The 112,550-nt window shown below is 71.8% G+C and carries 103 protein-coding genes, 1 tRNA gene and 6 pseudogenes (2 of these 110 only partly in view); 46 read left to right on the top strand and 64 right to left on the bottom strand.

Annotated elements, in window-relative coordinates; all coding sequences use genetic code 11:
* Positions 1-85, top strand: the 3' portion of a protein-coding gene (locus AMK21_RS13260) for a Uma2 family endonuclease (RefSeq protein WP_073877441.1). 524 nt of this gene lie to the left of the window's left edge; the window shows 85 of its 609 coding nt (coding positions 525-609); its start codon lies beyond the left edge, outside the window; its stop codon occupies positions 83-85.
* A gap of 22 nt (positions 86-107) precedes the next feature.
* Here the strand turns inward: AMK21_RS13260 and recQ are convergent, their stop codons facing one another.
* From recQ to AMK21_RS13185, 15 genes are all read right to left on the bottom strand, one after another.
* Positions 108-2,147 carry a DNA helicase RecQ gene (recQ, locus tag AMK21_RS13255; RefSeq protein ID WP_073877934.1) on the bottom strand — a complete coding sequence of 680 codons (2,040 nt, stop codon included), beginning with the start codon at positions 2,145-2,147 and terminating at the stop codon, positions 108-110.
* Between the two features lie 186 nt (positions 2,148-2,333).
* The gene (nuoN, locus tag AMK21_RS13250; protein ID WP_073877439.1) at positions 2,334-3,998 is read right to left on the bottom strand and encodes an NADH-quinone oxidoreductase subunit NuoN; all 1,665 of its coding nucleotides are present in this window, start codon (positions 3,996-3,998) and stop codon (positions 2,334-2,336) included.
* On the bottom strand, positions 3,995-5,566 hold the full coding sequence (locus tag AMK21_RS13245; protein WP_073877437.1) for an NADH-quinone oxidoreductase subunit M: 1,572 nt from the start codon (positions 5,564-5,566) through the stop codon (positions 3,995-3,997). The genes nuoN and AMK21_RS13245 overlap by 4 nt, the downstream gene beginning before the upstream one ends.
* Before the next feature lie 4 nt (positions 5,567-5,570).
* A complete protein-coding gene (nuoL, locus tag AMK21_RS13240) occupies positions 5,571-7,466 on the bottom strand; it encodes an NADH-quinone oxidoreductase subunit L (RefSeq protein WP_073877435.1) in 1,896 nt (631 codons plus the stop codon).
* Between the two features lie 13 nt (positions 7,467-7,479).
* Positions 7,480-7,779 (bottom strand): NADH-quinone oxidoreductase subunit NuoK, encoded by a 300-nt coding sequence (gene nuoK, locus AMK21_RS13235; RefSeq protein WP_018510682.1) that lies wholly within the window; start codon positions 7,777-7,779, stop codon positions 7,480-7,482.
* On the bottom strand, positions 7,776-8,639 hold the full coding sequence (locus AMK21_RS13230) for an NADH-quinone oxidoreductase subunit J (RefSeq protein ID WP_073877433.1): 864 nt from the start codon (positions 8,637-8,639) through the stop codon (positions 7,776-7,778). The genes nuoK and AMK21_RS13230 overlap by 4 nt, the downstream gene beginning before the upstream one ends.
* Positions 8,636-9,325, bottom strand: a complete 690-nt coding sequence (nuoI, locus tag AMK21_RS13225; protein WP_107429918.1) for an NADH-quinone oxidoreductase subunit NuoI — start codon at positions 9,323-9,325, stop codon at positions 8,636-8,638. Before nuoI ends, AMK21_RS13230 begins: the two co-directional genes overlap by 4 nt.
* Positions 9,318-10,718: an NADH-quinone oxidoreductase subunit NuoH gene (gene nuoH / locus AMK21_RS13220; protein ID WP_073877429.1), complete on the bottom strand. Its 1,401-nt coding sequence runs from the start codon at positions 10,716-10,718 to the stop codon at positions 9,318-9,320. The genes nuoI and nuoH overlap by 8 nt, the downstream gene beginning before the upstream one ends.
* A complete protein-coding gene (locus tag AMK21_RS13215; RefSeq protein ID WP_073877427.1) occupies positions 10,718-13,228 on the bottom strand; it encodes an NADH-quinone oxidoreductase subunit G in 2,511 nt (836 codons plus the stop codon). Before AMK21_RS13215 ends, nuoH begins: the two co-directional genes overlap by 1 nt.
* Positions 13,225-14,604, bottom strand: coding sequence for an NADH-quinone oxidoreductase subunit NuoF (gene nuoF / locus AMK21_RS13210; RefSeq protein ID WP_073877425.1), 1,380 nt, complete (start codon positions 14,602-14,604; stop codon positions 13,225-13,227). The genes AMK21_RS13215 and nuoF overlap by 4 nt, the downstream gene beginning before the upstream one ends.
* A complete protein-coding gene (gene nuoE, locus AMK21_RS13205) occupies positions 14,604-15,428 on the bottom strand; it encodes an NADH-quinone oxidoreductase subunit NuoE (protein WP_073877423.1) in 825 nt (274 codons plus the stop codon). Before nuoE ends, nuoF begins: the two co-directional genes overlap by 1 nt.
* A 26-nt stretch (positions 15,429-15,454) precedes the next feature.
* A complete protein-coding gene (locus tag AMK21_RS13200; protein ID WP_018510689.1) occupies positions 15,455-16,777 on the bottom strand; it encodes an NADH-quinone oxidoreductase subunit D in 1,323 nt (440 codons plus the stop codon).
* Positions 16,777-17,502 (bottom strand): NADH-quinone oxidoreductase subunit C, encoded by a 726-nt coding sequence (locus tag AMK21_RS13195; protein ID WP_073877421.1) that lies wholly within the window; start codon positions 17,500-17,502, stop codon positions 16,777-16,779. Before AMK21_RS13195 ends, AMK21_RS13200 begins: the two co-directional genes overlap by 1 nt.
* Positions 17,499-18,053, bottom strand: a complete 555-nt coding sequence (locus AMK21_RS13190) for a NuoB/complex I 20 kDa subunit family protein (RefSeq protein WP_018490715.1) — start codon at positions 18,051-18,053, stop codon at positions 17,499-17,501. Before AMK21_RS13190 ends, AMK21_RS13195 begins: the two co-directional genes overlap by 4 nt.
* 17 nt (positions 18,054-18,070) lie before the next feature.
* Positions 18,071-18,430, bottom strand: a complete 360-nt coding sequence (locus AMK21_RS13185; RefSeq protein ID WP_003967084.1) for an NADH-quinone oxidoreductase subunit A — start codon at positions 18,428-18,430, stop codon at positions 18,071-18,073.
* Between the two features lie 761 nt (positions 18,431-19,191).
* Between AMK21_RS13185 and AMK21_RS13180 the strand changes: the two genes are divergently transcribed.
* On the top strand, positions 19,192-20,061 hold the full coding sequence (locus AMK21_RS13180; RefSeq protein ID WP_073877419.1) for a C40 family peptidase: 870 nt from the start codon (positions 19,192-19,194) through the stop codon (positions 20,059-20,061).
* Between the two features lie 121 nt (positions 20,062-20,182).
* Here the strand turns inward: AMK21_RS13180 and AMK21_RS13175 are convergent, their stop codons facing one another.
* Positions 20,183-21,406, bottom strand: coding sequence for an esterase/lipase family protein (locus AMK21_RS13175; protein ID WP_073877417.1), 1,224 nt, complete (start codon positions 21,404-21,406; stop codon positions 20,183-20,185).
* A 360-nt stretch (positions 21,407-21,766) separates the two neighbouring features.
* On the opposite strand from AMK21_RS13175, the gene AMK21_RS13170 reads away from it, so the two are divergent.
* Genes AMK21_RS13170 through AMK21_RS36025 form a run of 3 tightly spaced genes read left to right on the top strand, consistent with a single transcriptional unit; the run spans position 21,767 to position 22,580 of the window.
* Complete coding sequence (locus tag AMK21_RS13170; RefSeq protein ID WP_073877415.1) at positions 21,767-22,048, top strand: DUF397 domain-containing protein; 282 nt, start codon at positions 21,767-21,769, stop codon at positions 22,046-22,048.
* Positions 21,954-22,163, top strand: a complete 210-nt coding sequence (locus AMK21_RS36030; RefSeq protein ID WP_234421944.1) for a hypothetical protein — start codon at positions 21,954-21,956, stop codon at positions 22,161-22,163. Before AMK21_RS13170 ends, AMK21_RS36030 begins: the two co-directional genes overlap by 95 nt.
* On the top strand, positions 22,164-22,580 hold the full coding sequence (locus tag AMK21_RS36025) for a hypothetical protein (protein WP_079181148.1): 417 nt from the start codon (positions 22,164-22,166) through the stop codon (positions 22,578-22,580).
* Here AMK21_RS36025 and AMK21_RS13160 read toward each other — a convergent pair.
* Complete coding sequence (locus tag AMK21_RS13160) at positions 22,569-23,102, bottom strand: RICIN domain-containing protein (protein ID WP_073877413.1); 534 nt, start codon at positions 23,100-23,102, stop codon at positions 22,569-22,571. The genes AMK21_RS36025 and AMK21_RS13160 overlap by 12 nt on opposite strands.
* Before the next feature lie 245 nt (positions 23,103-23,347).
* Here AMK21_RS13160 and AMK21_RS36020 point away from each other — a divergent pair, with 245 nt between their 5' ends.
* On the top strand, positions 23,348-26,377 hold the full coding sequence (locus AMK21_RS36020) for a hypothetical protein (protein ID WP_234421922.1): 3,030 nt from the start codon (positions 23,348-23,350) through the stop codon (positions 26,375-26,377).
* Between the two features lie 111 nt (positions 26,378-26,488).
* Here the strand turns inward: AMK21_RS36020 and AMK21_RS13145 are convergent.
* A pseudogene (locus AMK21_RS13145) lies at positions 26,489-27,298 on the bottom strand (IS701 family transposase); the annotation flags it as partial.
* Positions 27,299-27,362: 64 nt separating this feature from the next.
* On the opposite strand from AMK21_RS13145, the gene AMK21_RS13140 reads away from it, so the two are divergent.
* Positions 27,363-27,560 (top strand): DUF397 domain-containing protein, encoded by a 198-nt coding sequence (locus AMK21_RS13140; RefSeq protein ID WP_073877409.1) that lies wholly within the window; start codon positions 27,363-27,365, stop codon positions 27,558-27,560.
* Positions 27,561-28,100: 540 nt separating this feature from the next.
* Here AMK21_RS13140 and AMK21_RS13135 read toward each other — a convergent pair.
* The 3 genes and pseudogenes from AMK21_RS13135 to AMK21_RS13125 all read right to left on the bottom strand — a co-directional run.
* A complete protein-coding gene (locus tag AMK21_RS13135) occupies positions 28,101-29,330 on the bottom strand; it encodes a Cmx/CmrA family chloramphenicol efflux MFS transporter (protein WP_073877407.1) in 1,230 nt (409 codons plus the stop codon).
* A 357-nt stretch (positions 29,331-29,687) separates the two neighbouring features.
* Positions 29,688-29,915, bottom strand: coding sequence for a hypothetical protein (locus AMK21_RS13130; protein WP_234421921.1), 228 nt, complete (start codon positions 29,913-29,915; stop codon positions 29,688-29,690).
* A gap of 339 nt (positions 29,916-30,254) precedes the next feature.
* Positions 30,255-30,455: pseudogene (locus AMK21_RS13125) on the bottom strand (phosphodiesterase); the annotation flags it as partial.
* 27 nt (positions 30,456-30,482) lie between these two features.
* On the opposite strand from AMK21_RS13125, the gene AMK21_RS13120 reads away from it, so the two are divergent.
* Entirely contained in the window at positions 30,483-30,650 is a 168-nt protein-coding gene (locus AMK21_RS13120) for a hypothetical protein (RefSeq protein WP_234421920.1), read from the top strand.
* 282 nt (positions 30,651-30,932) lie between these two features.
* On the top strand, positions 30,933-31,145 hold the full coding sequence (locus AMK21_RS36015; protein WP_234421919.1) for a hypothetical protein: 213 nt from the start codon (positions 30,933-30,935) through the stop codon (positions 31,143-31,145).
* A 112-nt stretch (positions 31,146-31,257) separates the two neighbouring features.
* Here the strand turns inward: AMK21_RS36015 and AMK21_RS13110 are convergent, their stop codons facing one another.
* A complete protein-coding gene (locus tag AMK21_RS13110) occupies positions 31,258-32,541 on the bottom strand; it encodes a geranylgeranyl reductase family protein (protein WP_073877405.1) in 1,284 nt (427 codons plus the stop codon).
* Between the two features lie 97 nt (positions 32,542-32,638).
* Here AMK21_RS13110 and AMK21_RS13105 point away from each other — a divergent pair, with 97 nt between their 5' ends.
* Entirely contained in the window at positions 32,639-33,169 is a 531-nt protein-coding gene (locus AMK21_RS13105; RefSeq protein ID WP_073877404.1) for a GNAT family N-acetyltransferase, read from the top strand.
* A gap of 13 nt (positions 33,170-33,182) precedes the next feature.
* Here the strand turns inward: AMK21_RS13105 and AMK21_RS13100 are convergent, their stop codons facing one another.
* Positions 33,183-33,875 (bottom strand): demethylmenaquinone methyltransferase, encoded by a 693-nt coding sequence (locus AMK21_RS13100; RefSeq protein ID WP_073877401.1) that lies wholly within the window; start codon positions 33,873-33,875, stop codon positions 33,183-33,185.
* A 29-nt stretch (positions 33,876-33,904) separates the two neighbouring features.
* On the opposite strand from AMK21_RS13100, the pseudogene AMK21_RS37090 reads away from it, so the two are divergent.
* Positions 33,905-34,933, top strand: a pseudogene (locus AMK21_RS37090) (DUF3152 domain-containing protein); the annotation flags it as partial.
* Positions 34,934-34,955: 22 nt separating this feature from the next.
* On the opposite strand, the gene AMK21_RS13090 reads toward AMK21_RS37090, so the two are convergent.
* From AMK21_RS13090 to AMK21_RS13075, 4 genes are all read right to left on the bottom strand, one after another.
* Positions 34,956-35,606 carry an imidazolonepropionase-like domain-containing protein gene (locus AMK21_RS13090; RefSeq protein ID WP_073877399.1) on the bottom strand — a complete coding sequence of 217 codons (651 nt, stop codon included), beginning with the start codon at positions 35,604-35,606 and terminating at the stop codon, positions 34,956-34,958.
* Between the two features lie 7 nt (positions 35,607-35,613).
* Complete coding sequence (gene mqnC / locus AMK21_RS13085) at positions 35,614-36,813, bottom strand: cyclic dehypoxanthinyl futalosine synthase (protein ID WP_073877397.1); 1,200 nt, start codon at positions 36,811-36,813, stop codon at positions 35,614-35,616.
* A 71-nt stretch (positions 36,814-36,884) separates the two neighbouring features.
* Positions 36,885-38,717, bottom strand: coding sequence for a serine/threonine-protein kinase (locus tag AMK21_RS13080; RefSeq protein WP_073877395.1), 1,833 nt, complete (start codon positions 38,715-38,717; stop codon positions 36,885-36,887).
* A gap of 289 nt (positions 38,718-39,006) precedes the next feature.
* On the bottom strand, positions 39,007-39,900 hold the full coding sequence (locus AMK21_RS13075) for a menaquinone biosynthetic enzyme MqnA/MqnD family protein (RefSeq protein ID WP_073877393.1): 894 nt from the start codon (positions 39,898-39,900) through the stop codon (positions 39,007-39,009).
* 306 nt (positions 39,901-40,206) lie between these two features.
* Between AMK21_RS13075 and AMK21_RS13070 the strand changes: the two genes are divergently transcribed.
* Positions 40,207-40,410: a cold-shock protein gene (locus tag AMK21_RS13070; RefSeq protein WP_003967102.1), complete on the top strand. Its 204-nt coding sequence runs from the start codon at positions 40,207-40,209 to the stop codon at positions 40,408-40,410.
* 161 nt (positions 40,411-40,571) lie between these two features.
* Entirely contained in the window at positions 40,572-41,399 is an 828-nt protein-coding gene (locus tag AMK21_RS13065) for a MerR family transcriptional regulator (RefSeq protein WP_073877391.1), read from the top strand.
* A 63-nt stretch (positions 41,400-41,462) separates the two neighbouring features.
* On the opposite strand, the gene AMK21_RS13060 is transcribed toward AMK21_RS13065, so the two are convergent.
* A complete protein-coding gene (locus AMK21_RS13060; RefSeq protein WP_073877389.1) occupies positions 41,463-42,683 on the bottom strand; it encodes an amidohydrolase family protein in 1,221 nt (406 codons plus the stop codon).
* A gap of 314 nt (positions 42,684-42,997) precedes the next feature.
* Between AMK21_RS13060 and AMK21_RS13055 the strand changes: the two genes are divergently transcribed.
* Positions 42,998-45,961 carry an AfsR/SARP family transcriptional regulator gene (locus tag AMK21_RS13055; protein WP_073877387.1) on the top strand — a complete coding sequence of 988 codons (2,964 nt, stop codon included), beginning with the start codon at positions 42,998-43,000 and terminating at the stop codon, positions 45,959-45,961.
* Positions 45,962-46,177: 216 nt separating this feature from the next.
* A complete protein-coding gene (locus AMK21_RS13050) occupies positions 46,178-46,357 on the top strand; it encodes a hypothetical protein (RefSeq protein WP_073877385.1) in 180 nt (59 codons plus the stop codon).
* Positions 46,358-46,494: 137 nt separating this feature from the next.
* On the opposite strand, the gene AMK21_RS13045 is transcribed toward AMK21_RS13050, so the two are convergent.
* The 3 genes and pseudogenes from AMK21_RS13045 to AMK21_RS13035 all read right to left on the bottom strand — a co-directional run bounded on the left by AMK21_RS13045 (position 46,495) and on the right by AMK21_RS13035 (position 48,758).
* Positions 46,495-46,890, bottom strand: a complete 396-nt coding sequence (locus AMK21_RS13045) for a PIN domain-containing protein (RefSeq protein ID WP_073877383.1) — start codon at positions 46,888-46,890, stop codon at positions 46,495-46,497.
* A pseudogene (locus AMK21_RS13040) lies at positions 46,890-47,111 on the bottom strand (hypothetical protein); the annotation flags it as partial. The pseudogene AMK21_RS13040 and the gene AMK21_RS13045, both read right to left, overlap by 1 nt.
* A gap of 90 nt (positions 47,112-47,201) precedes the next feature.
* Complete coding sequence (locus tag AMK21_RS13035) at positions 47,202-48,758, bottom strand: FadD3 family acyl-CoA ligase (protein ID WP_073877381.1); 1,557 nt, start codon at positions 48,756-48,758, stop codon at positions 47,202-47,204.
* Positions 48,759-48,866: 108 nt separating this feature from the next.
* Here AMK21_RS13035 and AMK21_RS13030 point away from each other — a divergent pair, with 108 nt between their 5' ends.
* Genes AMK21_RS13030 through AMK21_RS13020 form a run of 3 tightly spaced genes read left to right on the top strand, consistent with a single transcriptional unit; the run spans position 48,867 to position 51,261 of the window.
* Positions 48,867-50,015, top strand: coding sequence for a lipid-transfer protein (locus tag AMK21_RS13030; protein ID WP_073877379.1), 1,149 nt, complete (start codon positions 48,867-48,869; stop codon positions 50,013-50,015).
* 4 nt (positions 50,016-50,019) lie between these two features.
* On the top strand, positions 50,020-50,472 hold the full coding sequence (locus AMK21_RS13025; protein ID WP_073877377.1) for a Zn-ribbon domain-containing OB-fold protein: 453 nt from the start codon (positions 50,020-50,022) through the stop codon (positions 50,470-50,472).
* A gap of 3 nt (positions 50,473-50,475) precedes the next feature.
* Complete coding sequence (locus AMK21_RS13020; protein ID WP_073877375.1) at positions 50,476-51,261, top strand: enoyl-CoA hydratase/isomerase family protein; 786 nt, start codon at positions 50,476-50,478, stop codon at positions 51,259-51,261.
* Between the two features lie 27 nt (positions 51,262-51,288).
* On the opposite strand, the gene AMK21_RS13015 is transcribed toward AMK21_RS13020, so the two are convergent.
* Positions 51,289-51,819 carry a hypothetical protein gene (locus tag AMK21_RS13015; RefSeq protein ID WP_073877373.1) on the bottom strand — a complete coding sequence of 177 codons (531 nt, stop codon included), beginning with the start codon at positions 51,817-51,819 and terminating at the stop codon, positions 51,289-51,291.
* 232 nt (positions 51,820-52,051) lie between these two features.
* On the opposite strand from AMK21_RS13015, the gene AMK21_RS13010 reads away from it, so the two are divergent.
* On the top strand, positions 52,052-52,720 hold the full coding sequence (locus AMK21_RS13010; RefSeq protein WP_073877371.1) for a hypothetical protein: 669 nt from the start codon (positions 52,052-52,054) through the stop codon (positions 52,718-52,720).
* A 52-nt stretch (positions 52,721-52,772) separates the two neighbouring features.
* Here the strand turns inward: AMK21_RS13010 and AMK21_RS13005 are convergent, their stop codons facing one another.
* Positions 52,773-55,193, bottom strand: a complete 2,421-nt coding sequence (locus AMK21_RS13005; RefSeq protein WP_073877369.1) for a serine/threonine-protein kinase — start codon at positions 55,191-55,193, stop codon at positions 52,773-52,775.
* A gap of 228 nt (positions 55,194-55,421) precedes the next feature.
* On the bottom strand, positions 55,422-56,231 hold the full coding sequence (locus tag AMK21_RS13000) for a VOC family protein (RefSeq protein ID WP_073877367.1): 810 nt from the start codon (positions 56,229-56,231) through the stop codon (positions 55,422-55,424).
* A gap of 389 nt (positions 56,232-56,620) precedes the next feature.
* On the opposite strand from AMK21_RS13000, the gene AMK21_RS12995 reads away from it, so the two are divergent.
* Positions 56,621-57,268 carry a TetR family transcriptional regulator gene (locus AMK21_RS12995; RefSeq protein ID WP_073877365.1) on the top strand — a complete coding sequence of 216 codons (648 nt, stop codon included), beginning with the start codon at positions 56,621-56,623 and terminating at the stop codon, positions 57,266-57,268.
* Positions 57,269-57,387: 119 nt separating this feature from the next.
* Here the strand turns inward: AMK21_RS12995 and AMK21_RS12990 are convergent, their stop codons facing one another.
* Together AMK21_RS12990 and AMK21_RS12985 are read right to left on the bottom strand one after the other, a co-directional pair.
* The gene (locus tag AMK21_RS12990) at positions 57,388-57,879 is read right to left on the bottom strand and encodes a nitroreductase family deazaflavin-dependent oxidoreductase (protein WP_073877363.1); all 492 of its coding nucleotides are present in this window, start codon (positions 57,877-57,879) and stop codon (positions 57,388-57,390) included.
* Complete coding sequence (locus tag AMK21_RS12985) at positions 57,879-59,084, bottom strand: acyl-CoA dehydrogenase family protein (protein WP_073877361.1); 1,206 nt, start codon at positions 59,082-59,084, stop codon at positions 57,879-57,881. The genes AMK21_RS12990 and AMK21_RS12985 overlap by 1 nt, the downstream gene beginning before the upstream one ends.
* Before the next feature lie 160 nt (positions 59,085-59,244).
* Here AMK21_RS12985 and AMK21_RS12980 point away from each other — a divergent pair, with 160 nt between their 5' ends.
* The 4 genes from AMK21_RS12980 (at position 59,245) to pspAB (ending at position 62,800) form a co-directional block, all read left to right on the top strand.
* The gene (locus tag AMK21_RS12980; protein WP_073877359.1) at positions 59,245-60,423 is read left to right on the top strand and encodes a thiolase C-terminal domain-containing protein; all 1,179 of its coding nucleotides are present in this window, start codon (positions 59,245-59,247) and stop codon (positions 60,421-60,423) included.
* A 63-nt stretch (positions 60,424-60,486) separates the two neighbouring features.
* A complete protein-coding gene (locus tag AMK21_RS12975; protein ID WP_073877357.1) occupies positions 60,487-61,203 on the top strand; it encodes a pyridoxine/pyridoxamine 5'-phosphate oxidase in 717 nt (238 codons plus the stop codon).
* Between the two features lie 80 nt (positions 61,204-61,283).
* Complete coding sequence (gene htpX, locus AMK21_RS12970) at positions 61,284-62,192, top strand: zinc metalloprotease HtpX (protein WP_073877355.1); 909 nt, start codon at positions 61,284-61,286, stop codon at positions 62,190-62,192.
* 23 nt (positions 62,193-62,215) lie between these two features.
* Positions 62,216-62,800 carry a PspA-associated protein PspAB gene (pspAB, locus tag AMK21_RS12965; protein ID WP_073877353.1) on the top strand — a complete coding sequence of 195 codons (585 nt, stop codon included), beginning with the start codon at positions 62,216-62,218 and terminating at the stop codon, positions 62,798-62,800.
* A 105-nt stretch (positions 62,801-62,905) separates the two neighbouring features.
* On the opposite strand, the gene AMK21_RS12960 is transcribed toward pspAB, so the two are convergent.
* Positions 62,906-63,340, bottom strand: a complete 435-nt coding sequence (locus AMK21_RS12960) for a Zn-ribbon domain-containing OB-fold protein (RefSeq protein WP_079181147.1) — start codon at positions 63,338-63,340, stop codon at positions 62,906-62,908.
* Positions 63,340-63,540: pseudogene (locus AMK21_RS33700) on the bottom strand (DoxX family protein); the annotation flags it as partial. The pseudogene AMK21_RS33700 and the gene AMK21_RS12960, both read right to left, overlap by 1 nt.
* 268 nt (positions 63,541-63,808) lie before the next feature.
* On the opposite strand from AMK21_RS33700, the gene AMK21_RS12955 reads away from it, so the two are divergent.
* From AMK21_RS12955 to AMK21_RS12945, 3 genes are all read left to right on the top strand, one after another.
* Positions 63,809-65,002: a flavin-containing monooxygenase gene (locus tag AMK21_RS12955; RefSeq protein WP_073877349.1), complete on the top strand. Its 1,194-nt coding sequence runs from the start codon at positions 63,809-63,811 to the stop codon at positions 65,000-65,002.
* A 166-nt stretch (positions 65,003-65,168) separates the two neighbouring features.
* On the top strand, positions 65,169-66,737 hold the full coding sequence (locus AMK21_RS12950; RefSeq protein ID WP_107429917.1) for a M28 family peptidase: 1,569 nt from the start codon (positions 65,169-65,171) through the stop codon (positions 66,735-66,737).
* An 80-nt stretch (positions 66,738-66,817) separates the two neighbouring features.
* Positions 66,818-67,783, top strand: coding sequence for an AraC family transcriptional regulator (locus AMK21_RS12945; protein ID WP_073877347.1), 966 nt, complete (start codon positions 66,818-66,820; stop codon positions 67,781-67,783).
* A 54-nt stretch (positions 67,784-67,837) separates the two neighbouring features.
* Here the strand turns inward: AMK21_RS12945 and AMK21_RS12940 are convergent, their stop codons facing one another.
* Positions 67,838-68,728, bottom strand: a complete 891-nt coding sequence (locus AMK21_RS12940; RefSeq protein ID WP_073877345.1) for an NAD(P)H-binding protein — start codon at positions 68,726-68,728, stop codon at positions 67,838-67,840.
* 137 nt (positions 68,729-68,865) lie between these two features.
* Positions 68,866-68,939: transfer RNA gene (locus AMK21_RS12935), tRNA-Met, on the bottom strand.
* 197 nt (positions 68,940-69,136) lie between these two features.
* Between AMK21_RS12935 and AMK21_RS12930 the strand changes: the two genes are divergently transcribed.
* Together AMK21_RS12930 and AMK21_RS12925 are read left to right on the top strand one after the other, a co-directional pair.
* Positions 69,137-71,365 carry an acetate--CoA ligase family protein gene (locus AMK21_RS12930; RefSeq protein WP_073877342.1) on the top strand — a complete coding sequence of 743 codons (2,229 nt, stop codon included), beginning with the start codon at positions 69,137-69,139 and terminating at the stop codon, positions 71,363-71,365.
* Positions 71,356-72,195, top strand: a complete 840-nt coding sequence (locus AMK21_RS12925) for an enoyl-CoA hydratase/isomerase family protein (protein WP_073877341.1) — start codon at positions 71,356-71,358, stop codon at positions 72,193-72,195. Before AMK21_RS12930 ends, AMK21_RS12925 begins: the two co-directional genes overlap by 10 nt.
* Positions 72,196-72,234: 39 nt before the next feature.
* Here AMK21_RS12925 and AMK21_RS12920 read toward each other — a convergent pair whose 3' ends face one another.
* From AMK21_RS12920 to AMK21_RS12905, 4 genes are read right to left on the bottom strand one after another with little or no spacing between them, the layout of a single operon-like run.
* Complete coding sequence (locus AMK21_RS12920) at positions 72,235-73,440, bottom strand: NAD(P)/FAD-dependent oxidoreductase (RefSeq protein WP_073877339.1); 1,206 nt, start codon at positions 73,438-73,440, stop codon at positions 72,235-72,237.
* A complete protein-coding gene (locus tag AMK21_RS12915) occupies positions 73,437-73,628 on the bottom strand; it encodes a ferredoxin (protein WP_073877337.1) in 192 nt (63 codons plus the stop codon). Before AMK21_RS12915 ends, AMK21_RS12920 begins: the two co-directional genes overlap by 4 nt.
* A 33-nt stretch (positions 73,629-73,661) precedes the next feature.
* Positions 73,662-74,597 carry a pyridoxamine 5'-phosphate oxidase family protein gene (locus tag AMK21_RS12910; protein ID WP_073877335.1) on the bottom strand — a complete coding sequence of 312 codons (936 nt, stop codon included), beginning with the start codon at positions 74,595-74,597 and terminating at the stop codon, positions 73,662-73,664.
* Positions 74,598-74,656: 59 nt separating this feature from the next.
* Positions 74,657-75,112: a VOC family protein gene (locus AMK21_RS12905; protein WP_073877333.1), complete on the bottom strand. Its 456-nt coding sequence runs from the start codon at positions 75,110-75,112 to the stop codon at positions 74,657-74,659.
* Between the two features lie 197 nt (positions 75,113-75,309).
* On the opposite strand from AMK21_RS12905, the gene AMK21_RS12900 reads away from it, so the two are divergent.
* The gene (locus AMK21_RS12900) at positions 75,310-75,894 is read left to right on the top strand and encodes a CGNR zinc finger domain-containing protein (protein WP_073877331.1); all 585 of its coding nucleotides are present in this window, start codon (positions 75,310-75,312) and stop codon (positions 75,892-75,894) included.
* A gap of 80 nt (positions 75,895-75,974) precedes the next feature.
* Positions 75,975-76,574 carry a flavin reductase family protein gene (locus AMK21_RS12895; protein ID WP_073877329.1) on the top strand — a complete coding sequence of 200 codons (600 nt, stop codon included), beginning with the start codon at positions 75,975-75,977 and terminating at the stop codon, positions 76,572-76,574.
* Between the two features lie 24 nt (positions 76,575-76,598).
* Here AMK21_RS12895 and AMK21_RS12890 read toward each other — a convergent pair whose 3' ends face one another.
* Positions 76,599-77,915 (bottom strand): MFS transporter, encoded by a 1,317-nt coding sequence (locus AMK21_RS12890; RefSeq protein WP_073877327.1) that lies wholly within the window; start codon positions 77,913-77,915, stop codon positions 76,599-76,601.
* On the opposite strand from AMK21_RS12890, the gene AMK21_RS36010 reads away from it, so the two are divergent.
* Complete coding sequence (locus AMK21_RS36010; protein ID WP_234421918.1) at positions 77,902-78,183, top strand: hypothetical protein; 282 nt, start codon at positions 77,902-77,904, stop codon at positions 78,181-78,183. The genes AMK21_RS12890 and AMK21_RS36010 overlap by 14 nt on opposite strands.
* Here AMK21_RS36010 and AMK21_RS12880 read toward each other — a convergent pair.
* Complete coding sequence (locus AMK21_RS12880; protein ID WP_073877325.1) at positions 78,134-78,553, bottom strand: DUF2809 domain-containing protein; 420 nt, start codon at positions 78,551-78,553, stop codon at positions 78,134-78,136. The two genes, AMK21_RS36010 and AMK21_RS12880, sit on opposite strands and share 50 nt — an antisense overlap.
* A gap of 199 nt (positions 78,554-78,752) precedes the next feature.
* Between AMK21_RS12880 and AMK21_RS12875 the strand changes: the two genes are divergently transcribed.
* Together AMK21_RS12875 and AMK21_RS36005 are read left to right on the top strand one after the other, a co-directional pair.
* A complete protein-coding gene (locus AMK21_RS12875; RefSeq protein WP_073877323.1) occupies positions 78,753-79,742 on the top strand; it encodes a GlxA family transcriptional regulator in 990 nt (329 codons plus the stop codon).
* Between the two features lie 37 nt (positions 79,743-79,779).
* A pseudogene (locus AMK21_RS36005) lies at positions 79,780-79,968 on the top strand (TetR-like C-terminal domain-containing protein); the annotation flags it as partial.
* Positions 79,969-80,048: 80 nt separating this feature from the next.
* Here AMK21_RS36005 and AMK21_RS12865 read toward each other — a convergent pair.
* The 3 genes from AMK21_RS12865 to AMK21_RS12855 are packed head-to-tail and all read right to left on the bottom strand — an operon-like array spanning position 80,049 to position 83,191.
* Complete coding sequence (locus AMK21_RS12865; protein ID WP_073877321.1) at positions 80,049-81,098, bottom strand: Zn-dependent alcohol dehydrogenase; 1,050 nt, start codon at positions 81,096-81,098, stop codon at positions 80,049-80,051.
* Positions 81,095-82,246: an acyl-CoA dehydrogenase family protein gene (locus tag AMK21_RS12860; protein WP_073877319.1), complete on the bottom strand. Its 1,152-nt coding sequence runs from the start codon at positions 82,244-82,246 to the stop codon at positions 81,095-81,097. Before AMK21_RS12860 ends, AMK21_RS12865 begins: the two co-directional genes overlap by 4 nt.
* A gap of 27 nt (positions 82,247-82,273) precedes the next feature.
* Complete coding sequence (locus tag AMK21_RS12855) at positions 82,274-83,191, bottom strand: SDR family oxidoreductase (RefSeq protein WP_073877317.1); 918 nt, start codon at positions 83,189-83,191, stop codon at positions 82,274-82,276.
* 84 nt (positions 83,192-83,275) lie between these two features.
* Between AMK21_RS12855 and AMK21_RS12850 the strand changes: the two genes are divergently transcribed.
* Positions 83,276-84,202 carry a cyclase family protein gene (locus tag AMK21_RS12850; protein WP_073877928.1) on the top strand — a complete coding sequence of 309 codons (927 nt, stop codon included), beginning with the start codon at positions 83,276-83,278 and terminating at the stop codon, positions 84,200-84,202.
* 39 nt (positions 84,203-84,241) lie between these two features.
* On the opposite strand, the gene AMK21_RS12845 is transcribed toward AMK21_RS12850, so the two are convergent.
* The 4 genes from AMK21_RS12845 to AMK21_RS12825 all read right to left on the bottom strand — a co-directional run bounded on the left by AMK21_RS12845 (position 84,242) and on the right by AMK21_RS12825 (position 88,539).
* Positions 84,242-84,751 (bottom strand): ATP-binding protein, encoded by a 510-nt coding sequence (locus tag AMK21_RS12845; protein WP_073877315.1) that lies wholly within the window; start codon positions 84,749-84,751, stop codon positions 84,242-84,244.
* A 407-nt stretch (positions 84,752-85,158) separates the two neighbouring features.
* Entirely contained in the window at positions 85,159-86,163 is a 1,005-nt protein-coding gene (locus tag AMK21_RS12835) for an acyl-CoA dehydrogenase family protein (protein ID WP_073877311.1), read from the bottom strand.
* A 7-nt stretch (positions 86,164-86,170) separates the two neighbouring features.
* A complete protein-coding gene (locus AMK21_RS12830) occupies positions 86,171-87,328 on the bottom strand; it encodes an acyl-CoA dehydrogenase (RefSeq protein ID WP_073877310.1) in 1,158 nt (385 codons plus the stop codon).
* An 11-nt stretch (positions 87,329-87,339) separates the two neighbouring features.
* Entirely contained in the window at positions 87,340-88,539 is a 1,200-nt protein-coding gene (locus AMK21_RS12825; RefSeq protein ID WP_073877307.1) for an amidohydrolase family protein, read from the bottom strand.
* Positions 88,540-88,718: 179 nt separating this feature from the next.
* Here AMK21_RS12825 and AMK21_RS12820 point away from each other — a divergent pair, with 179 nt between their 5' ends.
* Positions 88,719-90,302: a class I adenylate-forming enzyme family protein gene (locus tag AMK21_RS12820; RefSeq protein WP_073877305.1), complete on the top strand. Its 1,584-nt coding sequence runs from the start codon at positions 88,719-88,721 to the stop codon at positions 90,300-90,302.
* Between the two features lie 47 nt (positions 90,303-90,349).
* Here the strand turns inward: AMK21_RS12820 and AMK21_RS12815 are convergent, their stop codons facing one another.
* Together AMK21_RS12815 and AMK21_RS12810 are read right to left on the bottom strand one after the other, a co-directional pair.
* Entirely contained in the window at positions 90,350-90,877 is a 528-nt protein-coding gene (locus tag AMK21_RS12815) for an EF-hand domain-containing protein (protein WP_073877303.1), read from the bottom strand.
* A 125-nt stretch (positions 90,878-91,002) separates the two neighbouring features.
* Entirely contained in the window at positions 91,003-91,377 is a 375-nt protein-coding gene (locus AMK21_RS12810) for an STAS domain-containing protein (RefSeq protein WP_073877301.1), read from the bottom strand.
* A gap of 359 nt (positions 91,378-91,736) precedes the next feature.
* On the opposite strand from AMK21_RS12810, the gene AMK21_RS12805 reads away from it, so the two are divergent.
* Both AMK21_RS12805 and AMK21_RS12800 read left to right on the top strand, forming a co-directional pair.
* The gene (locus AMK21_RS12805) at positions 91,737-92,330 is read left to right on the top strand and encodes a sigma-70 family RNA polymerase sigma factor (protein WP_073877299.1); all 594 of its coding nucleotides are present in this window, start codon (positions 91,737-91,739) and stop codon (positions 92,328-92,330) included.
* Entirely contained in the window at positions 92,327-93,784 is a 1,458-nt protein-coding gene (locus AMK21_RS12800; RefSeq protein ID WP_073877297.1) for a zf-HC2 domain-containing protein, read from the top strand. Before AMK21_RS12805 ends, AMK21_RS12800 begins: the two co-directional genes overlap by 4 nt.
* Before the next feature lie 15 nt (positions 93,785-93,799).
* Here AMK21_RS12800 and purU read toward each other — a convergent pair whose 3' ends face one another.
* On the bottom strand, positions 93,800-94,699 hold the full coding sequence (gene purU / locus AMK21_RS12795; protein ID WP_073877295.1) for a formyltetrahydrofolate deformylase: 900 nt from the start codon (positions 94,697-94,699) through the stop codon (positions 93,800-93,802).
* 28 nt (positions 94,700-94,727) lie between these two features.
* Positions 94,728-95,174, bottom strand: coding sequence for an SCO4402 family protein (locus AMK21_RS12790; protein WP_018510773.1), 447 nt, complete (start codon positions 95,172-95,174; stop codon positions 94,728-94,730).
* Positions 95,175-95,348: 174 nt separating this feature from the next.
* Between AMK21_RS12790 and AMK21_RS12785 the strand changes: the two genes are divergently transcribed.
* A complete protein-coding gene (locus AMK21_RS12785) occupies positions 95,349-96,629 on the top strand; it encodes an ABC transporter substrate-binding protein (protein ID WP_073877293.1) in 1,281 nt (426 codons plus the stop codon).
* A gap of 47 nt (positions 96,630-96,676) precedes the next feature.
* Here AMK21_RS12785 and AMK21_RS12780 read toward each other — a convergent pair whose 3' ends face one another.
* Together AMK21_RS12780 and AMK21_RS12775 are read right to left on the bottom strand one after the other, a co-directional pair.
* The gene (locus AMK21_RS12780; protein WP_073877291.1) at positions 96,677-98,230 is read right to left on the bottom strand and encodes a hypothetical protein; all 1,554 of its coding nucleotides are present in this window, start codon (positions 98,228-98,230) and stop codon (positions 96,677-96,679) included.
* A 207-nt stretch (positions 98,231-98,437) separates the two neighbouring features.
* Positions 98,438-99,820, bottom strand: coding sequence for a transcriptional regulator (locus AMK21_RS12775; RefSeq protein ID WP_073877289.1), 1,383 nt, complete (start codon positions 99,818-99,820; stop codon positions 98,438-98,440).
* Positions 99,821-100,083: 263 nt separating this feature from the next.
* Here AMK21_RS12775 and AMK21_RS12770 point away from each other — a divergent pair, with 263 nt between their 5' ends.
* From AMK21_RS12770 to AMK21_RS12760, 3 genes are all read left to right on the top strand, one after another.
* Positions 100,084-100,770, top strand: coding sequence for a bifunctional DNA primase/polymerase (locus AMK21_RS12770; protein WP_073877287.1), 687 nt, complete (start codon positions 100,084-100,086; stop codon positions 100,768-100,770).
* A 61-nt stretch (positions 100,771-100,831) separates the two neighbouring features.
* Positions 100,832-101,692 (top strand): ABC transporter ATP-binding protein, encoded by an 861-nt coding sequence (locus AMK21_RS12765; protein WP_073877285.1) that lies wholly within the window; start codon positions 100,832-100,834, stop codon positions 101,690-101,692.
* Complete coding sequence (locus AMK21_RS12760; RefSeq protein WP_073877283.1) at positions 101,689-103,326, top strand: transporter; 1,638 nt, start codon at positions 101,689-101,691, stop codon at positions 103,324-103,326. The genes AMK21_RS12765 and AMK21_RS12760 overlap by 4 nt, the downstream gene beginning before the upstream one ends.
* A gap of 18 nt (positions 103,327-103,344) precedes the next feature.
* On the opposite strand, the gene AMK21_RS12755 is transcribed toward AMK21_RS12760, so the two are convergent.
* The gene (locus tag AMK21_RS12755) at positions 103,345-104,253 is read right to left on the bottom strand and encodes an alpha/beta fold hydrolase (RefSeq protein WP_073877281.1); all 909 of its coding nucleotides are present in this window, start codon (positions 104,251-104,253) and stop codon (positions 103,345-103,347) included.
* A gap of 714 nt (positions 104,254-104,967) precedes the next feature.
* Positions 104,968-105,660, bottom strand: coding sequence for a metal-dependent transcriptional regulator (locus AMK21_RS12750; RefSeq protein ID WP_073877280.1), 693 nt, complete (start codon positions 105,658-105,660; stop codon positions 104,968-104,970).
* Between the two features lie 221 nt (positions 105,661-105,881).
* On the opposite strand from AMK21_RS12750, the gene AMK21_RS12745 reads away from it, so the two are divergent.
* On the top strand, positions 105,882-106,637 hold the full coding sequence (locus AMK21_RS12745; RefSeq protein WP_073877278.1) for an SIS domain-containing protein: 756 nt from the start codon (positions 105,882-105,884) through the stop codon (positions 106,635-106,637).
* Positions 106,638-106,743: 106 nt separating this feature from the next.
* Here the strand turns inward: AMK21_RS12745 and AMK21_RS12740 are convergent, their stop codons facing one another.
* The 3 genes from AMK21_RS12740 to pdxH all read right to left on the bottom strand — a co-directional run bounded on the left by AMK21_RS12740 (position 106,744) and on the right by pdxH (position 109,451).
* On the bottom strand, positions 106,744-106,893 hold the full coding sequence (locus tag AMK21_RS12740) for a hypothetical protein (protein ID WP_234421917.1): 150 nt from the start codon (positions 106,891-106,893) through the stop codon (positions 106,744-106,746).
* 18 nt (positions 106,894-106,911) lie between these two features.
* Complete coding sequence (locus AMK21_RS12735; protein ID WP_073877276.1) at positions 106,912-108,399, bottom strand: PAS domain-containing protein; 1,488 nt, start codon at positions 108,397-108,399, stop codon at positions 106,912-106,914.
* Between the two features lie 416 nt (positions 108,400-108,815).
* A complete protein-coding gene (gene pdxH / locus AMK21_RS12730) occupies positions 108,816-109,451 on the bottom strand; it encodes a pyridoxamine 5'-phosphate oxidase (RefSeq protein WP_107429916.1) in 636 nt (211 codons plus the stop codon).
* Between the two features lie 346 nt (positions 109,452-109,797).
* Here pdxH and AMK21_RS12725 point away from each other — a divergent pair, with 346 nt between their 5' ends.
* The 3 genes from AMK21_RS12725 to AMK21_RS12715 form a co-directional block, all read left to right on the top strand.
* On the top strand, positions 109,798-110,916 hold the full coding sequence (locus tag AMK21_RS12725) for a citrate synthase 2 (RefSeq protein WP_073877272.1): 1,119 nt from the start codon (positions 109,798-109,800) through the stop codon (positions 110,914-110,916).
* Between the two features lie 98 nt (positions 110,917-111,014).
* Complete coding sequence (locus AMK21_RS36660) at positions 111,015-111,569, top strand: VOC family protein (protein ID WP_073877270.1); 555 nt, start codon at positions 111,015-111,017, stop codon at positions 111,567-111,569.
* Positions 111,570-111,813: 244 nt separating this feature from the next.
* Positions 111,814-112,550, top strand: the 5' portion of a protein-coding gene (locus AMK21_RS12715; protein WP_073877268.1) for a cytochrome P450. It continues 652 nt past the right edge of the window; 737 of the gene's 1,389 nt are visible here — the first part of the coding sequence; the start codon lies at positions 111,814-111,816; its stop codon lies beyond the right edge, outside the window.

The raw sequence follows: 112,550 nt of genomic DNA, 5'->3' as shown, positions 1-112,550 counted from the left end.
CCGGATGAAGGTGTCGGTGCCGTTCCCCGTGGACCTGGACCTGACGGCGATCACGCCGCGCCGCCGCGCGGCGGACCCGCAGTAGGTCCCACCGCCCGGGCCGCGCCTCACTCGTACTCGGGCGGCTCCTCGTCCCAGGCGAACTCGGGGTCGCTGTGCTGCGGGGTCGCCGGGGCAGTGGTGCGGGCCGGGGACGCCGCCTGACGGGGCGCGGGAGCCGTCGGCGCGGGAGCCTCCGAAGCAGCCGCCGCCCCGGGGGACGTCTCCCCCAGGACCTCCAGCACGCCCTCCCCGTACGTCGCGAGCTTCTTCTCGCCCAGGCCGCTGATCCCGCCCAGCTCCGCGAGCGAGGACGGGTGCAGGGTCGCGATCTCCCGCAGCGTCGCGTCGTGGAAGATCACGTACGCCGGGACGCCCTGCTCCTTGGCCGTCGCCCCGCGCCAGGCGCGCAGCGCCTCGAAGACCGGGACCGCGGAGGCGGGGAGGTCGGCCGCAGCCGCCTTGCCCTTGGCGCCCTTGGAGCCGCCGGCCGAGGACGACGAGCGGGTCGTGGGCTTCTTCGGCTCCTTGCGGAGCAGCACCTCGCGCTCCCGGCCGAGGACCGTGGCGCTGTCGTCGGTGAGGACCAGCGTGCCGTACTCCCCCTCGACCGCGAGCAGGCCCTGCGCCAGCAGCTGGCGCACCACGCCGCGCCACTCCGCCTCGGCCAGCTCCTCGCCGATGCCGAAGACGGAGAGTTGGTCGTGGTCGAACTGGATGACCTTGGCGGTCTTGCGGCCGAGCAGGATGTCGATGATCTGGCCCGCGCCGAACTTCTGGTTCCGCTCACGCTTGAGGCGGACCACCGTGGAGAGCAGCTTCTGCGAGACGACCGTGCCGTCCCAGGTCTCCGGCGGGGTCAGGCAGGTGTCGCAGTTGCCGCAGTTCGCGGCCGTGGGCTCCTGGCCGAAGTAGGTGAGCAGCTGGGCCCGGCGGCACTGGACCGTCTCGCAGAGCGCCAGCATCGAGTCCAGGTGGGCGGCGGCCCGGCGGCGGTGTGCCTCGTCGCCCTCGCCGCCCTGGATGAGCTTGCGCTGCTGGACGACGTCCTGGAGTCCGTACGCCATCCAGGCCGTCGACGGCTCCCCGTCGCGGCCCGCGCGGCCGGTCTCCTGGTAGTACCCCTCGACGGACTTCGGGAGGTCCAGGTGGGCGACGAAGCGGACGTCGGGCTTGTCGATGCCCATGCCGAAGGCGATGGTCGCGACGACGACGAGGCCCTCCTCGCGGAGGAAGCGCGCCTGGTGGGTGGCGCGCGTCGAGGCGTCGAGGCCCGCGTGGTACGGGACGGCGTTGATGCCGTTTCGGGTCAGATAGTCCGCGATCTTCTCCGTGGAGGCGCGCGAGAGGCAGTAGACGATGCCCGCGTCCCCCTCGTGCTCCTCCTTGAGGAAGGTGAGGAGCTGCTTCTTCGGGTCGGACTTCGGGACGATCCGGTACTGGATGTTGGGCCGGTCGAAGCTGGCGACGAAGTGCTTCGCCTCCGGCATGCCGAGGCGGCGGGTGATCTCCTCGTGCGTGGCGCCCGTGGCGGTCGCCGTCAGGGCGATGCGCGGGACGTCCGGCCAGCGCTCGCCGAGCACGGACAGGGCCAGGTAGTCGGGGCGGAAGTCGTGGCCCCACTGGGCGACGCAGTGCGCCTCGTCGATCGCGAAGACGGAGATCTCGCCCCGGGCCAGCAGCGAGAGCGTGGAGTCCAGCCGCAGCCGCTCCGGCGCCAGGTAGAGCAGGTCCAGCTCGCCCGCGAGGAACTGGGCCTCCATCGAGCGGCGCTCGTCGAAGTCCTGCGTGGAGTTCATGAAGCCGGCCCGCACACCGAGCGCGCGCAAGGCGTCGACCTGGTCCTGCATGAGGGCGATCAGCGGGGAGACGACGACCCCGGTACCGCGCCTGACCAGGGACGGGATCTGATAGCAGAGGGACTTCCCGCCGCCGGTCGGCATGAGCACGACGGCGTCCCCGCCGGACACCACATGCTCGATGACCGCGCCCTGCTCGCCGCGGAACGCGTCGTATCCGAAGACCCGGTGCAGCGTCCGCTGCGCCTCGGTCTCGGAGCGGTCAGCGGTGTCGGTCCCGTTGCCGGTCACCGTCCCGGTCACATCCATGGTCACGCTTCCCAACGCTCTGTCCCCCGGGGTCCGCGGCCGACCGGTCCGTAACCCCTACCGTCCGCGCCGTCCGGCCCTTGTCCGTCCGCTCTCCGTCCCCCACCACGATAGGCGGCTCCTACGACAACGCCGGACGGTCCTGTGGATAACGGACCGTCCGGCGCTGTTCTGCGGGAGAATCGCCTACCGCACGAAGATCCCCGCCTGGCCCGCGAGGTCCAGGAAGTACTGCGGGGCCAGGCCCAGCACCAGCGTGACCGCCACACCCACCGCGATCGTCGTCATGGTCAGCGGGGACGGGACGGCGACCGTGGGGCCGTCCGCCTTCGGCTCGCTGAAGAACATCAGGACGATCACGCGGATGTAGAAGAAGGCCGCGATCGCCGACGAGATCACACCGACCACGACCAGCGCGCCCGCTCCGCTCTCCGCCGCCGCCTTGAAGACGGCGAACTTGCCGGAGAACCCCGAGGTGAGCGGGATCCCGGCGAAGGCCAGCAGGAACACCGCGAAGACCGCCGCGGTCAGCGGCGAGCGGCGGCCGAGCCCGGCCCACTTCGACAGGTGCGTGGCCTCGCCGCCCGCGTCCCGCACCAGTGTGACGACGGCGAACGCGCCGACCGTCACGAAGGAGTACGCGCCCAGGTAGAAGAGGACCGAGGAGACCCCCTCCGGGCTGGTCGCGATGACACCGGCGAGGATGAAGCCCGCGTGCGCGATGGAGGAGTAGGCCAGCAGCCGCTTGATGTCGGTCTGGGTGATCGCGACGACCGCCCCGCCCAGCATCGTGATGATGGCCACCGCCCACAGGACCGGCCGCAGGTCCCAGGTGAGCCCGGGGAGCACCACGTACAGCAGGCGCAGCAGCGCGCCGAACGCGGCGACCTTGGTGGCGGCCGCCATGAAGCCGGTGACCGGGGTCGGGGCGCCCTGGTAGACGTCCGGGGTCCACATGTGGAACGGGACGGCACCGACCTTGAAGAGCAGGCCGACCAGGATCAGCGCGCCGCCGATGAGCAGCAGCGCGTCGTTGCCCATGGTGCCGGCGAGGGCGGGGTCGATCTCCAGGACCGAGCCGTCGACGACGTTGGCGATGGTGGCGTACGAGAGGGAGCCCGCGTAGCCGTAGAGGAGGGCGATCCCGAAGAGCAGGAACGCCGAGGAGAACGCGCCGAGCAGGAAGTACTTCACGGCCGCCTCCTGCGACATCAGCCGCTTGCGGCGGGCGACGGCGCACAGGAGGTAGAGCGGGAGCGAGAAGACTTCCAGCGCGATGAAGAGGGTCAGCAGGTCGTTGGCGGCGGGGAAGACGAGCATGCCCGCCACCGAGAACAGGACCAGCGGGAAGACCTCGGTGGTGGCGAAGCCCGCGCGGACGGCGGCCTTCTCGGCGTCGCTGCCGGGGACCGTACCGGCCTGGGCGGCGAAGGAGTCGACCCGGTTGCCGTGGGCGGTGGGGTCGAGCCGCCGTTCGGCGAAGGTGAAGACGGCCACCACGGAGACCAGGAGAATGGTCCCCTGGAGGAACAGGGTGGGGCCGTCGATCGCGATGGCGCCCATGGCCGCGATCTGGGCCTTCGTCGTGGCGTACCCGCCGGCCGCGAGGGACACCACGGCGGCGAACGCGGCGGCCAGCGCCACCACGGTCAGCAGGAGCTGGGCGTGGTAGCGGGCCTTACGCGGTACGAAGGCCTCCACCAGGATGCCCAGGACGGCGCCGATCACGATGATCAGGACGGGCGCGAGCTGGGCGTACTCGATCGTGGGCGCCGTGAAGCGGTCCCCCGGGGCTGCGGATGTCACCCCGCTCGCCGTCGTCCACAGGCTGTGGACAGCTGTTGCGCTCACTTGGCGGCCTCCACCTCGGGCTGGGGGTCCTTCTTCTGTACGTCGGACATGGTGTGCTTGACCGCCGGGTTGACGACCTCGGTGAGCGGCTTCGGGAAGACGCCCAGGAAGAGCAGGAGCGCGATCAGCGGTACGGCGACCACCAGCTCACGCGCCTTGAGGTCGGGCATGGTGCGGACCGACTCGTTGACCGGGCCGGTCATCGTCCGCTGGTAGAGGACGAGGACGTAGACCGCGGCGAGCACGATGCCGGAGGTGGCGATGATCCCGGCCACCGGATAGGCGCTGAACGTGCCGACGAGGACCAGGAACTCGCTGACGAACGGGGCGAGCCCCGGCAGCGACAGCGTCGCCAGACCGCCGATGAGGAAGGTGCCCGCCAGGACGGGGGCGACCTTCTGCACCCCGCCGTAGTCCGCGATGAGCCGCGAGCCGCGCCGGGTGATGAGGAATCCGGCGACCAGCAGCAGCGCGGCGGTGGAGATGCCGTGGTTGACCATGTAGAGCGTGGCGCCCGACTGGCCCTGGCTGGTCATCGCGAAGATGCCCAGGATGATGAAGCCGAAGTGCGAGATCGAGGCGTAGGCGATGAGCCGCTTGATGTCGCGCTGGCCGACCGCGAGCAGTGCTCCGTAGACGATGGAGACGAGCGCCAGGGCGATGACGACCGGGGTCGCCCACTTGCTGGCCTCCGGGAAGAGCCCGAGGCAGAAGCGGAGCATCGCGAAGGTGCCGACCTTGTCGACGATCGCGGTGATGAGCACGGCGACCGGTGCGGTCGCCTCGCCCATCGCGTTGGGCAGCCAGGTGTGCAGCGGCCAGAGCGGGGCCTTGATCGCGAAGGCGAGGAAGAACCCGAGGAAGAGCCACCGCTCGGTGGAGGTCGCCATCTCCAGGGTGCCGTCGGCCCGGGCCGCGGCGATCTCGGAGAGCGAGAAGCTCCCCGCGACCACGTACAGCCCGATGACGGCGGCCAGCATGATCAGGCCGCCGGCCAGGTTGTACAGGAGGAACTTGACCGCCGCGTACGAGCGTTGCTTCGCGGCGTTCTCGTCGCTGCCCGCGTGGGCCCGGTCCCCGAAGCCGCCGATGAGGAAGTACATCGGGATCAGCATGGCTTCGAACAGGATGTAGAAGAGGAAGACGTCGGTCGCGAGGAACGACAGGATCACCATGGCCTCGACCATGAGGATCAGCGCGAAGAAGCCCTGGGTGGGGCGCCAGCGCGAGGACTTCGTCTCCAGGGGGTCGGCGTCGTGCCAGCCGGCCACGATGACGAACGGGATCAGCAGCGCGGTGAGCCCGAGGAGCGCCACCCCGATGCCGTCCACGCCCAGTTCGTACCGGACGCCGAAATCGGCGATCCAGGCCTTGGACTCGGTCAGTTGGTAGCGGTCGCCGCCCGGCTCGAAGCGGGCGAAGACGATGCCCGCCAGGACGAGCGTGGAGAGCGAGAAGAACAGCGCGACCCACTTGGCCACGGTGCGCTGTGCGGCGGGGACGGCGGCGGTGGCGATGGCTCCGATGGCCGGGAGCGCCGCCGTCGCGGTCAGGAGGGGAAAGGACATGTGATCAGACCGCCCTCATCAGCAGGGTCGCGGCGATGACGACCGCCGCACCGCCGAACATCGAGACCGCGTAGGAGCGGGCGTAGCCGTTCTGCAGCTTGCGCAGCCGGCCGGAGAGCCCGCCGACCGAGGCGGCCGTGCCGTTGACGACGCCGTCGACCAGGGAGTGGTCGACGTAGACGAGCGAGCGGGTGAGGTGCTCGCCGCCGCGGACCAGGACGACGTGGTTGAAGTCGTCCTGGAGCAGGTCGCGGCGGGCCGCCCGGGTGAGCAGCGAGCCGCGCGGGGCCACGACGGGCACCGGCTTGCGCCCGTACATCGTCCAGGCGACCGCGACGCCGATGACCAGGGCCACCACGGTGGCTCCGGTGACGGTGGCCACGCTCAGCGGGGAGTGCCCGTGGTCGTAACCGGTGACCGGCTCCAGCCAGTTGACGAAGCGGTCACCGATGGCGAAGAAGCCACCGGCGAAGACCGATCCGACGGCCAGCACGATCATCGGGATCGTCATGGACTTCGGGGACTCGTGCGGGTGCGGCTCACGGCCCTCGGCGTCGGGCTGCCAGCGCTTCTCGCCGAAGAACGTCATCAGCATCACGCGCGTCATGTAGAACGCGGTGATCGCGGCTCCGAGAAGGGCGACGGAGCCGAGGATCCAGCCCTCGGTGCCGCCCTTGGCGAAGGCCGCCTCGATGATCTTGTCCTTGGAGAAGAAGCCGGACAGGCCCGGGAAGCCGATGATGGCGAGATAGCCGAGGCCGAAGGTGATGAAGGTGACCGGCATGTACTTCCGCAGGCCGCCGTACTTGCGCATGTCGACCTCGTCGTTCATGCCGTGCATCACCGAACCGGCCCCCAGGAAGAGCCCGGCCTTGAAGAAGCCGTGCGTCACCAGGTGCATGATCGCGAAGATGTACCCGATCGGACCGAGGCCCGCGGCGAGGATCATGTAGCCGATCTGCGACATCGTGGAGCCCGCGAGCGCCTTCTTGATGTCGTCCTTGGCGCAACCGACGATCGCACCGAAGATCAGCGTGACCGCGCCGACGATGGCGACGACCAGCTGGGCGTCCGGAGCACCGTTGAAGATGGCGCCGGAGCGGACGATCAGATAGACACCGGCGGTGACCATGGTCGCGGCGTGGATGAGGGCGGAGACCGGGGTCGGGCCCTCCATCGCGTCACCGAGCCAGGACTGGAGCGGCACCTGGGCCGACTTGCCGCACGCGGCGAGCAGCAGCATCAGGCCGATCGCCGTCAGCTTGCCCTCGCTGGTGTCACCGGTCGCCTCCAGCACCGGCCCGAAGGCGAAGGTGCCGAAGGTGGTGAACATCAGCATGATGGCGATCGACAGCCCCACGTCACCGACGCGGTTGACCAGGAACGCCTTCTTCGCGGCGGTGGCCGCGCTGGGCTTGTGCTGCCAGAAACCGATGAGCAGGTACGACGCCAGACCGACGCCCTCCCACCCGACGTACAGCAGCAGGTAGTTGTCGGCGATGACCAGGATCAGCATCGCCGCGAGGAACAGGTTGAGATAGCCGAAGAAGCGGCGCCTGCGCTCGTCGTGCTCCATGTAGCCGATGGAGTAGATGTGGATCAGGGTGCCCACACCGGTGATGAGTAGGACGAACGTCATCGACAGCTGGTCGAGCTGGAAGGCGATGTCGGCCTGGAAGCCCTCCACCGGAATCCAGCTGAACAGGTGCTGGTGCAAGGCCCGGTCCTCGGCGCCCTTCCCCAGCATGTCGGCGAAGAGGACGACGCCGATGACGAACGAGGCGGCGGCGAGCACGGTGCCGAGCCAGTGCCCGACCCGGTCCAGACGGCGGCCGCCGCAGAGCAGGACCGCCGCTCCGAGCAGGGGCGCCGCGACGAGCAGCGCGATCAGGTTCTCCACGATTCCGGTCCCCTTACAGCTTCATCAGGCTGGCGTCGTCGACCGAGGCCGAGTGGCGGGAGCGGAACAACGACACGATGATCGCGAGCCCGACGACGACTTCCGCGGCGGCGACGACCATCACGAAGAACGCGACGATCTGTCCGTCGAGGTTTCCGTGCATCCGGGAGAACGTGACGAGCGCCAGGTTGCACGCGTTGAGCATCAGCTCGACGCACATGAACAGCACGATCACGTTCCGCCGGATCAGCACCCCGGAGGCGCCGATCGCGAACAGCAGGGCCGCGAGGTAGAGATAGTTGACCGGGTTCACTGGGCGGCCTCCGAATTCTCCGCCGCGGAGGCGGGGTTCGCCCCGCGTGCCACGGCGTCCGCGTCCTCACGTCCGAGCCGCTCGCCGGAGCGCTGCTCCAGGGCCTTGAGATCGGCGAGGGCCTCCTGGGAGACATCGCGGATCTGGCCCCGGTCGCGCAGCGTCTTCATGACGGTGAGCTCGGACGGGGTGCCGTCGGGCAGCAGGCCGGCGATGTCCACCGCGTTGTGCCGGGCGTAGACACCGGGAGCGGGCAGCGGCGGGAGGTGCTTGCCGCGCACGCGCTCCTCGGACATCTCCCGCTGGGTCTTGGCCCGTTCGGTGCGCTCGCGGTGCGTGAGCACCATCGCCCCGACGGTCGCGGTGATCAGCAGGGCGCCGGTGATCTCGAAGGCGAAGACGTACTTCGTGAAGATGAGGTTGGCGAGCCCCTCGACGTTCCCGCCGTGCAGGGCGTTGGCGGCGCCGAGCCCGTTGAAGGCGGAGAGCGAGGCGTTGCCGATGCCCCCGATCAGCAGGATGCCGAAGCCGAGGCCGCAGGCGACGGCCAGCCAGCGCTGCCCCTTGAGGGTCTCCTTGAGGGAGTCCGCCGCGGTGACGCCGACGAGCATCACGACGAAGAGGAAGAGCATCATGATCGCGCCGGTGTAGACGATGATCTGGACGATGCCGAGGAAATAGGCGCCGTTGGCGAGGTAGAAGACGGCCAGGACGACCATGGTCCCGGCGAGCGCCAGGGCGCTGTGCACCGACTTCTTCAGCAGGATCGTGGAGAAGGCGCCGATCACGGCGACGGTCCCCAGGATCCAGAACTGGACGGCCTCACCGGTCGAGGTGGTGGCCGCGGCGATCACGCTCATGCGCCCGCCCCCTCGTCCTCGTGGGCCTTGCCGTCCGGGGTGATGACGACGGACGCCCCGGTCTCGGTCCTGCCCTTGGAGAGCGCCGGCTGCTGCACCGTACCGGGGGCGGCCTCGGTGACCAGGCCCCGGTAGTAGTCCTGTTCGTCCATGCCCGGGAAGATCGCGTGCGGGCTGTCGACCATGCCTTCCTCCAGGCCCGCGAGCAGCTCGTCCTTGGTATAGATGAGGCTCTCGCGGGTGGTGTTGGCGAGCTCGAACTCGTTCGTCATCGTCAGCGCCCGAGTGGGGCAGGCCTCGATGCACAGTCCGCAGAGGATGCAGCGCGCGTAGTTGATCTGGTAGACGCGGCCGTAGCGCTCGCCCGGGGAGTAGCGCTCCTCCTCGGTGTTGTCCGCGCCTTCCACGTAGATGGCGTCCGCCGGACACGCCCAGGCGCACAGCTCGCAGCCGACGCACTTCTCCAGGCCGTCCGGGTGGCGGTTGAGCTGGTGGCGGCCGTGGAAGCGGGGCGCCGTCACCTTCGGCGTCTCCGGGTACTGCTCGGTGAGCCGCTTCTTGAACATGGCCTTGAAGGTCACGCCGAAGCCGGCCACGGGGTTCTGGAACTTCTCCCCCGCCGCTCCCGATTCGCCCGAGGACCCAGCGGATCCCGATGAGCCCGTGAGCTCTGGTTTCTCAGACACCGCCGGCCTCCTTTCCGTCACTCGCGTTTCCGTCACTCTGAGTATCCGACCCGCCACTGACAACGAGCTCCCGCTCGCGCCTCGGTACGCGCCTGGGCACCGGCGGCAGGCTCTGTCCGGGCAGGGGTGGCACCGGGAACCCGCCCGCCATCGGGTCGAATGAGGGCTCCGGTCCGGCCTCCGCCTCCTGCGCCCTGACCCTGCGGTCGCGGAACATGTCGACGACCAGGGAGATCAGCAGGATGGCGAGCACCGCCCCGCCGACGTACAGCACGATCCGGGAGAAGTCGTAGCCCTCGTTCCGCAGCGCGCGGACGGTGGCGACGAGCATCAGCCAGCCCACGGAGACCGGGATCAGGACCTTCCAGCCGAGCTTCATCAGCTGGTCGTAGCGGACGCGTGGCAGGGTGCCGCGCAGCCAGATGAAGAAGAAGATCAGCGCCTGGAGCTTCAGGAAGAACCAGAGCATCGGCCACCAGCCGTGGTTCGCCCCCTCCCAGAACGCGGAGATCGGGTACGGGGCCCGCCAGCCGCCGAGGAACAGCGTCACCGCGATCATCGACACGGTCACCATGTGGATGTACTCGGCGAGCATGAACATCGCGAACTTGATCGAGCTGTACTCGGTGTTGAAGCCGCCGACCAGGTCACCCTCGGACTCCGGCATGTCGAACGGGGCCCGGCTGGCCTCCCCGACCATCGTCACCATGTAGATGAGGAAGGACATCGGCAGCAGGATGATGTACCACCGGTCGCCCTGCGCCTCCACGATGGTGGAGGTCGACATAGACCCGGAGTAGAGGAAGACCGAGGCGAACGCGGCGCCCATGGCGATCTCGTAACTGATCATCTGGGCACACGAGCGGATCCCGCCGAGCAGCGGGTACGTCGAGCCCGAGGACCAGCCGCCGAGCACGAACCCGTACACCCCGACCGCTCCGACGGCGAGGATGTAGAGCGCGGCGATCGGCAGGTCGGTGAGCTGCATCGTCGTACGGGTGCCGAAGATCGAGACCTCGTTGCCCGCGGGCCCGAACGGGATGACCGCGACCGCCATGAAGGCGGGGATCGCCGCGAGGATCGGCGCGAGGACGTAGACCGCCTTGTCCGCGCGCTTGACGATGACGTCTTCCTTCAGCATCAGTTTGACGCCGTCGGCGAGCGACTGGAGCAGTCCCCAGGGGCCGTGCCGGTTGGGGCCGATCCGCAGCTGCATCCAGGCGACGACCTTGCGCTCCCACACGATGGAGAAGAGCACGATCAGCATCAGGAACGCGAAGCAGAAGACCGCCTTGACCAGCACCAGCCACCAGGGGTCGGTGCCGAACATCGACAGATCCTCGGCGGCGAGGACGGCACGCCCGGGTGCCGTCGTGAATGCGGTGGGGCCCATCACGCTCGTACCTCCGATGGTTCGACGGGAGCACCCGGTGCGGCGGCGGGGCCGATCCGTACCAGGCCGCCGGGGTTCGCACCGGTGTCGGCGGGGATGCCGCGTCCCACCGAGTTCAGCGGCACCCAGACCACGCGGTCCGGCATGTCGGTGACCTGGAGGGGGAGTTCGACGGTGCCGGCGGGGCCGGTGACGGCGAGCGGGTCGCCGTCCTTGACGCCGGTCTCGGCCGCCGTGGTGGCGGAGAGCCGGGCGACGGCGGCGTGCCGGGTTCCGGCGAGCGCGGTGTCGCCCTCCTGGAGCCGGCCGAGGTCGAGCAGCATCCGGTGGCCCGCGAGGACCGCCTCGCCGTCGCCGGGCCGGGGCAGCGGCTGCGCCGGCTCGCGCGGGTCGTCCGCGTGGCCGCCCTCCCAGCCGCCGAGCCGGTCCAGCTCGCGGCGGGCGGCGGTCAGGTCCGGCAGCGCGAAGTGCACGTCCATGGCGTCGGCCAGCATGTGCAGCACGCGGGAGTCGACCGGCGCGAGGGTCCGGGGCATCTGCTCGGGCTTCAGCGCGGCCTGGAACATCCGGACCCGGCCCTCCCAGTTGAGGAAGGTGCCGGACTTCTCCGCGACGGCGGCGACCGGGAAGACCACGTCGGCCCGGGCGGTGACCTCGCTCGGCCGCAGCTCCAGGGAGACCAGGAACCCGACCTCGTCCAGGGCCTTCAGCGCACGCGCCGGGTCGGGCAGGTCGTCCACGCCGACGCCGGCGACGAGCAGCGCGCCCAGTTCGCCGGTGGCCGCGGCCTCGATGATCTGGCCGGTGTCACGGCCGTGGCGGGAGGGCAGTTCGGCGACGCGCCAGACGGCGGCCACCTCGTCCCGGGCCCGCGGGTCGGTGGCCGGGCGGCCGCCGGGCAGCAGGGTGGGGAGCGCGCCCGCCTCGACCGCGCCCCGGTCGCCCGCCCGGCGCGGAATCCACACCAGGCGTGCGCCGGTCGCGGCGGCGGCCCGGACGGCGGCGGAGAGTGCGCCGGGCACCCCCGCGAGCCGCTCACCGACGATGATCAGGGAGTGCTCGCCGCGCAACGCCTCGGCGGCGACGGCCCCTTCGGCCTCCAGACCGACCCCGCCCGCGAGCGCGTCCAGCCACTCGGTCTCGGTGCCGGGGGCGGCGGGCAGCAGCGTGCCACCCGCCTTCACCAGGCCGCGCGTGGCGTGCGAGGCGAGGGCGAAGGTCCTCTGGCCGCTCCTGCGGTGGGCCTTGCGGAGCCTGAGGAAGACGCCGGGGGCCTCCTCCTCGGACTCGAACCCGACGAGCAGGACCGCGGGGGCCTTCTCCAGCGCGGTGTACGTGACCCCCTCGCCGTCCAGGTCCCGGCCGCGTCCGGCGACCCGGGCGGCCAGGAAGTCGGCCTCCTCGGCGCTATGGACCCGGGAGCGGAAGTCGATGTCGTTGGTGTCGAGGGCGACCCGGGCGAACTTGCTGTACGCGTAGGAGTCCTCGACTGTCAGCCGGCCGCCGGTCAGGACGCCGGTACGACCGCGGGCGGCGAGGAGTCCGGCCGCCGCCACTTCGAGCGCCTCGGGCCAGCTCGCCGGCTCCAGGACGCCGTCGGCGTTGCGGACGAGCGGGGTGGTGAGCCGGTCGCGCTGCTGGGCGTAGCGGAAACCGAACCTCCCCTTGTCGCAGATCCACTCCTCGTTGACCTCGGGCTCGTTGGCCGCGAGGCGCCGCATGACCTTGCCACGGCGGTGGTCGGTGCGCATCCCGCAGCCGCCCGAGCACTGCTCGCACACCGAGGGGGTGGAGACCAGGTCGAAGGGGCGGGAGCGGAAGCGGTACGCCGCCGAGGTCAGCGCGCCGACCGGGCAGATCTGGATCGTGTTGCCGGAGAAGTACGACTCGAACGGGTCGCCCTCGCCGGTGCCGACCTGCTGGAGGGCACCGCGCTCGATCAGCTCGATCATCGGGTCGCCCGCCACCTGGTTGGAGAAGCGGGTGCAGCGCGCGCAGAGCACGCACCGCTCACGGTCCAGCAGCACCTGGGTGGAGATCGGCACGGGCTTCTCGAAGGTCCGCTTCTTCCCGTCGAAGCGGGAGTCGGCGCCGCCGTGCGACATCGCCTGGTTCTGCAGCGGGCACTCGCCGCCCTTGTCGCAGACCGGGCAGTCCAGCGGATGGTTGATCAGCAGCAGCTCCATCACGCCCTTCTGCGCCTTCTCGGCGACAGGAGAGGTGATCTGCGACTTGACGACCATGCCGTCGGTGCAGGTGATGGTGCAGGAGGCCATCGGCTTGCGCTGGCCCTCGACCTCGACGATGCACTGGCGGCAGGCGCCGGCCGGGTCGAGGAGCGGGTGGTCGCAGAAGCGCGGGATCTCGATGCCGAGGAGTTCGGCGGCCCGGATGACCAGGGTCCCCTTGGGGACGCTGATCTCGATGCCGTCGATGGTCAGCGTGACCAGGTCCTCGGGCGGGATGGCCGCCTCGCCGCCCCCGGAGGGCGCACTCGTGGTGACTGTCATGCGTTCACCCCCCGGTGAGCGTTCTTGCCGTCGGCGTTCTTGTCGTCGGCCCAGGCCGTGGATTTCGCGGGATCGAAGGGGCAGCCCTTGCCCGTGATGTGCTGTTCGTACTCCTCGCGGAAGTACTTCAGCGAGGAGAAGATCGGCGAGGCGGCGCCGTCGCCGAGGGCGCAGAACGACTTGCCGTTGATGTTGTCGGCGATGTCGTTCAGCTTGTCCAGGTCGGCCATCTGGCCCTTGCCCGCCTCGATGTCGCGGAGCAACTGGACCAGCCAGTACGTCCCTTCGCGGCAGGGCGTGCACTTGCCGCAGGACTCGTGGGCGTAGAACTCGGTCCAGCGGGTGACGGCCCGCACGACGCAGGTCGTCTCGTCGAAGCACTGGAGCGCCTTGGTGCCGAGCATGGACCCGGCGGCGCCGACGCCCTCGTAGTCGAGGGGTACGTCGAGGTGCTCGTCGGTGAACATCGGGGTGGAGGAGCCGCCCGGGGTCCAGAACTTCAGGCGGTGACCTGCCCGGATGCCGCCGCTCATCTCCAGGAGCTGGCGCAGCGTGATGCCGAGCGGTGCCTCGTACTGGCCGGGGCTGGTGACATGGCCGCTGAGCGAGTAGAGCGTGAAGCCCGGGGACTTCTCGCTGCCCATCGACTTGAACCAGTCCTTGCCCCTGTTCAGGATCGCGGGAACCGAGGCGATGGACTCCACGTTGTTCACCACGGTGGGGCAGGCGTACAGACCGGCGACCGCGGGGAAGGGGGGTCGCAGCCGGGGCTGTCCACGCCGTCCTTCGAGAGAGTCGAGCAGCGCGGTTTCCTCACCACAGATGTACGCGCCGGCACCTGCGTGCACCGTGACTTCCAGATCGAGCCCTGAGCCCAGGACGTTCGTCCCCAGATAGCCCGCCTCGTACGCCTCTCGTACGGCCTCGTGCAGTCGTCGCAGCACGGGGACGACCTCACCGCGCAGATAGATGAACGCGTGCGACGAACGGATCGCGTAACAGGCGATCACGATGCCCTCGATGAGGCTGTGCGGGTTCGCGAAGAGGAGCGGGATGTCCTTGCAGGTCCCCGGCTCCGATTCGTCGGCGTTGACAACCAGATAGTGCGGCTTGCCATCACCCTGCGGGATGAACTGCCACTTCATCCCGGTGGGGAAGCCTGCGCCGCCGCGTCCGCGCAGACCGGAGTCCTTGACGTACGCGATGAGGTCGTCGGGCGACATGGCGAGCGCCTTGCGCAGCCCCTCGTACCCCTCGTGGCGGCGGTAGGTCTCCAGGGTCCAGGAGTCGGGCTGGTCCCAGAAGGAGGAGAGGACGGGGGCGAGCAGCTTCTCGGGGCTCGTCCCGTTGTGGTCGATCTCGGCGGCCAAGGTCATCACTCCCCCTCCTCGGCTGCGGGCCCGGCCGGGTGCTCCGGGTCGGAGGCCGAGGTCTGCTGCGGTGCGTCGTGCGAGCTGAGGTGCTCGGACGGCGAAGGGTCGTGCGGCTGCCCGTCCTTGGGCTGTCCGTCACGCGGGGCGACGACCCGTGCCTTCGGCAGGGTCTCACCCTTGGCGAGCTTGAGCCCGACGAGGGAGGCGGGGCCCGCGCCACCGGAGGCCTCGACGGCGCCGGGGCGCTCGTCGGGGAAGCCGGCCAGGATGCGGGCGGTCTCCTTGTAGGAGCAGAGCGGGGCGCCGCGGCTGGGCTCGACGGTCCGTCCGGCGATCAGGTCGTCGACGAGCCGCGTGGCGCTCTCGGGCGTCTGGTTGTCGAAGAACTCCCAGTTCACCATCACGACGGGCGCGAAATCGCAGGCGGCGTTGCACTCGATGTGTTCGAGGGTGACCTTGCCGTCGTCGGTCGTCTCGTTGTTGCCGACGCCGAGGTGCTCCTTGAGCGTGTCGAAGATGGCGTCGCCGCCCATGACCGCGCACAGGGTGTTGGTGCAGACCCCGACCTGGTAGTCCCCACCGGGCTTGCGCCGGTACATGGAGTAGAAGGTGGCGACGGCCGTGACCTCGGCGGTGGTGAGGTCGAGGGTCTCGGCGCAGAAGGCCATCCCCGTACGGGAGACGTACCCCTCCTCTGACTGGACGAGGTGGAGCAGCGGCAGCAGGGCGGAACGGCTGTTCGGGTAGCGGGCGATCACCTCCTTCGCGTCCGCGTCGAGCCGGGCGCGCACGTCGGCCGGGTAGGCGGGGGCGGGGAGCTGCGGCATCCCCAGACTGACCTCTTGGTTTGCGGTCACCGGTCGACGCCTCCCATCACGGGGTCGATGGACGCGACGGCGACGATCACGTCGGCGACCTGGCCGCCCTCGCACATCGCCGCCATGGCTTGCAGATTGGTGAAGGACGGGTCGCGGAAGTGGACCCGGTAGGGGCGGGTGCCGCCGTCGGAGACGACGTGCACGCCGAGTTCTCCCTTGGGGGACTCGACGGCGGTGTACGTCTGCCCGGCGGGGACCCGGAAGCCCTCGGTCACCAGCTTGAAGTGGTGGATCAGGGCTTCCATGGAGGTGCCCATGATGTTCCTGATGTGGTCGAGCGAGTTGCCGAGTCCGTCCGCGCCGAGGGCGAGCTGGGCGGGCCAGGCGATCTTCTTGTCCGCGACCATGACCGGGCCCGGCTCCAGACGCTCCAGGCACTGCTCGATGATCCGGAGCGACTCGCGCATCTCGTCCATGCGGATCAGGAAGCGTCCGTAGGAGTCGCAGGTGTCGGTGGTCGGCACCTCGAAGTCGTAGGTCTCGTAGCCGCAGTAGGGGTCGCTCTTGCGCAGGTCGTGCGGGAGCCCGGCGGAGCGCAGGACCGGACCGGTGGCGCCGAGCGCCATGCAGCCGGTGAGGTCGAGGTAGCCGACGTCCTTCATACGGGCCTTGAAGATGGGGTTGCCGGTGGCGAGCTTGTCGTACTCCGGCAGGTTCTTCTTCATCGTCTTGATGAACTCGCGCAGCGCGTCGACCGCGCCCGGGGGCAGGTCCTGGGCGAGGCCGCCGGGGCGGACGAACGCGTGGTTCATCCGGAGGCCGGTGATCAGCTCGAAGAGGTCGAGGACCAGTTCACGGTCGCGGAAGCCGTAGATCATGATCGTGGTCGCGCCCAGCTCCATACCGCCGGTGGCGATGCAGACCAGGTGCGAGGAGATCCGGTTGAGCTCCATGAGGAGCACGCGCAGGACCGTGGCCCGGTCGGGGATCTGGTCCTCGATGCCGAGGAGCTTCTCGACGCCCAGGCAGTACGCCGTCTCGTTGAAGAACGGCGTGAGGTAGTCCATGCGCGTGACGAAGGTGGTGCCCTGGGTCCAGTTGCGGAATTCGAGGTTCTTCTCGATCCCGGTGTGGAGGTAGCCGATGCCGCAGCGGGCCTCGGTGACGGTCTCACCGTCGATCTCCAGGATCAGCCGCAGCACGCCGTGCGTGGACGGGTGCTGGGGACCCATGTTGACGATGATGCGTTCGTCGTCGGACTTGGCGGCGGATTCGACGACCTCGTCCCAGTCGCCGCCGGTGACTGTATATACAGTCCCCTCGGTCGTGGCACGGGGCGTTGCGTGGGGAGTGGTCATCAGGAGTACGACCTCCGCTGGTCCGGAGCCGGGATCTGGGCGCCCTTGTACTCGACGGCGATGCCGCCGAGCGGGTAGTCCTTGCGCTGCGGGAAGCCCTGCCAGTCGTCCGGCATCATGATCCGGGTCAGGGCCGGGTGCCCGTCGAAGACGAGCCCGAAGAAGTCGTACGCCTCGCGCTCGTGCCAGTCATTGGTCGGATAGACCTCGACGAGGGACGGGATGTGCGGGTCGCTGTCCGGGGCGGAGACCTCCAGCCGGATGATCCGGCCGTGGGTGAGGGACCGCAGGTGGTAGACGGCGTGCAGCTCACGTCCCTTGTCCGCGAGGAAGTGGACGCCGCTGACGCCCGTACAGAGTTCGAAGCGCAGGGCGGGGTCGTCGCGCAGGGTGCGGGCGACCTGGACCAGGTGCTCGCGGGCGATGTGGAAGGTGAGCTCGTCGCGGTCGACGACCGTGCGCTCGATGGCGTTCTCGGGGAGCAGGTCCTGCTCCTCCAGGGCCCCTTCGAGCTCGTCGGCCACCTCGTCGAACCACCCCCCGTACGGCCGGGAGGAGGCCCCCGGCAGGGTGATGGTGCGGATGAGGCCGCCGTAACCGGAGGTGTCGCCGCCGTTGTTGGCGCCGAACATCCCCTTGCGTACGCGGATGACCTCGCCGCCGGTGTCGCGCGGGGCGGGTACGGAGTTGCCGTTCCGCCCCTCGCCGTGGGTGTTGTCGCTCACCGCAGGAGCCCCTTCATCTCGATCAGGGGCAGCGCCTTGAGGGCCGCTTCCTCCGCCTCGCGGGCGGCTTCCTCCGCGTTGACCCCGAGCTTGCCGTCCTGGATCTTCTGGTGGAGCTTCAGGATGGCGTCCAGCAGCATCTCGGGACGCGGCGGGCATCCCGGCAAATAGATATCGACCGGAACAATGTGATCAACACCCTGCACAATGGCGTAATTGTTGAACATTCCGCCCGATGATGCGCAAACGCCCATGGAGATGACCCACTTGGGGTTCGGCATCTGGTCGTAGACCTGGCGCAGGACAGGCGCCATCTTCTGGCTCACCCGGCCCGCGACGATCATCAGGTCCGCCTGACGCGGCGATCCGCGGAAGACCTCCATCCCGAACCGGGCCAGGTCGTAGCGGCCCGCACCGGTCGTCATCATCTCGATGGCGCAGCAGGCGAGGCCGAACGTGGCCGGGAAGACGGAGGACTTCCGCACCCAGCCGGCGGCCTGTTCGACCGTGGTCAGCACAAAGCCGCTAGGCAGCTTCTCTTCGAGTCCCATGTGTGCCCCTCAGCCCCTCAGTCCCATTCCAGGCCGCCGCGACGCCAGACATACGCATAGGCGACGAAGACGGTGAGCACGAAGAGCAGCATCTCCACGAGCCCGAAGATCCCCAGGGCGTCGAAGGAGACCGCCCAGGGATAGAGGAAGACGATCTCGATGTCGAAGACGATGAAAAGCATCGCCGTCAGGTAGTACTTGATGGGAAAACGGCCGCCTCCGGCCGGTGTCGGCGTGGGTTCGATACCGCACTCGTACGCTTCGAGCTTTGCCCGGTTGTACCGCTTGGGGCCGATAAGCGTGGCCATGACCACGGAAAAGATCGCAAACCCTGCCCCCAGGGCGCCGAGCACGAGGATGGGCGCGTAGGCATTCACGCTCCTCGCTCCTTCCAGTCGTCCTTGACCGTTGGACCGCATCGGGCGACCGGCTCGCCACCTCACCAAGATCGTGCACATGTGAGGCAGTTCACAAGCCCGACTGCCCCGCATCCTATGCCCGTCACCCTGTGATCTGCGACACGGGGTGCGCCACCGTCTTTGTGATCTCCACCACCTGACGAAGGATCATGAAGTCGCATGAGCGGTGATCTTCGTACGTGAAGCGGTGAGGTGATCACGAGACGTGACATCCGCTGGCGTTACCGCTGGTCAAAGACGCGTGGCGCTATCAATGGACAGCCACTACAAGCAAATTGGCGATGGACCGCCACGGGGTGATAAGGGCACACCGCCCGTCACCCGGGCGAGGGGCGGCATGGACCGGAGAGGGCACGTGCACGCGTTCACGAAGCTCCGGAATCGCGCGCGAGCGACCGCCCCGCCGCCGAAGCGGCGCGGACCTCGGTCGCGGGCGCGAGGGTTGCCTGTCACCGGAACCCCGCACCGTGACCTGCGCCACTCGGTCCACCGCGCGGGAAAACCGGGCTTGGCCATCGGTGTGAACGGATGGTAAGCGGCGGGCAATTCGGACGTATTACCGAAAGGCAGTGATCACGACCCTGATCGCGCATGCCCGTTTTGCCCGTTACGGCGTCAATAAAGGCGTACGGCAAGCGGATTCACAGATTCCGAACGTAACTGTGTCGCAACACACCTTTCTTGATGGGACCCCTACGGCCCTGATAGCGCTAGTACCCATGTCCCTCACCGCTCACATACCCAGCCACCGGAAGCCCCGCCAGCGCGCCTCGAAGTCGGCGCTGCGAGCCGGAGTTGCCGGTGGCGTCCTCAGCACCATCGCGGTCGCGGGTGCCGCCGGTCCGGCCCAGGCCGAACCGGTGACCCAGACGATCGAGATGCCCACCATCACGGCCGGGCTCTCCACCGCCGTCGCCGCCTCCGCACAGGCCACGCAGCAGGTCGCCCTCGACCTGGAGACGCAGGCCCACGAGGACGCCGCGGCCGAGAGCGCCGCGAAGAAGGCCAAGAAGGCCAAGGCCGAGGCCGTCCGCAAGGCCGAGGCCCAGAAGAAGGCCGAAGCCGCCGCCAAGGCCCGTGCAGAGGCGGAGGCCAAGGAGCGTGCAGAGCGCGCCTCCCGTACCGCCGAGCGCACGACGCTCAGCGCCCCCTCCAGCTCCTCCTCGGGCAACTCGGCCTCCACGTCCGCCCCCTCATCCGCCTCGTCCGCCCCGTCCTCCTCGTCGAACGCCACGGGCTCCGCCGCAGCCATCGTCGCGTTCGCCAAGGCCCAGGTCGGCGACGCGTACGTGGCCGGCGGCACCGGCCCCAACGCGTGGGACTGCTCCGGGCTGGTCCAGGCCGCGTACCGCACGGTGGGCATCGACCTCCCGCGCGTCTCGCAGTCCCAGTCGACCGCCGGCACCCAGGTCTCCCTGGACAACCTCCAGCCCGGCGACATCCTGTACTGGGGCGGCGCGGGCAGCGCGTACCACGTCGCGATCTACGTGGGCGGCGGCCAGTTCGTCGGCGCGCAGAACTCCAGCACCGGTACGGTGCAGCGCTCCATGGACTACGACCGGCCGTCCGGCGCGGTCCGCGTTCTCTGATTCACAAGCGGTACGGGCCCACCCGTACACGCACGGCTGAGGGCCGCCACTCCCCCGCTCGAGAGTGGCGGCCCTCTGGCGATGCGGGCTCACACCGCCGCGGTGGTCAATACTGCGGTGATCAGCTCTGCGGCAGCCGGTCCAGCAGCCAGGCGCTCAGCTCCTCGGTGATGGCCGTGTGCGCGGTGGTCCCGGACGAACAGAAGAACTCGTCCACCTCGCTGTCCTCCGGGGAGAGGCCGTCGACGTTCGCGTACAGGTCCTCGGGTCGGTCGAGGTCGCGGATCGCGACCGCGCTCACCGTCGGGACGAAGCAGGCCTCCGGGTGGCGCAGGTCCACTGTCGCGCCGAACTTCTCCAACATGTCCCCGAGGATCTTGTACGAGCCGAGCGTGCCGCCCGGGGCGCCGTCGAGCGCCGGGAGCCCGCTCGTCGTGATCGTCTTCTCGGCCTTCGGGAAGAGTCGCTTGAGCTCCGCGACGACGACCTCGTGCCCCTCCGCCTGGGTGAAGAGCGTCGTGCCCGGGTAGACCCGGTCCCCGGTGGACGCCAGCGCGGCCTGGCCGGGCGGCACCTCCGGCCCCTGGCCGTCGCCCCGGCCGTTGGCCACGGCGATCCTGCGGGGCCGCTGGGGCCAGCCGCCGACCGCGCGCAGCGCCTCTAGGAACTTCTCGCGCTCCGGGTCCACCCCGACGCTGCCGTCCTGGCTGTTGTAGTGCCGCCACAGCATCTGCCGTGCGGCGGAGCTGTTCATCTGCTTCGCGAAGTTGTTGGCGACGGGGATGAAGTGCGCGAACGCCTGGAGCCCGATGGGGATCACGGCGCCCCGGTGCGGGCTGTCGTAGGAGAAGTAGAGCGCGGTCCGGTGGTCGATCCGGTCGTGCTCCATCTTCGCCAGCGCGTAGCGGGTCACGATCCCGCCCATGCTGAAGCCGCCGACCGTCAGGGGCGCGTCGCCCTCCTGGGAGGCGATGGTGCGCTGGATCGCGGCGATCGCGACCCTCGCGTTGTCCAGGATCGAGGCTCCGCGGTCGTCGTAGCCGAGCAGGATCACATCGTGGCCCCGCTGCTTCAGGGACCCGAGGAGCGGGAAGTTCCCCTCCAGCCCCAGGTAGAGCGCGTCGAGATCGCTCCGGCCGTGGTTGAACCCGTCCGCCATGATCACCGGCCGCACGAGGCCATGGTGGCCGTCCGCGTAGTAGACCCGGGCGAAGCCGCCAGGCAGCTCCCACTCCTCGTCGGCGGCCGGGGCCGTGGCCTCGCCCGCCGTGGTGGCCTGCGGTGAACACGCCAGCGTGAACGCACCGATGGCCTGCTCCGCGCTCTCGTCCTGCTGTCCGGACACTGTGCCGCTCCTCCGTCCGCGCGCATGCCGCAGCGGCCCGTCGTACACGGGCTCGGAGACTGCGGTGGGATTGCGAGGACCCGCACATCATGGCCGCGCTTCCGAGGGCCATATGCGCCTGCGCCACGCCGTGTCACCTCCTCGGGTAGAAATCCGTGACGGCATGTTTGACCTGCGGGAAGGCGAAGTTTTGCCGATCTCTTGCGGTACGTGTCCGGCTCGCCGCGTGTCGTGGAAACGCGGGCAGGGGTGGGTGGGCCGCCGACGGGGGATGGATGACGTCACCAGCTCCCGCACTCCACTGCGTACGTACTAGAGGGCGATCTCGGATCTCGACACGACAGAGGTGAGCCAACCGGCATGACCGAGGCGATCAACTGGCAGAAGTCGTCTTTCTCGGGGCCGGACGACAATCAGAGCTGCATCGAACCGGCCCTCGTCGACGGTCTGACAAAGCTGCGCGAGAGCGACGACCCCCGTGTGGTCGTCACCATCAGAGGGACTTCGACGAGTCGGACCCGTGGCCCGGGTCCGCTCGGTACACGGTATGGCGCACTATTCGGGCGACTACGCCTCGGCGACGACGGGCGGCCAGGTCGTCTACGAGAGCCGGCTGGAGTTGGCCCGTCTACTGCTCGCTGACTTCGACCCGTCGGTGTGCGGCATCTACGCCCATCCCTTGCGCGTGGTGGCGCGGATCGACGGCAAGGTCCGCAGCCACGTTCCGGATTTCCTTCTGGTAATGGGGTCCGGGTAGGTGCGCGTCGTCAACGTCAAGCCGGCCTCGCGCCTCAAGGCCCCGAAGGTCGCGCAGGCGCTGGCCTGGCCGGGGCATCTCATCGAGCGCCATGGCTGGGAGTACGAGATCTGGTCGGGCGTTGAGCTGGCCCCCTTGGAGAACGTCCGGTTCCTGGCCGCCTATCGCCACCCCGGTGTCGTGCCCGTCGACGAAGTCGAGCGCGCTTGGCAGGAGGTCGTCGACGGCGAGGAGTTGGCGCTCGCTGAGCGACGCCTGGCCGGAGACCGCGAGCGCGAAGAAGCCCGTCCGGCGCTGACGGCCCTGCTGTGGTCGGGGCGGCTGACCACCGACCTCACGGCCCAACCGCTGTCAGGCGAATGCGTAGGGCACGTCACCGCGCGGTTGGTGCGCTGGAGGTCGGGCTCACTGTGGTGAGTTGAAGATGTCGGTCTTCCACTTGAGCGTGTCCGAGGTGCTGGTGTTGTCCCAGTACGCGAAGAGGGACTGCGAGCTGGGGCTGGTCGAGCGGATCGGTCCGGCGTCGAGTGCGTAGCCGGTGGCGACGTTGACGATGTGCTGCCTGTCGGCGTCCCACCTCCACTTCAGGTTGTTCGACGGGCTGGTGGCGTCCTTGTAGGCGTAGACCTGTACGACGGCCCTGCTGGTGTCGCCGCCGCTGTCGAGGACGTAGCCGGTCGCGATGTTGATGATGTGCTGGGTGGCCGGGTCGTACCTCCACCTCAGGTTGTCCGAGGGATTGGCGGCGTCCTTGTAGATGTAGACGGGCACCCGATCGCTGCCGGTCTTCCCGGCGCTGTCGATGACGTAACCGCTGATCACGTTCGTGATCTGGTTGGTCGGCAGCGGTGCCCGGCCGGGGCGCACACTGGCCTGCGCGGTTCCGGTCATCGCCGCGACCAGGCTCACGGAGATGGCGAGGGAAAAGATCTTCGTCATGGCTACCCCAACGACATAGCGCTCTCGCAGACACGCCTTCCTTGGTGTCCTTTCGGCCCGAGAGGGCACCGGGCCGCTGAGCCAGGCTCTGATTCTGGCCAACTTCAGTGAAGTATCCAGCTGTTGTGAACATGCTGTGTACTTTCGGGCTGTCCGGGGAGCGCCGTTTCGCCGATGGGTCAGGCGCTCCAAGTCCTGGCGGCCATGTCGGCATCTCCCTCATTTCCTCGCAGACGGGAATTGCGATGACCAACCAGAACACCGGAACACCTGTCTCCACACCAGCGACGGCCCCGGTGAGCACGGCGGCGCCGGTGAGTACGTCGCCGAAGTTCGAGGTGGACAAGGCGATGCTCGACGGTCCGACGCCGAAGGACCTGCTTCCGGCCACCGGCAACTACCCGATGGAGATCGTCCGCTACCGCTCGGTGGTGCTCACCGACATCCCCGGAGCGAAACCGGCGCGTAAGCTGACCGGCGCCATCGACCTCGGCGAGGAGAACCTGCCGTTCTACGACCGGCCGGCCGAGGGCATGATCGTCACCACGGAGCAGAGCTGGTCGGCCCAGGGCGTCACGCTCGGCCGGCTGCTGCACAGCCTCGCGCTCGCGCCCGGCGAGAGCACCAAGGTCGCGGTCGTGGACTGGCAGCGCACCACCAAGGCCACCGGCACCGAAACGGCTTCCGAGGCCGAAGCGCTGTCCGGCACCACCGACCAGAACCGGTCGATCAGCGAGGTCGCGAACGCCATCGCCCGCGAGGAGCAGTTCGGCACGTCCCAGGCGACCCAGGTGAGCAAGTCGTCCAGCTCCGGCGGCAGCGCCGGCGTCGCGTTCTTCGGTATGGGGGCCGGCGGTAACTGGGGTGAGTCGTCGAACTCGGGCTTCACGACCGCGGTGTCGCGTTCCACCGGCGTGAAGTCGGTCGCGCAGGAGGCCACGCAGCGGATCAGCGCGAGGACCCAGCAGCTGGCGACCGCGGCCCGCAGCCGGAATATGACGGTCGTGCGTGAGACGACGCAGGCGGAGAAGGACCAAGTCCTCACCCGGGTCGTCACCAACTACAACCACATGCACGCGATGTCGGTGCAGTACTACGAGGTCGTCCAGGTCTACAACGTGACGACCAAGCCGACCAGGCTGGAGCGCTGCCTGTTCATCCCGCTGCAGGAGCTCACCTTCAACTACACCAGCCTGCAGAGGTACAAGGAGGTGCTCGCCTCGGTGGCGCCGGCCGACTGGGCGGCGAAGATCCGGGCCGCGAACCCGTTCGACACCACCGTACGCAAGCTTGATGCGTGCACGGCCCCCGAGGCGCCGTCGACCGCCCAGATCTTCGACGGGGTGGATCTGGCCGACATCGCCGCTTCGGCCATGGGCGTGTACGGGGTGCGCAAGTACGACGGCAGCCCGGTCAAGTTCGATCCGGTGGGCCGGCAGTGGAACCCGCTGCCCACCACCGGACTCGACGGAGACCTGACCCGCATCGCACCCGGCAAGGACACCGTGTGGGGGCTCAGGTCCGACAACATGCTCATGCAGTTCGACGGGACCACCTGGCGAAGTCACCCGCACAGCTGGCGGGCCCTGGCCCTCGCATGCGGCCCCGACGGCACGCTCTACCTCGTCGGCGGGGACAACACACTCGGGCAGCGCGCCCTGAACGGCACGATTCAGGGCCTGAACGTCAAGGCCGACGACGTCGCCGCCGTCGGCAGGGACAAGGTGTGGTACTGCCGGGAGGGGCGGACCTGGGAGCGCAGCGGCACCGACTGGACGGAGCGGACCCCTGCGCCGAACGTGAAGCGCCTGTCCGCCGGCCCCGACGGCGTTCTCTGGGGCATCACGGCCGACGGCAAGGCCCTCGTGGTGGAGGCCGGTGCGACGACCTGGACCGCCCCCAAGTACTTTTCCGGGATTCCCGGGATAGCGGATGTCGTCTCCTCCGTCGGCGGCGACTACTGGGCACTGGTGAACACCGGGCTCGTCCTCCGGCTGCTCACCGCAGCACGGGAGACGCCGATCCCCTTCGACGTCCCGCCGAAATCCGACTCCCCCTACCCGTCCAAGATCGACGTCTGGCACGACGAGTTCGGGATCCGTAGCATCCAGGTGGTCTTCCCCGGCCATACCTTCCGCTGCGGCGACACCGGCGGCTCCGGCGTGCTGCAGCGCGCGTCCCACATCTTCGCAGGCGCCGACAAGCTGCTCTCCCTCGACGCCTGGTCCGGTACGGCCGCCCGCGGCAGCCTCGCCGGGCTGCGCCTGACGATGACCTCGGGCGTGGCCAACTTCGGGATCGCCGCGACCACCACCGCGGCGCCGGACCTGACCGAAGACGCCGGCGGCGCGGCCATCTGCGGGCTGTTCGGTTCGACGGTGAAGTCCGGCACCCGCACCTACGTCGCGTCGCTCGGTTTCTACGTGCGCGGCGGGAACGTCTCGCAGGCGGTCCTGGACCATCTGAACGACAACCGCCGCCACTACAGCCAGGCCGTGTGGGCCAACGCCGACGAGCTGACCCTCAGCCGCATCCTCGCCAACTACTCCTACACCCCGGCGGGCTCGAACGCCGCCCCGGTCATCCTCGGCACGCTGCTGGACCCGAAGCCGATCGCCGCCACCGGCAACTACCTCGGCTTCCGGTGGAACTTCGGCAGCGAGCAGGAACGAGAGGCATGGACCAAGGACCGCCAGCCGGGAGACGCCACGTTCGGGGCACCGGTGACCAACACGATCGCCATCGCCACCAAGGGCGTCTTCGCCGAGGCCGTCCTCGGCCGGGCCAACTCGGCGGAGAAGATCGACCTCACCCGTTTCTGGAACTGGAAGGACTCGCCCCTCCAGATCACTCCGGCCGACATCGCGCCCGTCTCCACGGCATCGCGGGCACAGAACCTCGACGCCACGGCAGCCGGCATGGGCGCTTCCCAGGCGAAGTTCACGCCACTTGCGGCGATGCCCGACCCGGTCGCCCTGCAAGCGGCGCAGGCCATCGCCACCGCGAACCTGTTCCGCGACATGAGCGGCCTCAACACCATGAGCCAGGTGCTCACCAAGGGCATCGAAGCCGCCGCCGGCAACGACAAGGCCGCCGGCGAACGCGCCCAGGAAGCCCTGAAGACCGCCACCGAACACCTGCAGAAGATGGCCCAGATCGCAGTCGACGCCGCCGGCAAGGCGGCACCACTCGCAACCGGCGGCGGTGCCAACCTCAGCGCCCTCGGCGGCATGCTGAACCAAGGCGGCAAGGCCGACTCGGACACCAAGTCCTAGTAGTGCTTGGTCATGTTGGTGCGGGGTTTGGCATGTCGCGGTGACAGGTGGGGCAGGCGCCGGTCCAGGTCGCGAGGAGTATCTGCAGCTCGCGGACGACTTGGTAGAGGCTCAGACCGACGCCGTCTCTTTTGGGGATCGGTTCAGTCGCTGCAGGGTGCAGAAGGCGTGGGCGACCGAGACGAGGGTGACGTGGTGGTGCCAGCCTGGCCAGGTCCGGCCTTCGAAGTGGGCCAGGCCGAGGGCCTGTTTCATTTCGCGGTAGTCGTTCTCGATGCGCCATCGGAGTTTCGCGGTGCGCACGAGGACAGGCAACGGGGTGGTCTCGGGCAGGTTGGAGAGCCAGAACTGCACGGGTTCGTCCTGGTCGGCGGGCCACTCCGCCAGTAGCCAGCGGACCGGAAGCTCGGCGGTGGCCGTGGCCTTGCGGATCTCGCGTCCGGCGGGCCGGATCCGCAGGGCCACGAAGCGGGAGTACATGCGTTTCACTCCGCTGCGGCCACTGCCCGGCCGTGATCCCTCCCTCCACTGCACCGGCCGCGCGAAGGATTTGCCGGCCGCGATGACCAGGTCTTTCACGGTCTGCGCCGGCTCGGGGTAGGCGGGAACGGGCCGCGGGCCCCGGCCGGAGTAGGCAGGGGTGTGTAGCTGTGCGTCTTCGGGCTGCGCGGTGGTCGTGCTCGAGATGCCCACCACGTAGTCGAGGCTGCGTTCTTCCAGGCCGAGCCGGAAGACGGCGGTGTCCCCGTAGCCGCCGTCGGCGATGACCTGGGGCACTTCGATGCCCCAGGACCGCGTCTCGTCGATCATGTCGAGGGCCAGCTGCCACTTCTCAACATGCCCCACCTCGGCAGGAACGGCGCACTTGTCACGGCGGGCCACCTTGGCCCGATCGGCCTTCGGCGAGGCGGGATCCCAGCTTGGACCCGACGGAGTCGCGGAGCTTCATTCATCACCTCGCACGGGATACGTGAGAATTCCCGGCATGAACGAAGCACTTGAGTGGCAGAAATCTTCCTTCTCCGCTACGCAGGAGCAGTGCGTGGAGATCACCGAGCATTCCGGTCAGATCCTGATGCGCGAAAGCGACGATCCCGGCACCGTGGCCGTCACCTCCCGCGAGAAGTTCGCCGCGTTCATCAAGGGGGTCAAGGCGGGCGAGTTCGACCACTTCGCCCAGTAGGGCGTTCCGAACTCCGCGCCACGAAGGCCCTCCACCCCACGGTGGAGGGCCTTCGCTTCGCACGTATAGTCCAGCATATTGTGCCGGAACATTGTTACACCATGGCGAAGCGTGACGTTACGGTCACCTCTGTTGGACCGGGCCGCCCTGTCGAGGTGCCCGGTGTCCCGGAAGCTGCGATCGGACGGTCGACCATGCGCACTTCTTCCCGTACCACCCCCGTAGAAGCCCAGCGGCAGCGCGGATTCCGGTTCGAAGTCCTGCGGTACGGGCCGGCCACCGCCTTCGTGCCCGAACCGGTCGACCTCCGCCTCCTCGCCAACCCCCGCGACGCCATCCGCGTCCTCCGCGTCCAGCTCCACGCGAGCCACGTCCTCGGGCTGGCCGCAGGAGGCGGGCCGGGCCCTCTACTGGGCCGAGCAGGGTGGCTGGGTGCAGGCCTCGGGGCGTTGCACCGGGGTGAGGAGTGCGGGTTCACCGTGATGCTCCGCAAGGGGCGGCATATCGAGTGGAGCGTGCGCCCTCTCACGTACCTGGCCCTCAGCACCCCGTCTCCGCACACTCCCGCGCACGCTCCCGCTCCCGTGCACGCCCCAGCCTCCGCGCTCCCTCGGTGACCAGCGCCAGGCCCATCAGCAGGGCGCTCACCCAGACCGGCGCCCGGTAGCCGAGGCCCGCGTCCAGGGCCAGGCCGCCCGCCCACGGGCCCACCGTCGCCCCCAGGTTGAACGCGCTCGTGGTGAAGGCCCCCGCGAGCGTCGGGGCGCCGGGGGCGAGACCGAGGACCCGGGTGATCAGGGCCGTGCCCGTACCGAAGGCGAGCATCCCCATGAGCGGGGTCAGGGCGAGGGCGGCGAGCGGGCTGCCCGCCGTCAGGGCCAGCATGGTCCAGCCGAGGGCCAGGGCGGCCATGCCGTACGCGATGAAGGCCGTGGGCCGCCGGTCGGCGTACCGCCCCGCCACGGTGACGCCGAGGAACGCCCCCGCCCCGAAGAGCGCGAGCGCGGCGGGCACCCAGGTGGCGCCGAGGCCCGTCGCGCGGGTGAGGAGCGGTTCCAGGTAGGAGAAGGTGCAGAAGGTGGCTCCCTGGACCAGGGCCATCGTGAGCAGGGTGGGGCGGAGGCGGGGGCCGGTGAGGAGGCGGAGTTCGTCCGGTACGGATACGGGGACGGGTCGTACGGACACGGGGCCGGGGGCGGCAGCAGACTCCCGGCCTGCCGGAGCACGGCCGCCCGGGATGGACCGTACGATCGCGACGAACGCGGGCAGGGAGACCACCGCGACCGCCCAGAACGCCGCTCGCCACCCCCACCGCTCCCCCAGCAGCGCTCCGGCCGGTACGCCGACGACGCAGGCGACCGTCACCCCGCCGACCACCACGGCGGTGGCCCGCCCCGTCAGCCGGTCGGGGACCATCGAGACCACCGCCGCCAACGCCACCGCCCAGAAGCCCGCGTTGGCGAGGGCCCCGACGAAGCGGGCGGCGAGGAGGACGCCGTAACTCGGGGTCAGCGCACCCACGATGTGGACGGCGACGAACACCGCGAGGAAGAGCAGCAGCGCGCGGCGCCGGGGCCGGGTGCGGCTGAAGAGGGCCATCAGGGGCGCGCCGAGGACCATCCCCACGGCGAAGGCGGAGGTGAGGAGGCCGGCGGCGGAGAGGGAGACGTTCAGGTCGGCGGCGATGGACGAGACGAGCCCGGACAGCATGAACTCGGAGGTGCCCTGGGCGAAGACCGCGAGCCCGAGGGCGTAGACAGCGAATGGCATGGGTGCAGACCCCTTGGACGGAACCGTCGGTGGACAGACGAACCGAAGTGCGGGGATGCGGGCCGCGCGGGGCCGCCGGATGACAGGAACCGGCGGGCGGTGCGGAGACGTGCCCGGGCCTCCGAGGCCCGTGACACGGAACCGGCGTACGGCGGTACCTGCGGCGGTACTTCAGCGCGTACGCGGGGTGGGAACGGCCCGTACCCGCGGTGATCCGGCGGCGACGGTGCCGTGGCGAGGGAGGCCGGTGACCCGTGGGGTCAACCGGCGACGCTCAGCGGCGGTTCGCCCACCGGCGCACCGGTGGGCGGAGTCTGTCGGACTCGGGGCTGCTCATGGGACGAGGCTACCGGACGTTCAACGGCGGCGCTGGCGGCGGTTGGTCCGCTCCGGCTCCCGCGCGGAGGTGGTGGGCGCGGGCAGCGCGTCGTACGAGGCGTCCAGTTCCTCGTCGTCCTCGTCCGGGGAGCTCAGGCCCGGGGCGAAGCGGGGCTCCAGGAAGAGGCCGTGGTGCTGGAGCGGCGCGGTGTCCTCGGCGCCCACTTCCGGGCGGGAGGACTTCCGGGGCAGGGAGGCGGTCGTCATGGCTGTCTGTCCTTGGGTCGAGCAGCGCTGTATCGGCTTGCCCCGTACCCCGCCGGTCTGCGTTCGATGTGTGCGGTGGGGCGGAGACGAGTGTCGTACGCGCCGCGTGCCGCCGCTACGGGCGAGGGCGGGCACCAGCCGGTCCGGGACTGCCGATGACCGGGGGTGGCGCGCAAATCATCGCACACGATCACGTGGGGGGTCGGGGATTATGCCCTGACGGGGGCCGTGCCGGGCGCGGGGCTCGGGTCGCCGCCGCCCTGGGGCAGTACCTGGCCCGGGTCACGGCAGCCCGGGGCGGTGGCAGCCCCGGGGAACCCCGCGGTCCCGGTACCCAGGTCAGAGCACGACGCGGAAGTGCGTCGTCAGGCGCCGGTCATCGCCCAGGACGTGGAACGCGAGGCCCGGGGGCTGGTCACGGTCGGCCGGGCGGTCCCCCTTCCAGGGCATGCGCAGGGTCCAGGTGACGGCGGGTCCGACGATGAGGGGGTGGCTGGCGAAGATGGAGGCGGCGGCCGTGTGGGCGGGCCCTGGGACGACCAGGTGGTACGGCAAGGTGGCCGGCTGATGGGACTCGGCGACAACTTGACGATCCCGACCGACGGGAGATCCGGCGGAAAAATCATGAAGAGCGACTCCGGAGGCCACACGGGGTTCTTCGATGACGGCTCACTCAGCATGCGCAAGCAGGCAGCCGTCATCGTCGGCCAATACGACAAGGTAGAACTTGACTAGGCTAGTTTCAAAGATTGGTGTCATGCTCGTGATGAGCGTGTCGATCACGGGGTGCTCGAACGGAAATGAGGCCGCGGCGCAGGTACGGAACAGTGAGGCTGTGGGCGCGGACGTCGAAAAGACTTCCAGCCGCATTCTCGAAATGCTCGCCGCCAAAGGAAAGTTACGGAGGCGGGCGCCATGACATCGCCGTGCACGGACCATGGCTCCGACGAGAAGGTCTTCCGTGCTCGTCACTTATGGAGCGCCCATCAAACTCCCTTCAACGACATGCGGAAGGGTATGGAACGACTCCGCCGCGAGCTGCCCAAGGACGGCTGGGAGATCGTCAAGGACGGCCCGGACAGCAGTACCGCGAAGAGCCCGCAGCTCGTCGCAGAATCCGCAGGGCGTGAATTCGCGGTGGACGTGCGTCTGCACAGGACGAGCAAGGTCGGCAACGCCCCGGATCTTCCTGAGGTCACCGCCGAATCAGTGTGCTACCGAGCCGAGTAGCACAGTTTTCGGCGGATTTGATATTTAAGTGGTGCTTTTCCGGTCGGCCCATGTACCGAAACAGCGGTGTGTACCTGCGAGGCACACACCGCTGCACCCTTCGGAGCGCCCCTCAGGCCTTCGGGGCCACCTTCGACAGCCCGTTGATGATGCGGTCCATCGCGTCGCCGCCCGTCGGGTCGGTCAGGTTGGCCAGCATCTTGAGGGTGAACTTCATCAGCAGCGGGTGGGTCAGGCCGCGCTGGGTGGCGACCTTCATGACCTTCGGGTTGCCGATCAGCTTCACGAAGGCGCGGCCCATCGTGTAATAGCCGCCGTAGGTCTCCTTGAGCACCTTCGGGTAGTTGTTCAGGGCCAGTTCGCGCTGGGCGGGGGTGGCGCGGGCGTGGGCCTGGACGATGACGTCGGCCGCGATCTGGCCCGACTCCATGGCGTACGCGATGCCTTCGCCGTTGAACGGGTTGACCATGCCGCCCGCGTCGCCGACGAGCAGGAGGCCCTTGGTGTAGTGCGGCTGGCGGTTGAAGGCCATGGGGAGAGCGGCGCCCCGGATGGGCATCGTCATGTTCTCCGGGGTGTAGCCCCACTCCTCGGGCATCGAGGCGCACCAGGCCTTGAGCACCTCACGCCAGTCCAGCTCCTTGAAGGCGGAGGAGGAGTTGAGGATGCCGAGCCCCACGTTGGAGGTGCCGTCGCCCATGCCGAAGATCCAGCCGTACCCGGGCAGCAGCCGGTCCTGGGCGCCGCGCTTGTCCCAGAGCTCCAGCCAGGACTCCAGGTAGTCGTCGTCGTGGCGGGGCGAGGTGAAGTACGTACGGACGGCGACGCCCATCGGGCGGTCCTCGCGGCGGTGCAGGCCCATCGCGAGGGAGAGCCGGGTGGAGTTGCCGTCGGCGGCGACGACGAGGGGGGCGTGGAAGGTGAGCGGGGTCTTCTCCTCGCCGACCTTCGCCTCGACGCCGGTGATGCGGCCGGTGCGTTCGTCCCGGATCGGGGCGCCCACGTTGCAGCGCTCGTACAGCCGGGCGCCGGCCTTCTGCGCCTGCCGGGCGAGCTGCTCATCGAAGTCGTCGCGCTTACGGACCAGTCCGTAGTCCGGGTAGGAGGCGAGGTCCGGCCAGTCCAGCTGGAGCCGGACGCCGCCGCCGATGATGCGCAGGCCCTTGTTGCGGAGCCAGCCGGCCTCCTCGGAGATGTCGATCCCCATGGAGACGAGCTGCTTCGTGGCGCGCGGCGTGAGGCCGTCGCCGCAGACCTTCTCGCGGGGGAACGCCGTCTTTTCCAGCAGCAGGACGTCGAGTCCGGCCTTGGCGAGGTAGTACGCGGTCGTGGAGCCGGCTGGGCCCGCTCCGACGACGATCACGTCCGCGCTGTGCTCGGAGAGGGGCTCGATCACGGTCGGATCTCCCGAAGACTCGAATTCGCGTGCCGCGCGGCACATGTCCCGTGCAGTCTATGGGGGCCTGCAGAACAACCCTCCGAAGGGCTCCCTCATGTCGATAGCACCTGTTCCGCCCACTGCCCCGGCCCCCGCGGTACGTCTGCGCGTCCCGACCGACGAGGACGCCCTGATCTGGTACCGGGTCTTCGACGACCCCGAGGTGATGGAGTTCCACGGCGGCCGGAGCGCGGAGTTCTCCGTCTACGAGGAACTCACCGCGCGCCAGCGGCGCCACGACGCGGAGCTCGGCTTCTGCCTGTGGACCCTCACCGACGAGGACGACACGGTGCTCGGCTTCACCGGGGCGCAGCCGTGGCCCCATACGCACTTCGGTCCGGTCGGCGCCATCGAGATCGGCTGGCGGCTGGGCCGCACCGCCTGGGGGCGCGGGTACGCCACCGCCGCCGCCCGCACCACGCTGGAGCGGCTGCGGGCGGCGGCGGTGCCGGACGTCGTCGCGATGATCGACCCCCGTAACGCCAGATCCATCGCGGTGGCGGAGCGGCTCGGGATGCGGCACGCGGAGACCTTCACCACCCCGCGCCCCGGACAGGAGGGGTACTGCTACCGGCTGGAGCTCTAGCGTCCGAAAGAACTCAGGCGCGGGTGGCCCGGTGCAGGGCCACCACGCCGCCGGTGAGATTGCGCCACGCCACCTTCGACCAGCCCGCCCTCTGAAGGAGTGCGGCGAGGCCGGGCTGGTCGGGCCAGGCGCGGATGGACTCGGCGAGATAGACGTACGCGTCCGGGTTGGAGGAGACCGCCCGGGCGGCCGGCGGGATCGCGCGCATCAGGTACTCCGTGTAGACCGTGCGGAACGGGGTCCACGTCGGCTGCGAGAACTCGCAGATCACGACCCGGCCGCCCGGCTTCGTCACCCGGTACAGCTCGCGCAGCGCGGTCTCGGTGTCCTGGATGTTGCGCAGCCCGAAGGAGATCGTGACGGTGTCGAAGACCTCGTCCTTGAACGGCAGCTTCATGCCGTCGCCCGCCGTGAACGGCATCCACGGGTGGCGCTGCTTGCCGACCTTCAGCATGCCGAGCGAGAAGTCGCACGGCACCACATAGGCACCGGCCTGGGCGAAGGGCTGCGAGGACGTCGCGGTGCCCGCCGCCAGGTCGAGGATCTTCTGCGCGGGGCGGGCGTCGACCGCCGCCGCGACCGCCTTGCGCCACAGCCGGGCCTGGCCCAGCGAGATCACGTCGTTGGTCAGGTCGTAGTTGGCCGCCACACCGTCGAACATCGAGGCGACTTCGTGCGGCTGCTTGTCCAGGGAGGCTCGGGTCACCCGTCCATTCAAGCAGCCCGCCCGCAGGAATCGGTGGGGGCGGCCCGCGCAGGGCAGTCCACCGGGCTTGCGGACAAGCCGGGAGAGGACGTACGGGTACGTACGAAGGGTTCAGGAACCGGTCGCCCACACAGGCACCGCCGATGATTCAGCACATCGCGGCCGGCGGTTCTCCCAGCACAGGCGTTCCGCGAGGCACCGGATTCGTACTCCGCCGTGACGCTGGGCCTCTCCCTGCTGGGACCCTTGCTGCGGCAGACACCCGGCACCGAACCCGCCGCCCCGCCCCCGGCCCCTCCACCAACCGGCCCACGCCCGCCCCTTCCTCCGCCTCCCCCGACCCGACGGAGCCCGTAACCGGCATGCCGATACCCGCACCCTCGTCGCCGCCCACGGCCACGCCCTCCCCCACGCCCTCGTCCTCGTTCCCGCTCTGGTCGCCGCCCTCGCCCACCCCCTCGCCGCCGGCCGACGGCGACCCTCCTCCCCGGGCCTCCGACGTGCCCGCCTCCGGCCCCGGCACCTTTACCGTCGCCCGCGCGGGCGTCACGAAGTCCGGCCAGGGCGAGCCCTACCGGGTCGAGGTGGAGGACGGCAGCGGCGTCGACCCCGACCGGGCCGCCGAGGACATCGCGGCGATCCTGGCAGACCCACGCGGCTGGAGCCACGGCGGCGAGCGCTCGTTCCGCCAAGTCGCTGACAAGTCGGCCGAGTTGGTGGTGAAGATAGGCACCCCGGCGACCACGGACCGGCTCTGCGGCGCCTACGGGCTGAAGACCCGCGGCGAGGTCAACTGCCGGGGCGGCGAACAGGTCATGGTCCACCTGAAGCGCTGGCAGCTGGGTTCACCCCAGTTCGACGGGCCGGTCGCCGAGTACCGGGCCCTGATCATCAACCACGAGGTCGGCCACTGGCTGGGGCGCGGCCACGAGACCTGCCCGGGGAAGGGACGCCCCGCGCCCGCGATGATGCAGCAGATAGTCGGGCTGAAGGGGTGCGTCGCGAACGCCTGGCCCTACGACGCCAGGGGGCGCTACCTGGGCGGGCCGAAGGTGCCGTGGGCCCTTCAAGGACTCGGTTTCAGCGGGCGCGGTGGACGAGCCGCCCCGCGAGCACCGTCGCAACGCAGAGCCTCGCCCCGCCCGCGCGCAGCGCCGCCTCCTCGGCCACGTCGAAGACGGCGAAGTCCGCGCGGCCGCCGACGGTCAGCGGGCCGTGGGCGGTGGCGGCCAGGTCGCCGCCGGCCGCGAAGGGGTCCAGGTCCGGAGGTCCGGCGGGGCCCCCGGCACCCGGGACCTGGAGCAGCCCGGACCGGGAGACGGCCATGCGCAGCGCCGGCTCGTCCGCCCCGAACGGGCCCACCACATGCGTGGTCCCGTGCCGCAGCATCCGCTGGAGCCCGCGCCGCACGCTGCCTGCCCGCCGGGCCGTGTCCATGGTCGCCGCGAGCCGCTCGAACGCCTCCCCCCGGAGCGGACGTTCACCCAACTCGTCGGCCTCGCGCGGGTCCGGGTGGTAGCAGCGGGTGAGCAGCTCCCGGGCCCGGTCCTGGCGGAGTCCGGGGGTGAGGAGCCCGGGCCAGCGGCGGACCCGGGCCGCGGGGTGCGCGGCGACGACGTCCTCGTACGGCCCGATGGCGGCGATCCGGTCGCCGTCCACGGCCACCGCACCCGCCACGACAGCCGCCGCACCGACCGGGAGGACCAGCGGCGCGGCGTGAACCGTCAGCACGGGCGCACTAGTTGGCGTTGAGGAGCTTGAGCTCCGGGTGGGCCGTGCCGCCCTCGATCGCGGTGGACGAGATGTGCGAGACCACGCGCTCGTCGACCGGGTCGTTCGCCGGGTCGTCGTGCACGACGAGGTGCTCGTACGTGGTGGCGCGCTGCGCCGGGACCCGGTCCGCCTTGCGGATCAGGTCGATGATCTCCAGCCGGTTGGAGCGGTGCTTGGCCCCGGCCGAGGAGACGACGTTCTCCTCCAGCATGATCGAGCCGAGGTCGTCGGCGCCGTAGTGCAGCGACAGCTGGCCGACCTCCTTGCCGGTGGTCAGCCAGGAGCCCTGGATGTGGGCCACGTTGTCGAGGAAGAGCCGGGCGATGGAGATCATCCGCAGGTACTCGAAGAGCGTGGCCTGCGTGCGGCCCTTCAGCTTGTTGTTCTCCGGCTGGTAGGTGTACGGGATGAAGGCGCGGAAGCCGCCCGTACGGTCCTGGACGTCCCGGATCATCCGCAGGTGCTCGATGCGCTCGGCGTTGGTCTCGCCCGTGCCCATCAGCATGGTGGAGGTGGACTCGACACCGAGGCCGTGCGCGATCTCCATGATCTCCAGCCACCGCTCGCCCGACTCCTTGAGCGGGGCGATGGCGTTGCGCGGCCGGGCGGGCAGCAGCTCGGCACCGGCGCCCGCGAAGGAGTCGAGACCGGCGGCGTGGATGCGGCTGATGGCCTCCTCGGCGGAGACCTTGGAGATCTTGGCCATGTGCTCGATCTCGGAGGCGCCCAGCGAGTGGATGACCAGCTGCGGGTACGCCTTCTTGATCGCGGAGAAGTGCTCCTCGTAGTACTCCACACCGAAGTCCGGGTGGTGGCCGCCCTGGAACATGATCTGGGTGCCGCCGAGCTCGACGGTCTCCGCGCAGCGGCGCAGGATGTCCTCGATGTCCCGGGTCCAGCCCTTGGCCTTGTCCTTGGGGGGCGCGTAGAAGGCGCAGAACTTGCAGGCCGTCACACACACGTTGGTGTAGTTGATGTTGCGCTCGATGATGTACGTCGCGATGTGCTCCGTACCGGCGTAACGGCGTCGGCGTACGGCGTCGGCGGCCGCCCCCAGCGCGTGCAGTGGCGCCGAGCGGTAGAGGTCGAGCGCCTCCTCCGGGGTGATCCGACCGCCCTCGGCGGCTCGGTCGAGGACGGGCTGGAGATCGGCCTTCTCGGTCACCGGGCTGTCACCTTTCGGCGGTTTTCTGAGGATCCTCGGACCGATCCAGCGTACGCCAGCCCCGTGCGCCGTCAGCCGCCGGACCGGGTGAGAGTCCCGTACGGGAGGCCCGCCCCGCGCTCCTTCGACCGGTAGCCGAGCGTTCCGTCGGCGGCGAGGCGGAAGACCAGGTCGGCCTCGGTGGTGGTGCACAGGCCCGGGGTGCTGGGGCGGTCCGGGTCGGTGCGCTCGCGGACCTCGAGCTCCTTCGCGGTGCCGGAGGTGAGGGTGCCGACGCTGTTGCAGGTGACGGTGAGGCCGAGCTGGGTGATCGTGGTGGACATCCGGACGACCCGGGTGCCCTTCTCCCCCTCGGCGAAGGCCGCGGTGAGGGTGCCGTGCGGCTGCCCGGTCGTCCGCTCGGTGAGCGGGCCCTCCCAGGTGCCGACGAACGCCTTCGGTACCTCGCTCACCGGGGCCTCGCCCGCATCGGTGGGTGCCGCGGAGGCCGAGGCGCCCGGTTCCTCGGACGCGGTGGCCGTGGCGGTGGGGGACGGGCGGGCGGCCGCCGAGTCGTTCTCCTTGCGCCGGTCGGTGTCGCCGCCCGGGAAGAAGCCGTCGAGCAGGCCCGAGCCCAGGGCGACGACCACGAACGAGCCCGCCACGGCCAGCGCCGCGGTGCAGCTCACCCGGCGGCTCCGGCGCGCCCCGGCGCCCGTGCTCGTGTCCGTGCCCGTCTGCGAGTCGGCGCTGACGGTGACGGAGAACCGGGGGGCGTGGGCCCGCTGCCCGGGGAAGCCGCCGGGGGGTGTGGTGGGCGGGGGCGGGGTGCCCGGAGGGCTGTCCGGTACGTGGACGAGGGGCGGGCCGAAGACCCCGATGAGGCCGGATTCGGCGCCCGGGGAGCCGTCGGAGCCCCTACGGGAATCGGCGCCCGGGCCCTCGTGCGCGTCGGCGCCCGCCCCGAACCCCGCCCCCAGCGACGCACTGCTGAACGGCACCGGGCCCGAGGCCGCTGCCGGCGCGTCCTGCGGTTCCAGGTCCAGCAGCGCCACCGCCGAGCGGCTGACCTCCCCCACCAGCCGGCCCGGCAGCCACCCCGCCGCAACCATCGCCGCGGCCCCGCCCGGAGCGAGGGTGCGGGCGAGGTCGGCCGGGACGGGCCGCGCGTCCGGGTCCTTGGCCAGGCACCCGGCGACCACCTCGCGCAGCTCACCCTCCAGGTCGCCCAGTTCGGGCTCCTCGTGCACCACCTTGTAGAGGAGTACGGCGGAGGAGTCGCCGGAGAAGGGGGCGGCGCCGGTCGCCGCGTACGCCAGGACCGCGCCCAGCGAGAAGACGTCCGCCGCACCGGAGATGTCCCGGCCGCGGATCTGCTCGGGCGCCATGTAGCCGGGCGAGCCGACGGAGACGCCGGTGGAGGTGAGCGAGACGGTCGCGCCGAGGGCCCGTGCGATGCCGAAGTCGATGAGGCGGGGGCCGTCCAGGGCGAGCAGCACGTTGGAGGGCTTCACATCGCGGTGGACGATGCCCTGGCCGTGGACGACGTGGAGGGCCTCGGCGAGCCCGGCGCCCAGGGTGCGTACCGCGTGCTCGGGCAGCGGGCCGTGCTCGGTGATCGCCTGGGAGAGCGGCGGCCCGGCGACGTAACCGGTGGCGACCCACGGCACCGGGGCGTCCGGGTCGGCGTCCAGGACGGGGGCGGTCCACTGCGCGCCGATGCGCCGCGCGGCCTCAACCTCGCGCCGGAACCGGGCGCGGAACTGCTCGTCCAGGGCGAAGTGCGGGTGGACCACTTTCACCGCGACCGTGCGGCCGCCGGCGCTGCGCCCGAGATAGACCCGGCCCATGCCGCCCGCACCGAGTCTGCCGAGCAGCCGGTAGGAACCGATGGTGTGCGGTTCGCCCGCTTCCAGCGGCCGCATATGGCCTCCCCCTGTGAACCCTGTGAACCTGCGGCTGATGAACCTGTGGCTGAGAGCCCTGCGGTCGGTCCGGACTCGGACCGAAGCCTAGGGGGCGCCACCGGCGCGGTCACCGCGAAACGGCCGGACCATTCCCCCTTCTCAGGGCAGGAGGGGATCTTTTCGCCCCGGGGAAAGGCGTAAACGCGTTGTTCGGCCGCCCCTTACCCAATTCCCTTGTCCGGGAACGGGAAAGGGAATTCGCCCCGTTCCCCGGCCGAACGGCTCGAAGGTTCGAAGGCTCAACCGCTCAGCCGCCGAGCAGCTCCACCCGCACATCCGCCGGGTACCCGGTGTCCGCCCCGGTCCGGCGGGCGAACTCGCGGACGCCGGCCAGCTGGTCCGGGCCGAAGCGGAAGTCCAGGGTCGTGAAGTACCGCTCCAGCACCTCCGCGTCGAAGGCCTCCCAGCGGGCCGCCTGCTCCGCCACCTTGGCGACCTCCTCCAGGGAGAGGTCCCGGGAGGCGAGGAACGCCTGGTGCACCTTGGCCGCCGTCTCGGGGTGGGCGGCCAGGAAGTCCTTGCGGGCCGCCCAGACGGCGAAGACGAACGGCAGCCCCGTCCACTCCTTCCACATCCGGCCCAGGTCGTGGACCTGGAGCCCGAGACGAGGGGCGTCGTGCAGGTTGGCGCGCAGGGCGGCGTCGCCGATCAGCACCGCCGCGTCCGCCTCCCGCATCATCAGCCCGAGGTCGGGCGGGCAGGTGTAGTAGTCGGGCCGGACCCCGTACCGCTCGGCGAGCAGCAGCTGGGCCAGGCGTACGGAGGTGCGCGAGGTGGAACCGAGCGCGACCCGGGCCCGGTCGAGCTGCTCCAGCGGGAGCTGGGAGACGATCACGCAGGACATCACGGGCCCGTCGCAGCCGACCGCGATGTCCGGGAAGGCGACCAGGTCGTCGGCGTTGCGCAGGTACTCCACGAGGGTGACCGGGCCGATGTCCAGGTCCCCCCTGACCAGCTGCTCGCTGAGCCTCTCCGGGGTGTCCTTCGAGAGCTCCAGGTCGAGCAGGGTCCCCGTACGCGCCAGGCCCCAGTAGAGCGGCAGGCAGTTCAGGAACTGGATGTGGCCGACGCGGGGCCGGCTGCGACGGTCGGCGCTTACACCGGCCGGGGCGTCACTGGCTGAGACGGTTGAATTGTCCACATCGCGAGGCTAGACCCGCCTCCGGTGACCGGCACCACCGGGGCGCCCGCGGTGCTCTCCGGTGCTCTCCGGTGCTCTCCGGTGCTCCCCCCGGATGCTCCCGCGGCGGGGCAATCAAACGTTCGGGCGAAGTGATCTTTCCCTCTACCGCTCTCCGGAGACTGCGTGCTAGGCTCGATCGCAAGTTGCAGTTTGGTTTCCCTTGCAGTACAGAGCCTGCGGAGCATGTAACCCGCAGGCTTTTGTAGTTTTCAGACTTGTTTGCAGGTTCTGGAGCAGGGCAACCCTTTGGCCCAAGGAGGGCTTATGGCTACCGGAACCGTCAAGTGGTTCAACGCTGAAAAGGGCTTCGGCTTCATCGCCCAGGACGGCGGCGGCCCGGATGTCTTCGTTCACTACTCCGCGATCAACGCGTCCGGGTTCCGCTCCCTCGAGGAGAACCAGGTCGTGAACTTCGACGTCACTCAGGGACCCAAGGGTCCGCAGGCTGAGAACGTCACCCCGGCCTAGTTGCCCGGGTCGGCCGATCGCGGCCGTACATAGCAGTACCCAAGGAGCCCCGCTCCCCCGCTTCGGCGGGGGAACGGGGCTCCTGCCTGTATACGCCCGAGGTCCGCGCCCGGCGGCCGCTTGACCTTCACCCCGTGTGAAGCCGTGCAGTGGGAGCCATCATGTTCACCATCGGAGACTTCGCCCGGTACGGGCGGGTGTCGCGCCGGATGCTGCGTCACTACGACGCCATCGGGCTGCTGCGCCCGGACCGTACCGACCCCGCCACCGGCTACCGCTTCTACGGCGCCGCGCAGCTCGCCCGGCTCAACCGGATCATCGCGCTCAAGGACCTCGGCTTCACGCTCCAGCAGGTGCGGGACGTCCTGGACGAGCGGGTGGGCCCGGAGGAGCTGCGCGGGATGCTGCGGCTGCGCCGGTCGGAGCTGGCGGAGGCGGTGGCGGCCGCGACGGCGCGGCTGGCCCAGGTCGAGGCGAGGCTCCGGTCGATCGAGAGCGAGGGGCACATGCCTGCCGACGACGTCGTGATCAAGACCGTTCCGGTGGTCCGGGTGGCCGAGCTGACGGGGACCGCCGCGAGCTACGAGCCGCAGGACATCGGGCCGGTGATCGGTCCGCTGTACGAGGAGCTCTTCCCGCTCCTGGAGAGCGCCGGTGTCCGGCCCACCGGACCCGGGATCGCCCGCTACGAGGACGCCCCCGAGGGCGGCGGCGCGATCGTCGTGCACGCGGGGGTGACGGTGTCGGCCCCGGTGGGCCCGGTCGCCGGGACCGGGGTACGGGTCGTGGAGCTGCCCCCGTTCGAGGCGGCGACGATCGTGCACCGGGGCGCGATGGACGACGTGCTGCCGGCCGCGCAGACCCTCGCCCGCTGGCTCGACGCGAACGGCTACCGCTCCACGGGGTACGCCCGCGAGGTCAACCTGGAGTGCCCGGCGGACCGGAGCCGGTGGGTGACGGAGCTCCAGGAGCCGGTGGCCAAGGCCTGACGGCCCGGCGTACGTGCGGGTACGGGGAGGGGCGCCATCCCCTCCCCGTACACACGTACCCTTCTACGCCCCCGCCCAGAGCCCGTCCTCCGTCAGCCCCAGCAGGTCGATCGCGTTGCCGCGGACGATCCGGTCCACGACGTCCGGGGCGAGGTGGCCCATCTGCGCCTCGCCGACCTCGCGTGACTTGGGCCAGGTGGAGTCGGAGTGCGGGTAGTCCGTCTCGTACAGGACGTTCCCGACGCCGATCGCGTCCAGGTTCCTCAGCCCGAAGGCGTCGTCGAAGAAGCAGCCGTGGACGTGGTCCGCGAACAGCTCGGACGGCGGGCGGTGCACCTTGTCGGCGACGCCGCCCCAGGCGCGGTTCTCCTCCCAGACGATGTCGGCGCGTTCCAGGATGTACGGGATCCAGCCGATCTGGCCCTCCGCGTACATGATCCTCAGGTTCGGGAAGCGCTCGAACTTGCCGCTCATCAGCCAGTCGACCATCGAGAAGCAGCAGTTGGCGAAGGTGATGGTGGAGCCGACCGCGGGCGGGGCGTCGGCGGAGGTGGAGGGCATCTTCGACGAGGAGCCGATGTGCATGGCGATGACGGTCCCGGTCTCGTCGCAGGCCGCGAGGAACGGATCCCAGTCGTCCGTATGTATGGACGGAAGCCCGAGATGGGGAGGTATCTCGGAGAACGCGACCGCGCGCACGCCCCGGGCCGCGTTGCGCCGGACCTCCGCGGCGGCGAGCTCCGCGTCCCAGAGCGGGACGAGGGTGAGCGGGATGAGGCGGCCGTGCGCCTCGGGGCCGCACCACTCCTCCACCATCCAGTCGTTGTACGCGCGCACCCCGAGGAGCCCCAGCTCGCGGTCGCTCGCCTCGGTGAACGTCTGGCCGCAGAAGCGCGGGAAGGTCGGGAAGCAGAGGGCGGACTGGACGTGGTTGACGTCCATGTCGGCGAGCCGGTCGGGGACCGAGAAGGAACCAGGACGCATCTGCTCGTAGGTGATGATCTCCAGCTTGATCTCGTCCCTGTCGTAGCCCACGGCGGTGTCCAGCCGGGTGAGCGGCCGGTGGAGGTCCTCGTAGACCCACCAGTCGCCGACCGGGCCCTCGTCACCCCTGGCCCCCATCACGGGCGCGAACTTTCCGCCCATGAAGGTCATTTCCTTCAGGGGTGCGCGGACGATGCGCGGCCCTGAGTCGGCGTACCTGGACGGGAGCCGGTCCCGCCAGACATGAGCGGGCTCCACCGTGTGGTCGTCCACCGAGATGATCTTCGGGAAGGTCTCCATGCGTCCCACGGTAGCGTCGATCTGACGAACCGTCAGCTGATGTGCGCGCATCGGCACGGAGCGCGGCACCCCCGCACGGTTCCCAAATCGTTGTCGAGGGCTTGTGCAGAGCGTCACCCACTGCTGACGCGCCCGCCCGCGACAAGGCAGACTGTTGAGCGCGATACCAGCGGTACCGAGCAATCCGGATGTACACCGCACCTCGACGCACGGACGGACAACCGGCTGGGAGCGGGCGGACCTTCGGAGACGGGCACCACCGGCAGGATCCGCCAACGAGCCGGGCCGGCAGGCGAGCAGGACAGGGGGCATCAATGGACCGTGATCACGGGCCACGCGTGCGCGTACCGGAGCAGCGCGCTCCGGAGGAACCGGGGGCCGCCGACTCCCTCAGGTTCACCGTCCTGGGCCCCGTACGGGCATGGCGCGGGGCCGAGGCGCTCCCCTCCGGCTCCCCCCAGCAGCGCGCGTTGCTCGCCGCCCTGCTCCTGCGCGAGGGCCGGACGGCCACGGCGGGCGAGCTGATCGACGCGTTCTGGGGCGAGGACCCGCCCTCGCAGGCACTGGCCACGATCCGGACGTACGCCTCCCGGCTCCGCAAGGTCCTGGGCCAGGACACCCTGGTGACCGAGGCCGGCGGGTACGCGCTCCGGATCGGCCGGGGCGCGCTCGACCTGACCCTGGCGCAGGACCTGGCCGCCGAGGCGGAGAAGGCCCGCGCGAGCGGTGACCGCTGCCAGGCCCGCACGCTGATCAACAAGGTACTGGGGCTGTGGGACGGGGAGGCGCTGGCCTCCGTGCCCGGGCCGTACGCGGAGAACCAGCGCACCCGGCTGGAGGAGTGGCGCCTCCAGCTCACCGAGGCCCGGCTCGACCTGGACCTGGAGGTCGGCTGCCATGCGGAGGCCGTCTCCGAGCTGACCGCGCTCACCGCCGCCCACCCGCTGCGCGAGCGCCTGCGCGAGCTGCTGATGGTGGCGCTCTACCGCAGCGGCCGGCAGGCGGAGGCGCTGGCGGTGTACGCGGACACCCGCCGCCTGCTCGCCGAGGAGCTGGGCGTCGACCCGCGCCCCGAACTGGCCCAGCTCCAGCAGCGCATCCTGCGGGCCGACGAGGAGCTGGCCCGCCCGTCGGACGAGCCGGCCCCGGCGGCGGCGCCCGTGAAGCCGGCGCAGCTTCCGGCGACCGTGCCCGACTTCACCGGGCGGGACTCCTTCGTACGGGACCTGGGCGCCCGACTGGCCACCGCCGAGGGTTCGGTGATGGCGGTCTCCGCGCTGGCCGGGATCGGCGGGGTCGGCAAGACCACGCTGGCCGTCCATGTGGCGCACCAGGCCCGCCCGCACTTCCCCGACGGTCAGCTCTACGTCGACCTCCAGGGCGCGGGCGCGCGGGCGGCCGAGCCGGAGACGGTCCTCGGCTCGTTCCTGCGGGCGCTCGGCACCGCGGATCCGGCCATCCCCGACACCCTGGACGAGCGGGCCGCGCTCTACCGCTCGACGCTGGACGGCCGCCGCGTCCTGGTCCTGCTGGACAACGCCCACGACGCGGCCCAGATCCGCCCGCTGCTGCCCGGTACGCCGGGGTGCGCGGCCCTGGTGACGAGCCGGGTGCGGATGGTCGACCTGGCCGGGGCGCATCTGGTGGACCTGGACGTGATGTCGCCGGACGAGGCGCTCCAGCTCTTCACCCGGATCGTGGGGGCGGAGCGGGTCGGCGCGGAGCGGGAGGCGGCCCTCGATGTGGTCGCCGCCTGCGGTTTCCTCCCTCTCGCCATCCGCATCGCCGCCTCCCGGCTGGCCTCCCGCCGCACCTGGACGGTCTCCGTCCTCGCCGCCAAGCTGGCCGACGAGCGCCGTCGCCTCGACGAGCTCCAGGCGGGGGACCTCGCGGTGAAGGCCACCTTCGAACTCGGCTACGGCCAGCTGGAACCGGCCCAGGCCCGTGCCTTCCGCCTCCTGGGGCTCGCGGACGGCCCCGACATCTCCCTGGCGGCGGCAGCGGCCCTGCTGAACCTGGAGCCGCACACGGCGGAGGACCTCCTGGAGGCCCTGGTCGACACCTCCCTCCTGGAGTCGGCCGCGCCGGGCCGCTACCGCTACCACGACCTCGTACGCCTCTACGCCCGTTCCTGCGCGGAACGCGACGAACAGCCGCCGGGGGAACGGGAGCTGGCACTGTCGCGGCTGCTGGACTTCTACCTGGCGACGGCGGCCGGGGTGTACGCGCTGGAGCGGCCGGGGGAACGGGTCCTGGACCACTTCACCAGGACCGAGTACCCGGGTCTGACGTTCCCGGTCCGGGAGACCGCTCTCGACTGGCTGTTCACGGAGTCGAGCGGACTTCTGGCCTGCGCCCGCCAGTCGGCCGCCATCGGGATGCCCAAGCGCGCGTCGGACCTCCTCATGGCCGTGGTCGACCTCGGGGAGTCCGGTGCGAACTCGCATCAGTTCGCCACCGCCGCCAAGGCCGTGAGCGACGCCGCCTGCGCCGCCGGCGAGGCGCAGGCCGAGGCCAGGGCGCGCACGATGCTGTCGCACGTGCACAGCGTCTCGGGGCGGTTCGCCGAGGCCGACGAGGAGGCCAGCCGGGCCTTGGCCCTCGGCCAGCTGGCCCAGGACCCGGTCTCGCTGGGCCAAGCCCCCAACCAGCGGGGCATCATCGCCCTGTACGAGAACCGGCACGAGGATGCCGAGGCCCATCTGACCGAGGCCATGGCCGCTTTCCGCGCCGACGGGAACAAGCCCGGGGAGGCGGCCGCCCTGTGCAACCTCTCCCGGGTGCACCTGGCCACCGGCCGGACCATCAGCGCGGTGCACCTCGCCCAGCAGGGGGTCGCCATCTACGAGGGCGACGCCACCGACCTGGCGCTGCGGCTGGCCAACGGGAAGTACGCCCTGGGGCTGGCCCTCATCGGCAGCGAGCAGACGCCCCGGGCCCGCGACGCCCTCCTGGAGGCGCTCCAGATCTTCCGGGAGAGCCGGCAGCAGCTCTGGCACGGGATGACGCTGTTCCGGCTGGCGGAGCTCCACCTCGCCGAGCAGGACGGGGCCCAGGCCGCGGCCCACGCGGAGCAGGCGCTGGCCGTGCTCCGCGGCATCGGCGGGGACTGGCGCCGCGCCAACGTCCTGGCCGTGCTCGGCCGCGGTCTGACGGCCATAGGGCAGCGGGACCGGGCCCAGGTCTGCTGGAGCGAGGCGCTGGCCATCTTCGAGGAACTGTGCTCGCCCGAGGCGGCGTCGGTACGCGCCCTGCTGCACCCGGCGGGTGTGAGCTGACGCCACGGGCCGCGCCACGGACCGCGTTCATCATTCGTTTATCGCCGACCGACAGTCTCTGACTCATCGATCCGTCGCGTCGGGGGGCAGACGGATCGGCTCGCGGCCTCACCACTATGGTGAACGGCCCTGGAGGGCCTGCCCGGCAGTCCACGGGGGAACAGCCGGGCAGGCTCCGCCCGATCATCACGTCACCATCTTCAGGAGTTGACTGACATGGCCGCCAACAAGGACACCCTCAAGCCGAACGACGCCCACGCCACGGGCGAGGACATCACCACGCAGGACGCGCACGCCACGTCCAAGCCGGTGACGAAGCTCGGCGACGCGCACGCCACGGGCGAGCCGGTGGGCAAGCTGGGCGACGCCCACGCCACGAGCGAGCCCGTCAAGTAGACCTTCCCGACGGGGATACGGGGGGTACGTACGGGGGAGCGGCCGCGGCGGCGTGGAGGGGGAGCCGTCGCGGCCGTCGTACGCAGAGGGGCCCGGGCCTGGGGATGGGCTCGGGCCCTTCGGGCGTGTGGGAGGGGTTACAGGGCGCGGACCTGCACCCGAGGGGCGCAGAGCTTGGTCAGGTCGTCCACGTCGGAGGTGAAGACGACGGCGGGACCCCGCTGCCGGTTCGCGATCGCGGCAAGGATCGCGTCCATGGCGTACTTGTGGCCATGCAGGCCGGTCTCCCGCAGGAGCAGAATCGCCTCCTCCGCGATCCCCTTGGTGACGGGTTCGACGACCACACCGGACATCGCCCCGTCCCACACCGGGCGCCGGATCCTGCTGTGATGGGCCTCGACCAGGGTCGTCGAGCTGGTCACCGCACGGATACCCGCCCGGTGGGCGTCCTTGAGGCGGCTCTTCATCTCCGGCTTGCCGAGGACCGCCTGCGAGAGGGCCCCACAGTCCAGTACGTACGAGATCTCCGGCATCAGGCAGCCGCCGCATTCCGGCGCCCGGCCCCGGTAGGCGCCCGGTCGGCCGACCGGTCCGCGAACCACTGCTCGATCTCACGCCGCTCGGCCTCGGCGGCGGCCAGGTCCGCGTCGGTGACGGGGCCGTACTCACCCTCCAGGCGCTCCACCAGCTCCCCCAGCCGGTCGTGCTCACGCTGACGCTCTACGGCCCGCGTGGCATACGCGCTGAAGGCGCCTTCCTGGTTGCCATGCTTACGACCACACCGCCGGAGGCGGGGTCGGCCCCAACCCGCTCACCCCATCCGGTGAGGCCGAACGGACATGCGCTACCCCCGCCCCCGCAGCTCCCCCTTCACCACCTTGCCGCTCGCGTTGCGCGGGAGCTCCGGGACGAACTCCACCGCCCTCGGCACCTTGAAGTTCGCCATCTCGCGGCGGGACCAGGCGATCAGGTCGTCCGCCGTCACCGTGGCGCCCCGGCGGCGGACCGCGTACGCCTTGCCGACCTCGCCGAGCCGGGGGTCGGGGACGCCGACGACCGCCACGTCGGCGATGTCCGGGTGGAGGCCGAGGAGCCGCTCGATCTCGGCCGGGTAGGCGTTGAAGCCGCCCACGATGAACATGTCCTTGATCCGGTCCGTGATCCGCAGGTTGCCCGCCTCGTCCAGGACGCCCATGTCGCCGGTGCGCAGCCAGCCGTCCGGGGTCAGCGCGTCGGCCGTGGTCTCCGGGTCCTCGAAGTAGCCGCTCATCACGTTGAAGCCCCGGACCTGGATCTCTCCGGGCTCCCCGGGGCCGCCCAGGACGCGGACCTCGGTGCCGGGGATCGCGCGGCCGGACGTGGTGGCCACGGTCTCCGGCGCGTCGCCCCGGCGGCACATCGTGACGATGCCGCTCGCCTCGGAGAGGCCGTACGCCGTGAGGACCGTGGCGATGCCGAGTTCTTCGCGCAGGCGTTCCACCAGGCGCGGGGGGACCACCGCGGCGCCCGTCACCACCAGGCGCAGGGCGGAGAGGTCGTGGGCGTCGCGGGCCGGGTGGTCCAGGAGGGACTGGTGGAGGGTGGGCGGGCCCGGCAGGACGGAGATACGTTCCGCCGCGATGTTCGCCAGCACCGTGTCCACGTTGAACACCGGCTGCGGGACCATCGTGGCCCCCCGCATCAGGCAGGCGATGATCCCCGCCTTGTAGCCGAAGGTGTGGAAGAAGGGGTTGACGATGAGGTAGCGGTCGCCTTCGCGCAGGCCCGCCAGCTCGCTCCAGATCTCGTACGCGCGCAGCGTCTGCGCATGCGTGATCACCGCACCCTTGGGGGCGCCCGTGGTGCCCGAGGTGTAGACGATGTCGGAGGGGTCCGAGGGGCGGATGGCGGCCGCCCGTTCCCCCACGGCGGAGGACGGCACCCGCTCCCCGGCCGCCAGGAACTCCGGCCAGCTCGTGTGGTCCTCGGGGGCCGTGTCCGCCAGCACCACCACCCGCTCCAGGTCCGGCAGCTCCACCTCCGACCGGCGCAGGGACGCCACGTACGAGGTCCCCAGGAACGTGCCGGTGACGAAGAGCAGCCTGGCCCGGCTGCGGCGCAGGATGTGGGCCGCCTCCGTCCCCTTGAAGCGGGTGTTCAGGGGCACCAGCACCGCACCCGCGCTCACCGCCCCGAGCGCGGAGACGATCCAGTCCAGGGTGTTCGGGGCCCAGATCGCGACCCGGTCACCCGGCTCCACCCCGGCGGCCACGCACGCGGCGGCGGCGCGCTCCACCCGGTCGCCGAGCCCGGCGTACGTCAGGCGGGTGCGGCCCTCGACCACCGCCTCCGCCGGCCCGTACCGCCGCGCCGCCTCCCGTACCAGCCCCGGGATGCCGCCCCACTCCTCGTCGCCTCGCATCGCGCGCCCTCCCGCCGCCGTCACCGCCGTCGCAGTAGCTGACTATCCGTCAGATTAGCGGTAGCCTCTGCCGCTGTCAGGAGGGTTGACGGTGCGGGAGGTTGGCGGATGGCGACGCTCAAGGACGCGACGGCGATAGCCGGGATCGGGCAGACGACGTTCGCGAAACGGCTCCCGGAGTCCGAGAAGACCCTCGCCTGCCGGGCGATCCTGGCCGCCCTCGACGACGCGGGCATCGCCCCCTCGGAGGTCGACGGCTTCGCCTCGTACACGATGGAGGAGACCGACGAGGTGGAGGTCGCCAAGGCGATCGGCGCCGGGGACGTCACCTTCTTCTCCAAGGTGGGGTACGGGGGCGGTGGCTCCTGTGCCACCCTCGGCCATCTCGCCGGCGCCATCGCCACCGGCCAGGCGAGCGTCGGGGTGGCCTGGCGGTCCCGGAAACGCGGGTCCGGGCCCCGGCCGTGGAAGAACACCGCCGTGCAGCTGCCGACCCCCGCGCAGTGGACCCGGCCCTACGGGCTGCTGCGCCCCGCCGACGAGATCGGGATGCTGGCCCGGCGCTACATGCACGAGTACGGGGCCACCCGCGACCACCTCTTCAACGTCGCCCTCGCCTGCCGCAACCGGGCCAACCAGAATCCGGCCGCGATCATGTACGACCGCCCGCTGACCCGCGAGATGTACATGAACTCCCGCTGGATCAGCGAGCCCCTCTGCCTCTTCGACAACTGCCTGGAAACGGACGGCGCGCTGGCCTGTGTCCTCGTCTCCGCCGAGCGTGCCCGTGACTGTCGGCAGCGGCCCGTCTACCTCCACTCCGTCGCCCAGGGGCTGCCCGCCCAGCACCACGGGATGGTCAACTACTGGAACGACGACCCGCTCACCGGCCCCGCCTGGACAGCCGCCCGACAGCTCTGGAAGCAGGCCGACTTCGGGCCCGACGACGTCGATGTGGCCCAGATCTACGACGCGTTCACCCCGCTCGTCCCGCTCTCCCTGGAGGGGTACGGCTTCTGCGGGCGCGGCGAGGGCGGCGCGTTCACCGAGGGCGGGGCGCTGGAGAGCGGGGGCCGGCTGCCGGTCAACACGGGGGGTGGCGGGCTGAGCGAGGCGTACGTCCACGGGTTCAACCTCATCACCGAGGGCGTCAAGCAACTGCGCGGCACCTCCACCGCCCAGGTGCCGGACGCCGCGACCTGCCTGGTCACGGCGGGTGAGGGCGTGCCGACATCGGCCGTACTGCTGAGGAGTTGAGGAGATGGGCGTGAACGATTCCCTGCTGCTTCCCGTCGCCGACGAGGACGGTGCGCCCTTCTGGGAGTACGCCGCCCGCGGCGAGCTGCGCGTCCAGGCCTGCGCCGCCCCCGCCTGCGGCGCACTGCGCTTCCCGCCGCGGCCCTGCTGCCCGCACTGCGGCTCCTTCGACAGCGAGTGGCGGGCGATGAGCGGACGCGGCCGGCTCTGGTCGTACGTGATCCCGCACCCGCCACTGCTCCCCGCCTACGCCGAACAGGCGCCGTACAACGCCGTGTTGGTGGAGCTGGTGGAGGCCCCGCACATCCGGCTGGCCGGGAACGCCGTCGCCTCCGCCGATGCGCCGCTGAATTCGGTGGACCCGGGGCGGCTGCGGATCGGGGCGCCGGTGCGCGCGGTGTTCTGCCCGGTGGGACCCGACGGTCTCACGCTCGTACGCTGGCTGCTGGAGCGGTGAGCGGTGGCCCTGCGCATCGAGCGGGACGCGGACCGGGGGGTCGCCCTCGTCGTCCTGGACCGGCCGGAGAAGCTCAACGCCATCGACCTGGAGACGGCCGGGGAACTCGCCTCGCTGTGGCAGGAGTTGCGGTACGACGAGTCGGTGCGGGCCGCGGTCCTCACCGGGGCCGGCACCCGCGCCTTCTGCACCGGGATCGACCGGGGCGTGACGGTCCCGCAGCCCCCGTCCCCGTACGCCATCGACGACCCCCTCCTGCGGATCGGGCCCAAGGCGAACGACCTGTGGAAGCCGGTGGTCGCGGCCGTGGAGGGGATGGCGTGCGGCGGGGCGTTCTACCTGCTGGGCGAGGTGGAGTTCGTCGTCGCCTCGCGCGAGGCGACCTTCTTCGACCCGCATACGACGTACGGGATGGTCTCGGCGTACGAGGCGATCGCGATGGCCCAGCGGATGCCGTTCGGCGAGGCGGCCCGGATGGCCCTGATGGGCACCGCGGAACGGGTCGGTGCGGAGCGGGCGTACGCGATCGGGCTGGTCAGCGAGGTGACGGAGCCCGGAGGTGCGGTGGCGGCCGCGCTGCGGGCGGCGGCCGTGATCGCCGGGTACCCGACCGAGGCGGTGCAGGGCACGGTGCGGGCGGTGTGGTCGGCGAAGGAGGCCGCCCGCTCGCAGGCCATGGCCCAGGCGCCCGCGCTGATCGCGCTGGGGAACCTGGAGCCAAAGCGGCAGGCGCAGCTGTTCGCGGGGCGGCGGGAGGGGGGCGGGGGCGGGGCGCCAAGAGTGCGGTGAGCTCTGCCTCTGCCGCTGCCTCTCGGGTCAGAGCAGCTGGGCCGTGACCTCGCACCGCTTGACCTCGGAGACCCGGCGGGGACTGTCCATCCGCACGGTCAGGTTGCGTACGTCGCCGGCGTCGAGGGTCGTCGTGGTCTCGGCGGTGTCGACGACGTTCCCGCGGGAGTCGTAGAACGTCACGTCGACCTCGTACTCGTAACTGCGGATGCCGTTCGACCGCAGTTCGACGACGGACGCGGTGACCGCCTTGCGCTTGCCCTTGCGGGGCTGGGCGCAGCGGATCACCCGGACGGCGGGGCCGTCGGAGGCGGTGGGCGTCGGGGTTCCGTAGGAGGAACCGGACGAGCCGGACGAGGAGTTGTCGTCGTAGTCGTCGTCGCTGTAGTCGTTGTCCCGGTAACCGCTGTTGCTCTTCTTGGAGTTGGAACAGCCGCCGCCCGAACTGCTGCCCTTGCTCCTGCTGCCCTTGCCACCGCTGGTGGACGTCGAGAACCCGGTGAGCGCGAGCACCACCACGACCAGGACCGCCGCGAGCCTCATCTGTCGCCGCATCATGGATGCAGCCCCCCTTGTTGTCGTTGCTCGTGTGTTGTCGTTCATCGTGCTGCCGCCCCACAGCATGCCGGATGCCCCCGATGCGTAGGTCATGGCCCTGTCACGGTCCGGTCATGGTCCGCGGGACGGGGCATCCTCAGGGCGGTCGGCGGCGTCCGCGTGGCGGGGGTGATCGTCCGGGCGTAGCGTCAGCCGTGCGGGGGTGTTCGGCGTACGCCGTTGGAGGCTGACGATGATCCGCAACATCCTCGGCTCACTCGTCGCCCTCGCCGGGGCGGCTTCCGCCGTGCTGAGCCCGTTCCGCGACTGGTACGACGGGCGGGCGGGGCGGGACTACCGGGTGCGGGACCTCTTCGAGGGCATCACCGCCACGGAGTCGGGGGTGCTGGTCTCGATCCTGCTGCCGTTCCTGTTCGCGGCACTGCTGGTGATCGCGGGTGTGGTGCTCCGGTCGCGGCTCGCCGTCGCGCTCGCGGGGCTGGTGGTGCTGGGCTTCACGATCCTGTGGATGGTCCGCCAGGGGCAGGCGGCGGGGTCGCTCACCGTGGGCGGGGACGGGGCGGGGCTGCAGGTGGGGGTGGTGAACGCGCTGGCGGGCGGGGTGCTGATGCTGATCGGGGCGTTGCTGATGAGGGGGCGGGGGCGGAGGGCGGCTCGGCGGGAGCGGGAGCCGGCGGAGCCGTATGCCGCGCCGCCGGCGGACCAGGTGGACACGTGGCCGCCGACCCAGGAGCCGGGGATGTCGACGCACACGTCGCCGTGGCCGGAGCCGGAGGTGGACCCGTACACGGGGCCCGACCCCCATGACCCCCGTACGCGGTCGTATCCGCAGGCGCCGCCGGGCGGCCCCGGGGACCCCCGGGATCCGGTGCACCCGCCGCAGCGGCCGCCGGAGGGGTGACGGCCGCCCCGTCAACGGTTCCGTCCTCAAACGCCGGACGGGCTGAGTTGGCTCAGGTCCGGGCCCGGTTTCCGGTCCCGGTGCCCTTCAGCGCGTCCAACGCGTACACGCAGCGGTCCTTGCTGCACGCGTACACCACCCCCGCCTGGGCGACCGGGGAGCCCGTGATCTCGCCGCCCGTGGCCAGCTTCCAGCGGAGTTGGCCGCCCGCCGCGTCCAGGGTGTACAGCACGTGGTCCGCCGAGCCGAAGTGGACCCGACCGTCCGCCACGACCGGTGCGCCCACCACGTCGCCGCCCGCCGCGAAGCGCCACTTCGGGGTGCCGGTGACCGCGTCCAGGGTGTAGAGCGCGCTGCCGCTGCCCACGTGGACGTTGCCCACCGCGACGAGCACCGGCTCGATGGAGGCGCGGGCCTCCGTGGCGATGCGCCAGCGGTCCTTACCGGTCGTCGCGTCGAGCGCGTAGACCGTGCCGAGGTAGTCCGCGAGGTAGACCCCGCCCCCCGTCACCGCCGGGCCCGGCGCGAACGCGGGCGGGGACAGGAAGACCGCCGGGGACTCGAAGTGCCACCGCACCCGGCCGGAGGCGGTGTCCACGGCCAGCACCCGGGTGCCCGCCGCGATGTAGACGTAGCCGTCGGGGGCCGGGGTCACCCGGACGGGGACCCCGCCGCAGGAGGCCGCGTCACCGATCGGGTACGACCAGCGCTCCTGGCCCGTACGGGCGTCCAGCGCGCGCAGCCGGGCGTCCTGCCAGACGTAGACCGTGCCGTCGTGGATGACCGGCGCGGCCTCGGCCGTCTCGAAGTCGCTCTGGACCCCGGTGACCTCCCACAGCTTGTCGCCGTTGGACGCCTCCCACCCCTGGACGCCGCCGCCCCGGGTCGCGGTCAGCACCGTGCCCCGGTCGGCCTTGAGCGCGTACACCCAGGCGTCCGTCCTCACCCGCCACTGCTCGGCGCCGGCCGCCGCGTCCAGCGCGTACAGGGACGGGCCGTCCGAGGCGTGGATACGGCCGCCCTCGACGGCCATCGCCCACGCCACGTCCCGGGTCTTGAACTGGCGGCGCCCGTTGCCGACGTCCAGCGCGTGGATCTCGAAGGACGTGACGTACAACAGGTCACCGGAGACGACCGGCGTCCCCCACACGTCGTTGGACATGCGGAAGCGCCACGGCCGCCAGCGGTCGGGGGCCGCGGGTGAGGTGTCCGGGGCCGGTCCCGGAGCCGGTACAGCCGGTACGGGCGCCGTGGGTGCCGTGGGCGTTCCGGCCGAACCGTTCAGGCCCGCCGGCGGGCGGACCCAGCCCGTCGCGGCGGCCGGATGCGCGGCGGCGGCCCCCCGGCCCTCCCCCGCCCGCGGCCCGGGCCCGATCGGCGCCTTCGCCCCGGGCAGGTGGACGGGCCCGCCGTCGGGCGAGGGCGCCGCGGAGGGGGGCGCGGGCGAGGAGAGCGGGGAGGGCGAGCGCAGGTCTCCGCCGCTGCGCCAGTCGGGACCCCGGTCCGGCGCGCGCTCCGGGGCGTGCGGGGGCTGCGGAGGGCGCGGCGGGGGCGCGGAAGGCGCGGGCGGGGCGGTGCGGCCGCCTCCCCTACGCCGTTCGATCATGGCGGTGGCCGACGTCGGCAGCCAGGCCGACGCGGTACCGCTGTCGTCGCTGCCGGAGGCGAAGAGGTGGGGGGCGAGCTGGGCCTGGAGGTCGGCGGGGCTGGGCCGCTGGGTGGCGTCCATCTGCATGCAGGACTCGATCAGCGGCCGCAGGTCGTCCGGCAGCCCCTCCAGGTCGGGCCCCTCGCGCAGCAGCATGAAGACCGTCTCGACCGGGTTGGCCCCGTGGTAGGGGGCGTGGCCGGTGGCGGCGAAGACGAGGGTGGAGCCCAGCGAGAAGATGTCGCTGGCCCCGGTGACGCTGCGGGAGTCCCGGGCCTGCTCGGGCGACATGTAGGCGGGCGTGCCGACGGCGACGTTCGTCATGGTCAGGCGGGTGTTGGAGACGCCGGAGGCGATGCCGAAGTCGATGACCCGGGGGCCGTCCTCGACGACGAGCACGTTGGAGGGCTTCAGGTCGCGGTGGACGAGCCCGGCACCGTGGATGGACTGGAGGGCCTCGGCGATCCCGGCGGCCAGCCAGCGCACGGCCTGGGTCGGCATCGGGCCGCACTCGTTGACGATCTCTTCGAGCGAGGGCGCGGGCACATAGGCGGTGGCCAGCCACGGCACGGCCGCGCGGGGGTCGGCGTCGACCACGGCGGCGGTGTAGAAGCCGCTCACCGCGCGGGCGGCCTCGACCTCGCGGGTGAAGCGGACCCGGAAGAGCTGGTCCTCGGCGAGCTCGGTCCGCACCGTCTTGATCGCCACCCGCCGGCCCGACGCCGACCGGGCGAGATAGACCAGCCCCATGCCACCGGCCCCGAGCCGTCCCAGCACCTCGAACGGGCCGATCCGTCTCGGGTCGTGCTGCGTCAGCTGCTCCATCACGTGCCTGCCACCTCCCCGTACGGACCTCAGGAACGAAGCCCGCGAATTACCGCCCGTTACCGCCCGGTGCGATTTCCGGCCTGCGCAGCGTCTCACCGCTGGGCACCACCTGGCGGTGCGCACACTGATTCTTCCTGGCTCGGGCGCCGGTGGCGAACCCGGGGGCGGAAGTGGGTGTCTCATGTCACTTCGGCCGATTCTCGCCCACACCGGTACGCGGCAGGGTCAGGGAAGCAGTTCGCTCGGCTGGAGCACGGCGAAGAGGGCGCCCTGGTCGTCGACGAGGACCGCCATCCGCCCGTACGGGATGTCGGAGGGCGGCGCGGAGACGCGGCCGCCGAGCTGGACGGCGAGTTCGGCCGCCGCGTCGCAGTCGGCGACGGCGAAGTAGGTGAGGAAGTAGCTGGGCATCTCGGCGGGGAACGCGTCCGTGATGACGCTGCGGCCGCCGAGGGCGGTGTCCGGACCGGGCTCTTCGCCCTGGGGCGACCACATCCGGAAGTCGACCAGCGCCTCCGCGTCGTCGGAGACGTCGTTGCCCGCCTCGTCCAGGTCGGTGCCCCGGAAGCCGAAGACCTTCTCGTAGAAGGGGTCCACCTTCTCCGGCTGCCGGGTGTGGACCTCGGTCCAGCAGAAGGAGCCGGGTTCATTCTGCTTCTCGAACCCCTCGCGCTCCTCCGGCTGCCAGAGGCCGAAGACCGCCCCTCCGGGGTCGGCCGCCTGCGCCACGATCGCGGCCTGCCCGGCCCGTACGGGGTCGGTGATGATCTGGCCGCCGTGTTCGCGGATCGCGGCGACGGTGGCCCGGATGTCGTCGGTGGCGAAGTAGACGCCCCAGGCCGTCGGCATCCGCCCGTCCTTCTTGGCGGCGAGCGCGGCGACGAGCCTGCCGCCGCTGAAGGCGTCCGCGAAGGGCATGCCGTCGCCCGCGCGGAAGGTCCAGCCGAAGAGGCCCCCGTAGAAACGCTTGCCCGCTTCGAGGTCGGAGAGCTGCACGTCCATCCAGCACGGCGCCGAGTGCGCGAATGCGGCCATGGGGCCTGGTCCTTCCGTTGCAGTGACGCCCGTCACAGCCAACGTAACGTCGCGCCCGGTCCGGCGCGCCCCGACGGACGCCGAACGCACACGGAGCGCACACCGAGCACTCCCCTAGGGAACATTTGCCCGGATAGTGAAGGCCTGGTCGCCATGTGGACGAAAGTTGTCCACCGAAGTTATCCACAGGCTGTTGATAACATTTTCACCGGGGAGCGATGACGGGCTCCGCGGCCGGAATCCGGCCCCGGGACAGGACCTCGTGCGCACCGCCACCACATCGGCCGAAAATGATCGCCCCTGGCCCCCCGCACCCCGCCGTTCCTGCGGCGTTCCCCATTTGCAGTCGGCCGAATCGCGCTCCCATCGGCCCTCGGTAAGCTGACGGCATGACAGGACAAGTACGTACCGTCGACGGCCGCGTGGCCGGTCGACGCGGTCAGGCGACGCGGCAGAAGCTGCTCGACTGCCTCAGCGAGATGCTCAGCTCCTCGCCGTACCGGGACGTCAAAGTCATCGACGTCGCCCGGAGGGCCGGGACTTCACCCGCGACTTTCTACCAGTACTTCCCCGATGTGGAGGGCGCCGTCCTCGAAATCGCCGAGGAGGTCGCCAAAGAGGGCGCCGGACTGACCGAACTGGTCGCCGGACGCCCGTGGGTCGGCAAAGCCGGCTGGCAGACGGCCGAGGAACTCGTCGAGGGTTTCCTCGACTTCTGGCGCCGCAACGACGCGATCCTCCGCGTGATCGACCTCGGCGCGGCCGAAGGGGACAAACGGTTCTACAAGATCCGCATGAAGATCCTGAACTCGGTCACCAACTCCCTCACCGATTCGGTGAAGGAGCTCCAGGCCAAGGGCAAGGTCGACAAGGACATCAGCGCCGCCGCGATGGCGGGCTCCCTGGTCGCGATGCTGGCCGCGGTCGCCTCGCACCAGAAGGGGTTCACCACCTGGGGTGTGAAGCAGGCCGAACTGCGCCCGAACCTGGCGCTGCTGGTGCACCTCGGCATCACCGGCAAGAAGCCCACCAAGTAGCCCACCGGCACGCACGCCCTGCCGGCACGTCCTGTCTCACCGACGGCGGACCACCCGCACCCTGCCGGTGGTCCGCCGTCGGTGTTCCCGGACCCGCCGGAACCGGTGAGCGGCGGGGGCTAGCGCCGCTCCAGCCGGAACAGCCGGATCTGCCGCTCGACCCGCGCCTGGTACGCCGCGTACGGCGGCCAGAACGTCAGCGCCACCCGCCACACCTCCTCCCGCTCCGCCCCCTCCAGCAGCCTTGCCCGCACCGGGATGTCCAGGCCCCGCCAGCTGATGACGGCCTCCTCCGGGCGGGCCAGCAGATTCGCGGTCCAGGCCGGATGCCCCGTGCGGCCGAAGTTGCTGCCGACGAGGATCCAGGTGCTCTCGGCCTCCCCTTCCGGCATGCAGGCCAGCGGGGTCACCCGCGGCCGCCCGCTGCGCGCCCCCGGCACCGTCAGGACGAGCCCCGGCAGCATGCGGGCGCTGGGCAGCACCTTGCCCCGGGTGAGCCGGTGCACGGTGCGGTCCATGACGGGGACGACGTGCGGGGCGATCCGAGCGAAGGCGCGGGTCGAGGAGACCTTCTGGACGAGTCGGGCGGCCCGGCCACCGGTACCGGCCATCAGACCGCCACCCCGTGCACAGGGCCGTCCGCCGCTACGTCCCCGAACAGCCCGGCCTGCCCCGCCGCGTGGTCGCGCAGCCGGTGTACGGGCCCGAAGAGCAGCTCGTCCGCCGCCGCCCGCTTCACGTACAGATGCGCCTCGTGCTCCCAGGTGAAGCCGATACCGCCGTGGAGCTGTACGGCCTCACCGGCCACGGTCCGGGCCGCCTCCAGAGCCTGGGCCAGCGCGAGCGGCCCCGCCGCCGGGTCCCAGGCGGCGTAGTACGCGGCGGAGCGGGCCGCCTCCACCCGTACGTACAGGTCCGCGAGGCGGTGTCCGACGGCCTGGAACGACCCGATGGCCCGGCCGAACTGCTCGCGCTCCTTCACGTACGCCACGGTCCTCGCCAGCGCGCCCGCCGCCGCCCCGACCGCCTCGGCGGCGAGAACGGCGGCGGCGGTACGGCCGGTGGCGGCGAGCGCGCCGCACACATCGGTGGCCTCATGGGGGCCCAGGAGCTCGGCCGCGGTGTCGCGCAGTTCGACGCGGGCGAGGGGCCGGGTCTCGTCGATCGAGGTCAGCCGGGTGCGGGTCAGCCCTTCGGCCTCGGCGGACACGAGGAAGAGGAGCGTCCGGCTGCGCGGATAGCCGCCGGTGTGGGCGGCGACCAGGAGGAGCCCGGCGCTGTGCCCGTCGAGCACCCGGTCGGCCTCCCCGTAGAGCCGCCAGCCGCCGTCGCCCGTGGCCTGCCGGGCCTGGACGCCACCGGCCCGCCCTCCACCCGCCCAGCCTCCAGTGCGGTTGTCGGCGGTGAGGCCGAGGGCGGCGGCCATCGACCCGCCGGGGACCGCGAGGGCGGCGGTGAGGGCCCCGTCGGCGATCCGGGGCAGCAGCGCGGCGCGCTGTGCCGGGGTCCCCAGGGCGGCGATCAGGGGCGCGGTGAGTACGGCGGTGGCGAGCAGCGGGGAGGGCAGCAGCGCGCGGCCGGTCTCCTCGCAGGCGAGGGCGAGCTCGGTGGCGGTGCAGCCGGCCCCGCCGTACTCCTCCGGGAGCGCGAGCCCGGGCAGCCCGAGCTCCTGGGCGAGCCGGCGCCAGAGGGCCGGGTCGTGGCCCTCGGCGGTGCGTACGGCGGCGCGGACCTCGCCGGGTCCGCTGTGCTTGGCGAGCAGGTCGCGCAGGGTGCGGCGGATCTCGTCCTGTTCCGCGGTGAAGGCGGCGTCCATCGTCGGGCTCCTCCCCTCAGGAACCGGTGGTCCCTGATCTGACGATCCGTCATATTAGGCATGGGGGACGGCAATTCCCAGACTCCCGCACACGCACGGGGCGCGGAAGGCGCGCGCACCCCCGGTTACACGCCCATTTATCTGATGTACCGTCAGATTCATGTCTGTCTCCTCCCGCCTCCCCCGCAAGGTCGCCGTCGTCGGCATCTCCCTCGCGGACTGCGGACGCGTCGGCGGCGCCACCCCGTACGCCCTGCACGCCCAGGCGGCCCGGCGTGCGCTGGCCGACTCCGGCCTGGACCGCTCGGTGGTCGACGGCCTCGCCTCCGCCGGGCTGGGGACGCTGGCGCCGGCGGAGGTAGCGGAGTACCTGGGGCTGCGGCCCACCTGGGTCGACTCCACGGCGGTGGGCGGCGCCACCTGGGAGGTGATGGCGGCCCACGCGGCGGACGCCATCGCGGCGGGCCGGGCGCGGGCGGTGCTCCTGGTCTACGGGTCGACGGCCCGGGCCGACATCAAGGCGGGCCGCCGCACGTCGAACCTGCCGTTCGGGGCGCGGGGGCCCTCGCAGTTCGAGGTGCCGTACGGGCACTCGCTGATCGCCAAGTACGCGATGGCCGCCCGCCGCCACATGCACGAGTACGGCACGACGCTGGAGCAGCTCGCCGAGGTGGCGGTGACGGCCCGGGCGAACGCGGCTGCCAACCCGGAGGCGATGTTCCGGGACCCGATCACGGTCGACGACGTGCTGTCGGGCCCGATGATCGCGGACCCGTTCACCAAGCTGCACTGCTGCGTCCGCAGCGACGGGGGGTGCGCGGTGCTGCTGGCGGCGGAGGAGTACGTACGGGATACGGCCAAGGCGCCGGTGTGGATCCTGGGGACCGGGGAGCATGTCTCGCACTCCACGATGTCGGAGTGGGAGGACTTCACGGTCTCCCCCGCCGCCGTCTCGGGCCGCCTGGCCTTCGAGCGGGCCGGGGTGCGGCCGGCCGACGTCGACGTGGCCCAGATATATGACGCGTTCACCTATATGACGCTGGTGACGCTGGAGGACCTGGGTTTCTGCGCGAAGGGGGAGGGCGGCGCGTTCGTCGAGAAGGGCCGCACGGGCCTGCGCGGCGAGCTGCCGGTGAACACGGACGGCGGCGGCCTCTCCGCCTGCCACCCCGGGATGCGCGGCCTGTTCCTGCTGGTGGAGGCGGTCCGCCAGTTACGCGGCGAGGCCGGCGCCCGCCAGGTCCACAAGGCCGGGGGCCGCCTCCCGGAGCTGGCGGTGGCATCGGGAACGGGCGGCTGGTTCTGCTCGTCGGGGACGGTGGTGCTGGGGCGGGGGTGAGGGCGGGCCTCGGGTCGGCGCCCAGCTGGCCGCGCGCAGCCGCGAGCAGGTGGAATAGGCCCCATGAGCCGAGCCGCCGCACCCACCCCGCGCCCCTTCTCCGCCCTCCTGCACGCCCAGCGCGTCTGGGACACCGAGCTGCCGGACTTCGACCCGGCCACCGCCCCGCCCGCGCCCCTCCCCCTCTTCCACGCGTGGTTCGCCGACGCCGTGGCGGCCGGGCAGCCCGAGCCGCACGCGATGACGCTGGCCACGGCGGACGCCGAGGGCCTCCCCGACGTACGCACCCTGCTCCTCCACGACGCGGACGAGCGCGGCTTCCACTTCGCCTCCCACGCCACCAGCGCCAAGGGCGACCAGCTCGCCGCCCGCCCGTACGCCGCGCTCGGCTTCTACTGGCCGAGCCTGGGGCGGCAGGTACGGGTCCGGGGCCCCGTCCTCCGCTGCACCCCGGCCGAGAGCCACGCCGACCTGCACGCCCGCTCCACCGGGGCCCTCGCCGCCGCCCTGACCGGGACCCAGAGCGAGGTCGTGGAGTCGGTGGCCGCCCTCCACCGGGCGGCGGACGCGGCCTGGGAGCGGGCCCAGGCGGAACCGGACGCCGAGGCTCCGACCTGGACGCGGTACGTGGTCGAGCCGGCCGAGGTGGAGTTCTTCCAGGGCGACGCCCGCCGCCGCCACATCCGGCTCCGCTACCGCCGTACGGAGGCCGACACGGAGACCGCCTCGCAGACCGGCCCCGAGACCGGCGACTGGACCCGCGAGCTGCTCTGGCCCTGAGGCGGCCCCGACTGCACACTTAACCCGGTTTCAACAAGAAGAGGGCACTATGGGAGGAAGGCGAGTCGCTGGAGGTACCGATGCCACGAGCCCGTTCCCGCTACGCCCCGGACCGGGGCCTGACCGGCCGCATGGTCACCACCATGTTCCTGATCGGTCTGCTCTACGTCGTCCTCGTGGGCGTGCTCCTCGCGGCCCTGCGCGGTTCCTGGCCGATCATCCTGATCATCACCGGCGGCCTGTTCATCGCCCAGTTCTGGTTCAGCGACCGCATCGCGGCGTACGGCATGGGCGCCCGCGAGGTCACCCCCGAACAGGCCCCCGAGCTGCACGGCACCATCGACCGCATCTGCGCGCTGGCCGACATGCCGAAGCCCAAGGTGGCCATCGCCGAGAGCGACGTGCCGAACGCGTTCGCCACCGGCCGCAGCCAGAAGACCGCCCTCGTCTGCGCCACGACGGGCCTCCTGCGCAGACTGGAGCCGGAGGAGCTGGAGGGCGTCCTCGCCCACGAGATGTCGCACGTCGCGCACCGGGACGTCGCCGTCATGACGATCGCCTCGTTCCTCGGCGTGCTCGCGGGCGTCATCACCCGCATCGCCCTGTGGGGCGGGTTCGCGCGCAGCCGCCCCGGCAACGACCCGGCGGGCATCCTGCTCCTGCTCATCCCGCTGATCAGCGCCGTCGTGTACGCGATCAGCTTCCTGCTGACCCGACTGCTCTCCCGCTACCGCGAGCTCTCCGCCGACCGCGCCGCCGCGCTCCTCACCGGGAGGCCCTCCGCCCTCGCCTCGGCCCTGACGAAGGTCAGCGGGCAGATGGCCCGCATCCCGACCCGGGACCTGCGCAAGGCGGAGCCGTACAACGCGTTCTACTTCATGCCCGCGTTCTCCTCGAAGGAGTCCCTCGGCCGGCTGTTCTCCTCGCACCCGACGCTGGAACAGCGCCTGGACCAGCTGTCCCGCATCTCCACCGACCTGTCCCGATAAGTCGTCCTCAAGGAGTTGAGCCCGTGGGCCTGCTCGACGCCATCCTCGGCCGCAGCAAACCCGTCCGCCCCGACCTCGACCAGCTCTTCGCCGTCCCCTCGGCCGCCCTCACCCTCCAGGCCGCCACCGGCTTCACCCCGACCGGCCTCGGCTCGGTCTGCTTCGCTGGGGTGGAGGGCGGCGGTTTCGCCCGCCTCCAGGAGGACGTACGGGAGCTGCTGGACGCGGATACGGAGCGCGGCGGCATCCCGGTGGAGTTCAGCCGGGACGCCTACGGCTACACCTGGCTGCTCGCCACCCACCCGGCCGACGACACGGCGGGCCTGGTCAACGACCTGCACGCGGTGAACACCCTGCTCCAGGACGGCGGCTTCGGCCCACACCTGCTCTGCTCGCTGATCGGCTTCCGGGACGCGGAGGGGCGTGCGTTGGCGCTGGTCTACCTCTACAAGCGCGGCACGTTCTACCCGTTCGCCCCGCTCCCCGGCGACGCCGAGAAGCGGGACAACCAGCTGGAGCTCCAGGTGCGGGGCGCCCTCGGCGACGACCTCCGGGTGGAGAAGGACCTGTCCCGGTGGTTCCCGGTGTGGGGGGCGCCGGGGCTGTGATCAGCCGTTGACGGTGGCGGTGGCCGTCGCGGTCCGTCCCGGGCCCCGGCTCACAGGTGTCCCACCTTGGCTCCTGCGGCGGCGGAGGGGTGACTCCGGGGGGCCTCAGCCCGCGGGCCGGAAGACCGGCACGGCCTCCTCGCCGCTCTCCTCCCCGCCCCTGAACGTGACCGTCAGCCCCAGTCCGATGCGGAGGTCGCCGTGCGCGCACTCCACGACCTCCGTCATCATCCGGGGCCCCTCGGCGAGGTCGACGACAGCGGCCACGTACGGGACGCGGGCCCCGAAGGGCGGCAGGTCGTTGCGGTGGACGACGGACCACGTGTAGAGGGTCGCGTCCCCCCTCGCGCGTTCCCACCCCACGTCCTCGCTCCAGCAGTACGGGCAGAACTCGCGCGGGTAGTGATGCGCCCGCCCGCACCCCTCGCACCGCCGGATCAGCAGCCGCCCCTCCCCCGCCGCGTCCCAGTACGGCCGGGTGAAGGCGTCCGGCTCGGGCAGGTCGAAGCGCGGCCCCGCCGCACGCTCCGGCGGCGTCACGGTTCGACGACCCGCCGGAAGCCCGTACGCACCACGCCCCACCGGTGTTCGCCCGCGATGTCCGCCGCCCAGGCGATCCCCGTGCCCCGCTCGAACCATCCTTTCCTGTCCTTGTGCCGCCAGCTCTCCAGCCACCACAGGCCGAGGCCCATGCGCAGGACGGCGAGCCATTCCGCACCGCTGAGCCAGATCGTCCGCATCGGGCCGCCTCCGGTCACCTAGAATCTGACGGTACGTCAGTTCACCGGACGCACACCGTCTCGCGCAAGGGGTCCGCACGGGCGGGCCGACGCCCCTCCTGGCGCCGCCGCCTGCGCCCGGCCTGCTGGTCGCGGACCAGGGCGGCGGGCCGCAGCGAGAGGCGCGAAAGGGGCCCAATCACCACATCCCACCCCCCGTGATCAATTCGCAATCGTTTCCCACCTTGACCGAGACCCATCAACAGAGCGGGCGATTACGCTCCGAACCATGCCCAACAGCCCCTCCCCCACAGGCAGTACCGACGCCGTCGCCCTCACCGACCGTACGGACGACCGGCCCGTCTACGTCATCGGCGGCGGGCCCGGCGGCCTCGCCGCCGCTGCCGCGCTCCGCGACCGGGGCGTACGGGCGGTGGTCCTGGAGAAGGCGGACCGGGTCGGCGCCTCCTGGCGCGGCCACTACGACCGGCTGCACCTGCACACCACGCGGCGCTGGTCGGCGCTGCCGGGGCTGAGGATGCCGCGCGGGTTCGGGCGGTGGGTGGGCCGGGACGACGTGGTGCGGTACCTGGAGAAGTACACCGAGCACCACGAGCTGGAAGTGGTGACGGGGGTCGAGGTGAACCGGATCGACCCGGCCCCCGACGGCTCCGGCGACTGGCAGCTGACCGCCACCGGCGGCCGGGTCCTGCGCGGCCGCGCGGTCGTCGTCGCGACGGGCTTCAACCACACCCCGCGCGTCCCCGAGTGGCCGGGCCGCGACACGTTCACGGGCGAGCTGCTGCACGCGGCGGAGTACCGGAACCCGGCTCCGTACGCCGGCCAGGACGTCCTGGTGGTCGGCATCGGCAACACGGGGGCCGAGATCGCGGCGGACCTCGCCGAGGGCGGGGCCTCCCAGGTGCGGATAGCGGTGCGCACCGCCCCGCACATCGTGCGGCGCTCCACGGCGGGGTGGCCCGCTCAGGCGACGGGCATCCTGGTCCGCCGGCTGCCGGTGTGGCTGGTGGACCGGGCGGGGTCCGTGATGGCGCGGATCGCCGTACCGGATCTGTCGGCGAAGGGGCTGCCGCGCCCGGAGTCGGGCCTGTACTCGCGGGTGCGGGAGGGGGCGATCCCGGTCCAGGACGTCGGCCTGATCGACGCGGTGAAGACCGGCAAGGTGGTCCCCGTGGCGACCGTCGCCTCCTTCGACAAGGACGCGGTGCTCCTGGCCGACGGCACCCGCCTCACCCCGGACACGGTGATCGCGGCGACCGGCTACACCCGTGCCCTGGAGCCGCTGCTCGGCCACCTGGACGTGCTGGACGAGCGGGGCCGCCCGGTCACCCACGGGGGCCGCACCCCGAAGCAGGCCCCGGGTCTCTACTTCACCGGCTTCACCAATCCGATCAGCGGGATGCTGCGCGAGATGGCCCTGGACGCCGGGAAGATCGCCAAGAGGGTGGCGCGGGCACACTGAGGCGGCGTGGTACCGCACCGGCCGCGCGGGGAGGCCGTGCAGGGGTGACTACGGCGACATGATGACAACCGTGTGATTAATGGCGTGAGTTGTGGCGCATCTGTTCACAGGGGGATGTGTTGATCGCTAGCTTCCCCTCAACTCGTCCGTACCGGGAAGGACCTCTGTGAGCGCCTCCGTTCGAAGATCCGTCGCCGCCCTGGCCGCCACCGCACTCGTGACCCCACTCCTGCTGGCCTCGGCATCACCAGCCTCCGCCCAGAAGGACAGCCGGAGGGACAGGGCGGGCCAGGATGCCGCCGCCCTGTCGAAGGCGCTGGTGCGTGACGCGTCCGCCAAGGACGCGAGCAAGCACCTCGTGGCCTTACAGGCGATAGCCCAGGCGACGGGCGGCCACCGTGTCGCCGGATCGTTGGGACACGAGATATCCGCCGCGTACGTGCAGACGCTTCTCACGGCGGCCGGGTACCGCGTCTCGTCCCAGAAGTTCGACTTCATCTACACCGAGACGCTGGCCGAGAAGCTCTCCGCCGTCTCCCCCACCCCGTTCGACGCCGAGATCAAGGCGCTCACCTACACCAGGTCGACCCCGGTCGGCGGGATCACGGCCCAGCTGGCCGCCCCGCCGGTCGATGAGGACGGCACCACCGGCTGCGAGCCGGGCGACTACGCGGCGGGCGCGTTCACCGGGAAGATCGCGCTGATCAAGCGCGGCGGCTGCACCTTCGGCGTCAAGCAGGAACAGGCCGCCGCGGCGGGCGCTGCCGGGGCCGTCATCTACAACAACATCGACGCCGGATACGGTCCGCTGTCCGGCACCCTCGGCGACCCCGCCACCGTGAAGATCCCCACCGCAGGGCTCTCCAAGCCCGACGGGGACCGGCTCGCCGCCGACCTCGCCAAGGGGCCGGTGACGATCTCCTTCGAGGTCCGCCAGCTCCAGGAGACGCGCACCACGAAGAACGTCATCGCCGAGACGCGGGGCGGCGACGCCGCCGACACCGTGGTGCTCGGGGCGCACCTGGACGCGGTGAAGGCGGGTCCGGGCATCAACGACAACGGCTCGGGCGCGGCCGGTCTGCTGGACGTCGCGCTGAAGCTGGCCAAGAAGGAGAAGCAGCCCCGCAACAAGGTGCGGTTCGCCTGGTGGTCGGCGGCGGAGAGCGGCCTGTTCGGCTCCGCGCACCACGTCGAGAAGCTGACGCCTGCCGAGCGGCAGAGGATCAAGCTCTATCTGAACTTCGAGATCATCGCCTCACCGAACTACGGCCTGTTCGTCTTCGACGGCGACAACTCCGACGGCCTCAACTTCCCAGAGGGGCCCTCCGGTTCGGCCCAGCTCGAACGGGACATCACCACGTTCCTGGGCAACCGCGGCCTCCCCACGGCCGGAACACCGTTCATCGGCCGCTCGGACTACCACCCGTTCGTCCTGGCGGGCATCCCCTCAGGCGGTACGTTCACCGGCGCGGAGGCGCTCAAGACACCGGCCGAGGCGGCGAAGTGGGGCGGCGAGGCGGGGGTCGCGTTCGACGTGAACTACCACGCTGCCGGAGACACGCTCAGCAACATCAACATGAAGGCGTTCGACGTCAACATCGACGTCATCGCCAACGCGGTGGGCACCTACGCGCACGACCTGGGCTCGCTGAAGAACCCGCCGGCCGCCGGGCGGCAGGCGGCACCGGCGAACGTGACGGGTGCGGACGCCACGACGGGCACCAGTACGAGGTGACCTTCGCGTAGTACGGCGGCGGCGTCCGGTCCACGGGTGAGCAGTCCGGAGCACGTGGCCTTTGTGCCTATCGTGGCGCCATGGACGTGTTCGACGAGCTGTTGCGGGGCGTGCGGGGCAAGGGTGCGGTGTTCGGGCGGTCGGTGCTGTGGCCGCCGTGGTCCCTGCGCTTCACGGACGGGGCCTACATGACCCTGTGCCTGCCGATGCGGGGGGCCGGGTGGATCGTCCCGGAGGGCGGGGAGCCGCTGTGGCTGGCCGCCGGGGCGGCCGCGATCGTCCGGGGGCCGGCCCCGTTCACCTTCACCGACGACCCGGCGGGCGGTACGGGGGCGGGGGTGCGGGAGGTGCGCTGGGGCGCCGACCCGTCCCCCGCGCCCGAACTGGCCGCCGCCCCCGGCCCGGAGGCCGAACTGGACGGGCCCACCGTGCTGTTGGCCGCCGCCTACGACGTACAGGAGCAGGTTCCCCAGCGGCTGCTCCGGGCCCTCCCGCCGGCGCTCGTCGTACCCGACGAGGGCGACTGCGGGCCGCTGCGCGACTACCTGGCCGCCCAGATCGGCGGCGCGCGGCCCGGGTACCAGATCGTGCTGGACCGGCTGCTGGACTGGCTGCTCGTGTGCACCCTGCGGGACTGGTTCGACCGCCCGGAGGCCGAGCCGCCGGGGTGGTACGGAGCCCTGGGCGACGAGGTCGCGGGGCCCGCGCTGCGGGCGATGCACGAGGACCCGGCGCACCCCTGGACGACGGCGGAGCTGGCGGCCCGGGCCGGGGTCTCGCGGACCACGCTGGCGAAACGGTTCACGGAACTGGTCGGAGAAGGACCGGTGGCGTACCTGACCGAGTGGCGCATGGCCCTCGCCGCCGACCTGCTGACCCGCCCGGAGCTCACGGTGGCGGCGGTGGCCCGGCGGGTCGGCTACGCGGACGCGTTCGGCTTCAGCGCGGCGTTCAAACGGCTCCGGGGCGAGAGCCCGAGCGCATACCGGCGGGAGGCCACCGCGACCGGGCGCGCACCCCTCCCCACCTCGTTGACGTCAACTTAGCTTGAGGTTCTACGTCGAGCTAGACGAGAGGCCCTGGCCGCCCCCGCCCTCCCCTCAGCCCCAGGCGCCCGCCGCCGCCGCGTCCCGGAAGACGTCGGCGACATCGCGCGGGGGGCGGCCCAGGGCGCGGCGGACACCATCCTTGAGGGGGGCCTCCCGGCCCGTGCGGATCGGCTCCAGCGCACCCGTCCAGAGCTCGATGTCCGCCTCCGACATGCCCTGCGCGATCAGCCCGTCCCGGAAGTCGGCCCTCTCGACCGGGACGTAGGAGGCGCGCGGGCCGCCGGTCGCCTTCGCGATCTCGTCCAGGACGTCGGCGATGCCCAGTGCGCGGGGGCCCGACAGCTCGTACACCTCGCCGTCGTGGCCGTCCTCGGTGAGCGCCGCCACCGCCACCGCCGCGATGTCGTCCGTGTCGATGTACGCGGCCTTGCCGTCCGCGACCGGGAGGACCAGTTCGCCGCCGCGTACGCCGTCGAGGAAAGGGCCCTCGCTGAAGTTCTGGGCGAACCAGCCGGGGCGCAGGATCGTCCAGGCCGGGCCGGCGGAGCGCACGGCCTCCTCGCCCTGGAAGTGCGGGCCCCGGTCCAGGACGGAGTTGCCGAAGTAGCCCGGTTCGTTTACGCCCCGCGCCGAGAGCAGCACGAGCCGCCGCACCCCGGCCGCCACGGCCTGCCCGACGAAGGCGGGCGTCGGGGACGGCACGGTGTCCAGCGGGACGATGTAGACGGCGGCGGCCCCCTCCAGGGCGGGCGCCCAGGTGGCCGGGTCCTCCCAGTCGAACGGGGTCTCACCGGAGCGGGAGGCCGCCCGTGTCTCCACCCCCAACTCTCGGAGGCGGGCCACCACGCGGCGGCCGGTCTTGCCGGTGCCACCGGTCACCAGGACCGGGGACGGGGGCTGGGAGGGGGACTGCCCCGCTGTTGCTTCTGCTGTCTTTGTCATGGGTCAAGCCTCGCCCGGGCCCCCGGCACCCCGCCATGGCTCAGCGTCCGGGAGGGATGTCCGACCGTCCGGCCGGCCCTGGAGAAACGTCTGAGGCCCGGATCCAGTGGATCCGGGCCTCAGACGTTTTCCATCAGTAGCGGGGACAGGATTTGAACCTGCGACCTCTGGGTTATGAGCCCAGCGAGCTACCGAGCTGCTCCACCCCGCGTCGGTGAACCCAACCCTACGCCACTTCGCACCCCTCCGTGACCAGCGGCAAGCCTCGCCCGACGTCGTGCGGAGCCTTTGCCTGCACGACCATTCCTGACGAGCCGTCAGTTCAGTAACCTGACACTGCGTCAGCCAACCGCGCCCGCCCCACACGGACACCGGGCCGGCGGACCATCGAGCAGGAGTGGCGGAACGATGCTTGGATCGACTCACGGCACCCTCACCACCGACTTCCGCGCCCGGGTGGTGGCCTGCGGCGAGGAGCCGCACGCCGCCGTCGTCAGCCTGCCCACCGCCACGCGGCGGGGCGGGCTCGATGTCAGCGGCCGGCCGCTGCACCTGGCCGTGCCCGACCTGGACCGCTTCTTCCGGCCGCGCTCCGTGGCCGTCGTCGGCGCCTCCGACAGCGAGGGGCGCCCCAACACCGGCATCACCCGGCAGCTCATCGCCTGGGCCGAGCGCGTCGGGGCGCGGCTGCACCCGGTGCACCCGGCCCGGGACGCCGTCTTCGGGCGGCCCTGCGTCCCCTCGGTCGCCGCGCTGCCCGAGCCCGTCGACCTGGCGGTCCTGCTGGTCGCCGACCCGCTCCCGGTGATCGAGGAGCTGGCGGAGGCCAAGGTCCCCTTCGCCGTGGCCTTCGCCTCCGGGTTCGCCGAGACCGGGGAGGCGGGCGCGGTGGCGCAGGCCCGGCTGGCGGCGGCCGTGGAGCGGTCCGGCGTACGGCTGCTCGGGCCGAACACCAACCTGAACGCCTTCGAGGAGTTCCGGGACGACCTGGAGGGCCCGGCCATCGCCCTCATCACCCAGTCCGGGCACCAGGGCCGCCCCCTCTACGCCCTCCAGGAGCTGGGCATCCGGCTCTCGCACTGGGCGCCCACCGGCAACGAGGCGGACCTGGAGACCGCCGACTTCCTCGCGTACTTCGCCCAGCGCCCCGAGGTGGGGGCCGTCGCCTGTTACGTGGAGGGGCTCAAGGACGGCCGGTCCTTCCTGCTCGCCGCCGACCGGGCCGCCCGCGCAGGGGTGCCGGTGGTGGCGGTGAAGGTGGGGCGTACGGAGGCCGGGGCCGAGGCCGCCGCCTCGCACACCGGGAAGCTGACCGGGGCGGACCAGGTGGTGGACGCGGCGATGCGGCAGTTCGGGGTGGTCCGGGTGGACGGTCTGGACGAACTCCAGGACACCGCCGCCCTGCTGGCCCGGGCCCGGCCGCCCCGCGCGGAGGGCGTCGCCGTCTACTCCATCTCCGGCGGCACCGGCGCCCACTTCGCGGACCTGGCGACGGCGGCCGGACTCTCGCTGCCCACCCTCTCCCCCGCCAAGCAGGACGAGCTGCACACCTGGATACCCGGCTACCTCAACGTGGCCAACCCCATCGACAACGGCGGCCACCCGGTCGGCGACCGGCGCGGCCGGAAGATCATCGACGCGATCCTCGCCGACCCGTCCGTGGGGGTCCTGATCTGTCCGATCACCGGCCCCTTCCCGCCCATGAGCGACCGGCTCGCCCAGGACCTGGTGGACGCGGCCGAGGCCACCGACAAGCTGGTCTGTGTGATCTGGGGCTCCCCCGTGGGCACCGAGGACGCCTACCGCACCACCCTCCTCGGCTCCTCCCGCGTCGCCACCTTCCGTACGTTCTCCAACTGCGTCACCGCCGTGAAGGCCTACCTGGACCACCATCGCTTCGCCTCCGGCTACCGCTCCCCCTTCGACGACGCCCCGCGCACCCCCTCCCCTTCCTTCCGCAAGGCGCAGAACCTGATGCGCCCGGGCCGGCAGCTCAGCGAGCACGCGGCGAAGCAGCTGCTGCGCACGTACGGGATCCGGGTGCCGCGCGAGCAGCTGGTCACGAGCGCGGCGGGCGCCGTCCGGGCGGCCGGTCCGGTCGGCTACCCCGTCGTGATGAAGGCCTCCGGGCCTCACCTCACCCACAAGACGGAGCTGGGCCTGGTGAAGGTGGGCCTGACCTCCGCCAGTCAAGTGCGCGATGCCTACCGCGAGTTGACCGAGATCGCCCGCTTCGAATCCGTCGACCTGGACGGCATCCTCGTCTGCCAGATGATCGACCGGGGCGTCGAGATGATGGTCGGTGCCACCCACGACGCCCTCTTCGGGCCGACCGTCACGGTGGGGCTCGGGGGGGTCCTGGTGGAGGTGTTGCACGACACGGCGGTACGGGTGCCTCCCTTCGGCGAGAAGGAGGCGCGGGACATGCTCGGCGAGCTGCGCGGCCGGGCGCTGCTGGCCGGGGTGCGCGGCGGGGCGCCCGTCGATGTGGACGCGCTGGTGGAGGTGGTGCTGCGGGTCCAGCGGATGGCTCTGGAGCTGGGCGACGACCTGACCGAGCTGGACATCAACCCGCTGGTGGTGCTGGGGCGCGGGCACGGCGCGGTGGCGCTGGACGCGCTGGCGGTGTGCCGGTGAGCACGGAGCCCGTACAGCCCGTGGACCGTACGCCTCCCGAATCCACCGTCCTCCACCGCACCACCCCCGACGGCGTCTCCTGGATCACCCTCAACCGGCCCGAGGCCATGAACGCCCTCACCTGGGAGCAGCGCGAGCGGGTCATCGCCCTGCTCGCCGACGCCTCCGCCGACCCCGCCGTACGGGCCGTCGTGCTGACGGCCACCGGGCGCGGCTTCTGCGCGGGCGCCGACCTGCGTGGCGCCCCGGCCCGGACCCGCGAACGGGCCCCCGGGGACATCGCCCGGACCATCCGGCTCGGCGCGCAACGGCTCATCGCCGCCGTGCTGGACTGCGAGAAGCCGGTGATCGCCGCCGTGAACGGGACCGCCGCCGGGATCGGCGCGCATCTGGCGTTCGCCTGCGATCTGGTCCTGGCGGCCGACACGGCGAAGTTCATCGAGGTCTTCGTACGCCGGGGGCTCGTCCCGGACGGCGGCGGCGCCTACCTGCTGCCCCGGCTGGTGGGGCCGCAGCGGGCGAAGGAGCTGATGTTCTTCGGGGACGCCCTGACGGCGGCGGACGCGGAACGGATGGGCCTGGTCAACCGGGCGGTTCCGGAATCGGAGTTGGCCGGCCTCGCCGCCGCGTGGGCCGGGCGGCTGGCCTGCGGGCCCACCCGGGCCATCGCCCTGACCAAGCAGCTCGTGAACGACTCGCTCACCGGCGACCGGGCCACGGCGTTCGCGGCGGAGGCGGCCGCCCAGGAGATCAACATGACGACGCGGGACGCGACCGAGGGGGTCACCTCGTTCGTCGAGCGGCGGACGCCGGAGTACCACGGGCGCTGAACGGAGCAGCACGGCGCCGGAGAGTGTGCTCGGCCGACGTCAGGACGTGTGCTCGGCCAACATCTCCCGATAGGCCGCCAGTCGGGAGGTCCGGCCGATGGTCAGGGCGCCCACCAGGCGGCCGTCCAGGTGGTAGCTGACCTCCAGCCGCCGGGCGCCCCGGTCGCACTCGTGGACCTTCGCCGTGTCTGCCAGGCCCGGGAGGCCCACCGAACGGAGCCGGACGCCATGGAAGTCGGACCAGAAGGAGGGCACCTCGGCGAAGACCGGGGCCGCCTCGCCCCGCAGCAGCGTACGGGCGGCCGCCGCACCCTGCTCCACCGCGCCGGACCAGTGGCCGAGGGCCGGGGCCGCGCCGTCCGCCAGGGGTTGCGGGACCCGGGCCGCGTCGCCCGCCGCGACCACGCCCGGTACGGCGCTGCCGTCCGGGAACAGGGCCCGCATTCGGGAGTCGGTGGGCACACCGCCGGCCGCGTCGATCCCCGATCCGGCCAGCCATCCGGTGGCCGGGACCGCGCCCAGGGCCAGGACGGCGACATCGGCCGCGATGGGCCGACCATCGGCCAGCCGGACGCCGGTGAGCCTGCCGTCCGGCCCTGTCCGGTACGCGGCGACCGTGGTGCCGGTGCGCAGATCGATGCCGGCCTCCCGGTGCAGCGTCCCCACGAACGCGCCCACCTCCGTACCGACCGCCCGCTCCAGCGGTACGGCCCCCGCCTCCACGAGGGTGACGTCGAGCCCGAGCGCCCGGCCCGCGGCGGCGACCTCGCCCCCGAGGAACCCGGCGCCGACGACGAGCAGCTTCCGCCCGGGGGTGAGCGCGGCCCGCAGCGCCGTCGCGTCGTCGCGGCCGCGCAAGGTGAACACGCCCTGCTCCGGGCCGGGTTCGCCGGGTACGGCACCGGACCGCGCGGCCGCGCCGGTGGCGATCAGAAGGCCGTCGTAGGGGAGGCCGGTGCCGTCGGCGAGGGTGAGAATCCTGTTGTACGGGTCGAGCCGGACCGCGGCCCGCCCCAGCCGCCAGCAGGCCCGGAGGCCGTCGGGGACCGGGAGCGCGGTGTCGGCGGGGGCCTGCCCCGTCAGGAACCGTTTCGAGAGCGGCGGGCGGTCGTAAGGTGCGTACTGTTCGGCCCCGACGAGGGTCAGGTTCCCGGTGAACCCCTCGGCGCGCAATGTCGTGGCGGCCCGCAGCCCCGCCAGCGAGGCCCCGACGATCACCACGTCGCGGGGATGGCCGGCGCTCATGGGGCGGCCACGGTGATGGCCCGGACCGGGCAGGAGGCGGCGGCCTTCTCGGCGCCCTCGCGCAGCCTGTCGTCCGGCGTGGCTTCGTACAGGAGGTGGTCGTCGTCGTCGAACGAGAAGATCTCGGGGGCGGCGAAGACGCAACTGCCGTGGCTCTCGCAGAGATCCAGGTCCACGGTGATCTGCATGGTGACTCCGTCACGGGTAGGGCCGCGGGCGCGTCAGGCGGCCGTCGGCGGGTTGAAGCGGGAGTAGGCGGGCACGGACCAGCGCAGCGGGGAGGCCGACGCCACTTCCCGTACGGCGGTGATCTCGAACTCCACCAGCCGCTGGGCCCCGGGGGTGCGGGCCGCCTCCTCCTCGTCCCACACCGTGCGGGCCGAGCCCGTCAGGTGCAGTGAGGTGCCGGTGTCCCAGCCGGGGACGAAGAGACCGGCGGCCGGGTTGAGTTCGAGGTTGCCCAGGGTCAGGAACATGGCGTTGCCGGCGTAGTCGGGCCAGCGCAGGAGCCGGGGTGAGAGCACCTGGACGAAGCCGGGGTTGCCGCCCCGGTGCGAGGCGTCGGCGTCGCCCTGGTCGGATGCGGTGGCGACGAAGAAGGTGTCGGCGGCCCGGAGCATCCGCTGCTGCCCGGGGCTGAGCTCCGTACTGTCGACGGCCTTACGGGGCAGTGGAGTCGCCTCGGACGGGTGGTGGTCGCGTTTCTGGATGTACTTGGGGCAGTTGGAGATGACCTGGTCGAGCTCGACGCGCAGCCCGTCGCCGTCGCGGACCGCCCGGCCGTTCATCCGCATCCGGCGCCGGGTGGCCGGTTCGATGCCGATCAAGCCGATCGGGACGGGCTCGGAGCCGGGTCCACTTCCGGCCCCGGCCCCGGTCAGGAGTGCGGCCAGCGGGTCCTCCGGCGGAGGCAGCACCCCGATCCTCAGGGTGTGCGGCCCCGGCACGGTCAGGAAGCCCGGCTCCCCGGTGAGCTGGGTCGCCCAGATCCGGCCCCGCTCATCCGTGGCCCCCGCCACCACGTGGGGCTGCTGGGCGAGGAAGGCCACCGCCACGTCGGGGACGGTGTTGCCGATGGCGCCCCGCGCCTGTCCGGCCTGACGGGCGAAGCCCGCCCGTTCCTGCGCGGCGGTCTCGCCGCGGTGGTAGCCGCCCATCGTTCTGCCTTTCGCTTCCGCTTGCGCTGATAGTGCGACCGGTCCTTCCTGGCTGGGGCCTAGAAGAAGCCGCAGGTGGGAGCGCCGGAGGTCGGAGCGTCGGCCACGTCGGCGCCGGTGGGCGCGTAGATCTCCAGGCGGATGCCGTCGGGGTCGGTGAAGAAGATGCCGCCCGAGGTGCCGGTCTCCCCGTGCGGCACGACCCCGTCGTAGGCGAACGTGGCGCCGAGCGAGCGCAGGACCTCCTCGGTGGCCCGGATCTCCTCGACGGTGTCCACCCGGAAGGAGAGGTGGTGCAGGCCGGGCAGCGCGGGGGCGAAGGTGCCCTCGCTCTGCTGCCACAGGGTCACCACGAGCCGGGAGTCCCGTCCGAGGAAGGCCCAGCGGCGGTCTCCGTCCTTGCCCTCGCCCAGCACCTCGAAGTCGAAGACCTCGCGGTAGAAGGCGATCGAACGGTCCAGGTCGGTGACGTTGAGGCCGATGTGGCCGGTCTGCAGGTTCTTCGCCTTGCTCATGGATCGGTCCCACGCTTTCGGTCGGGGCCGCGAGGTCACCTCACAACCAGTAAAAGTGAATTTAAAGGTTAGAACGAGGGCCGTCAACCAGTGAAATCCTCTTGGCCGGTTAGAATCGAGGAAGGCGGGAGAAGAAGACCGAAGAAGCCTGACGAAGACCGAAGAAGACGCACCTCGCGACGGAAGGACCCACAGCCGTGCCGAACCCCCCGGGGCCCGACCCCCGGCCGCTGACCGGCGAACCGCTCGCGCTGGATCTGCTCAACACCCGCTGGATCGACGCGGAGGGCCCGCGCGACCTGCTGGAATCCGAGGACGGCCTGGCGATCTGGCTGAACAGCGAGCCGGTGCGCACCCACACGGCCCCCCTGACCCCGCCCGTCGGCCGCGCCACCCTGGACCGGCTGCTGGAGACCCGTACGGCCCTCGAAGCGCTGGCCGCGTCCGCCACCCGGCACGAGCAGGCCGCACCCGCCACCGCGGCGGCGCTCAACGAGGTGCTCTCCCACGGCCGCATCCGCCGCACCCTGGGGGCCGACGGGCTGCCGGAGTCGGCGGTGGAGCTGGACGACCCGGCCTGGGGGCCCGCCTGGTACGCGGCCGACAACTGGCTCCACCTGGTGGCCGACCGGCCCGACCGCATCCGCCCGTGCGCCAACGACGCGTGCATTTTGCACTTCTACGACATCTCCAGGAACGGGACCCGCCGCTGGTGCTCGATGGCCGGCTGCGGCAACCGCGCGAAGGCGCAACGCCACTACGCGCGCCGCGCCGGCGCGTGAACCGGGCCGGCGCACCCCGCACGCGGGTTCACATCTGACGATGCGTCAGCTCTAATGGCCGGGTGATGGGACACGCAGGCATGGCCGCCACCGCCGTCCGGTACCTCAGGTCCGTCGGCGCCGCCGCGACAGCAGACCAGCCGCAGGCGCCTGTTGAGGCGCTGCCCCGGCCCGACCTCAGGGCCGTCCGGGGCGACGAGCGGCTCCCCGTCGACCCGGCGGAGTTCCGCCGCGTGCTGGGCCACTTCGCCAGCGGCGTCACCGTGGTCACCGCGCGCGACACGGACGGGCCGACCGGCTTCGCCTGCCAGTCCTTCGCCTCGCTCTCGCTGGACCCGCCGCTGGTCGCCTTCACGGTCGCCCGTACGTCGACGACCTGGCCGCGCATCGCCCGCGCGGGGGCCTTCTGCGTCAACATCCTGGGGGCCGGGCAGGGCGCGCTCTGCCGGGGGTTCGCGGTGAGCGGGGCGGACAAGTTCGCGGGGGTCGCGTACGAGGACGCCCCGGCGACCGGGTCACCGCTGCTCGACTCCGTACCGGCCTGGGTGGACTGCCGCGTCCACGCCGTCCACACCGGCGGGGACCACCTCATCGTGGTGGGCCGGGTGGAGGCACTGGGGGCGGCGGCGGGCGAGCCGCTGCTGTTCCACCGGGGCGTGTTCGGCCGGTTCAGCCGCTGACCCCCGCCCCGAGAACCGGCCGGTTCAGCCGCCGGGTACGGCCTTGGCGGCCCGGGCCCGCCGGATCACCAACGACATCAGGGCGGCGACGGCACACAGCGCCCCCGACGCGTACCAGACCACGTCGTAACTGCCGAAGACGTCCCGCGCCACCCCGCCGAGGAACGCCACGACCGCCGCGCCCACCTGGTGCGAGGCCAGTACCCAGCCGAAGACGATCGCGCTGTCCTCTCCGTACTGCTCCCGGCAGAGCGCCAGCGTCGGCGGGACCGTGGCGACCCAGTCGAGACCGTAGAACACGATGAAGAAGACCATCGGCGGCTGCACCTCGGGCGCCATCAGCATCGGCAGGAACAGCAGCGAGATGCCGCGCAGCGCGTAGTAGACGGCGAGCAGCCGGCGGGCGTCGAAGCGGTCGGTGAGCCAGCCCGAGAAGATCGTGCCGATGACGTCGAAGACCCCGATCACCGCCAGCAGCGAGGCGGCCGCCGTGATCGGCATGCCGTGGTCGTGGGCGGAGGGGACGAAGTGGGTACGGATCAGGCCGTTGGTGGAGGCCCCGCAGATCGCGAAGGTGCCCGCCAGCAGCCAGAACGGGCCGGTTCGCGCGGCCTTGAACAGCACCGTCACCGTGCGGCGCGCGGCGCCCCGGGCGGGGGCGGGCTTCGCGACGTACGCACCGCCGTACGGGGCGAGCCCCACATCGGCCGGGTGGTCGCGCATCAGGAGCCAGACGAACGGGACCACGACCAGGGCCGCCAGGGCGACGGTGACGGAAGCGGGCCGCCAGCCGTGGCCGTCGACGATCCAGGCGCAGAGCGGGAGGAAGACGAGCTGCCCGGAGGCCCCCGCCGCGGTGAGGATGCCGGTGACCAGGCCCCGGCGGGCGACGAACCAGCGGTTGGTGACGGTCGCGGCGAACGCCATCGCCATGGATCCGGTACCGAGGCCGACGAGCAGCCCCCAGTAGATCATCAGTTGCCAGGAGGCGGTCATCCAGACACTGGCGAGCGCCCCGGCGGCCACCATGGTCAGCGCGGCCACCACGACCCGCCGGATGCCGAAGCGGTCCATCAGCGCGGCGGCGAACGGCGCGGTCAGGCCGTACAGCGCCATGTCGATGGAGACCGCGAGCCCGATCTCACCGCGCGACCAGCCGAATTCGGTGTGAAGCGGGTCGATGAGCAGTCCGGGCAGGGAGTTGAAGGCCGCGCCGCCGATGATCGTCACGAAGGTGACGGCGGCGACGATCCACGCCCGGTGGACGCGGGTGCGGCGGCGCGCCTCGCGCGGCTGCTGCCCGTCGTCGTCCCGGGCGGCGCTTTCGATGGTCTCGGTCACGTGGACCAGCTTCCTGGCCTGCGCGTTCTGCCACGAGTGGCCGGGAGGACACGGTTCGCAGGAATCGGGCCACCAGGCGGCACACAACTGCGACCTGATCGAGGCCTGGCCGGAGCAGCTGACGCTCCTGGCGATCTCCGCGCCGGTGTCGGTGCTGGGCGCGGTGCTCTTCGTAACCGGTACGGTCCGTCGACAGACCAGCGCCCGCGTCCTGGAGGTCATCGAGATGCAGCGGGCCGAGAAGCGCGCCCGGCAGAAGAAGGCGTAGCGACCCTCCGGACCCCGGCGTGGACGCCCCAGGCCGCCGCCGCGCCCACCGCGTACCAGAACAGGTCCGGGGCGTTGAACGTCGAGCCGACCACCAGCCGGGCAACCGTGCTGCGCGCCGCCCACTGGGCCGGTACGCCGGTGAGCTGGAGGAACTCGACCGCCCAGCTCAGGGCGAGCGCGGCCCCGGCCACGGCGACCGGCCGCGCGCGGGGCGCGCAGAGGGCGACGAGGGCGCAGAGCAACACCGTATAGAGCGCGCTCCCCGCGTACTTGGCGAAGGCGCCGTCCGCACCGGCGCGCACGGCGAGGCCGGCGGTGACGGTGGCGACCGCGGCGGCCGCCGCGACCACGCGGGGAGAAACCCTCACGTCAGCCCCATCCTCTTCAACTGTCGGATCGGCCGGGCCACCAGCAGCACCGCCACCACCCCCATGTTGGTCCCTGTCGGCTTCTGCATCACGTCGCTAACCTGTATCAGCCTATGGTCTATACCAGCCAGTGAGTTTCAGCCGGTGAGCGTCAGGCGGGCTCCGCCGAGCCCGCCGACGCCTTTCGAGGAGGCCCGCCATGCCGCACCGCGTCGCCGTCCTGGCCCTGGACGGACTGCTCCCCTTCGAGTTAGGCATCCCCCACCGGATCTTCGGCCGCTCCCTGGAGCCCGTACCGGGCAACAAGGGCGGGAAGTTGTACGAGGTCGTGACCTGCTCGGTGCGCCCGCCGGGCCCCGTCCGGACCGACTCCGACTACGCGATCCTGGTGGAGCACGGCCCGGAGGCGCTCGCCACCGCCGACACCGTGGTCATCCCCGCCAGCTACGAACTGGGCCCGGTCTTCGAGGAGGGCAGGCTCACCGATGAGCTGGCGGCCGCCCTCGCGCTGATCCGGCCGGGCACCCGCATGGTCTCCATCTGCACCGGCAGCTACGTCCTGGCCGCCGCCGGATACCTGGACGGCCGCCCGGCCACCACGCACTGGTCCTCCGCCGACCACTTCCAGCGGCTCTTCCCGCGGGTCCGCGTCGACCCGGACGTCCTGTTCATCGACGACGGCGACGTCCTCACCTCCGCCGGGGTCGCCGCCGGGATCGACCTCTGCCTCCACCTCGTGCGCCGCGACCACGGGTCCGCCGTCGCCAACGAGATCGCCCGGCGCACGGTCGTGCCCCCGCACCGGGACGGCGGACAGGCCCAGTACATCCACCGCCCCGTCCCCGAACCGCAGTTCGCGACCACCACCGCGGCCCGCGCGTGGGCGCTGGGGCGGCTGGACCGGCCGATCCTGCTGCGGGACATGGCGCGGCAGGAGTCGATGAGCGTGCGGACCTTCACCCGCCGCTTCCGGGAGGAGGTGGGGATCAGCCCCGGCCAGTGGCTGACCCAGCAGCGGGTGGAGCGGGCACGCCACCTGCTGGAGTCCTCGGACCTGTCGATCGACCAGGTGGCCCGCGACGCGGGCTTCGGCACGGCGACCTCCCTGCGCCAGCACCTCCAAGCGGCGCTGGGCGTGCCGCCGACGGTGTACCGGCGCACGTTCCGGACGTCGGCGGACACCCCGTAGGCGGGGTTACGCGGTCCGCCGCCGCAGCAGGTCGTCCAGCGAGGCCCCGTTCGCCGCCCATCTCGCCGAGCATCGGGAGTGGGCCGGTGACCACCCCGCCCCGCCCGCCGCCCTGCACCTGGCCATGAGCTTCTGGGTCCGGATGCACGGCGCCCTGTCCCTGGAACTCGCCGGGCACTTCACCGCAATGCGCTTCGACCCGACGCGGCCTTTCGCGGCCGTGATGAGCGCGTGGTGTCGTCGGGCACGTGACAGGGGCGTGGCGTCGGACTTCGCCATGGTGTGCCACCTTCCTGACCGGCGGGCTCAGAAGACCAGGACCCCTCGGGCCACCCTCCCGTGGTGGGCGTCGTCGGCGGCCTTGGCGAAGTCCTCCACCGGGTAGGTCTCGGTGACCAGTTCGTCCAGCAGCAGTCGGCCCTCCCGGTACAGGTCCGCGTACAGGGCGATGTCGCGCTGCGGCCGCGAGGAGCCGTAACGGCAGCCGAGGATCGACTTGTCCAGGTACATCGAGGAGACGACGAACGAGGCCTCGGCGCTCGCCGCCGGGACGCCGAGCAGGATGGCCTGGCCGTGCCGGTCCAGCAGGTCGATCGCCTGCCGGATCAGCTCGATGCGGCCGACGCACTCGAAGGCGTGGTCGGCCCCGTCGGGGAGGATGTCCCGTACGCCGTCGGGTGAGGTCAGGAAGTGCGTGGCGCCGAACTGCCGGGCCACCGCCTCCTTCGCCGGGTTGCTGTCGACGGCGACGACGGTGAGCGCACCGGCCAGCCGGGCGCCCTGGAGCACGTTGAGGCCGATGCCGCCGGTGCCGATGACCACGACAGTGTCGCCCCGGTCGACCCTCGCCCGGTTCAGTACGGCCCCGACGCCGGTGAGGACCCCGCAGCCGATCAGGGCGGCGGAGGTGAGGGGCAGGTCGGCGGGGATCTTCACGGCCTGCACGGCACGGACCAACGTACGTTCGGCGAAGGCGGAGTTGGAGGCGAACTGGAAGAGCTTCCCGCCCCCGCGCGAGAACGGCCGCCCCGGCCGCCCGATCGCCTTCCGGCACATCGTGGGCCTGCCCCGGTCGCACTGCGCGCAGGCCCCGCAGCTGGCGAGGGTGGACAGCGCGACATGATCACCGGGCCGTACGTGGCTGACGCCGGGGCCGACGGCCTCCACCACGCCCGCGCCCTCGTGGCCGAGCACGACGGGGACCGGGAAGGGGATCGTGCCGTCGATGACGGACAGGTCGCTGTGGCAGAGACCGGCGGCGGCCACCGCGACGAGCACCTCACCGGGGCCGGGGTCGCGTATCTCCAGGTCGTCGACGACCTCGGTCCGTGTGCCGTCGAAGACGACGCCTCTCATCTCGGCTCCCTCGGTAGGCCGAGCACCCGCTCGGCGATGATGTTCCGCTGGATCTCGTCGGAGCCGCCGTAGATGGTGTCGGCCCGGGTGAAGAGGAACAGGTGCTGTGCGTCGTGCAGTTCGTACGGTCGCTGCTGCGACCAGACGTGTGGGCCGACGGCCCCCGACTCTCCCCTCACCTCCACCGCCAGCTCGCCGAGCCGCTGGTGCCAGCCGCCCCACAGCAGCTTGGCGACGCTGGGGGCGCCCGGGTCGCCGGTGGTGCCGAGGGTGCGGAGGGCGTGGCGGCGCATGGTGACGAGTTCGGCCCACTGCCGTACGAGCCGGGCTCGGATGACCGGGTCCTCGGCGGCCCCGCCGGCCCGGGCGGCGGCGATCACCTGGTCCAACTCCTGGGCGAACCCGATTTGCTGGGCGAGGGTGGAGACGCCACGCTCCAGGGCGAGCAGCCCCATGGCGACGGCCCATCCGTCGCCCTCGCCGCCGACGGCCTCGGCGGCCCGGGCCCCGTCGAAGAAGACCTCGTTGAACTCGCTGGTCCCCGTCATCTGGCGGATCGGCCGCACCTCGATCCGGCCCGGCTGGTCCATCTCCACGAGGAGGAAGGAGAGCCCCCGGTGGCGGGTGGAGCCGGGTTCGGTGCGGGCGAGGACGAAGCACCAGTCGGCGTCCTGGGCGAGCGAGGTCCAGATCTTCTGCCCGGTGACGGTGTACGCGCCGGTGCCGTCCGGGGTGGCGGTGGTCCGGATGCCGGCGAGGTCGGACCCGGCGTCCGGTTCGCTGTACCCCTGGCACCAGAGGGTCTCTCCGCGTGCGATGGGGGGCAGGTGGCGCCGGCACTGCTCCTCGGTGCCGTAGGCGATGAGGGTGGGGGCGAGGAGGTTCTCGCCGATGTGGCCCATGCGGGGCGGGGCGGTGGAGCGGGCGTACTCCTCGGCCCAGATGACCTGTCGGGTGAGGGTGGCGGCGCGGTTGCCGTAGCCCGCGCCGCCCCCCTCCGGCCAGCCGATGCCGATCCACCCCGCCTGGCCCAGCTCGCGTTCCCACGCGCGGGGGGTGGGGGCGGGGGTTTCGGTGAGGTGGGTCTCCAGCCAGGTGCGGGCGTGCGTGCGAAAGGTGTGGTCGTCCTCGGTGAACCGGAAGTCCATACGTGCCTCCTGTGGTTTCGGGGGCGGTCACCGGTTCGGGCGCGCCCCCCGCCGTGCCGCCTCCGCCATCTCCTCCACCCGCGCCAGCATCGGCATCGGGTCCACCCCCACCGTCCCCGGCAGGAACTCCGCGATCCGTTCCGGGGTCCAGGGCGCCCCCTCCGCGTACCCCGCCCGGAGCTCCCTCGGCTGGGCCCAGACCGCGATCTTGGGGCCGGCGATCGTGTACACCTGGCCGGTGATCCTCTCCGCCCGCGCCCGCTCGCTCAGCAGGTAGACCACCAGCGCCGCCACGTCCTCCGGCTCACCGATCTCCGCCAGCCCCATCGGCACCCCGGCCGACATCCGGGTCCGGGCCACCGGGGCGACCGCGTTGGCCGTCACCCCGTACCGGTGCAGGCCCAGCGCCGCGCTGCGGACCAGCGAGATGATCCCGCCCTTCGCCGCGCTGTAGTTGGCCTGGGACACGCTCCCCTGGTGGTTGCCGCTGGTGAAGCCGATCAGCGTGCCCCCGCCCTCCTGCTTCCGCATCACCGCCGAGGCGGCGCGGAAGACCGTGAACGTGCCCTTCAGGTGCGTCGCGAGGACCGGGTCCCACTCCTCCTCGGACATGTTGAACAACATCCGCTCCCGCAGGATCCCGGCCACGCACACGGCCCCGTCGAGCCGCCCGTACTCCGCAAGCGCCGTGTCCACGATCCGCTGCCCGCCCGCCATCGTGGAGATGTCGTCGGCCACCGCGACCGCCTGCCCGCCCGCCGCCTCGATCTCCTTGACGACGGAGCGGGCGATCTCGCTGGCGGGCTCGGACCCTTCCACCGAGACGCCGTAGTCGTTGACGACGACCCGCGCCCCCTCCTCCGCCGCCGCGAGCGCGACCGCCCGCCCGATGCCCCGGCCGGCCCCCGTGACGGCGACCACCTTGCCTGCCAAGAAGTTCCCCATGCCCGGCCCCTTCCCGCGGTTTCTGACGGACCGTTAGATTTTATGGGCAGTCAGACGCTCCGGCACAAGACCCAGGAGGTCCCCATGTCCCTGCCGGCCGAGTTCCATGACATCGCGGGGCGCGTGAACAACTGGGGGCGCTGGGGCGAGGCCGACGAGCGCGGGACGCTCAACCTGATCACCGATGCCGTCGTACGGGAGGCCGTCGCCGCCGTCCGGAGCGGTCGCCGGATACCGCTCGCGCTTCCGCTCCGCCACGGCGGCGTGCAGAGCGGGTTCATCCCCGGCCGGATCGACCCGCTGCACACGATGGTCCAGATCAACCAGGAGATGTTCGGCCCGGGGGCCGTCGCCACCAGCGACGACATCGTCACCATGGGGCTCCAGGCCGCCACCCACTGGGACGCCCTGACCCACGCCTCGCACGGCGGACGGATCTACAACGGCCGACCCGCGGACACCATCACGGCGCACGCCGGCGCGCAGTTCTCGTCGATCGCCGCCGTGGAGCACTTGGTGTCACGGGGCGTACTCCTCGATGTCGCGCGCGCCCGGCGCGTGGACCGGCTGGCAGGCGATCACGCCGTCACGCCGGAGGACCTCGACGCGGCGGAGGAGTTCGGAGGCGTGCGCGTACGGGCCGGGGACATCGTCCTCGTACGGACAGGGCAGATGCAGGTCGTCCTGGCCGGGGATCGGCACGCGTACGGCTATCCGTCGCCCGGGCTGTCCGTGCGCACGCCCGAGTGGTTCCACGCCCGGGACGTGGCGGCGGTCGCCAACGACACCCTGACCTTCGAGATCTTCCCGCCGGAGATCGAGGACCTGTGGCTACCCGTGCACGCGCTCCACCTCGTCGAGATGGGGATGCTCCAGGGCCAGAACTGGGACCTGGAGGCGCTGTCCACCGCCTGTGCGGAGGAGGGCCGGTACGCCTTCCTGCTCACGGCCGCACCGGAGCCGTTCACCGGGGCCACCGGATCTCCGGTCGCCCCGGTCGCGGTGCTGTGACTCGGTAAGCCCCGGTAAGCCCCGGGTGAGTCAAGACGCTCAGGCCAGGCCGGTCGCGTTCGTGAAGACGCAGGAGGGCGGTTCGCACACCTCGCCGCCCTGCACGACGACCCTCGGCGGCGCCTTCGCGACCGCCGCCGGAGCGCCCCGGTCCACCTCGCACCAGATCTGCTTCCCGGCGCCTTCCGGCTGCCAGCCCCAGCGGTCCGCGAGGTCGTCCACCAGCTCCAGGCCCCGGCCGTTGGTGTCGTCGCCCTCCGCGTGACGCGGGCGGGGCGGGCAGTCGCTGACGTCGGCGACCTCCACCCGCACGGTCCCGGCCTCCCCGGCACCGCCGCCCCCGCCGAACAGCATCCGCAGCACGGCGGGGCAGCCCGTGTGGACGACGGCGTTGGTGACCAGCTCCGAGATCAGCAGGATGAGCGTCTCCGCGAGCGGCTCGTCATCCCCTATCCCGGAACCGACCAGACGCGACCGCGCCCATCTACGGGCCCGCCCCACCTCCGCGGGATCCGGACCGACCTCCAGCTGAACCTGAAGCACCTGCACCGCTCACACCATCCGAACCGGCGGACACATCGCCTCGCGCCTCCTCAGGGTCACGGAACGTGATTCCCTTACGCGACAGCATGGTTGACGTACAGTCACCGCAACAAGCGCTTCGGGCATATTCCAGCGCGAAGGAGTACGCGTGGGGCATACTGTGCGACGCGCGCTGCGGGGAGTCGAACAGGAGCGTGCAGAGACCGCGAGAAGCGCTCTTCGGGCAGGCCCGGCACATCTCCGGCAAGAGCCCTCGCCCCGGACCGGAGCCGCCGCACAGGCCGCCCCCGGATCGCCCGGTTCCAGAACCACTCGCATCCCACGGAGCGTACCCGAGCCCGGCGCCGACTCCACCCGGTGACGAATCACGCAAAGGACACAACCCGGTATCGACACCGACCGGCTGCACTGAGTCACGCTCCGCCCCGGCTCCGCCCGGCACGTCGACCGAGGGCTGCTGAACCGCTGCACAGCAGCCGTACGGGGCCCAGATCGGCGGCCAGGATCTCCTCCGCCTCGGCCGCCGTGAGCCACCGGGCGGCCCGGAGCCAGGCCCGTTTCAGGTGGAGGTGAACATCTGCCTCCCAGGTGAAGCCCATGCCGCCGTGGATCTGGAGGCAGTCCCGCGCGTTACGGACGGCCGCCTCGTCGGCGAGCAGCTTGGCCGCCGCGATCTCCACCGGGTCGCCGGTCACCGCGGCCGCGTACACGGCGCTGCGGGCCGGTTCGGTGCGGGCGAGCATGTCGGCGCAGAGGTGTTTGACCGCCTGGAACGATCCGACGGGCGCTCCGAACTGTTCGCGCGCACCGGCGTGTTGAACGGCCATTTCGGTGGTGCGCGCGGCGCTCCCGAGCTGTTCTGCAGCAGTGAGAAGCGCCCCTTCGCGGCGGAGTGCGCCGGGGTACGCCTCCGTAGCGCCCGTGAGCCCCTCCGCCCGGTGCAGCGGGGTCAGGGGATCCATCGACCGTACGGGAACGGCCCTCGCCGCGAACGCCTCCAGCCGCTCCCCCGTGACCACCCCGGCACCCCCCGCCACCAGCACCGCGTCCGCGCCCCCAAGGTCCGCCACCGGCCGGCCGCGCCCCTCCGCCACCGTCACCACCGCCGCCCCCTCCGCGGCCCCCTTCACCACCCCCGCCGCCAGGTGCGTGGCCACCAGCGGTCCCGGCAGCAGCGCCCGGCCCGCCTCCTCGAAGAGCAGCACCGCCTCCGGCAGCCCGAGCCCCACCCCGCCCGCGTCCTCCGGCAGCCGCAGCGCGAAGAACCCGGCGGCGCCCAGCTGACGCCACAGCCCCCGGTCCACCCCACCGCCCCGCTCCACCGCCGCCCGCATCCGGTCCCGGTCGAACACCGCACCGAGCAGGTCGCGCATACCGGACCGCAGGGCCCGCTGGTCGTCCGAGAGCTGGAAGTCCATGGCCGCCTCAGCGCCCCTTCGGGAGGCCGAGGATGCGCTCGGCGACGATGTTCCGCTGGATCTGCGAGGTGCCGGCGGCGATCGTGTACGAGAGGGAGGAGAGCCGGTCCAGGGCCCACTCCCGGTCCAGGTCGAAGGCTCCCTCCGCGCCCAGCACCTCCGCCGCCGCCTCGTACAGCTCCTGACGGGCCCCGGAGTACCGCAGCTTGAAGACCGAGCCGCCGATGCCCGGGACCCCGCCCGTACGCTCCGACTCCGCCACGTTCCCCTGGGTGAGCCGCCACAGGGCCCGGAACTCGGCGTTCAGACGGCCCAGGCGCCGGCGCAGCACCGGGTCGTCCCACCTGCCGTTCCGCCGGGCCTCAACGGCCAGGGCCTCCAGAGTGCGGCGGCAGGCGACGACCTCGCCGACGAAGGCCGTACCGCGTTCGAAGGAGAGGGTGACCATGGTGACCCGCCAGCCTTCGTTCTCGGCCCCGACCCGGTTCCGTACCGGCACCCGGACCTCGTCGAGGAACACCTCCGCGAACTCCGTGGACCCGGCCAGCGTCCGCAGCGGCCGGACCGTGATCCCGGGGGCGTCCATCGGCATCGCCAGCCAGCTGATCCCCCGGTGCTTCGGCGCCCCCGGGTCCGTCCGCACCAGCAGCTCGCACCAGTCGGCCACCTCCGCGTGCGAGGTCCAGATCTTGCTGCCGCTGACCACGTAGTCGTCCCCGTCGCGCACCGCCCGCGTCCGCAGCGCGGCCAGGTCCGAGCCCGCGTCCGGCTCGCTGAACCCCTGGCACCAGATCTCGTCGCCGCGCAGTACCGGGGGCAGCCAGCGGACCCGCTGCTCGGCCGTCCCCTCGGCGGCGACGGTCGGCCCGGCGTGCAGCAGCCCGACGAAGTTCGCCCCGACGTAGGGCGCCCCGGCCTTCTCCGCCTCCTCCAGGAAGATCAGGTGCTGGGTGGGGGTGGCGCCCCGCCCGCCCGCCTCCACCGGCCAGTGCAGGCCCGCGTACCCGGCGTCGTACAACATCCGCTGCCAGGTCGTGTCGTAGGCCCGGCGCGCGGGCCAGTCGTCGGGCGAGGGCTTCGGGGGCAGCCCGGGGAGCACGGCGGCCAGCCACTCCCTCAGCCGGCGCCGGAACTCCTCCTCGGCCTCCGTGTACGCGAGATCCACGGGTGTGCCGCCTACCTGTCCAGGTCCAGGCCGAGCATCCGGATCGCGTTTCCGCGCATCAGTTTGTAGATGGTCGCCCCGTCGAGTCCCTTGACGTGGTCGAGGGCGACCTCCCTGGTGTGCGGGAAGGTCGAGTCCACGTGCGGGTAGTCGGTCTCGAAGGTGGCGTTGTCGCGGCCGACGACGTCCAGCGAGGCGATGCCGTGCTTGTCGCGGAAGAAGCAGCAGAACATCTGCCGGTAGTAGTACGTGGACGGCGGCTCGGGGATCAGATCGCGCACCCCGCCCCACGCCCGGTGCTCCTCCCACACGTCGTCGGCACGCTCCAGCGCGTACGGGATCCATCCCATCTGGCCCTCGCTGTACGCCAGTTTGAGCGTCGGGAACTTGACCAGCACCCCGCTGAAGAGGAAGTCCATCATCGAGGCCATCGCGTTGTTGAAGGAGAGCGAGGCCTGCACGGCCGGGGGAGCGTCCGGGGACGCGGCGGGCATCTGTGAGCTGGAGCCGATGTGCATGTTGACGACGGTGCCGGTCTCCTGGCAGACCGCGAAGAACGGGTCCCAGTAGCCGGTGTGGATGGACGGCAGTCCGAGGTAGGCGGGGATCTCGGAGAAGGTGACCGCGCGCACGCCCCTCGCCGCGTTCCGCCTGATCTCCGCCACCGCGAGGCCGATGTCCCAGAGCGGGATGAGGCAGAGCGGGATGAGGCGTCCCCCGCTGTCGCCGCACCACTCCTCGACCATCCAGTCGTTGTAGGCGCGTACGCAGGCGAGGGCGACCTCCTTGTCGTGCGCCTCGGCGAAGGTCTGGCCGCAGAAGCGCGGGAAGGTCGGGAAGCAGAGCGAGGCCTCGACGTGGTTGAGATCCATGTCCTTGAGGCGTTCGGCCGGGTCCCAGCAGCCGGGCCGCATCTCGGCCCGCGTGATGCCCTCCAGGGTCATGTCGTCGCGGTCGAAGCCGACGGCGGCGATGTTCCGCTTGTACGGGAACTTCAGGTCCTCGTAGATCCACCAGTCCGTCGGCGGTCCGTCCGAGTCCATCGTGATGACGTACCTCCCGCCCGTGTACGCCAGCTCCCCGATGCCCGCCGTCAGCGGCTGCGGACCTCGCTCGCGGTACTTCGCGGGCAGCCAGGTGGAGAAGAGGTGCGCGGGCTCGATCACGTGGTCGTCGACGCTGACGATCCGAGGCAGTTCCGTGTCCGTCATGGCGGGTGGTCCCCTCCGCGTACCCGGCGCACCCGCCGACTCGCGGGGCACAGGCACTTTCTGATGGTCCGTCAGATGCGATTGCGGCCATCAGGCTAGCTCCGCACCCCTGGACCGACAAGGCGCGGAGACCTACGCTCTCGGCACTATCTGACTGCCCGTCAGTTCGGAGGGATCCCGTGACCGCCGTGAACGACGTGACCGCGACCGCCCACGCGCTGGGCGCCTCCCGCACCTTCTGGGAGCTGATCGAAGCCCGCGCCACCCTCACCCCCGACCGCCCGGTCCTGCTCCAGGGCGACCGGGCCCTGACCTTCGGGCAGTTGCGGGACCGGGCCGAACGCGTCGCCGCCGGGCTGTACGGCAGGGGTGTGCGGGCGGGCAGTGTGGTGGCCTGGCAGCTGCCGACCCGGCTGGAGACGGCCCTGCTCTCGTTCGCCATGACCCGACTCGGGGCCGTACAGACGCCGGTCATCCCGTTCTACCGGGACCGTGAAGTGCGTTTCGCGCTACGGGAGTCGGGGGCCGCGTTCTTCGCCGTGCCGGGCGTGTGGCGCGGCTTCGACCACACCGCGATGGCCGAGCGGATCGCCGGTGAGCTGCCGGACCCGCCGCGGGTCTTCGAGGCGTACGAGGACCACGACCTCCCCGACGGCGATCCGGCGACCCTGCCACCCCCACCCGGCCCGGAGACCGGCGAGGAGGTCCGCTGGATCTACTGGACCTCCGGCACCACCTCCGACCCCAAGGGCGTCCTGCACACCGACCGCTCCCTGATCGCGGGCGGCTCCTGCCTCGCGCACGCCCTGAAGCTGTCGGCGGACGACGTGGGGTCGATGGCGTTCCCGTACGCGCATGTCGCCGGGCCCGACTACACGGTGATGCTGCTGCTGTACGGGTTCCCGGCGGTCATGTTCGAGCAGTTCGCGTTGCCGGAGGCCTTGGACGGGTACCGCAGGCATGAGGTGACCGTGGCGGGCGGGTCGACGGCGTTCTACGCGATGTTCCTGGCCGAGCAGCGCAAGGCCCCGGACACGCCGCTCATCCCCTCCCTCCGGCTGCTGGCGGGCGGCGGGGCGCCGAAGCCGCCGGAGGTGTACCACGCGGTGGTGCGGGAGATGGGGGTCCAGCTCACCCACGGGTACGGGATGACCGAGGTCCCGATGGTCACGATGGGGGCGCCGGACGACACCCCGGACCATCTGGCCCTGACCGAGGGGCGGCCGCCGGAGGGGATGGAGATCCGGATCACCGACGAGCAGGGCAAGCCGCTCCCGCACGGTGTGGAGGGCGAGGTACGGCTGCGCGGGGAGGCGGTCTGCCGGGGCTATCTGGACGCCGGGGCCTCCGCCGCCGCCTTCGACGCCGAGGGGTTCCTGATCACCGGGGATCTCGGCCGGGTCCAGGAGAGCGGGCACCTCACACTCACCGGGCGGCTGAAGGACATCATCATCCGCAAGGGCGAGAACATCTCCGCCAAGGAGATCGAGGACCTGCTCCACACCCACCCCGCCGTCGCCGACGCCGCGGTCATCGGGCTCCCGGACGCCGAGCGCGGCGAACGGGTCTGCGCGGTGGTGGAGCGGGTGCCGGGCGCGCCCGCGCCGACCCTCGCCGAGCTCTCCGCGCAGCTGCGGGGCGCTGGGCTCTCCGTCCACAAGGTGCCGGAGCAACTGGAGGTGCTGGACGCCCTCCCCCGCAACGAGACGCTGCGCAAGGTGCTCAAATACCAGCTGCGGGAGCGGTTCGGCGGGGGTGCCTGAGCCAGGTTCACGGGGGTGGCGTGCCACCCCCGTACGGCGTCGGGCGGTTATGTGGCGTCGGGCTCGATCACCGTGAAGTACACGGCGAGCGCGGCCACGACGTCGCTCTCGGCGATCAGCCCGTCCCGGTCGGTGTCCAGGCTCTGGGCCGCGATGCCCGCGATCTCGGCGCTGGCCCCGAGCACCTTCAGCGCCCGCTCCACGGAGGCCACCGAGGCCCGGCCGCCGTCGTCCCCGCTGTCGGCCACCGCGATCGCCGCTCGCAGGAAGGGGCGGGCGATCTCCGCGAACCGCTCGGGATTGTCCCGCAGCCGCTTCACCGCCCCGCCGACGAACTCCTCACGGGTGACCCGCTGGTCCCCGTCCACATCGGCGATCCCCGCCATGCCCTGCCAGAAGGCCTCGGCCCCGGTGTAGAGGGCCTGGCCCTTGTCGCAGCGGGCCGTCGTACCGAACTCGGTGAGCAGACGGGCGGCTGCGGCGTTGAAATCGGCGCGATCGATATAGCCGTTGCCGTCCTGGTCGAAGGCGGCGAAGCGGTGCGCGATCTTTCGCTCGTACTCTGCGCTGTCCATGCGGGGAGCGTACGTCGCCCGGAGCCTTCACGTGTCACTGAGCGACGCCTCCTGTGTGACAACCTCGCTTCAGCACCGACCGCTTTCGGCCGGTCACGCGCTGCCGGTCCCCGTCCCTGCCCCGCTCAGGCCGTCAGCGGCTCGCACGCCTCGTCGACCGCCGACACCGTGTCCGGGTAGACGTCGAAGAGTCTGCGCACCCCCAGCGCCCCCAGCACCTTGTTGACGTGGGAGCCGTCCTCGGCGCCCCGGGCCGGGAGGATCAGCCGCAGCCGGCCGCCGCAGGACTTCATCAGGCGGCGCGAGGCGATCAGGACACCCACCCCGCTGGAATCGCAGAAGAACACCTCGGACAGATCGAGCACCACATCGTGCTGCCCCTCCGCCACCGCGTCGTGGACGGACTGACGCACGACGGGTGAGCTCACGAGATCGAGTTCACCGCGTATCCGCAGCACGGTCCAGTCGCCCTGCTCGGTCTCGTCCACCTTCAGCGTCACGCGACTGGACCTCTCGTTCCGGGGCTCCCGGCAATCCGGAAGTTTCCGTTCCTCCTCGCGGCTGCCCAACCGCGCATCCATGAAACACCGCTCCCGCCCCCGGGGCCCAGGGGATTTCCGGTGGAAAGGATCATTTCGGCCGGTTTCGCCTGCCCAGGAAAGCCAGGGGCCGCGAGAACGGCCGAAAGAGATCGGTGCGCCCGAGGGCTTCCTTACAACGGACAGTTGCGGCAAAGGCAGGTGCGGGGCCCGCGCGGGCGACTACATTCGGACAGCAAGGGCAGCAGAGGCTGGATCACGAGAACGTTCGGAGCATCGGAGCATCACGACGCTGGCACAGCGCCGGGGCTGGGGGTTTCATGGCGAAGGACGCACCGCCCCGCTGGGACCGCAGGATGCAGCAGAGGCTGGCCCGCGGTGAGGCGGCGGCGCTCGGCGAGCTGTACGACCGGTTCGCGGCGCTCGTCCACAGCCAGGCGCACCGGATGCTCGACGACGAGGACGCCGCCGACCTGGTGACCCGCGAGGTCTTCGCCCAGGTCTGGGAGAACTCCGAGGCGTACGACCCGAAGCAGGGATCGATGCGCTCCTGGGTGGCCCGGCTCACCCACCGCCAGTCCGTGCATCGGCTGCGGCGGGCGGTCGCCGTCGCGTACGCGGAGGAGCACGGCGAGGGTGCCGTGCCGGACCCGGAGGAGCTGGAGCGGCGGGTGCGCAGCGCCACTGCGGCCGCCCGGGCCGACTACATCGTCTCCTCGATGCCCGTCTCCCTGCGGCAGGCGCTGGAGCTGGCGTACACCCAGCGCCGGGACTACCGGCAGACCGCCGCCGACCTCGGGGTCACCGAGGACGAGGCCCGCCGCCGGCTCCGGCTGGGCCTCCAGCTGCTGTCCACGGCCAACACCCGGCCGCTCGAAGGGTCCTCACCACCCGGTTACGGACGCGTCCGGTGAGCGGCGACGGGCGCGAGGGCGGCCGGCGCGACGACGAGGTGCGGGGCGCGCGCCTCATACCGGGCCCGCGCGGCGCGGTGGACGACCTGGATCTGGAGACGGTGGAGCGGCCTGTACCGCCGCCGCCGGGAGGCTCCGCGCCGGACGAGGCGGTGCCGGAGCAGGGGGTTCCGGAGGAGGACGGGGACGCTGTGCCGGAGGTGGGCGCGGCGGACGAGGCCGAGAACGTCGTACACGAGCCGGATGAACCTGATGAACCGGACCAGCCGGAGGAGCCGGTCGATGCCGGGACCGCCCCCGGGCCGCCTCACGCCGTGACCGCCGCCTCCGCCCCGGCCCTCTCCCACCAGGTCCTCAAGGCCCTCCTCGGCGCCTGGGCGCTCTCCGCCTGCTCGGCCGAGGAGACCGCCGCCGTCGAGGACCACCTCACCGCGTGCGCGCCCTGTGCGGACGAGGCGCTGCGGCTGCGGGACGCGGTGGGGCTGCTGCACACCGGCGGCTCCCTGGACCTCGATCCGGCCCTGCGGACCCGGGTGCTGGACGGCTGCCTGGGGCGCCGCCCGGCCCGCGTCCCGATTCCGGAGTGGGCCGCGGCGTACGACGCCGAGACCGCCCGGCTCGACGCCCTGCTCCGCGACATCGGGGACTCCGACTGGCACGCGCCGGTGCGGCTGCGGTGGTTCGAGGACGAGCGCGCGGTCACCCGCCGGACCACGGTCGCCGGGGTGATCGGCCATCTGATGGCCGTCGACGGACTGGTCTCCACCGCGCTCGGCCTGGACGACCCGCTCAGCGGGACCGAGGCGCCCGGCGGGACCGAAGTGCCGCTCTCGCCGACCCGGCGCACCGAGACGTACTGGGCGGCCACCTACCCGCCCGCCACCCGGGCCGTCCGTGAGCCCTGGCGGGCCCTCACCCACGAGCTGATCCGTACGGCGTCGCTCGCCGGGCGGAACGTGGCGGAGCGCTCCGTCTCGTACGGGGAGTTCGCCCTGCCGCTCCAGGACGCGCTGCTGGACCGGGCCTTCGAGTGCTGGATGCACGGCACGGACATCGCGGAGGCGGTGGACTACCCGTACAAGCCGCCGTCCGCCGCCCATCTGCACCGGATGATCGACCTGGCCGCCCGGATACTCCCGGCCGCCCTGGCGGGGCGCCGCCGCGCCGGACTCGCCGGACCGGCCAGGGATCCGGTGGCGCCCGGGGAGCCGGGTCGCTCGGTCCATCTGGAGGTCGAGGGGCACGGCGGCGGTGACTGGTACATCGCGCTCGACTCACCGGCCGCCGTCGGCTCGCCCGACCGCGCGGTGGCGCAGGTGGCCCTGGACGGGGTGGAGTTCTGCCAGCTGGTCGCGGGCCACATCTCGCCGGTCGAAGCGGCGGCGGGCCAGGAGGGCGACCGCGAGGCCATCCGCGACGTGCTGTTCGCGTCGGCCTCGCTCAGCCGGCTCTGACCACGCGTACGGGAGCTAGTTGAAGATCACCGTACGGCGGCCGTTGAGCAGGATGCGCCGCTCCGCGTGCCACTTCACCGCCCGCGCCAGCGCCTGGCACTCCACGTCCCGGCCGATGGCGACGAGCTGGTCGGGGGTCACGTCGTGGCCGACGCGCTCCACCTCCTGCTCGATGATCGGGCCCTCGTCGAGGTCGGCGGTGACGTAGTGCGCGGTGGCGCCGATCAGCTTCACGCCCCGGGCGTGCGCCTGGTGGTAGGGCTTGGCGCCCTTGAAGCTCGGCAGGAACGAGTGGTGGATGTTGATGATCCGGCCGCTCAGCTGCTTGCACAGGTCGTCGGAGAGCACCTGCATGTAGCGGGCGAGGACGACCAGCTCCACGTCCTCCTCGCGGACCAGCTCCAGCAGCTGCGCCTCGGCCTCCGGCTTGTTGTCCTTCGTCACCGGGAGGTGCCGGAAGGGGATGCCGTACGAGGCGGTGAGCTCGGCGAACTCCGTGTGGTTGGAGACGACCGCCGCGATCTCGACGGGCAGCGCCCCCGTACGGGAGCGGAACAGCAGGTCGTTGAGGCAGTGGCCGAACTTGCTGACCATCAGCACGATCCGCATCCGCTCCGCGGCCCGGTGGATCTGCCACTCCATCCGGAAGGCCCCCCCGATGGCGGCGAAACTGGCCCGCAGCTTGTCGACCGTCACGGTGGCGTCCGCCGAGAAGTGGACCCGCATGAAGAACAGACCCGTGTCGTGGTCCCCGAACTGCTGGCTGTCCTCGATGTTGCAGCCGGTCATGAAGAGGTAACTCGACACGGCGTGCACGATGCCCTGTTTGTCGGGGCAGGAGAGCGTGAGGACGTACTGCTCGGGCAGCGCGGTGTCCGAGGCGGCCTGGGGGGCGGTGGGCTGCGGTGCGGTCATCCTCGTAGGGTGCCACAGCCGCCGCGGGCTAGGCGGCCCTGGTCATGATGCGGATGACGTCCAGCGAGCGGGGCGGGATGTCCGGGTCCTCGGCGTCGTTGGTGGCGAGCATCACATGCGCCTCGCGCGCCGCGCGGACCGCCTCCGGCCAGCCGTGGTGCTCCAGATAGGCGGAGACGGGGGCGTCCGCGCCGACCTGGTGCATGATCCGCAGGACCCGCAGCGCGGCCGTGTCCACGGCGGCCGCCTCGGCGGAGTCCCTGAATATGGTGCCGACGTACTTCTCCGCGGACCAGTTGTCGAGCCAGGTGTCCTCGACCAGGCGGTACACGGCGTCGGTGACGTCCCCGTACCCCTCCCGGCCGGCGAGCCAGCACTCGTGGTGGAAGACGGGGTCGGAGAGCATGTGCAGCGCCGAGCGCACGTTGGTGCGCCAGCGCCACCACGGCATGTCAGTGAGCGGCATGACGCCCATGGTGGAGGAGCGACGGCCGCGACGGGAAGAGTTCTCCGAACCTTGCTGCACGGTGCTCGATCGTACGTTCCTTTCCGGCGGGCCCGCGCGGGCCCCCGTAATTCACTGGGACGTCACCGAGCGTTGAACACGGCACACCGTGGCGTTACCCCGGGAGCGGGAACGTTGCTGAACATGACCGGACGGAGACGCACCGCCTTCCCCCGCCCCTTCCAGTTCGTCATCGGCACGGCGGTGGCCGGTGCGCTGCTGCTGTCCGGCTGTGGCGTGCTCCCCGGGGGCTCGGGGGGCTCCGGGGAGCCCGTCACCGTGATGACCTGGGCGCCCGACCAGGTGGACGGCGCCGACGCGGTGACCATGCCGGGCGTCCCCGCGATGGCGAAGACGTACGCCCGCTGGATCAACGAGCAGGGCGGCATCGACGGGCGCGAGTTGCAGGTGATCACCTGCGACGAGCGCGACAGCGCAGGGGGCGCCGAGCGGTGCGCCCGGCAGGCCGTGGACCGGAACGTGGCCGCGGTCGTCGGCTCGTACAGCCGCCACGGGCAGAGCGCCATCCCGGTGCTGGAGTCCGGCGGCATCCCGTACATCGGCGGCTACGGCGCCTCCGACGAGGAGTTCCGCAGCTACCTCTCGTACCCGGTCAACGGCGGCCAGTCGGCGCTCCTGGCGGGCCACGGACGGCAACTGGCGGGCGGCTGCGAGCGGGTCTCGCTGGTGCGGCCCGACTCGCTCGGCGGCGCCCGGATGCCGCAGCTCCTCAACACCGGGCTGCTCGCCGCCCAGCGGCCCGAGTCCACCGACATCCTGGCCCCGGAGAACGCCACCTCCTACGACGAGCAGGCGACCAAGGCCCTGCGGTGGCGGGCGGACGGCAGCTGCGTCGCGGCCGTGCTCGGTTCCCGTACGGAGACCTTCTTCGACTCCTTCCGCCGGCTGGAGCCGGAGGGCGAGCGGGTCAGCATCTCCTCCGTGCTGGGCAGCGTAAGCCAGCCGCTCATCGACCGCACGGGCGGCCGCACGAGCCCGTTCGAGGGGGCCTACGTCACCGGCTGGTACCCCGAAGCGGGCGACGCCCGCTGGAACGGGATGCGCGAGGTGATCCGGAAGCACGCTTTCGGGGACAACAGCATCGACCCGGACGACACGGGCGTGCAGACCACCTGGATCGCCTACACCGTGCTGAAGGCGGTCGTCGAGGCGATCGGCGACGACACGATCACCGCCAACAAGGTCATTTCCGCGCTCAACCGGGGCACCGAGGTCGACACCGGCGGTCTGACCCCGGTGCTCCGCTGGCGCTTCAAGGACCTGCTCGGCACCTCGCCCTACCCGCGCATCGTGAACGCGGACGTGACGTTCCAGGTGGTTCGCGAGGGGCGGCTCACCGCCCAGAAGAAGGGCTTCGTGGATGTCACGGAGGCCCTGTCGGACGCCCGGCGGGCCGTCGGCTGACGCCGCTGACACCCGCCGGTCCGGGTCCGGGAAGCTCTACGGTCCGGTCAGAGCTCCACGGGGGTGTGCTTGGTCAGGCCGTACTTCTCGGCGATGGTGTTCCACAGCCCGGAGGCCTCCTGCTTGGCCTCGGTCGCCACGCCGCTCTGCTGGTTGGCGCGGGCCGTCTCGTTGGTCGAACGGGCCTGACCGCCCTTGCAGACGTGCTTCTGCTTCTTGGCCTGCCGGGCCCAGGTGGCGTAGTGCTCGTCGGCAGCGGCGGAGGCCTTCCACGCCCTGGTGAGCGCGGAGTTCAGCGCCTCGTGCTGCGGCAACTGGTCCAGGGTGAGGCCCTCCAGCCGGGTCACCAGGTCGCGACGCTGCTGGGCGGCGTCCTTGAGGTCGGTGTTCGCCTGGTTCAGGTCCTTGCAGGACTTGATCTTCTCGACGGCGCTGATCACCGCGGCACGGCTGTTGTTGCTGTCGGCGAGCAGCTTGCCCAGCGCCTCGGCCTGCGGCTTCGCGGGGTCGACGGCCGCCTCCGTGGTGGGGGTGGTGGCCGGTGAACTCTGCGACGCGACCGGCTGCTTGTCGTCCTTGACCGGGTCGTCACCACCGCTGAGCAGGGCGCCCGCGCCGAGCCCGATGACCGCGCAGCCGACGACGACCGCGGCGATGAGGGGGATGTGGGCGGAGCGTCTGCGAGGGGCGTCGCCGTCGCGCAGAGGCGGTTCGGCGGCCCCGTCGCCGCCACGGGGGCCCTGGAGCCCCGACTGGTAGGCGCCCCGCGGAGCCTGGGGCGGCAAGTGGCTGCCCGGGCCCGGGTACCCGTAGCCCTGCTGGGGCCGCGCCTGGGACTGGGGCGGCTGCTGGTCGTACTGCTGGTGCGGCATCTGCTGGGTGGCGTCCGCGGGCCCCTCCGCACGGAAGAGGTTGTCGAACTCCGCCGGCGGCTGCCGGTCGTCCGGCGCGCCGGGCGCGCCCGGCCTGATCCCGTACGGGGCTCCTCCGGGCACCGGCGGTATGTACTGCGTGGCGTCCGCGTCCCCGCCGCCGGGAACGGGAGCGATGTACTGCGTGGCGTCGGCGTCACCGCCGGGTACGCCGTGACCGGTCCCGGCCCCGGGACCGGCTTCCGGCGGCAGCGGCTGCGCGTACGGCTGGGGCTGGTACTGCTGGGGCTGGTACTGCTGGGACGGGTACTGCTGGTACGGGTCGGAGTGCTGCCGCTGCTGGGGCTGCTGGTACGCCCCCGCGTCGCCCTGGCCGTACGACTGGTCGTACCCCGGCGCCTGCCCCTGGCCGTACTGCTGGTCCTGGCCCTGCCCCTGCGCGGGCGGCAGCGGCTGCTGGGGGGCCTGCTGCTGCGGGTACCCGTACGCTCCCGGCGCCTGGGCGCCCGGCTCCGCCGGGGCGTCGGACTGCGGCCCCCAGGACCGGCCCCACGGCTGCCCGCCGGCGGGCACCGCCTGGCCGGCCTGCTGCCCGTCCTGGTCCGCCTGGCCGCCGGTGGGTGCCCCCGGGATCCAGGGGGCACCGCCGTCGGAGGGCAGCACGACACCTTCGTGCGCGGGTCGTCCAGCGGGGAGCTCCTGCTCGCCGCCCTGTCCGCTCTGCGTCACCGGGACTCCTACGTGTGAACCAACGGAATCGTCGGCTCACGCTATCGGGTGGTCGTCCGCCTCCGCCAAGCGCGTGGTCCCCCTCACCACGCCTTCACAGGACGGGTAACACCCAGAGCCCGCGGAACGCTGTTATCGGCCGGCCCGCCGCGAACCCGCGAACAGGCCCACCGGAAGGCCTCTCCGCACCGGTCCGCGCACCGGCCCTCACGCCGCCTGGAGCTCCAGCCGCTCACCGAACTCCCGGACCGCGGGCTCCTGCCCGTACGGCGCCAACCGCTGCTGGAGGTCGTCGAGATACTCGGCGCCCCGGCTGGAGCGCACCGTCCCGAGCAGCTCCATCGCCCGCGTCCCCGTGTGGCAGGCGCGCTCCACCTCGCGCTGCTGCACCTGGGCCGAGGCGAGCAGCACGAGCCCGATGCCCCGGCGCCTGGCCCTGGTCTCCGGCAGGGCGGCCAGCGCCTCCTTGGCCCGCCGCGCGGCCTCCGGCGCCTGGTTGAGGTCCCGGTGGCAGTGGGCCAGCTCGTCCGCGAGGTACCCGTGGTCGAAGTGGGCGATCCAGTCCGGGTCGCCGCCCGTCTCCGGATCGGCCTGCTCCAGCGCGGCGACCGCCCGCCCCATGACCACCTGGCAGGTACGGGCGTCCCCGAGCAGCGCGTGGCCCCGGGCCTCCGCCGCGTAGAACATCGCCTGGGCGCGGGGGGTGACCTGGCCCCGGGCCCCTTCCTGGGCGGCGCGGGCGAGTTGGGCGATCTCGCGCGGATTGCCGAGCTGGGCGGCGAGGTGGCTCATCGACGCGGCGAGCACATAGCCGCCGTACGCCCGGTCCCCGGCGGCCTGGGCGAGCCGCAGCGCCTGGATGTAGTAGCGCTGGGCGAGGCCGGGCTGACCGGTGTCCACCGCCATGTAGCCGCCGAGTTCGGTGAGGCGGGCGGCCGCGGCGAACAGCTCACGGCCGACCTGCTCGCGGTACGCCCCCGAAAGCAGTCCGGAGACCACGCTGTTGAGGTAGTGCACGAGCACCGGCCGGACGTGGCCGCTGCCGAAGCGGTGGTCGAGGTCGGTGAGGGCGGTCGTCATCGCCCGCACCGCCGCCACGTCCGCCATCCCGACCCGGGCCCCGGCGATCCGTTCGACCTGGGGGTCCTTGCCGGAGATCAGCCAGTCGCGGCTGGGCTCGACGAGGGCGGAGGCGGCGACGGCGGAGCCGGTGAGCAGATCGCGGCGGCCGACATCGCTGCGCCAGAGCTCGCAGACCTGCTCGATCGCCCCGGCGACGGTCGGCGCGTACTGGAGGCCCACGCCGGAGGCCAGGTTCTTGCCGTTGGCCATGCCGATCTCGTCGATCGTGACCGTACGGCCCAGCTTGCGGCCGAGCGCCTCGGCGATGATGCCCGGGGCCCGGCCCCGGGGTTGCTGTCCGCGCAGCCAGCGGGCCACGGACGTCTTGTCGTACCGCAGGTCGAGGCCGCGCTCGGCCCCGACCATGTTGACGCGGCGCGCGAGGCCCGCGTTGGAACAGGCGGCTTCCTGGATGAGCGTCTGGAGCCGTTCGTTGGGCTGGCGGGCTACGAGAGGCCTTGCTGCCACATTTCCCCCTGGAACAGTCTGAACAGTCGGATACGCGGTGATCGGTGGAAGGATCACTGCCCGTCACATACACAAGAAATGCGCATATTCCATCGGCATTCGGTACGGGCCCGGCGAGTTGCCCGGCCCTGCTGGGCTCTACCCGCCCTTCGGTCCACCGCCTCACGCGCGCCCCCGCCCGTGCTCCGATGCGCCCCGCGTGCAGGATCGACGCACCGTGACCGGGCCCCGCGCGCCCGTAACCCCGGCTGGTGCCGGGAGTTGTGCTGGGCGTGGAAGAGCCCATCGGAGTCACGGAAGCCGCACAGGTCCCTCAGCAGCGGGGCGAGCACCTGCTCGACGCAGCGGTGCGGTACGCGGAAGAGCGCCACTGGGACGTGTTCCCCGGTACCTGGCTGGAGGCGGTGGAGGGCAGGGAGCGCTGCTCCTGCGGCGCGGCGGTCTGCCCGCTGCCCGGCGCCCACGCGGACCGGCCCGACTGGGCGGGCCAGGCGACCGGCAGCGGGGCGGCGGCCCGGCGCATGTGGTCCAAGCAGCCGCGCGCCTCGGTGCTCCTGCCGACCGGGCGCACCTTCGACGCGCTGGAGGTCCCGGAGTCGGCGGGGTTCCTGGCGCTGGCCCGGATGGAGCGGATGGACCTCACGCTCGGCCCGGTGACCTGCACCCCCGACCGCCGGATGTTCTTCTTCGTCCTGCCGGGCGCGGCCGCCAAGGCCTCCGAGCTGGTGCGCACGCTGGGCTGGAACGCGCAGGCGATCGACCTGACCGGCCGGGGCGAGGGCCACTACATCGCCGCCCCGCCCACCCGGGTCGGTGGCCGCGGGGCAGTGCAGTGGGCCCGCAAGCCCACCCACGTCAACCGATGGCTGCCCGAGGTGGACGAGCTGATCAGCCCGCTGGCGTACGCCTGCGCACGCGAGGCGGCGGACGCCCGCACCCGCGCGTCGTAGGGCCGGGAGGCGCCTTTCGTAGGGTGGTCCCCATCTAGCGGGGATATCGAAAGGCTGTGCCATGCCGGACCGGGCAGATGCACGTACGGAAGACAGGCGTGCGACAGACGCGCGTACAGAAGCAGGCGCGACGGCGGGCGGGGCGCGGACCGCGCCCCCCGCTGTGCGCGTACAGGGGCTGTGGAAGCGGTTCGGGGAACAGGTCGCCGTCTCGGGGATCGATCTGGAGCTGCCGGCCGGAAAGTTCATCGGTCTCGTGGGGCCCAACGGGGCGGGCAAGACGACGACGCTCTCCATGGTCACCGGGCTGCTGCGGCCCGACATGGGGAAGATCGAGGTCGCGGGCCACGACGTGTGGACGGACCCGGTCGCCGTGAAGTCCCGGATCGGGGTGCTGCCCGAGGGGCTGCGGCTGTTCGAGCGGCTGTCGGGGCGCGAACTGCTCGCGTACAACGGGCGGTTGCGCGGCCTCCCGGGAGACGAGGTCGACAAGCGGGCCGCCCAGCTCCTGGACGTACTGGATCTCGCGGGCTCTCAGCACAAGCTGGTCGTCGACTACTCGACCGGCATGCGGAAGAAGATCGGCCTTGCCGCCGCCCTCCTCCACAACCCTGAAGTGCTCTTCCTGGACGAGCCGTTCGAGGGCGTCGACCCGGTCTCGGCCCAGACGATCCGGGGGGTGCTGGAGCGCTACACCCGGTCCGGGGCGACCGTGGTCTTCTCCAGCCATGTCATGGAGCTCGTCGAGTCGCTCTGCGACTGGGTGGCCGTGATGGCGGCGGGCCGGATCAAGGCGCAGGGCACGCTGGCGGAGGTACGCGGCGACGCCCCGTCGCTGCAGAACGCTTTCCTCGAACTGGTCGGCGCGGGCGGCCGGGACACCACCGGCGACTCCCTCGACTGGCTGGGCGGCACCCGATGAGCGTGCTGGACGCCCCCGTCACCGCAGCCGCCCCGGCCGCGCCGCCGGCGGGCCTGACCCCCATCTTCGTACGGCTCAAGCTGACGCTCCTGCGCAACGGGCTGCGGCAGTCGTCCGGGCGCAAGGCGGCGTACATCGCCTCCCTCGTCTTCACGCTGCTGCTCGCGGCGAGCCAGGTCCTCGGGCTCGTCCTGCTGCGCGGGAACGCCCAGGCCGGCACGGTCGTGGTGCTGCTGACGGCCGTCGTGGCGCTCGGCTGGGCGGTGCTGCCGCTCTTCTTCCCGAGCGGGGACGACACCCTCGACCCGACCCGGCTGGTGATGCTGCCGCTGCGGCCGCAGCCGCTGGTCCGGGCGCTGCTGGTCTCCTCGATGATCGGCATCGGACCGCTGTTCACCCTCTGCCTGGTGGTCGGTTCGGTGCTCGCGCTGGCGCACGGGCCGGCGGGCGTGGTGTTCGCGGTGGTCGCGGTCCCGCTGACGCTGCTGCTGTGCGTGGCGCTGTCCCGGGCCGTCGCCACCGCCAACGTACGGCTGCTCAACTCCCGCAAGGGCCGCGACCTGGCGGTGCTGAGCGGGCTGGTGATCGCGGTGGGCATCCAGTTCGTCAACTTCGGCGCCCAGCGGCTCGGCCGGTCCGGCGGGCTCTCGGCGCTGGAGCCGGCCGCGAACGTGGCCCGCTGGCTGCCCGGCGCCTCCGCGATAGCGGCGGTGGACGCGGCGTCGGACGGTGCGTACGGGGTGGCGGTCCTCCAACTGCTGATCACGGTGGCGGCCCTGGTGGCGCTGGTGTGGCTGTGGCAGCGGGGGCTGGTGAAGCTGATGACCGCGCCGGACGGCTCCACGCTGGCGGCCGCGGCACCGACCCGTAAGGAGTCCGGCCGCACGGGCCTGTCCGCGCTGCTACCGGAGGGCCGTACGGCCACGGTCGTGCACCGCAGCCTGCTGTACATCGCCCGGGACCCCAAGACCAAGGCGGCCTGGGTGACGGCGCTGGCGATCGGCGCGATCGTGCCGCTGGTCAACGCGTTGCAGGGCACCGGCTCGATCTACTTCGCCTGCTTCGCCGCCGGGATGCTCGGCATGCAGATGTACAACCAGTTCGGCCAGGACACCTCCGCCTTCTGGATGGTCGCCCTGACGATCTCCTCCACCCGTGACGCGTACGTCGAACTGCGGGCGCGCGCGTACGCCCTGCTGCTGATCACGCTCCCGTACACGGTGGTCGTCTGCGTGGCGACGGCGGCGCTCCTGGGCCACTGGCAGGCGCTGCCGGGGGTGCTGGGCATCTCCTTCGCCCTGTTGGGCGCGATGCTGGCGATCGGGGCGGTGGCCTCGGCGCTGTTCCCGTACTCGATCCCACAGGAGGGCGCGTTCAAGAACGTGGCGCCCGGACAGGGCGGGCTGGCCTGGATCTCGATCCTCAGCGGCATGCTGGCCGCGCCGGTGCTGGCCGGACCGGTGATCGCCCTGACGGTCTGGCTGCACATCGCGGACCGCCAGGACGCGCTGTGGCTGGTGATCCCGGCGGGTGCGGTGTTCGGGGCGCTCATCGGGTGGGCAGGGCTGCGCATCGCGGCACCGCGCACGGCGAACCGGCTGCCGGAGATCCTGACGGCGGTCAGCAAGGGCTGAGCGTCCGGGCCGGTGGATCTACGGGGCGACCGGCTCCCGGTCGCCCCGGGTGTCCTCGGCGAGCTGTTCCAGGAACGGCTCCACGGCCGCCCGCCACCCCTCCGGCTGGTCGTAGTGGACGAGGTGGCCGGCGTCCGCCACCTCCGCGTACTGGCCGCGGGGCAGGACGCGCACCATCTCCTGCGCCTCGGCCCGGCCCAGCTCCCCGTCGAGCCCGCGCAGCACCAGGGCGGGGCACCGCACCTGGGCCAGCTCCTCCCAGTGCGCGTCGTAGACCCAGGTGGCGCGGGAGCGGAGCATCTGGCTGCGGGAGAAGACCGGGCGCCAGCCGTCCTCCGTCTCCGCCATCACCTCGGCGTAGAACGCGCCGCGCGAGGGGTTCGGCCGCTCCACCCAGGGGTCGTCCTCGCCGAACCACTTCCGTACGTCGGCGAGGGTGGCGAAGGGCAGCGGCCAGGACTCGAACCAGTCGCTCCACTCGCGCTGCGAGGCCGCCCCGAGGGCGGAGGCCCGCATGTCGCAGATGACCACGGCGCGCACCAGGTCGGGGCGCTTGGCGGCGAGCTGCCAGCCGGTGAGCGCTCCCATGGCGTGACCGACGACGGTGACGGGTCCGAGGCCGAGCTGCTCGATCGCGACCTCGGCGTCGGCGACGTACGCGTCGCGGGTGTACGGGCCTTCGGCCGGCTTCTCGCTGCGGCCGTGGCCGCGCTGGTCGAGGCCGACCGCGCGGTACCGCTCGGAGAGCCAGCGGGCGGTGGGCGCCCAGTGGGAGGCCCGGCCCATCAGCCCGTGCAGCAGTAAGACCCCGGGGGCGCGGTCCGCTCCCGCACCGTCCGTCCCCGCACGCTCCTTGGGCGGATCCGCGAACTCCCACGCCGCGAGGCGTACGCCGTCGGATCCGGTCACATCGATGCGCCGCACCATAGTCCTGGCACCCCCTTCTGGTCCTCGATCACCATGGGCCCTCGATCGCCGCGCGGACGCGGATCACCGTGTGGTCGCGTCACGCCAGACTATCGAACTCTCATTCGAAAACAGGGATCCGCCGCCCAACACCCCACGTTCGAGTGACACGCGGCGAGGATTGCCGTCGGCCGTCCTGGGGAGATCTTCAACGGGAGGCGGACCGCTCGGGGACAGGGGTCCGTGGGGATTGACCTTGAGAGCTCGGGGCTCCAGGTCAGCACAGGGGAGGACAGGCCCCGGCGCCCTCGGGCGCCGGGGTCGACCGCTGTCCACGACAACGATGGCGGAGGACGGTGGGGCGGTAGCCGGACCGCCCGCTACAGGGGCAGGGCCCGTAACCCGGGCATCATCCCTGACCAGGGCATCCAGGACCGCGGCAGCCACCGATCGGCGGGCGTGCCGGTAAGACGGGCGCATTCCCTGCTCCCTCCCCGACCGTGCCGGCCGCGTCCGGTCCGGCATCCTCAGGTCATATGCCTGGCCTCAGCCTTGCACGCGACAGCGTCGCCCGCTGCGATTCCACCGGGAAACCCCGGGGCTCATCCCAGCCCGTCCGAGCCAACTCCCAGCCCGTCCGGCGTCCGAGGACGGAACCTTGGCGGGGGTGAGCGGCGGCCCGACCTCCCCGTACACCACAGGGGCGGGCCAGCCAGGAACCCGGCGCCGAATACGTCAGCGCTTGGCCACGAACACGTGCGAAGCGACCTCCGCGTCCAGCTCCGCCGCCTCCCCGCTGGACCCGACCAGCACCCCACCCGGCGACTCCGTCACGCTGACCACGGACCCGGGCTGAACCCCGGCCCGCCGCAGCGTGTACATCAGCTGGGCGTCCGTCTGGATCGGCTCCCCGATCCGCCGCACGACCACGGTCTTGCCCTCCGCACCCGGGTCCAGCTCGGCCAGGCTCACCATGGAGTCGTCCAGGAACGGGTCGGCCTCCGCCTTCTCGCCCAGCTCCTCCAGGCCCGGGATCGGATTCCCGTACGGAGACTCCGTCGGGTGCCGCAGCAGCTCCAGCACCCGCCGCTCCACGGCCTCGCTCATCACGTGCTCCCAGCGACAGGCCTCGGCGTGGACCTGCTCCCATTCCAGGCCGATCACGTCGACCAGCAGGCACTCGGCGAGCCGGTGCTTGCGCATCACACGCGTCGCGAGGCGGCGGCCCTCCTCGGTCAGCTCCAGGTGCCGGTCCCCCGCGACCTGGACCAGCCCGTCGCGCTCCATGCGGGCCACCGTCTGGCTGACCGTCGGACCGCTCTGGTCCAGCCGTTCGGCGATCCGGGCGCGCATGGGGACCACGCCTTCCTCTTCGAGTTCGAGGATGGTGCGGAGATACATCTCCGTGGTGTCGATCAGTCCGGACATACGTGCCCCTCGATGCTGTGACAGAAAATCGTCGTGCGATGGCCCTGCACCAATTCTGACGCATGGCACCGACAACCGTGCCGCCCCGGCCGAAGGCGGTACGACGGAGGCCGCCAGGCGCTATTGACAGGCCACTGGTCCAGACCGCAACGTGATCCGCGGCACCGCCATTCCCACCCCGCAGAAACCCCGCAGAATCCCCGCCGAAAGGGCTCTCCCCGATGAGCGACAGCAAGCTGGCCGGTCAGTTCTTCGATGCGGCGATCGGCCTGCTCCAGCGGGTACGGGACGAGGAGGCGGGCTCCATCGCGGCGGCCGGGGCGGCCATCGCCGACACGGTCGAGGCGGGCGGCCGGCTCTTCGCGTACGGCGCCGGGCACTCCTCCCTCGCCGCCCAGGACGTCGTCTACCGGGCGGGCGGACTGGCCCTGATGAACCTGCTCACGGTGCCCGGAACCACCGGCGTGGACGTCATGCCCGCCACGCTCGGCTCCGCCCTGGAGCGGGTGGACGGCCTGGCCTCGGCGGTCCTGGACTCCAGCCCCGCGACCGCGGGCGACGTGCTCGTCATCATCTCGCTCTCCGGCCGCAACGCGCTCCCGGTCGAGATGGCCCAGAACGCCCGCGCCCTCGGGCTGAAGGTCATCGGCGTCACCTCGGTCGCGTACGCGGAGAGCACCCGCTCCCGGCACACCTCGGGCGGCTTCCTGCGCGACCACTGCGACATCGTCCTGGACAGCAAGATCGCGATCGGCGACGCGGAGCTGAGCGCCCCCGGCATCGAGGCCCCCTTCGCCCCCGCCTCCACCGTGGTCACCAGCGCGATCATGCAGTCGATGATGGCGGCGGCGGCCGAACAACTGGTGACCCGCGGCATCGAGCCGCCGCTCCTGCGCTCGGGGAACGTCGACGGCGGCCACGACTGGAACGGCCGGGTCATGACGGAGTACCGCGAGCGGATCTTCTACCGGCACTGAGCCCCGCGCCCTCGCACTCGGGCACACGTCGGCAGCGTCACCCGGGCCGTGTTGGCGACCGGGTTGTGCACCAGGTGGTCCAGGAGGACCGGGTCGCCCCGGACGCTCACCGGTCGGGCTCCACGTCGACGGTGACAACCCGCTCCTTCGCCTCCGCCGCCGGCGCCTCGGTGACCGTGGCGGTGGTGGCGTCCAGGCCGACCCGTTCGCGCCGCCGCAGCCCCTTCTCGGAGACCGCGAGGAGAGGCCGGAGCACCCGGCCCCGCCACTCCCGCTACTCCCCCGCCCCCACCGCCCGCGCCAGGTCGACGGCCCCCGCGACCCGGGCCGCCACGGTCTCCGCGTACGCCGTGTCCGGGCGCTCGAAGGCGGTCCGGTTCGCCGCGCGCAGGAACGTCAGCACGCCCAGCGTCCGCCCCCGGCTCCGCAGCACCGTGCACAGGGCGTGGGCGGCGTCGTGGGGCCAGCGGCGCTCCGCCGCCCAGGCCGCGGCCGCATCCGCGGCCTCCCCCACGCCCGCACTCGTACGGACCGAGCCCGTCCGCTCGACGGCCTGGAGGGCCGGGTGCCCGGGCCCGTAACGGACCGGGATCGAACCGCCCGCGACCAGCAGACACGGCCCGGGCGCGTCCGAGGGCGTGGCAGCCGTCCGCACCAGGCGCTCGCCCTCCATCACCTCGCCGGCCGTCGGACCGTCTCCCGTCAGGTCGAGGAGTACGTGGTCGGCGAACCCGGCCAGCGCGAAGTCGAGCAGGGAGGTCGCCGCCTCCATGGGGTCCTCGCACTCGGAGGCCGTACGCACCGACCGGTGCAGCTGGCTCGTCCGGAACCGCAGCCGGTCGGCTTCCTGCTGCGCGAGCTTGGCGGCGGTGACATCCCGGAAGAGCCACCCCACCCCGAGCGGAACGGGCTCCTCCGCCAGCGGCGAGGCCAGCCGCAGGAACCCGCTGCGCCAGCACCGCCGCCGCTCGCCCTCCGCCGTACGCAACGTCACCCACAGCTCGGCCGGGGCACCCGGCGCGCCTTCGGCGAGCACGTGTTGCAGGGCCGCCTCCAGCTCCTCCACCCCCTGGACCACCAGCTCACCGAGCGGCCGGCCGAGGAGGGTGGTGCGGCCGCCGCCGAGCGCCCGGGAGGCGTACGCGTTCACCACGGTCGGGCGGAGGTCGACGTCGACGAGCACCACGCCCCAGGACGCGTCCTCCAGCAGCGCCTCGCTCAGCGCGATGGCCCGCTCCAGGTCGATCTGGGCGTGCACCTCGCTGAACGCGCAGTACACCCCGGCGGGCTTGCCGTCGGCGCCCAGCACCCGGGCGGACTGGGTCCGCACGAGCACCCGGCTGCCGTCCTTGCGCAGCAGCGCGAACTCGTGGACCTGGCGCCCCGGCGCGTCCATGGCGGCCATCAGCCGCCCCTGCACCTCGTGCGCGTCGGCCCGGCGCACCGCCCACCCGGCGAAGCCCGTACGCCCTACGGCCTCCTGCGCGGACCAGCCGAGGATGCGTTCGGCCTCGCGGTTCCAGTGGGTGACCACGCCGCCCGCGTCGAAGGCGCAGAGCGCCGCGTCCATGCCGTCGAGGAGGGCGGCGAGCAGTTCGGCCCCGGAGCCGTCGGCGGGAGCCCTTCCGTCGCCGCCGCAGTCGCTGCCGCCGCCGTCACCGCCGGAGGCGGGCGGCTCGGGGCACACGGGCTCCCCCGCGCCCCCGGCTCCCTCGTCGGGTCCGAGCGCGTCGGTGGTACCGCTGCTCCTGGAAGCACTCACTCCGTACCCCCCGCAGAACGTGTCGGCTGTTTTCCCGCGCGTCACCGCGCGTATTGCTGCACGTCAGACCATTCAACTCGAACGTGACCCAGCGCACATCCCCCTTCGCCAAATAAATGGGTTGAGCGGATGGGTTGAGCGGCCGCCGGGACCGCTCGTAGGCTTCTCAGCACACAGGAAAGGAGGTGTTCCGGAAGTGATTTCTCTTCGGACTCGTGAGGTGGCTGCGGGCTGACGCCCGTTGTCACGCACTTTTCGCAGTGCATGGCCGGATGACGGCCAATCCCCAGCAGTCACCGACCCGCAGGCTCGCCGGTAAGTCCGGCCGGCTCCTCCGTGCACGGAGGAACCAGAGCCTGCGGGTTTCTGCGTTTCCCGGGTACCGTCCGGGTGTTTGCGCAGGTGACGGGGGCGCCCTACGGGCAGAGCCGCTCGACCCGCCACCCGGAGGCCGCCGCGCCGTCCCTCACGTACCGCAGCCGGTCGTGCAGCCGGTTCCCGTGCCCCTGCCAGAACTCGATGGTGTCCGGGACGACGCGGAAGCCGCCCCAGTCCGGCGGGACGGGCACCTTCTCGCCCTCCGGATAGCGCGCGGCCAGCTCCCCGTACCGCTCGATGAGCTCCTCGCGGGAGCCGATCACCGTGGACTGGTCACTGGCCCAGGCGCCGAGCTGGGAGCCGTGCGGCCGGGTACGGAAGTAGCCGACGGTCTCCTCCCGGGAGACCCGGGAGGCGGTGCCGGTGACGATCACCTGGCGGGCCATGGGGTGCCAGGGGAAGAGCAGCGAGACGTAGGGGTTGGCGGCCAGCTCGCGGCCCTTGCGGGAGCCGTAGTTGGTGAAGAAGACGAAGCCCCGGTCGTCGTACTGCTTCAGCAGGACCGTACGCGAGGAGGGGCGGCCGTCCGGGGCGGCGGTGGAGACGACCATGGCGTTGGGCTCGTGGAGCACCCCGCCCGCGGCGACCTGGCGGAACCAGCGGGCGAACTGGTCCATCGGGCCGGGGCTGAGGTCGGACTCCACGAAGTCCTCGGAGCGGTACTGCTCGCGCATGGCCGCGGGATCGATGGTGGAATCGTCGGGGAGGGGTCCCGAAGAACCTTCTGGTGTGGGCACAGGCCCATCCTGCCGCAGCGGCGCAGTGTGCCCGGCGGGGAGGGCCGGTAACCACACACCGCCGAAACGGGGTCCTGTGCCGGATGTCACGCTTCCCCGCTCCGTGGGAACCCGCCAATATCTTGGGGCGGGCCCCTGTGGCTTTCGCACAGCCGCCGGCCTTCGTACGGACGGGCGTTGTCCGTGTCCGTACGAACGTGGCCGTAGAGGCCGCGGAGGCCCGCGGGGAGCCGGCCCGCAGGGAGCCGTCGCCCATCCGCCGCCGAACTGAGGGAGCCGCCTGATGTCCGACTTCGTACCCGGTCTTGAGGGAGTCGTCGCGTTCGAAACGGAGATCGCCGAACCGGACAAGGAAGGTGGTTCGCTCCGCTACCGCGGGGTCGACATCGAGGATCTGGTCGGTCACGTCTCCTTCGGCAATGTCTGGGGCCTGCTGGTGGACGGGGCGTTCAACCCCGGGCTGCCGCCGGCCGAGCCGTTCCCGATCCCGGTGCACTCGGGTGACATCCGGGTCGACGTGCAGTCCGCACTCGCGATGCTGGCCCCCGTCTGGGGCCTCAAGCCGCTGCTGGACATCGACGAGGCGACCGCCCGGGACGACCTGGCGCGGGCGGCGGTGATGGCCCTGTCGTACGTCGCCCAGTCGGCCCGCGGCCAGGGCCTGCCGATGGTGCCGCAGAGCGAGATCGACAAGGCACATTCCGTCGTGGAGCGGTTCATGATCCGCTGGCGCGGCGAGCCGGACCCGAAGCACGTCAAGGCGGTGGACGCGTACTGGACGTCGGCGGCCGAGCACGGCATGAACGCCTCGACGTTCACGGCCCGGGTCATCGCCTCGACGGGCGCGGACGTCGCGGCCGCGCTGTCCGGCGCGGTGGGCGCCATGTCGGGCCCGCTGCACGGCGGCGCCCCGTCGCGGGTGCTCGGCATGATCGAGGAGATCGAGCGTACGGGCGACGCCACGGCGTACGTGAAGGGCGCCCTGGACCGCGGCGAGCGCCTGATGGGCTTCGGCCACCGCGTCTACCGCGCCGAGGACCCGCGCGCCCGCGTCCTGCGCCGCACCGCCCGCGAGCTGGCGGCGCCGCGCTTCGAGGTGGCGGAGGCACTGGAGAAGGCCGCGCTGGAGGAGCTGCACGCGCGGCGCCCGGACCGCGTCCTGGCGACGAACGTGGAGTTCTGGGCGGCGATCGTGCTGGACTTCGCGGAGGTTCCGGCACACATGTTCACGTCGATGTTCACGTGCGCCCGTACGGCGGGCTGGTCGGCGCACATCCTGGAGCAGAAGCGCACGGGCCGCCTGGTCCGCCCGTCGGCGACGTACGTCGGTCCCGGTACACGGAACCCGCGCGAGATCGAGGGATACGCCAACATCACGGGCATCGCGGACCTCGCGGGGTGAGTGCGGGGCCCGGGGATGTTGGATGTGCCGGTACGGGGTACTCGTACCGGCACATCTGAGGCGCACCCCTTGCGCATCTGCGACCGAGGAGGCTCACCGTGACCACGCCCCGACCGCTGCGGCCGACCCTGACCCTGTCCAGCACGGTGATCGAAGCCCCGGACGCGGCGGAGCTGGCGGACTTCTACCGCCGCCTCCTGGGGTGGGAGCCGGTGCAGGAGGAGCCCGACTGGGTGAAGCTCCTGCCACCGGGCGGCGGTTCGGGCCTGGGTTTCCAGACGTCGAAGCCGTACGTGCCCCCGGTCTGGCCCGCCTCCCCCGGTGCCCAGCTGATGATGCTGCACCTGGACTTCGAGGTGACGGACCTGGAGGCGGGGGTGGCCCACGCGGTGGCGGAGGGCGCGACACCGGCGGAGTTCCAGCCGCAGCACGACGTACGGGTGCTGTTCGACCCGGTGGGGCACCCGTTCTGCCTGTTCGTGAGCGACCAGGTCCCGGGCGAGACTCCGGCGATCAGCCCGGAGTGGGTGGCGGAGCAGGCCCGGGACATCAGGGCGCAGGACCGGGTGACGGCGGCGGACGCGGTGGAGCCGGGCCGGCGGGAGGCGGCGCGTACGGGGGAGCGGGAGAGCGGGGACGGGGTTCCGGCTTAGGGGGCGTCCGGGGCGGCCACGCCGGCGGACGGGGTGGCCGCGGGGCCATCGACACGTGCGGACGGCTCCCAACCGGCGGAGGGCGCCGGTGCCATGGGCACAGAGCTCACGCTCCCGGCGTGTCGGGCTTGCCGAACACCCAGGCACCGGGCACACGTAACGCCGCCCGCCTCCGACTCGTTGTCGCGAGAGGCGAGAGACATGGGTGGTCGCCGCCCGCGAAAGCCCAGGAGGCTTGGGAAACATGATCGAAGAGGGCGGCGGCCCCGGGGGATGCCCGGCATCGCGGGAGGAGCCGCGCGTCGCGCACTCCCGCACACTGCGATTCTGGCTCGATCCGGCGAATATCGCGGTGCGTCTCGGTCAGGCAGGTCCCGTCGCCAGGACGAGGGCCGGACCAGCGGTCGCCTTCCAGGTCAACGACCCGTCGCTGATCCGTCAAGTCGGCTGTGGGGAGGACACCTTCCAGTCCTGGAGCGCTGACCCGTGCCTTCGGGACTTCACCGGGAACGGTTTCTCCGGATTCGAGGGCCAGGCCCACCGGGACCGGCGCGCGCTGATGAAGCCGGCGCTCGCGGCACCCCGTCTGACGGCTCTGGGACCGTCCGTGCGGGACAGCACCGAGGGCCTGCTCGCCGGGCTTCCCGCAGACCGACCCGTCGACATCCCCGTCGAGATGAGCCGGATCGTGGCGGGACTCGTCATCGAGACCGTGCTGAACAGCGGCATCTCCCCGGACACGCTGGCCGGGCTCGCACGAGCACGTTCCGTGCTGTCCGCGGGGGTGTTCTGGAAGTACGCGCTGTCGCCCTGGCCCTGGGTGCCCACGCCGCGGGGCCGCGCCTTCCGCCGCGCCTTGGGGACACTGAACGAGGCCGCCGGAGAGGTGTATGCACGCCACCGGCCGGACGCGGACGGAAACGACGTCGTCTCCCTGCTCAAACGCGCGTCCGACAACCGGCCGGACGCGGCGCTGCACGA

Source organism: Streptomyces sp. CB00316 (genome assembly GCF_001905595.1).
GTDB lineage: Bacteria > Actinomycetota > Actinomycetes > Streptomycetales > Streptomycetaceae > Streptomyces.
Note: the sequence above shows the minus strand (reverse complement) of the source record. Positions and strands in the feature narration are given on the sequence as shown.

Excerpts from the sequence above, each read along its gene's own strand:
- AMK21_RS13050 (WP_073877385.1), top strand. The coding sequence starts at position 46,178 with ATGGCCGCCAACAAGGACACCCTCAAGCCGAACGACGCCCACGCCACG.
- AMK21_RS36015 (WP_234421919.1), top strand. The coding sequence starts at position 30,933 with ATGGAACGACTCCGCCGCGAGCTGCCCAAGGACGGCTGGGAGATCGTC.
- nuoH (WP_073877429.1), bottom strand. The coding sequence starts at position 10,718 with ATGGGCCCCACCGCATTCACGACGGCACCCGGGCGTGCCGTCCTCGCC.
- AMK21_RS13230 (WP_073877433.1), bottom strand. The coding sequence starts at position 8,639 with ATGAGCGTGATCGCCGCGGCCACCACCTCGACCGGTGAGGCCGTCCAG.
- AMK21_RS12835 (WP_073877311.1), bottom strand. The coding sequence starts at position 86,163 with ATGGACTTCCAGCTCTCGGACGACCAGCGGGCCCTGCGGTCCGGTATG.
- AMK21_RS13120 (WP_234421920.1), top strand. The coding sequence starts at position 30,483 with ATGGGACTCGGCGACAACTTGACGATCCCGACCGACGGGAGATCCGGC.
- AMK21_RS12725 (WP_073877272.1), top strand. The coding sequence starts at position 109,798 with ATGTCCGACTTCGTACCCGGTCTTGAGGGAGTCGTCGCGTTCGAAACG.
- AMK21_RS12755 (WP_073877281.1), bottom strand. The coding sequence starts at position 104,253 with ATGGTGCGGCGCATCGATGTGACCGGATCCGACGGCGTACGCCTCGCG.
- AMK21_RS13105 (WP_073877404.1), top strand. The coding sequence starts at position 32,639 with ATGTCGATAGCACCTGTTCCGCCCACTGCCCCGGCCCCCGCGGTACGT.
- nuoF (WP_073877425.1), bottom strand. The coding sequence starts at position 14,604 with ATGACCTTGGCCGCCGAGATCGACCACAACGGGACGAGCCCCGAGAAG.
- AMK21_RS13080 (WP_073877395.1), bottom strand. The coding sequence starts at position 38,717 with ATGCGGCCGCTGGAAGCGGGCGAACCGCACACCATCGGTTCCTACCGG.
- AMK21_RS12915 (WP_073877337.1), bottom strand. The coding sequence starts at position 73,628 with ATGCAGATCACCGTGGACCTGGATCTCTGCGAGAGCCACGGCAGTTGC.
- AMK21_RS13070 (WP_003967102.1), top strand. The coding sequence starts at position 40,207 with ATGGCTACCGGAACCGTCAAGTGGTTCAACGCTGAAAAGGGCTTCGGC.
- AMK21_RS13055 (WP_073877387.1), top strand. The coding sequence starts at position 42,998 with ATGGACCGTGATCACGGGCCACGCGTGCGCGTACCGGAGCAGCGCGCT.
- AMK21_RS13140 (WP_073877409.1), top strand. The coding sequence starts at position 27,363 with ATGAACGAAGCACTTGAGTGGCAGAAATCTTCCTTCTCCGCTACGCAG.
- AMK21_RS12985 (WP_073877361.1), bottom strand. The coding sequence starts at position 59,084 with ATGGACGCCGCCTTCACCGCGGAACAGGACGAGATCCGCCGCACCCTG.
- AMK21_RS13000 (WP_073877367.1), bottom strand. The coding sequence starts at position 56,231 with ATGGCCGCATTCGCGCACTCGGCGCCGTGCTGGATGGACGTGCAGCTC.
- AMK21_RS12990 (WP_073877363.1), bottom strand. The coding sequence starts at position 57,879 with ATGGCCGGTACCGGTGGCCGGGCCGCCCGACTCGTCCAGAAGGTCTCC.
- AMK21_RS13010 (WP_073877371.1), top strand. The coding sequence starts at position 52,052 with ATGATCCGCAACATCCTCGGCTCACTCGTCGCCCTCGCCGGGGCGGCT.
- AMK21_RS13030 (WP_073877379.1), top strand. The coding sequence starts at position 48,867 with ATGGCGACGCTCAAGGACGCGACGGCGATAGCCGGGATCGGGCAGACG.
- AMK21_RS12865 (WP_073877321.1), bottom strand. The coding sequence starts at position 81,098 with ATGAGAGGCGTCGTCTTCGACGGCACACGGACCGAGGTCGTCGACGAC.
- AMK21_RS36010 (WP_234421918.1), top strand. The coding sequence starts at position 77,902 with ATGGTCTCGGTCACGTGGACCAGCTTCCTGGCCTGCGCGTTCTGCCAC.
- AMK21_RS12765 (WP_073877285.1), top strand. The coding sequence starts at position 100,832 with ATGCCGGACCGGGCAGATGCACGTACGGAAGACAGGCGTGCGACAGAC.
- AMK21_RS12980 (WP_073877359.1), top strand. The coding sequence starts at position 59,245 with ATGTCTGTCTCCTCCCGCCTCCCCCGCAAGGTCGCCGTCGTCGGCATC.
- AMK21_RS12860 (WP_073877319.1), bottom strand. The coding sequence starts at position 82,246 with ATGGACTTCCGGTTCACCGAGGACGACCACACCTTTCGCACGCACGCC.
- AMK21_RS13015 (WP_073877373.1), bottom strand. The coding sequence starts at position 51,819 with ATGATGCGGCGACAGATGAGGCTCGCGGCGGTCCTGGTCGTGGTGGTG.
- AMK21_RS12945 (WP_073877347.1), top strand. The coding sequence starts at position 66,818 with ATGGACGTGTTCGACGAGCTGTTGCGGGGCGTGCGGGGCAAGGGTGCG.
- AMK21_RS12995 (WP_073877365.1), top strand. The coding sequence starts at position 56,621 with ATGACAGGACAAGTACGTACCGTCGACGGCCGCGTGGCCGGTCGACGC.
- AMK21_RS13065 (WP_073877391.1), top strand. The coding sequence starts at position 40,572 with ATGTTCACCATCGGAGACTTCGCCCGGTACGGGCGGGTGTCGCGCCGG.
- AMK21_RS12750 (WP_073877280.1), bottom strand. The coding sequence starts at position 105,660 with ATGTCCGGACTGATCGACACCACGGAGATGTATCTCCGCACCATCCTC.
- AMK21_RS12920 (WP_073877339.1), bottom strand. The coding sequence starts at position 73,440 with ATGAGCGCCGGCCATCCCCGCGACGTGGTGATCGTCGGGGCCTCGCTG.
- AMK21_RS13025 (WP_073877377.1), top strand. The coding sequence starts at position 50,020 with ATGGGCGTGAACGATTCCCTGCTGCTTCCCGTCGCCGACGAGGACGGT.
- AMK21_RS13170 (WP_073877415.1), top strand. The coding sequence starts at position 21,767 with ATGACCGAGGCGATCAACTGGCAGAAGTCGTCTTTCTCGGGGCCGGAC.
- AMK21_RS36030 (WP_234421944.1), top strand. The coding sequence starts at position 21,954 with ATGGCGCACTATTCGGGCGACTACGCCTCGGCGACGACGGGCGGCCAG.
- AMK21_RS13045 (WP_073877383.1), bottom strand. The coding sequence starts at position 46,890 with ATGCCGGAGATCTCGTACGTACTGGACTGTGGGGCCCTCTCGCAGGCG.
- AMK21_RS13135 (WP_073877407.1), bottom strand. The coding sequence starts at position 29,330 with ATGCCATTCGCTGTCTACGCCCTCGGGCTCGCGGTCTTCGCCCAGGGC.
- AMK21_RS13060 (WP_073877389.1), bottom strand. The coding sequence starts at position 42,683 with ATGGAGACCTTCCCGAAGATCATCTCGGTGGACGACCACACGGTGGAG.
- AMK21_RS12855 (WP_073877317.1), bottom strand. The coding sequence starts at position 83,191 with ATGGGGAACTTCTTGGCAGGCAAGGTGGTCGCCGTCACGGGGGCCGGC.
- AMK21_RS36020 (WP_234421922.1), top strand. The coding sequence starts at position 23,348 with ATGACCAACCAGAACACCGGAACACCTGTCTCCACACCAGCGACGGCC.
- AMK21_RS12875 (WP_073877323.1), top strand. The coding sequence starts at position 78,753 with ATGCCGCACCGCGTCGCCGTCCTGGCCCTGGACGGACTGCTCCCCTTC.
- pdxH (WP_107429916.1), bottom strand. The coding sequence starts at position 109,451 with ATGCGCGAGCAGTACCGCTCCGAGGACTTCGTGGAGTCCGACCTCAGC.
- AMK21_RS12760 (WP_073877283.1), top strand. The coding sequence starts at position 101,689 with ATGAGCGTGCTGGACGCCCCCGTCACCGCAGCCGCCCCGGCCGCGCCG.
- AMK21_RS13245 (WP_073877437.1), bottom strand. The coding sequence starts at position 5,566 with ATGTCCTTTCCCCTCCTGACCGCGACGGCGGCGCTCCCGGCCATCGGA.
- AMK21_RS12940 (WP_073877345.1), bottom strand. The coding sequence starts at position 68,728 with ATGACAAAGACAGCAGAAGCAACAGCGGGGCAGTCCCCCTCCCAGCCC.
- AMK21_RS12805 (WP_073877299.1), top strand. The coding sequence starts at position 91,737 with ATGGCGAAGGACGCACCGCCCCGCTGGGACCGCAGGATGCAGCAGAGG.
- nuoE (WP_073877423.1), bottom strand. The coding sequence starts at position 15,428 with ATGCCGCAGCTCCCCGCCCCCGCCTACCCGGCCGACGTGCGCGCCCGG.
- AMK21_RS13160 (WP_073877413.1), bottom strand. The coding sequence starts at position 23,102 with ATGACGAAGATCTTTTCCCTCGCCATCTCCGTGAGCCTGGTCGCGGCG.
- AMK21_RS13130 (WP_234421921.1), bottom strand. The coding sequence starts at position 29,915 with ATGACGACCGCCTCCCTGCCCCGGAAGTCCTCCCGCCCGGAAGTGGGC.
- AMK21_RS12785 (WP_073877293.1), top strand. The coding sequence starts at position 95,349 with ATGACCGGACGGAGACGCACCGCCTTCCCCCGCCCCTTCCAGTTCGTC.
- AMK21_RS13035 (WP_073877381.1), bottom strand. The coding sequence starts at position 48,758 with ATGCGAGGCGACGAGGAGTGGGGCGGCATCCCGGGGCTGGTACGGGAG.
- AMK21_RS12815 (WP_073877303.1), bottom strand. The coding sequence starts at position 90,877 with ATGGACAGCGCAGAGTACGAGCGAAAGATCGCGCACCGCTTCGCCGCC.
- AMK21_RS12895 (WP_073877329.1), top strand. The coding sequence starts at position 75,975 with ATGGCCGCCACCGCCGTCCGGTACCTCAGGTCCGTCGGCGCCGCCGCG.
- htpX (WP_073877355.1), top strand. The coding sequence starts at position 61,284 with ATGCCACGAGCCCGTTCCCGCTACGCCCCGGACCGGGGCCTGACCGGC.
- AMK21_RS13200 (WP_018510689.1), bottom strand. The coding sequence starts at position 16,777 with ATGACCACTCCCCACGCAACGCCCCGTGCCACGACCGAGGGGACTGTA.
- AMK21_RS13180 (WP_073877419.1), top strand. The coding sequence starts at position 19,192 with ATGTCCCTCACCGCTCACATACCCAGCCACCGGAAGCCCCGCCAGCGC.
- recQ (WP_073877934.1), bottom strand. The coding sequence starts at position 2,147 with ATGGATGTGACCGGGACGGTGACCGGCAACGGGACCGACACCGCTGAC.
- AMK21_RS12825 (WP_073877307.1), bottom strand. The coding sequence starts at position 88,539 with ATGACGGACACGGAACTGCCTCGGATCGTCAGCGTCGACGACCACGTG.
- AMK21_RS12930 (WP_073877342.1), top strand. The coding sequence starts at position 69,137 with ATGCTTGGATCGACTCACGGCACCCTCACCACCGACTTCCGCGCCCGG.
- AMK21_RS12910 (WP_073877335.1), bottom strand. The coding sequence starts at position 74,597 with ATGGGCGGCTACCACCGCGGCGAGACCGCCGCGCAGGAACGGGCGGGC.
- AMK21_RS13005 (WP_073877369.1), bottom strand. The coding sequence starts at position 55,193 with ATGGAGCAGCTGACGCAGCACGACCCGAGACGGATCGGCCCGTTCGAG.
- AMK21_RS12955 (WP_073877349.1), top strand. The coding sequence starts at position 63,809 with ATGCCCAACAGCCCCTCCCCCACAGGCAGTACCGACGCCGTCGCCCTC.
- AMK21_RS13190 (WP_018490715.1), bottom strand. The coding sequence starts at position 18,053 with ATGGGACTCGAAGAGAAGCTGCCTAGCGGCTTTGTGCTGACCACGGTC.
- purU (WP_073877295.1), bottom strand. The coding sequence starts at position 94,699 with ATGACCGCACCGCAGCCCACCGCCCCCCAGGCCGCCTCGGACACCGCG.
- AMK21_RS13215 (WP_073877427.1), bottom strand. The coding sequence starts at position 13,228 with ATGACAGTCACCACGAGTGCGCCCTCCGGGGGCGGCGAGGCGGCCATC.
- AMK21_RS12905 (WP_073877333.1), bottom strand. The coding sequence starts at position 75,112 with ATGAGCAAGGCGAAGAACCTGCAGACCGGCCACATCGGCCTCAACGTC.
- AMK21_RS12850 (WP_073877928.1), top strand. The coding sequence starts at position 83,276 with ATGTCCCTGCCGGCCGAGTTCCATGACATCGCGGGGCGCGTGAACAAC.
- AMK21_RS12790 (WP_018510773.1), bottom strand. The coding sequence starts at position 95,174 with ATGGGCGTCATGCCGCTCACTGACATGCCGTGGTGGCGCTGGCGCACC.
- AMK21_RS12975 (WP_073877357.1), top strand. The coding sequence starts at position 60,487 with ATGAGCCGAGCCGCCGCACCCACCCCGCGCCCCTTCTCCGCCCTCCTG.
- AMK21_RS12745 (WP_073877278.1), top strand. The coding sequence starts at position 105,882 with ATGAGCGACAGCAAGCTGGCCGGTCAGTTCTTCGATGCGGCGATCGGC.